General features: G+C 63.5%; 97 protein-coding genes, 1 tRNA gene, 3 rRNA genes and 2 riboswitches (1 of these 103 cut by a window edge). Of the genes, 55 read left to right on the top strand and 46 right to left on the bottom strand.

Translation table 11 applies throughout. The annotated features are described in order from the left end of the window. The 3 genes from AB4Y77_RS08050 to AB4Y77_RS08040 form a co-directional block, all read left to right on the top strand. Positions 1-611, top strand: the 3' portion of a protein-coding gene (locus AB4Y77_RS08050; RefSeq protein ID WP_442013782.1) for a TetR/AcrR family transcriptional regulator. Its footprint begins 4 nt before the window's first position; only the last 611 of its 615 coding nucleotides appear in the window; its start codon lies off the left edge, out of view; it ends in the stop codon at positions 609-611. A gap of 100 nt (positions 612-711) precedes the next feature. Then, positions 712-1,272: a low molecular weight protein-tyrosine-phosphatase gene (locus tag AB4Y77_RS08045; RefSeq protein ID WP_311213894.1), complete on the top strand. Its 561-nt coding sequence runs from the start codon at positions 712-714 to the stop codon at positions 1,270-1,272. Next, positions 1,269-3,338 carry a chorismate-binding protein gene (locus AB4Y77_RS08040; protein ID WP_442013516.1) on the top strand — a complete coding sequence of 690 codons (2,070 nt, stop codon included), beginning with the start codon at positions 1,269-1,271 and terminating at the stop codon, positions 3,336-3,338. The genes AB4Y77_RS08045 and AB4Y77_RS08040 overlap by 4 nt, the downstream gene beginning before the upstream one ends. A 58-nt stretch (positions 3,339-3,396) precedes the next feature. On the opposite strand, the gene cls is transcribed toward AB4Y77_RS08040, so the two are convergent. Then, complete coding sequence (gene cls, locus AB4Y77_RS08035) at positions 3,397-4,869, bottom strand: cardiolipin synthase (RefSeq protein ID WP_442013515.1); 1,473 nt, start codon at positions 4,867-4,869, stop codon at positions 3,397-3,399. 87 nt (positions 4,870-4,956) lie between these two features. On the opposite strand from cls, the gene AB4Y77_RS08030 reads away from it, so the two are divergent. Next, positions 4,957-5,898, top strand: coding sequence for an aminodeoxychorismate lyase (locus AB4Y77_RS08030; RefSeq protein WP_311213897.1), 942 nt, complete (start codon positions 4,957-4,959; stop codon positions 5,896-5,898). A gap of 251 nt (positions 5,899-6,149) precedes the next feature. Further along, a complete protein-coding gene (locus AB4Y77_RS08025) occupies positions 6,150-7,604 on the top strand; it encodes an amino acid permease (RefSeq protein ID WP_442013514.1) in 1,455 nt (484 codons plus the stop codon). Between the two features lie 302 nt (positions 7,605-7,906). Here AB4Y77_RS08025 and AB4Y77_RS08020 read toward each other — a convergent pair whose 3' ends face one another. The 4 genes from AB4Y77_RS08020 to AB4Y77_RS08005 form a co-directional block, all read right to left on the bottom strand. After that, the gene (locus AB4Y77_RS08020; protein ID WP_442013513.1) at positions 7,907-8,389 is read right to left on the bottom strand and encodes a carboxymuconolactone decarboxylase family protein; all 483 of its coding nucleotides are present in this window, start codon (positions 8,387-8,389) and stop codon (positions 7,907-7,909) included. A gap of 178 nt (positions 8,390-8,567) precedes the next feature. Beyond that, positions 8,568-9,632 (bottom strand): PLP-dependent cysteine synthase family protein, encoded by a 1,065-nt coding sequence (locus tag AB4Y77_RS08015; protein WP_442013512.1) that lies wholly within the window; start codon positions 9,630-9,632, stop codon positions 8,568-8,570. Further along, a complete protein-coding gene (locus tag AB4Y77_RS08010) occupies positions 9,626-11,248 on the bottom strand; it encodes an aromatic amino acid ammonia-lyase (protein ID WP_311213901.1) in 1,623 nt (540 codons plus the stop codon). Before AB4Y77_RS08010 ends, AB4Y77_RS08015 begins: the two co-directional genes overlap by 7 nt. After that, positions 11,248-12,576, bottom strand: coding sequence for an NtaA/DmoA family FMN-dependent monooxygenase (locus AB4Y77_RS08005; RefSeq protein WP_442013511.1), 1,329 nt, complete (start codon positions 12,574-12,576; stop codon positions 11,248-11,250). Before AB4Y77_RS08005 ends, AB4Y77_RS08010 begins: the two co-directional genes overlap by 1 nt. Positions 12,577-12,730: 154 nt before the next feature. Here AB4Y77_RS08005 and AB4Y77_RS08000 point away from each other — a divergent pair, with 154 nt between their 5' ends. The 5 genes from AB4Y77_RS08000 to AB4Y77_RS07980 all read left to right on the top strand — a co-directional run bounded on the left by AB4Y77_RS08000 (position 12,731) and on the right by AB4Y77_RS07980 (position 17,186). Beyond that, a complete protein-coding gene (locus AB4Y77_RS08000; protein ID WP_442013510.1) occupies positions 12,731-14,437 on the top strand; it encodes a SulP family inorganic anion transporter in 1,707 nt (568 codons plus the stop codon). Positions 14,438-14,520: 83 nt separating this feature from the next. Then, a riboswitch (SAM riboswitch) is annotated at positions 14,521-14,632 on the top strand. A gap of 13 nt (positions 14,633-14,645) precedes the next feature. Beyond that, positions 14,646-14,912 (top strand): DUF1737 domain-containing protein, encoded by a 267-nt coding sequence (locus tag AB4Y77_RS07995; RefSeq protein ID WP_089596407.1) that lies wholly within the window; start codon positions 14,646-14,648, stop codon positions 14,910-14,912. Continuing rightward, positions 14,909-15,319, top strand: coding sequence for a rhodanese-like domain-containing protein (locus AB4Y77_RS07990; RefSeq protein WP_159708158.1), 411 nt, complete (start codon positions 14,909-14,911; stop codon positions 15,317-15,319). Before AB4Y77_RS07995 ends, AB4Y77_RS07990 begins: the two co-directional genes overlap by 4 nt. Further along, positions 15,320-16,528: an O-succinylhomoserine sulfhydrylase gene (locus AB4Y77_RS07985; protein WP_442013509.1), complete on the top strand. Its 1,209-nt coding sequence runs from the start codon at positions 15,320-15,322 to the stop codon at positions 16,526-16,528. A gap of 10 nt (positions 16,529-16,538) precedes the next feature. Continuing rightward, positions 16,539-17,186 (top strand): hypothetical protein, encoded by a 648-nt coding sequence (locus AB4Y77_RS07980; RefSeq protein WP_442013508.1) that lies wholly within the window; start codon positions 16,539-16,541, stop codon positions 17,184-17,186. Here the strand turns inward: AB4Y77_RS07980 and AB4Y77_RS07975 are convergent. Both AB4Y77_RS07975 and AB4Y77_RS07970 read right to left on the bottom strand, forming a co-directional pair. Further along, positions 17,183-18,379, bottom strand: a complete 1,197-nt coding sequence (locus AB4Y77_RS07975) for a glutamate--cysteine ligase 2 (RefSeq protein ID WP_442013781.1) — start codon at positions 18,377-18,379, stop codon at positions 17,183-17,185. The genes AB4Y77_RS07980 and AB4Y77_RS07975 overlap by 4 nt on opposite strands. Positions 18,380-18,528: 149 nt before the next feature. After that, positions 18,529-20,052 carry a UDP-N-acetylglucosamine 1-carboxyvinyltransferase gene (locus tag AB4Y77_RS07970; protein ID WP_442013507.1) on the bottom strand — a complete coding sequence of 508 codons (1,524 nt, stop codon included), beginning with the start codon at positions 20,050-20,052 and terminating at the stop codon, positions 18,529-18,531. A 210-nt stretch (positions 20,053-20,262) separates the two neighbouring features. Here AB4Y77_RS07970 and AB4Y77_RS07965 point away from each other — a divergent pair, with 210 nt between their 5' ends. Both AB4Y77_RS07965 and AB4Y77_RS07960 read left to right on the top strand, forming a co-directional pair. Further along, on the top strand, positions 20,263-21,240 hold the full coding sequence (locus tag AB4Y77_RS07965; protein WP_442013506.1) for a DUF6973 domain-containing protein: 978 nt from the start codon (positions 20,263-20,265) through the stop codon (positions 21,238-21,240). A gap of 143 nt (positions 21,241-21,383) precedes the next feature. Continuing rightward, on the top strand, positions 21,384-21,734 hold the full coding sequence (locus AB4Y77_RS07960; RefSeq protein ID WP_442013505.1) for a hypothetical protein: 351 nt from the start codon (positions 21,384-21,386) through the stop codon (positions 21,732-21,734). 30 nt (positions 21,735-21,764) lie between these two features. Here the strand turns inward: AB4Y77_RS07960 and AB4Y77_RS07955 are convergent, their stop codons facing one another. Further along, the gene (locus tag AB4Y77_RS07955; RefSeq protein WP_311213910.1) at positions 21,765-22,499 is read right to left on the bottom strand and encodes a siderophore-interacting protein; all 735 of its coding nucleotides are present in this window, start codon (positions 22,497-22,499) and stop codon (positions 21,765-21,767) included. 101 nt (positions 22,500-22,600) lie between these two features. Between AB4Y77_RS07955 and AB4Y77_RS07950 the strand changes: the two genes are divergently transcribed. Together AB4Y77_RS07950 and AB4Y77_RS07945 are read left to right on the top strand one after the other, a co-directional pair. Then, positions 22,601-24,715, top strand: a complete 2,115-nt coding sequence (locus AB4Y77_RS07950) for a penicillin acylase family protein (RefSeq protein ID WP_442013504.1) — start codon at positions 22,601-22,603, stop codon at positions 24,713-24,715. A gap of 49 nt (positions 24,716-24,764) precedes the next feature. Further along, the gene (locus AB4Y77_RS07945) at positions 24,765-25,364 is read left to right on the top strand and encodes a GNAT family N-acetyltransferase (protein WP_442013503.1); all 600 of its coding nucleotides are present in this window, start codon (positions 24,765-24,767) and stop codon (positions 25,362-25,364) included. Here AB4Y77_RS07945 and AB4Y77_RS07940 read toward each other — a convergent pair. The 3 genes from AB4Y77_RS07940 to AB4Y77_RS07930 are packed head-to-tail and all read right to left on the bottom strand — an operon-like array spanning position 25,361 to position 28,382. Beyond that, entirely contained in the window at positions 25,361-26,155 is a 795-nt protein-coding gene (locus tag AB4Y77_RS07940) for an energy-coupling factor transporter transmembrane component T family protein (RefSeq protein ID WP_311213913.1), read from the bottom strand. The genes AB4Y77_RS07945 and AB4Y77_RS07940 overlap by 4 nt on opposite strands. After that, positions 26,152-27,762, bottom strand: coding sequence for an ABC transporter ATP-binding protein (locus AB4Y77_RS07935; protein WP_442013502.1), 1,611 nt, complete (start codon positions 27,760-27,762; stop codon positions 26,152-26,154). Before AB4Y77_RS07935 ends, AB4Y77_RS07940 begins: the two co-directional genes overlap by 4 nt. After that, complete coding sequence (locus AB4Y77_RS07930) at positions 27,762-28,382, bottom strand: ECF transporter S component (protein WP_442013501.1); 621 nt, start codon at positions 28,380-28,382, stop codon at positions 27,762-27,764. Before AB4Y77_RS07930 ends, AB4Y77_RS07935 begins: the two co-directional genes overlap by 1 nt. Positions 28,383-28,459: 77 nt before the next feature. Then, positions 28,460-28,596, bottom strand: a riboswitch (TPP riboswitch). A gap of 561 nt (positions 28,597-29,157) precedes the next feature. Between AB4Y77_RS07930 and AB4Y77_RS07925 the strand changes: the two genes are divergently transcribed. After that, positions 29,158-29,880: an NUDIX hydrolase gene (locus AB4Y77_RS07925; protein WP_442013500.1), complete on the top strand. Its 723-nt coding sequence runs from the start codon at positions 29,158-29,160 to the stop codon at positions 29,878-29,880. Positions 29,881-29,916: 36 nt separating this feature from the next. Continuing rightward, positions 29,917-30,177 (top strand): DUF4235 domain-containing protein, encoded by a 261-nt coding sequence (locus AB4Y77_RS07920; protein WP_172322289.1) that lies wholly within the window; start codon positions 29,917-29,919, stop codon positions 30,175-30,177. Between the two features lie 100 nt (positions 30,178-30,277). Here the strand turns inward: AB4Y77_RS07920 and mnhG are convergent, their stop codons facing one another. From mnhG to AB4Y77_RS07890, 6 genes are read right to left on the bottom strand one after another with little or no spacing between them, the layout of a single operon-like run. Continuing rightward, positions 30,278-30,670 (bottom strand): monovalent cation/H(+) antiporter subunit G, encoded by a 393-nt coding sequence (gene mnhG, locus AB4Y77_RS07915; RefSeq protein WP_442013499.1) that lies wholly within the window; start codon positions 30,668-30,670, stop codon positions 30,278-30,280. Then, complete coding sequence (locus AB4Y77_RS07910) at positions 30,660-30,938, bottom strand: monovalent cation/H+ antiporter complex subunit F (RefSeq protein WP_311213919.1); 279 nt, start codon at positions 30,936-30,938, stop codon at positions 30,660-30,662. Before AB4Y77_RS07910 ends, mnhG begins: the two co-directional genes overlap by 11 nt. Beyond that, positions 30,935-31,501: a Na+/H+ antiporter subunit E gene (locus AB4Y77_RS07905; RefSeq protein WP_311213920.1), complete on the bottom strand. Its 567-nt coding sequence runs from the start codon at positions 31,499-31,501 to the stop codon at positions 30,935-30,937. The genes AB4Y77_RS07910 and AB4Y77_RS07905 overlap by 4 nt, the downstream gene beginning before the upstream one ends. Further along, the gene (locus AB4Y77_RS07900) at positions 31,498-33,081 is read right to left on the bottom strand and encodes a Na+/H+ antiporter subunit D (protein ID WP_311213921.1); all 1,584 of its coding nucleotides are present in this window, start codon (positions 33,079-33,081) and stop codon (positions 31,498-31,500) included. Before AB4Y77_RS07900 ends, AB4Y77_RS07905 begins: the two co-directional genes overlap by 4 nt. Then, positions 33,078-33,578, bottom strand: coding sequence for a Na(+)/H(+) antiporter subunit C (locus AB4Y77_RS07895; RefSeq protein WP_311213922.1), 501 nt, complete (start codon positions 33,576-33,578; stop codon positions 33,078-33,080). Before AB4Y77_RS07895 ends, AB4Y77_RS07900 begins: the two co-directional genes overlap by 4 nt. Further along, a complete protein-coding gene (locus AB4Y77_RS07890; RefSeq protein WP_442013498.1) occupies positions 33,575-36,583 on the bottom strand; it encodes a Na+/H+ antiporter subunit A in 3,009 nt (1,002 codons plus the stop codon). Before AB4Y77_RS07890 ends, AB4Y77_RS07895 begins: the two co-directional genes overlap by 4 nt. A gap of 200 nt (positions 36,584-36,783) precedes the next feature. On the opposite strand from AB4Y77_RS07890, the gene AB4Y77_RS07885 reads away from it, so the two are divergent. The 3 genes from AB4Y77_RS07885 to AB4Y77_RS07875 all read left to right on the top strand — a co-directional run bounded on the left by AB4Y77_RS07885 (position 36,784) and on the right by AB4Y77_RS07875 (position 39,941). Continuing rightward, entirely contained in the window at positions 36,784-38,187 is a 1,404-nt protein-coding gene (locus AB4Y77_RS07885) for an MFS transporter (protein ID WP_442013497.1), read from the top strand. A 66-nt stretch (positions 38,188-38,253) separates the two neighbouring features. Beyond that, positions 38,254-38,736, top strand: coding sequence for a cation:proton antiporter regulatory subunit (locus tag AB4Y77_RS07880; protein ID WP_089596429.1), 483 nt, complete (start codon positions 38,254-38,256; stop codon positions 38,734-38,736). A gap of 5 nt (positions 38,737-38,741) precedes the next feature. Beyond that, positions 38,742-39,941 carry a cation:proton antiporter gene (locus AB4Y77_RS07875; RefSeq protein ID WP_311213925.1) on the top strand — a complete coding sequence of 400 codons (1,200 nt, stop codon included), beginning with the start codon at positions 38,742-38,744 and terminating at the stop codon, positions 39,939-39,941. 149 nt (positions 39,942-40,090) lie between these two features. On the opposite strand, the gene AB4Y77_RS07870 is transcribed toward AB4Y77_RS07875, so the two are convergent. Together AB4Y77_RS07870 and dcd are read right to left on the bottom strand one after the other, a co-directional pair. Then, a complete protein-coding gene (locus tag AB4Y77_RS07870) occupies positions 40,091-40,774 on the bottom strand; it encodes a hypothetical protein (RefSeq protein WP_442013496.1) in 684 nt (227 codons plus the stop codon). Between the two features lie 534 nt (positions 40,775-41,308). Then, the gene (dcd, locus tag AB4Y77_RS07865) at positions 41,309-41,884 is read right to left on the bottom strand and encodes a dCTP deaminase (protein WP_442013495.1); all 576 of its coding nucleotides are present in this window, start codon (positions 41,882-41,884) and stop codon (positions 41,309-41,311) included. Positions 41,885-42,009: 125 nt separating this feature from the next. On the opposite strand from dcd, the gene AB4Y77_RS07860 reads away from it, so the two are divergent. Then, entirely contained in the window at positions 42,010-44,079 is a 2,070-nt protein-coding gene (locus tag AB4Y77_RS07860; protein WP_442013494.1) for a CAP domain-containing protein, read from the top strand. 46 nt (positions 44,080-44,125) lie between these two features. Here AB4Y77_RS07860 and AB4Y77_RS07855 read toward each other — a convergent pair whose 3' ends face one another. After that, positions 44,126-44,569, bottom strand: a complete 444-nt coding sequence (locus tag AB4Y77_RS07855) for a hypothetical protein (RefSeq protein ID WP_311213929.1) — start codon at positions 44,567-44,569, stop codon at positions 44,126-44,128. A gap of 216 nt (positions 44,570-44,785) precedes the next feature. Here AB4Y77_RS07855 and AB4Y77_RS07850 point away from each other — a divergent pair, with 216 nt between their 5' ends. From AB4Y77_RS07850 to AB4Y77_RS07830, 5 genes are all read left to right on the top strand, one after another. Continuing rightward, positions 44,786-46,291 (top strand): M15 family metallopeptidase, encoded by a 1,506-nt coding sequence (locus AB4Y77_RS07850; protein ID WP_442013493.1) that lies wholly within the window; start codon positions 44,786-44,788, stop codon positions 46,289-46,291. Between the two features lie 79 nt (positions 46,292-46,370). Next, a tRNA-Gly gene (locus tag AB4Y77_RS07845) sits at positions 46,371-46,441 on the top strand. A 157-nt stretch (positions 46,442-46,598) separates the two neighbouring features. After that, entirely contained in the window at positions 46,599-47,060 is a 462-nt protein-coding gene (locus AB4Y77_RS07840; protein ID WP_442013492.1) for a nuclear transport factor 2 family protein, read from the top strand. A 93-nt stretch (positions 47,061-47,153) separates the two neighbouring features. Further along, entirely contained in the window at positions 47,154-47,288 is a 135-nt protein-coding gene (locus AB4Y77_RS07835; RefSeq protein ID WP_311213932.1) for a hypothetical protein, read from the top strand. Continuing rightward, positions 47,285-48,442 (top strand): N(5)-(carboxyethyl)ornithine synthase, encoded by a 1,158-nt coding sequence (locus AB4Y77_RS07830; RefSeq protein ID WP_311213933.1) that lies wholly within the window; start codon positions 47,285-47,287, stop codon positions 48,440-48,442. Before AB4Y77_RS07835 ends, AB4Y77_RS07830 begins: the two co-directional genes overlap by 4 nt. Positions 48,443-48,513: 71 nt before the next feature. Here AB4Y77_RS07830 and AB4Y77_RS07825 read toward each other — a convergent pair whose 3' ends face one another. Continuing rightward, the gene (locus AB4Y77_RS07825; protein WP_442013491.1) at positions 48,514-49,899 is read right to left on the bottom strand and encodes an MFS transporter; all 1,386 of its coding nucleotides are present in this window, start codon (positions 49,897-49,899) and stop codon (positions 48,514-48,516) included. A 178-nt stretch (positions 49,900-50,077) separates the two neighbouring features. Here AB4Y77_RS07825 and AB4Y77_RS07820 point away from each other — a divergent pair, with 178 nt between their 5' ends. The 3 genes from AB4Y77_RS07820 to AB4Y77_RS07810 all read left to right on the top strand — a co-directional run bounded on the left by AB4Y77_RS07820 (position 50,078) and on the right by AB4Y77_RS07810 (position 52,521). Beyond that, positions 50,078-50,932 (top strand): LysR substrate-binding domain-containing protein, encoded by an 855-nt coding sequence (locus AB4Y77_RS07820; protein ID WP_442013490.1) that lies wholly within the window; start codon positions 50,078-50,080, stop codon positions 50,930-50,932. A gap of 39 nt (positions 50,933-50,971) precedes the next feature. Then, positions 50,972-51,538, top strand: coding sequence for a GNAT family N-acetyltransferase (locus AB4Y77_RS07815; RefSeq protein ID WP_442013489.1), 567 nt, complete (start codon positions 50,972-50,974; stop codon positions 51,536-51,538). A gap of 209 nt (positions 51,539-51,747) precedes the next feature. After that, complete coding sequence (locus AB4Y77_RS07810; RefSeq protein ID WP_442013488.1) at positions 51,748-52,521, top strand: sugar phosphate isomerase/epimerase family protein; 774 nt, start codon at positions 51,748-51,750, stop codon at positions 52,519-52,521. Between the two features lie 26 nt (positions 52,522-52,547). Here the strand turns inward: AB4Y77_RS07810 and AB4Y77_RS07805 are convergent, their stop codons facing one another. Both AB4Y77_RS07805 and AB4Y77_RS07800 read right to left on the bottom strand, forming a co-directional pair. Beyond that, positions 52,548-53,321: an alpha/beta hydrolase gene (locus AB4Y77_RS07805; RefSeq protein ID WP_442013487.1), complete on the bottom strand. Its 774-nt coding sequence runs from the start codon at positions 53,319-53,321 to the stop codon at positions 52,548-52,550. Further along, the gene (locus AB4Y77_RS07800) at positions 53,318-54,355 is read right to left on the bottom strand and encodes a LacI family DNA-binding transcriptional regulator (protein WP_442013486.1); all 1,038 of its coding nucleotides are present in this window, start codon (positions 54,353-54,355) and stop codon (positions 53,318-53,320) included. The genes AB4Y77_RS07805 and AB4Y77_RS07800 overlap by 4 nt, the downstream gene beginning before the upstream one ends. Positions 54,356-54,549: 194 nt before the next feature. Between AB4Y77_RS07800 and AB4Y77_RS07795 the strand changes: the two genes are divergently transcribed. From AB4Y77_RS07795 to AB4Y77_RS07780, 4 genes are all read left to right on the top strand, one after another. Then, positions 54,550-55,719 (top strand): Gfo/Idh/MocA family protein, encoded by a 1,170-nt coding sequence (locus tag AB4Y77_RS07795; protein ID WP_354227374.1) that lies wholly within the window; start codon positions 54,550-54,552, stop codon positions 55,717-55,719. Beyond that, positions 55,719-56,933 carry a dihydrodipicolinate synthase family protein gene (locus AB4Y77_RS07790; RefSeq protein ID WP_442013485.1) on the top strand — a complete coding sequence of 405 codons (1,215 nt, stop codon included), beginning with the start codon at positions 55,719-55,721 and terminating at the stop codon, positions 56,931-56,933. Before AB4Y77_RS07795 ends, AB4Y77_RS07790 begins: the two co-directional genes overlap by 1 nt. After that, positions 56,930-57,772, top strand: coding sequence for a sugar phosphate isomerase/epimerase family protein (locus AB4Y77_RS07785; protein ID WP_311213941.1), 843 nt, complete (start codon positions 56,930-56,932; stop codon positions 57,770-57,772). The genes AB4Y77_RS07790 and AB4Y77_RS07785 overlap by 4 nt, the downstream gene beginning before the upstream one ends. A gap of 379 nt (positions 57,773-58,151) precedes the next feature. Continuing rightward, positions 58,152-58,322, top strand: a complete 171-nt coding sequence (locus AB4Y77_RS07780; RefSeq protein WP_311213942.1) for a hypothetical protein — start codon at positions 58,152-58,154, stop codon at positions 58,320-58,322. A gap of 83 nt (positions 58,323-58,405) precedes the next feature. On the opposite strand, the gene AB4Y77_RS07775 is transcribed toward AB4Y77_RS07780, so the two are convergent. The 4 genes from AB4Y77_RS07775 to AB4Y77_RS07760 all read right to left on the bottom strand — a co-directional run bounded on the left by AB4Y77_RS07775 (position 58,406) and on the right by AB4Y77_RS07760 (position 61,520). After that, a complete protein-coding gene (locus AB4Y77_RS07775) occupies positions 58,406-58,603 on the bottom strand; it encodes a hypothetical protein (protein ID WP_442013484.1) in 198 nt (65 codons plus the stop codon). Position 58,604: 1 nt separating this feature from the next. Next, positions 58,605-59,708 (bottom strand): YihY/virulence factor BrkB family protein, encoded by a 1,104-nt coding sequence (locus AB4Y77_RS07770; RefSeq protein ID WP_311213944.1) that lies wholly within the window; start codon positions 59,706-59,708, stop codon positions 58,605-58,607. A 91-nt stretch (positions 59,709-59,799) separates the two neighbouring features. Further along, positions 59,800-60,561 (bottom strand): ABC transporter permease, encoded by a 762-nt coding sequence (locus tag AB4Y77_RS07765; RefSeq protein WP_442013483.1) that lies wholly within the window; start codon positions 60,559-60,561, stop codon positions 59,800-59,802. Further along, a complete protein-coding gene (locus tag AB4Y77_RS07760; RefSeq protein ID WP_442013482.1) occupies positions 60,561-61,520 on the bottom strand; it encodes an ATP-binding cassette domain-containing protein in 960 nt (319 codons plus the stop codon). Before AB4Y77_RS07760 ends, AB4Y77_RS07765 begins: the two co-directional genes overlap by 1 nt. A gap of 101 nt (positions 61,521-61,621) precedes the next feature. Here AB4Y77_RS07760 and AB4Y77_RS07755 point away from each other — a divergent pair, with 101 nt between their 5' ends. Further along, positions 61,622-62,392: a TetR/AcrR family transcriptional regulator gene (locus AB4Y77_RS07755; protein WP_442013481.1), complete on the top strand. Its 771-nt coding sequence runs from the start codon at positions 61,622-61,624 to the stop codon at positions 62,390-62,392. A gap of 21 nt (positions 62,393-62,413) precedes the next feature. Here AB4Y77_RS07755 and AB4Y77_RS07750 read toward each other — a convergent pair whose 3' ends face one another. Then, complete coding sequence (locus AB4Y77_RS07750) at positions 62,414-63,619, bottom strand: ROK family transcriptional regulator (RefSeq protein WP_442013480.1); 1,206 nt, start codon at positions 63,617-63,619, stop codon at positions 62,414-62,416. A 142-nt stretch (positions 63,620-63,761) separates the two neighbouring features. Here AB4Y77_RS07750 and xylA point away from each other — a divergent pair, with 142 nt between their 5' ends. The 7 genes from xylA (at position 63,762) to AB4Y77_RS07715 (ending at position 72,684) form a co-directional block, all read left to right on the top strand. Next, the gene (gene xylA / locus AB4Y77_RS07745; protein WP_442013479.1) at positions 63,762-64,949 is read left to right on the top strand and encodes a xylose isomerase; all 1,188 of its coding nucleotides are present in this window, start codon (positions 63,762-63,764) and stop codon (positions 64,947-64,949) included. 85 nt (positions 64,950-65,034) lie between these two features. Continuing rightward, a complete protein-coding gene (gene xylB / locus AB4Y77_RS07740; RefSeq protein WP_442013478.1) occupies positions 65,035-66,465 on the top strand; it encodes a xylulokinase in 1,431 nt (476 codons plus the stop codon). Between the two features lie 69 nt (positions 66,466-66,534). Next, positions 66,535-67,518: a LacI family DNA-binding transcriptional regulator gene (locus AB4Y77_RS07735; RefSeq protein ID WP_442013780.1), complete on the top strand. Its 984-nt coding sequence runs from the start codon at positions 66,535-66,537 to the stop codon at positions 67,516-67,518. Between the two features lie 227 nt (positions 67,519-67,745). Further along, positions 67,746-69,482, top strand: coding sequence for a ribulokinase (gene araB / locus AB4Y77_RS07730; RefSeq protein ID WP_442013477.1), 1,737 nt, complete (start codon positions 67,746-67,748; stop codon positions 69,480-69,482). Continuing rightward, on the top strand, positions 69,479-70,186 hold the full coding sequence (locus tag AB4Y77_RS07725) for an L-ribulose-5-phosphate 4-epimerase (protein ID WP_311213952.1): 708 nt from the start codon (positions 69,479-69,481) through the stop codon (positions 70,184-70,186). The genes araB and AB4Y77_RS07725 overlap by 4 nt, the downstream gene beginning before the upstream one ends. 54 nt (positions 70,187-70,240) lie before the next feature. Then, positions 70,241-71,776, top strand: a complete 1,536-nt coding sequence (araA, locus tag AB4Y77_RS07720; protein ID WP_442013476.1) for an L-arabinose isomerase — start codon at positions 70,241-70,243, stop codon at positions 71,774-71,776. After that, complete coding sequence (locus AB4Y77_RS07715) at positions 71,773-72,684, top strand: aldose 1-epimerase family protein (RefSeq protein WP_442013475.1); 912 nt, start codon at positions 71,773-71,775, stop codon at positions 72,682-72,684. Before araA ends, AB4Y77_RS07715 begins: the two co-directional genes overlap by 4 nt. Here the strand turns inward: AB4Y77_RS07715 and AB4Y77_RS07710 are convergent, their stop codons facing one another. Then, a complete protein-coding gene (locus AB4Y77_RS07710; protein WP_442013474.1) occupies positions 72,685-73,701 on the bottom strand; it encodes a LacI family DNA-binding transcriptional regulator in 1,017 nt (338 codons plus the stop codon). Between the two features lie 126 nt (positions 73,702-73,827). On the opposite strand from AB4Y77_RS07710, the gene AB4Y77_RS07705 reads away from it, so the two are divergent. From AB4Y77_RS07705 to AB4Y77_RS07680, 6 genes are all read left to right on the top strand, one after another. Next, a complete protein-coding gene (locus AB4Y77_RS07705) occupies positions 73,828-74,238 on the top strand; it encodes an L-rhamnose mutarotase (RefSeq protein WP_442013473.1) in 411 nt (136 codons plus the stop codon). Further along, complete coding sequence (rhaI, locus tag AB4Y77_RS07700) at positions 74,235-75,401, top strand: L-rhamnose isomerase (protein WP_214820653.1); 1,167 nt, start codon at positions 74,235-74,237, stop codon at positions 75,399-75,401. The genes AB4Y77_RS07705 and rhaI overlap by 4 nt, the downstream gene beginning before the upstream one ends. 5 nt (positions 75,402-75,406) lie before the next feature. Then, positions 75,407-77,443: a bifunctional aldolase/short-chain dehydrogenase gene (locus AB4Y77_RS07695; protein ID WP_442013472.1), complete on the top strand. Its 2,037-nt coding sequence runs from the start codon at positions 75,407-75,409 to the stop codon at positions 77,441-77,443. A gap of 125 nt (positions 77,444-77,568) precedes the next feature. Next, positions 77,569-78,966 (top strand): rhamnulokinase, encoded by a 1,398-nt coding sequence (locus AB4Y77_RS07690; RefSeq protein ID WP_442013779.1) that lies wholly within the window; start codon positions 77,569-77,571, stop codon positions 78,964-78,966. 26 nt (positions 78,967-78,992) lie between these two features. After that, the gene (gene panD, locus AB4Y77_RS07685; RefSeq protein ID WP_311213959.1) at positions 78,993-79,424 is read left to right on the top strand and encodes an aspartate 1-decarboxylase; all 432 of its coding nucleotides are present in this window, start codon (positions 78,993-78,995) and stop codon (positions 79,422-79,424) included. A gap of 181 nt (positions 79,425-79,605) precedes the next feature. Beyond that, a complete protein-coding gene (locus tag AB4Y77_RS07680; protein ID WP_442013471.1) occupies positions 79,606-80,532 on the top strand; it encodes an AEC family transporter in 927 nt (308 codons plus the stop codon). A 7-nt stretch (positions 80,533-80,539) separates the two neighbouring features. Here the strand turns inward: AB4Y77_RS07680 and AB4Y77_RS07675 are convergent, their stop codons facing one another. Next, on the bottom strand, positions 80,540-83,176 hold the full coding sequence (locus tag AB4Y77_RS07675; protein ID WP_442013470.1) for a trehalase-like domain-containing protein: 2,637 nt from the start codon (positions 83,174-83,176) through the stop codon (positions 80,540-80,542). Between the two features lie 96 nt (positions 83,177-83,272). Continuing rightward, entirely contained in the window at positions 83,273-84,262 is a 990-nt protein-coding gene (locus tag AB4Y77_RS07670) for an LLM class flavin-dependent oxidoreductase (RefSeq protein ID WP_311213962.1), read from the bottom strand. A 291-nt stretch (positions 84,263-84,553) separates the two neighbouring features. Between AB4Y77_RS07670 and AB4Y77_RS07665 the strand changes: the two genes are divergently transcribed. Next, positions 84,554-85,534, top strand: a complete 981-nt coding sequence (locus AB4Y77_RS07665) for an ABC transporter substrate-binding protein (RefSeq protein ID WP_311213963.1) — start codon at positions 84,554-84,556, stop codon at positions 85,532-85,534. Between the two features lie 167 nt (positions 85,535-85,701). Here the strand turns inward: AB4Y77_RS07665 and AB4Y77_RS07660 are convergent, their stop codons facing one another. Next, the gene (locus tag AB4Y77_RS07660; RefSeq protein ID WP_442013469.1) at positions 85,702-86,631 is read right to left on the bottom strand and encodes a threonine/serine dehydratase; all 930 of its coding nucleotides are present in this window, start codon (positions 86,629-86,631) and stop codon (positions 85,702-85,704) included. 399 nt (positions 86,632-87,030) lie between these two features. Between AB4Y77_RS07660 and AB4Y77_RS07655 the strand changes: the two genes are divergently transcribed. From AB4Y77_RS07655 to AB4Y77_RS07645, 3 genes are all read left to right on the top strand, one after another. Further along, positions 87,031-87,390, top strand: coding sequence for a hypothetical protein (locus tag AB4Y77_RS07655; RefSeq protein WP_311213965.1), 360 nt, complete (start codon positions 87,031-87,033; stop codon positions 87,388-87,390). Positions 87,391-87,416: 26 nt separating this feature from the next. Next, entirely contained in the window at positions 87,417-87,866 is a 450-nt protein-coding gene (locus AB4Y77_RS07650; protein WP_442013468.1) for a GNAT family N-acetyltransferase, read from the top strand. Between the two features lie 63 nt (positions 87,867-87,929). After that, a complete protein-coding gene (locus AB4Y77_RS07645) occupies positions 87,930-89,150 on the top strand; it encodes an FG-GAP repeat domain-containing protein (RefSeq protein WP_442013467.1) in 1,221 nt (406 codons plus the stop codon). 154 nt (positions 89,151-89,304) lie between these two features. Here AB4Y77_RS07645 and AB4Y77_RS07640 read toward each other — a convergent pair whose 3' ends face one another. Genes AB4Y77_RS07640 through AB4Y77_RS07610 form a run of 7 tightly spaced genes read right to left on the bottom strand, consistent with a single transcriptional unit; the run spans position 89,305 to position 96,655 of the window. Continuing rightward, positions 89,305-90,651 carry an NtaA/DmoA family FMN-dependent monooxygenase gene (locus tag AB4Y77_RS07640; protein ID WP_442013466.1) on the bottom strand — a complete coding sequence of 449 codons (1,347 nt, stop codon included), beginning with the start codon at positions 90,649-90,651 and terminating at the stop codon, positions 89,305-89,307. A 9-nt stretch (positions 90,652-90,660) separates the two neighbouring features. Beyond that, positions 90,661-91,719 (bottom strand): LLM class flavin-dependent oxidoreductase, encoded by a 1,059-nt coding sequence (locus AB4Y77_RS07635; RefSeq protein WP_442013465.1) that lies wholly within the window; start codon positions 91,717-91,719, stop codon positions 90,661-90,663. Continuing rightward, positions 91,716-92,561 carry a DUF1684 domain-containing protein gene (locus tag AB4Y77_RS07630; RefSeq protein WP_442013464.1) on the bottom strand — a complete coding sequence of 282 codons (846 nt, stop codon included), beginning with the start codon at positions 92,559-92,561 and terminating at the stop codon, positions 91,716-91,718. The genes AB4Y77_RS07635 and AB4Y77_RS07630 overlap by 4 nt, the downstream gene beginning before the upstream one ends. Beyond that, positions 92,545-93,711, bottom strand: coding sequence for an LLM class flavin-dependent oxidoreductase (locus tag AB4Y77_RS07625; RefSeq protein WP_442013463.1), 1,167 nt, complete (start codon positions 93,709-93,711; stop codon positions 92,545-92,547). Before AB4Y77_RS07625 ends, AB4Y77_RS07630 begins: the two co-directional genes overlap by 17 nt. Then, positions 93,708-94,718, bottom strand: coding sequence for an ABC transporter substrate-binding protein (locus AB4Y77_RS07620; RefSeq protein ID WP_442013462.1), 1,011 nt, complete (start codon positions 94,716-94,718; stop codon positions 93,708-93,710). The genes AB4Y77_RS07625 and AB4Y77_RS07620 overlap by 4 nt, the downstream gene beginning before the upstream one ends. Before the next feature lie 9 nt (positions 94,719-94,727). After that, positions 94,728-95,693: an amino acid ABC transporter ATP-binding protein gene (locus AB4Y77_RS07615; RefSeq protein ID WP_442013461.1), complete on the bottom strand. Its 966-nt coding sequence runs from the start codon at positions 95,691-95,693 to the stop codon at positions 94,728-94,730. Beyond that, positions 95,690-96,655 (bottom strand): amino acid ABC transporter permease, encoded by a 966-nt coding sequence (locus AB4Y77_RS07610; protein WP_442013460.1) that lies wholly within the window; start codon positions 96,653-96,655, stop codon positions 95,690-95,692. The genes AB4Y77_RS07615 and AB4Y77_RS07610 overlap by 4 nt, the downstream gene beginning before the upstream one ends. Before the next feature lie 289 nt (positions 96,656-96,944). Between AB4Y77_RS07610 and AB4Y77_RS07605 the strand changes: the two genes are divergently transcribed. The 4 genes from AB4Y77_RS07605 to AB4Y77_RS07590 all read left to right on the top strand — a co-directional run bounded on the left by AB4Y77_RS07605 (position 96,945) and on the right by AB4Y77_RS07590 (position 102,415). Next, positions 96,945-98,951, top strand: coding sequence for an FAD/NAD(P)-binding protein (locus AB4Y77_RS07605; protein WP_442013459.1), 2,007 nt, complete (start codon positions 96,945-96,947; stop codon positions 98,949-98,951). A 58-nt stretch (positions 98,952-99,009) separates the two neighbouring features. Beyond that, positions 99,010-99,528, top strand: coding sequence for a GNAT family N-acetyltransferase (locus AB4Y77_RS07600; protein WP_311213976.1), 519 nt, complete (start codon positions 99,010-99,012; stop codon positions 99,526-99,528). Between the two features lie 9 nt (positions 99,529-99,537). After that, positions 99,538-101,271: a helicase HerA-like domain-containing protein gene (locus AB4Y77_RS07595; protein ID WP_311213977.1), complete on the top strand. Its 1,734-nt coding sequence runs from the start codon at positions 99,538-99,540 to the stop codon at positions 101,269-101,271. A gap of 115 nt (positions 101,272-101,386) precedes the next feature. After that, positions 101,387-102,415, top strand: a complete 1,029-nt coding sequence (locus AB4Y77_RS07590) for a hypothetical protein (protein ID WP_311213986.1) — start codon at positions 101,387-101,389, stop codon at positions 102,413-102,415. Positions 102,416-102,536: 121 nt separating this feature from the next. Here AB4Y77_RS07590 and AB4Y77_RS07585 read toward each other — a convergent pair whose 3' ends face one another. The 4 genes from AB4Y77_RS07585 to AB4Y77_RS07570 all read right to left on the bottom strand — a co-directional run bounded on the left by AB4Y77_RS07585 (position 102,537) and on the right by AB4Y77_RS07570 (position 108,007). Beyond that, positions 102,537-104,510, bottom strand: a complete 1,974-nt coding sequence (locus AB4Y77_RS07585) for an NHL domain-containing thioredoxin family protein (protein WP_442013458.1) — start codon at positions 104,508-104,510, stop codon at positions 102,537-102,539. Next, complete coding sequence (locus AB4Y77_RS07580; RefSeq protein WP_442013457.1) at positions 104,510-106,780, bottom strand: cytochrome c oxidase assembly protein; 2,271 nt, start codon at positions 106,778-106,780, stop codon at positions 104,510-104,512. Before AB4Y77_RS07580 ends, AB4Y77_RS07585 begins: the two co-directional genes overlap by 1 nt. A gap of 140 nt (positions 106,781-106,920) precedes the next feature. Further along, entirely contained in the window at positions 106,921-107,208 is a 288-nt protein-coding gene (locus AB4Y77_RS07575; RefSeq protein WP_011776355.1) for an HU family DNA-binding protein, read from the bottom strand. A 235-nt stretch (positions 107,209-107,443) separates the two neighbouring features. Continuing rightward, complete coding sequence (locus tag AB4Y77_RS07570) at positions 107,444-108,007, bottom strand: GNAT family N-acetyltransferase (RefSeq protein ID WP_442013456.1); 564 nt, start codon at positions 108,005-108,007, stop codon at positions 107,444-107,446. 203 nt (positions 108,008-108,210) lie between these two features. Between AB4Y77_RS07570 and AB4Y77_RS07565 the strand changes: the two genes are divergently transcribed. After that, positions 108,211-109,209: a patatin-like phospholipase family protein gene (locus AB4Y77_RS07565; protein ID WP_442013455.1), complete on the top strand. Its 999-nt coding sequence runs from the start codon at positions 108,211-108,213 to the stop codon at positions 109,207-109,209. A 180-nt stretch (positions 109,210-109,389) separates the two neighbouring features. On the opposite strand, the gene rrf is transcribed toward AB4Y77_RS07565, so the two are convergent. The 3 genes from rrf to AB4Y77_RS07550 all read right to left on the bottom strand — a co-directional run bounded on the left by rrf (position 109,390) and on the right by AB4Y77_RS07550 (position 114,842). Beyond that, positions 109,390-109,506 (bottom strand): 5S ribosomal RNA (gene rrf / locus AB4Y77_RS07560). A 144-nt stretch (positions 109,507-109,650) separates the two neighbouring features. Further along, positions 109,651-112,808 (bottom strand): 23S ribosomal RNA (locus AB4Y77_RS07555). A 514-nt stretch (positions 112,809-113,322) separates the two neighbouring features. Continuing rightward, positions 113,323-114,842, bottom strand: a 16S ribosomal RNA gene (locus AB4Y77_RS07550). Together the 16S, 23S and 5S rRNA genes form the textbook arrangement of a ribosomal RNA operon. Positions 114,843-114,892 lie beyond the last annotated feature (50 nt).

The following is a 114,892-nucleotide window of genomic DNA, read 5'->3' as shown; positions in this document are numbered from 1 at the left end:
CGTGGGACACAGAGCGAACCAAGGGACTGCTGCTCAAGGCAGCGACGTCCGAGTTTTGCGCGCGCGGACTAGCAGGTGCCCGCATCGACCGCATCGCCACAGAGGCCGGGGTCAACAAAGAGCGGATCTACCAGTACTTCGGCAATAAGAATGCGCTTTTCGACGCCGTGATCGTCGCCGCGCTGAGTTCACTCATGGATGAAGTACCCATTGAAGGCCACGGGCCAGAGGCCATGGCAGACTACGCCGGCCGGCTCTTCGACCACCACCAGAAAGACGCCACGGCACCACGCCTCCTGTTCTGGGAAGGGCTGGAACGGGGCGCGGAGGTTGTGGGACTGCCGAAGCGGATGGCCAACTGCGCGTCGAAGGTCAACAGCACCATCGCCGCCCTCCCCGGAATCTCCAGGGAAGACGCCGGAGACCTGCTCATCACCATCGTGAGCCTCTGCGACGCCGCACCCGTACTGCCGGCACTCGACGGACTGATGGCCGGCAATGACCCCGGCCGCGCGCAAAGGCGACGCGCCGCCGTCGTACGCACCGTTTACCTGGCCGCTGCAGCGCTGGCTGCCGAAGCCTCCAACGCTGATTCGACCCTCATCACCTAGGCACTTTCCGCGCCCTCTGTGACAGCTTTGACAAGGAAAAGTGACTCAGTTGTGAAGTGGCCCCTAGCCAAGAAGGGGTGCCATCAATCATGCTTGCAGAATGTACTCAACGACGAGCCCATACCGCATCATCACGGTCTGCACTGGAAACATCTGCCGCTCGCCCATGGCAGCGCTCATGCTCACCGAAGCCTTCGACGCGGAAGGGCTCGGCCAGCTCGTAACGGTGGACTCTGCGGGCACCACAGGGTACGAGGTGGGGCATCCGATCGACCCCCGCGCCGCACGTGTCCTCACAGCCCAGCACATCGCTTCCGAGGACCACGCAGCCCGGAAATGGCGGCATGAATGGTTCGCTGAACGCGACCTGATCCTTGCGCTCGACGTAGACCATTTCGGCTGGCTCCAAGAAGGGGCGCCGGACCGCGCTTCACTCGAAAAAGTGCGAATGTTCCGCAGCTTCGACCCCCGCATGGAAGGGCGCAGCTCCCTGGACCTCGGCATCGAAGACCCCTGGTACGGCGGCCACACCGACTTCGACAACACCTGGACGCTCATCAAGGCCGCCAACCCGGGCATCGTGCAGTACGTCAAAGCAGCAATCGCCTCCGCGGAGGCCGCCGCTGACAACGACCACCAGCAGGTAACCTCTATGACATGACCCCTGCACCCGTGATCATCGCTGTTGACGGCAGGTCCGGCGCAGGAAAAACCACACTGGCCGTTGAACTGGCGGCACGGTTGCGGCAGCACCACAAGGTTTCACTGTTCCACTTGGAAGATATCTACCCCGGCTGGAACGGTCTCATGCCCGGCATTGAGCGTTACGTCGGCACGGTCCTGACACCGCTCAGCTCCGGCCAGGCAGCGGAATGGACCAGCTGGGACTGGGAACGGCATTACGACGGCGGACTGAACGTCACGCTGCCCGCCGAGATCGTGATTGTTGAGGGCGTTGGCGCTGCTGCGGACGCTGCCCGGCCCATGCTGGACGCCGTGGTGTGGGTGGAAGCGCCCGGTGACGATCGCCGTCGTCGTGCGTTGGCGCGGGACGGAAGCACCTACGAACCCTACTGGGACAGCTGGGCAGCCCAAGAGGATGAGTGGCTTTCCACCGATCAGGTCATCGGCGCCGCCGATGTGCGCGTGCAAAACCTTGCCGACGGCAATGCGCCGCAAGATGTCCTGCAAGCGCTCATGTACCTGCCTTCAGTTGCTTCGATTTTGTCACCCGAGCTCAGTGCACGGCGTGGTCTCCAACTACGCGCCGAGCGTCTGGACGCTGTCCCTGACGCTGAACAGCTCTTCGAATCCCTGTATGCCCGCTCCGGCAACGCCGTGTGGCTCGATTCCTCCAATGCCTCGGCCGTCGCCGGCAGGTCCCAGGCCGCCGCCCGCAGCCGCTTCAGCATCCTGGCAGACGACGGCGGCACGTATGGACAGTCGGTACGCCACCTGTCCGGGACCACCCACGTCACAGCGGGCACAGCCACTGTCACCGCTTCCGGGCCGTTCTTCCGGTGGCTCGATACCGTCTGGGGCCGCAGGGCAGTCCGCGCGCCCCGCGGGTACGACGGCCAATTCACGCTCGGCTGGCTCGGCTACCTCGGCTACGAACTCAAGCGCGAAACCGGCGGCAACGACGTCGCCTCCCACACCCCGGACGCGGCGCTGCTCTTCGCCGGACGGGCTGTGGTGCTGGACCACCGGGAACGGACCGTCTGGCTGCTCGCCCTGGAAGCGCCCGACGCCGACGAGTGGTTCCGCGCGGCCCGCACCGCCGTCGGGGCTGCGTCGGTTGGCTCGGCTCCCGCCTCTTCCGGCGGCGCCTCTTCCGGCGGCGTCGCTTCCGGCGGCGTCGCGTCAGGGGCCGTCCCGGAATTCGTGAGCCGGGACTCCGCGACGGACTACAAGCGCAAGATCGCGGACTCCCAGCACGAAATCAGCGAGGGAAACTCGTACGAGATCTGCCTGACCACCACCCTTGAAGCCCCCGCCGGGGAGCTGGATCCATGGCGCAGCTACCTGAACCTTCGACGCCGGAACCCGGCACCGTTCGCCAGTTACCTCCGTTTCGGCGAACTGGTGGTGGCGAGCACGTCGCCTGAACGCTTCCTCCGGATCCTGTCCGACGGCGGCATGCGTGCCGAGCCGATCAAGGGCACCCGGGGCCGCTCATCCGACGCCTCCGAGGATGCTGCTTTGCGGCACGACCTCGAGACGTCGCTGAAGGACCGCGCCGAGAACATCATGATCGTGGACCTGCTGCGCAACGACCTCAGCCACTTCGCCATCCCTGGTTCCGTGACGGTCAGCCGCTTGTGCGCGATCGAAAGCTACGCCACCGTCCACCAAATGGTCAGCACCATTGACGCCCACCTGCAGCCGGGCGCACCCCGTGCGGAAGCCCTGGCTGCGGCCTTCCCCGCCGGTTCCATGACGGGAGCGCCAAAGATCAGCACCATGGACATCCTGGACCAGCTCGAGTCCGGGCCCCGGGGCATCTATTCGGGCGCCATTGGCTACTTCTCACTGAATGCGGCCACGGACCTCGCCGTGGTGATCCGTACCTTGGTGGTCAACCCTGACGCCGACGGTGGTCGTACGCTCTCCCTCGGCGTGGGCGGGGCCATCACCGCGGACTCCGTAGCCGACGACGAGTACGAGGAAATCCGGACCAAAGCGTATGGCGTGCTGTCCACGCTGGGCGCCGAATTCCCGAACTGAGTTTTAGTACAGCTAACGCCCCTAAGAGCACCGCTACAGGGCATCAGCTGTACAAAAACTACTGGAGCGTCGCGGTCAATCTGGCCACATTATCCACATACTTGGCCAACGGGGGTCTATCCATCCAGTCGTCCAGCATAAGCTCACGGGACACCTCGCGATACGTGGACTCCACTGCCCGCATGAGGTCCACGGTTTCGGAGCCAAGGAGCATCACCGAGACCTCCATGTTCAGGGAGAAGGAGCGCATGTCCATGTTGCTGGAACCGAGAACGGCTACCTCGTCATCAATGGTGAAGTGCTTGGCGTGGAGGACGTACGGCGCCCGGTACAGGTAAATTCGGACACCGGCCCCCAGCAAGGCTTCGTAGTAGGAACGCTGGGCGTGGTGGACCAGGAACTGATCACCCTTCTCGGAGACGAAGAGTTCAACGTCAACACCTCGCTGCGCAGCCGTGGTGATGGCATAGAGCAGGGAATCGTCCGGGACAAAGTACGGGCTGCAGATGGAGATCCGGTGCTGCGCCGAGTAAATCAGCGTGTTGAACAGGCGCAGGTTGTTTTCGGTGGCGAAACCGGGGCCACTTGGCACTACCTGGGCGGTGACCTGGCCCGGCGCCGGCCGCGTGGGCAAGCGCAACTGGTCTTCCAGAGATTCGTCGGTTTCGCTGAGCCAGTCCGTAGCGAACACCACGTTGAGCGTGGCCACGATCGGGCCCTCCAACCGGGACATGAGCTCCACCCATTTGCGGCCCACCTTGTGGTGCTTGGGGTTGTTGTAGGAAGGCTCAATCAAGTTTTGCGAGCCGGTGAACGCAATCTCGCCGTCAATGACCATGATCTTGCGGTGGTTCCTGAGGTCGGGGCGCCGCCATTGACCGTGGATAGGCAGCAGGGGCAGCATCCGCTTCCATTGGATCTTGCCTGCTTTGAGGCGGCGGATCAGTCTGCGGTATCCCTTAACGCGCAACGTTCCGATGTGGTCGAAGAGCAGCCTGACCGTCACACCGCGTTCAGCCGCGTTCTCCAGTTCGGTGAGCAATTCGTCCGTCACGGAATCGCTGCTCATGATGTAGAACTCGGCGTTGACGTAGCTCTTGGCGCCCTTGACTGCCTCAGCCATGGCTTTGATGGATTCTTCGTAGCCGGGAATCAGCTCCACTTTGTTGCCGTCAACCATGGGCAACGATCCAAGCCGGTGGTTCAGCTCACCAGCCGACTTCACCCATTCCGGCCCAGAGTAGATGCTGACGGGATCAGCCAGATCGGAGGTCACCGCACGAACACGGCGATTGACCTCCTCCTGCTGCTCACGCCGGCGCCGCGACAGCTTGAAATTGCCGAAGAGCAAGAACAGAACGAACCCAACAGATGGGATGAGGAACACAGCCAAAAGCCAGGCCATGGCGGTAGTGGGACGCCGGTTGCCGGGGATGATGCCCAGCAACACAATGCGCATAATGACTTCCGCAATGGCCCATGCACCCAGCAACCAGGTCCACTCCTGGCCAAACGGAAAAGGAAAGAACACCCGACAAACCCCCACAGTTCATGAACATCAGTGACCACAGCCTATCCGGCAAAGTCCCGTCCAGCGGGTCCGCACTAAGCTGGGACCATGACTTCACCTGCCCCCACGGTCCTCGTTTTCCTGGACCCCGCCTTCGAAAACGGTCGTATCGCCGATTCCAGCCAGCCTCAACTCATGGCAACGGATCTGGGTGCCACCCGCGGCGACGGCGTGTTCGAATCACTCCTCGCTGTGCAAGGCCGCCCCCGCAAAGTCCAGGCTCACCTGAACCGATTGGGCAGTTCCGCAGCAGCCTTGGACCTGGCGCTTCCCGGGCAGGATGTCTGGCGCCGCGCCATCGAGACGGCCATCAACGAATTCCGCGACGCTCACCCCGCCCCCACGCCTGAAGAGGACGAGGTCGTGGTCAAGCTGATCGTGACCCGCGGCGTTGAAGGCGCCGCCAGCCCCACGTGCTGGGTACAAGCTTCGCCCTCGCCTGCGGGCAGCCGCCGTCAGCGCCAGACGGGTATCGACGTCGTGCTTTTGGACCGTGGCTTCGATACCGAAGCAGGCGAGCGCGCGCCGTGGCTGCTGCTGGGCGCGAAGACGCTTTCTTATGCCGTGAACATGGCGGCGCTTCGCTACGCCCACAAGCAGGGTGCCGACGACGCGATCTTCACCTCCACTGACGGCCGGGTCCTGGAAGGCCCGACGTCCACCGTGTTGCTTGCGCACCTTGAAACGGTCGACGACGGCGACGGTTCCGTCAGGACGGTTCGTCGCCTCATCACTCCCCAGCTTGATAGCGGCATCCTCCCGGGCACCTCGCAGGGCGCATTGTTCGCCGCAGCGAAGGCCGCTGGCTGGGAACTTGGTTATGGCCCCTTGGAGCCGCAGGACCTGTTCGATGCCGACGCCGTCTGGCTGATCTCCAGCATCCGGCTGATCGCCCCCGTGAACCACATCAACGGTAAAGAAGTGGGCACGCCCGAGGTGCGCAAACAGCTCACTGCTGAGCTGAACCACCTGTTCGCCGGGATCGAGTAAGTCTTTTTTTCTGCGGGTCCGCTTATGGAGCTCCGCATGGAACCTAACAGATAACAAGTAGAGTAATCGCTCGCGTGACCTATTGATTAGGAACTCTTAGCCTCAGCCGAGGGCCGTTTGCGCGTTCAATCGCGTTCCTTATCCTCCTTGAAATGGTCCTTCGTCATGTGATGAATCTTGTTCTCGTGTTAGTTGGATCACGTCCGGCTGGTACTACTTCAGACTTTGCTGGCTAACTTCCCGGAGGGAATATGGGACTCAGCTCCCCCACAGAAGCCGAAGCATCGGCAACCGAGGCACAGACCCACACTGATGCCTCACAGACAGGATTGCGCCGGTCCATGGAGGCCCGGCACCTGGTCATGATCGCCATGGGCGGCGTCATCGGATCAGGCCTGTTCGTCAGTTCGGGCTACACCATCGCCACGGCCGGCCCGCTGGGCGCGGTCCTGGCGTTCCTCATCGGCGCCGTGGTGGTCTACCTGGTGATGGCCTGCCTCGGGGAGCTCGCTGTTGCGTTCCCCGTCTCCGGCGCCTTTCACATTTACGCCGCCCGAACCATCGGCCCAGCCACGGGATTCGCCACTGCCTGGCTGTATTGGCTTTGTTGGGCCGTGGCCCTCGGCTCGGAATTTACAGCGGCCGGCCTCCTCATGCAGCGCTGGTTCCCGGGCGTCGACGTCTGGATCTGGTGCTTCGTCTTCGCTACCGTCCTGTTCACGCTGAACGCCATTTCATCGCGTGTCTTTGGCGAATCAGAGTTCTGGTTCGCGCTCATCAAGGTCGCCGCCGTCGTCGGCCTGATCATCCTTGGTGGCGCCGCATTGGCGGGCTTCCACCCCCTCGCCGCGGGCGAGTACCCCTCCTTTGGCGAGAACTTCACCACGCCGGAGGGTCTGTTCCCGAACGGTTTCACCGGCGTGTTCGTGACCTGCCTGGCAGTCTTCTATGCCTTCTCCGGCTCGGAACTGATCGGCGTGGCCGCGGGCGAAACGGCCAACCCGGGCGCCAACATACCCAAAGCCATGCGCACCACGGTCATCCGGCTCATGATCTTCTTCGTCGGCGCGATCACGGTCATCGCGGCCACCATTCCCTATGAAAAAGTCAGCGTGGACGAAAGCCCGTTCGTGACGGTCTTCTCCATGCTCGGCATCCCGTACGCGGCGGACATCATGAACTTTGTGATCATCACGGCGCTGCTCTCCGCAGGCAACTGCGGTCTCTTCTCCTGCGCACGCATGCTCTTCTCGTTGGCTGACGAAGGCCACGCACCGCAGGTCTTCAAGAAGCTCACTAAGCGCGGCATCCCCATGGTGGCGCTCTGCGTGAGCATGCTTGGTGGCCTGGCCTCCCTGATCAGCAGCGTTGTAGCACCGGCCACCGTTTACCTTGTGCTCGTCTCGGTAGCCGGCTTCGCCACCGTCGGTGTCTGGATGTCCATCGTGGCCTCGCATTTCATCTACCGCCGGACCTTCATCAAAAACGGCGGTGACCTCAGCACGCTGCCCTACAAGGCACCGCTGTTCCCGCTGGTCCCGATCCTGGCTTTCGCTCTGTGCGTGGTATCCCTGATCGGGATCGCCTTCGACCCCAACCAGGTAGCGGCGCTGCTGTTCGGCGTTCCGTTCGTGGGCGCCTGCTACGCCGTCTTCTACTTCAAGTACGGCCGACGGCGGTCACTCAAGAAGGCAGTGGACGCATAGGTCTTCCTGCTCCGTAGCTTCCTGACTTTGTTTGGGCGCAGATCAGCCCTTGGACAACCTTTGCGGGTTGACCAAGGGCTGATCCCATCTCAAAGAGGGTCAAGACGCCACACTCCCGGCCCGCCATCACCCACATTGGAACCCGGGCAGCCCTGACACTCCGGGCAAGGGGTGTGTCGGACGGGCCCTGCTACGCAAAGTTGGTGGTGGAGGCACGCCCATTATTTATCGGGCCTACTTCCTGGCTGGGCCTATTTCTTGGCTGGGCCTACTTCCTGGCCGCACCTACTTCCTGGCTGGGCCTACTTCTTGGCCGCGCGGACCGGGTGCTCGCTCAAGATGGACAGGCGGTTGAAGGCGTTGATTCCGATGGCGGCCATGCAGAGCACACTGATCTGCTGGTCGTTGTAGTGTTGCCGGGCCTGATCGAAGAGCTCGGGGCTAGGCCGCGAGGAGCTCATCCGGGTGATCTGCTCTGCAATTTCCATCGCGACCACTTCCGCGGGCTCGAAGAGCTGCACTTCCTTGTAAACAGCCACCAAGGACAAACGCTGTTCCGATTCGCCGTACTTCAGGGCCCGGCGATGGTGAAGGTCCAGGCAGAAGGCGCAACCGTTGATTTGCGAGCAGCGATAGTTGATGAGTTCAAGGGTCCGGCGCGAAATACCCAGCCGGTCTGCTTCGTCTACGAGCTGCTGGGAGTAATGGCTCAGAGTCGCATAAAGGTCCGGCTGCTGCTTGTCCAGATAGCCGGCCAGACGTGGTTTTGTTTCCTGTTCAGGCATGGTTGGAGCCTAACGCAAAGGCGCCGGGCACCTTTAGGTGAGAGAAGGTCCACCCCAAACCCGCGGGACGTGAGAGAAGGTCCACCCCAAACCCGCGGGACCTGAGAGAAGGTCCACCCCAAACCCGCGGGACATGAGAGAAGGTCCACCCCAAACCCGAGGGACGTGAGAGAGGGTTCTACTCGCGGGCGGCGGGGGTGTCGGCGGCGAGCCGGATGCCGTGCTCTGCCAGCCACACGGGGTTGAAGGCCTTGCTCATATAGTTCGTCCCGGCGTCGGGCGCTATGGCAACCACCACCGAGCCGTGAGGCGCGGCGCGTGCCACCCGGATGGCAGCGGCGACGGCGAGCCCCGAGGAGGGGCCGAGCGCGAGCCCTTCCTCGTCGAGGAGCCGGTGAACGGTGGTGTAAACCTCGTCGTTGGGGATGCGGAGGAAGCGGTCCACGATGGAACGGTCGAAGGCCTTGGGCCACTCGGGTTCCGGCCAGGAGTTGCCCACGCCGTCCACCAGGATCTCGCCGGGATGGCCGCCGCTGTAGGCAGAGCCAAAGGGGTCCGCGCCAACAACTTCCAGATGTCGGCCCGGGCGCAGGGCACCTACCTGTTCCTTCAAGAACCGCCCGTTCCCGCTGATGGTCCCGCCGGTTCCGATGCCCGCGACGAAGTGCGTGACCAGGCCGCCCGTCTGCTCCCAGATTTCGGGTCCGGTGGTTTCGTAGTGCGCCAGGGGGTTGGCGGGGTTGTCGAACTGCATGGGACGCCACGCACCGGGCGTCTCGGCCGTAATCCGCGCAGCCACAGCCCGGGCGTTCTCCGGCGACTCCGACGGCGCATTCCAGTCGGTCAGGATCACGCGGGCGCCGTAGTTGTGCAGCGCGGCGAGCTTCTCCTCGGAGATCGTGTCACCTGTCACCACCACTACGGGATGACCGGTCAGGTGGCCAATGAGCGCCAGTCCGATCCCGGTGTTGCCCGAGGTGCTCTCCACGATGGTGGCTCCCGGCTTCAGCTCCCCGGACCTCTCAGCCGCCCGAACCATGCTGAGTGCAGTGCGGTCTTTGATGGAGCCGCCGGGGTTTTCGGACTCAAGCTTGATGTGGATGGTGCTGCCCAGTCCACGGCCCAGCGACTCCAACTTCACCAGTGGCGTGTTGCCCACTTTGTCCAGGACCGAGGCGTCCAGCCCGGCCGGCAGTCGGGCCGATGCGTGGGCTCCATGCTGACGAATCGCCGTACTCACCACGATCCAACCCCTTCCTCTGATTCCGGGAAAACCTGATCCACGGCGCCGCGCAGTTCAGTCCGCGCCCGTTCCACAAGATCCGGCGCCGATGGCCTGTCGGCCAGCACGTCAGCGAGTCGACCCACGACGACGCCGGTCCCCTTCCCGAGCGGTTGCGCAGCTCCCGCTTCGAGCAGCAGATAGGACGCCGTCAGCGCCTCGATCGTCAACAGCTTTTCCAGCACCTCCGCCGACTTTTCGAGTTGCTGGAGGGCCAAGGGGGCCAATGTTGAGTGGTCCTCGACGTCGGCGGACAGGGTCGGTGCGCCAAGAGTGGCCGGGGCGGCCAGGAACTTGAGTTCGGCCAATAGCCCGGCCGCGGAGTACCACAGCAGCCCGGGCAGTTCCTCCTGGGCAAGCCCGGAAGCCGAGGCAGATTCCAGTCCGGCCTCGGTTCCCGACCCTGCAGACGATGCTTGGCTCGATGCTGCTTGCAAGTGCTTGGCCCGGATGGCCCGTTGCGGCGGATACAGCTTGGCGATGCGGCGCTCACTGGAAATCCCCACGTGCGCCAACGCCAGCCGCAGACCCTCGAATGCTAGAGCCAGTTGCATCGGCTGGAAGTTCCCGCCGGACACCATGAGCCCGGATTCGACATCCACCAGGGGATTGTCGCCGCGACCATTCAGTTCCACTTCCAAGGCAACACCAAGTTGCGTCACGAGGGATCGAAACGCCCCGTGAGTCTGCGGTGCGGCCCGGAAGGACAACGCATCCTGCACCGACACCTCGGAACGCACATCCTCCATCCAGCCACCGCTCAGCAGGTGTCGCACAGTTGCCGCCGAATCACCCTGGCCGTTCACCGCCTTGGCCGCTTGGATAGCCGGCGAAAACGGGCTGAGGTTCCCGCCGCCGTCGTACCTTGCGATGGTCTCCAGCGAAAGGGAGAGCGCGACGTCGGCCAGCCGGGCCAGATGGTGCAACCGCAGCAAGGCGAGGGTCCCGGCGCCGACGGAATACGCGTTGGCGCTCACCAAGGCGAGCGCCTCACCGGGGGCGAGGACGAGGGGTTGAAGGCCGGCATCGGCGAGCGCTTTGGCACCCGGGACCAAGGCGCCGTCGGCGTCGAAGGCTTTGCCCTCACCGATGGCGACGGCGGCGACGGCGGCCAGCTGGGTGAGGTCCGATGAGCCCACCGACCCTTCGCGCGGGATGGCGGGCAGGACGCCACGGTTGAGGAGCCCGGCATAGAAGTTTGCTGTTTCGGGCCGCACGCCGGAACCGCCGCGGCTGAAGCCGATCAGCCGGGCGAGGATCACGGCGCGGGCAGCGGGACGGTCCAGATACGATCCCACGCCGCTGTTGTGATACCTGACCACCTGGACCTGATAGGCCAGGAGCGACTTCTCCTCCACAGCGGTGTCCCGGCCGGAGCCGAGCAACGTATTGAGTCCATAAACCCGCTGTCCGGAGGCGGCGGTACGCTCCAGTACGTCACGGGAGCGACCGATCAAAGACAACGCATCTGGGTTGAGTTTCACGTGGAACGCCGGATCAGAGGCGGCCAGCGCCACGTCTGCAGCGCGCACCGGAGCCGTTCCCAGCACTAAAGTCCGCGGTTTGGAAGACGTCATCAGAAATCCAGGAGATTCTGCCGGAACCCACCGTTGCCGTAACTCGTCCTCAACAGGCCTCGCCGCCGTAGTTCAGGGGTGAGCTTGTCCAGGACACCGTGCACGGTTACCGGGTCCACGAAGCCGGAGAAGAGGAACCCGTCGCCGCCCACCTCGGAGCCGGTCGACTCAAGGTAATCTGCGATCTCGCCCACCGTGCCGATGATCGAATCCCCTGCCCCGCCGCTCCGGGCCTGCAGGATCTCGCGCAGCGTGGAACCGGGAGGGGCCGCCTTGGTGAAGTGTTCCAACGTCCCCTGGTTGCTGTTGGTACTCAGCTCCGGGAGGGGTGCGTCGAGGTCGAACTGCTTGAAGTCGATCACCGACAGGTAGGAGATGGAGTTCAGCTGGCTGTCGATGTCGCGCTGGGTGAGCTCACGACGCCGGGCCCGCAATTCCTCGGCCTCGGCAGCAGAACCAACCACGGTGGGCTTCAGGACAAAAAGTACCTTGACGTCGTCGGGGTTCCTGCCGGCTTTGGCGGCCTCCGCGCGAATCGAGTCACGGTAGGACTTCATGCCTTCAACACCACGGGCCAACGCAATGGCCACATCGGCATGACCACCCGCGAACGCCTTGCCCCGGGGAGACGCGCCAGCCTGGACCAGTACGGGTTCCTCCGGCAGCGGCGCCGTATTCAGTGGACCGCGGACCTTGAAAAAGTCGCCGTCGTGGTTGATCGGGTGGACCTTGGTGTGGTCGGCAAACACCCCAGCGGAGACGTCCTCAAGGACAGCGCCCGGTTCCCAGCTCCGCCAGAGCCGCCTGACGACGTCGACGAATTCCTCCGCTCTTTCATACCTAAGGTCGTGTTCAATCTGCTGGTCCAACCCGTAGTTCTGGGCGGCGAGGTCACTGCCGGACGTGACCACGTTCCAGCCCAGCTGGCCCGCAGAGAAGTGCTGCAACGTGGCGAGGAGGCGGGCGGCAGTGAAGGGCGGGTAGAACGAGGCACTGACGGTCGGGACGATTCCCAGGTGCTCGGTGGCGGAGAGCAGGTACGGGACCAGCGCCAGCGGATCGTGTTTCGGGGCAAAGGAGGCGTGAGCCAGGGACACCTCCGCAGATCCGCCATACGTGTCCGGCACGGTGAGGGAATCCTCGATGATGAAGAGGTCCAACCCGGATTGTTCGAACGCCCGGACAGCGTCCTGGTACAGGGCGGGTTTCTTCCAGTCGTAGCCCAGGCCGTAACCGGGCGTCCCCCACCCCTGGACACCGAATCCGTGGCCCACAAACCATCCAAAGTGCAGCATGGGCTTGAGTGTAGAACTGCTCTGTCCGTTCACCGCGACCTGATTTCATGCGAAGTTACAGGGGGACGTACTGGGTCAATTATGCTCCCGGGGCGTCATATTTGAACGCGGCTGGAGACGGCCCGGATTTTCCACATAAGGCGTATGTCGTGTTCCGCAAACAGCAGGCGTCGGGAATGATCGCTGTATGAGTGCAGCAACCACCCGCCCCTCCGCCAAGGACCGGCTGTCCAGCGTCTGGGCCCTCAAGGGTTACAAGCGGGAATGGCTGCGGCACGATCTGATTGCGGGCGCTGCACTGTTTGCTCTGCTGGTGCCCGCCGGGATGGCCTACGCGCAGGCGGCAGGGCTTCCCCCGGTCACCGGGCTCTACGCGACAGTGGTCCCGCTGCTGGTTTATGCGGTGGTGGGACCTTCCCGCATTCTGGTCCTGGGACCCGATTCTGCCCTTGCTCCCATGATTGCCGCGGCCATTGTGCCGCTGGCAGCGGGAAGCAGCGAAAAATCCGTGGCGCTGGCCGGCTTGCTGGCCGTGTTGATCGGGGCGCTCATGCTTGCGGGCTCGGCACTGAAACTGGGAGCCATCACGGGCTTGCTGTCCAAACCCATCCGGCTCGGGTACCTCAACGGAATCGCGCTGTTGGTGGCCCTTTCGCAACTCCCGGCGTTTCTGGGGATTGAGGCCGACGGCGACATCTGGCAAAAGCTCGCGAAGGTCACCACCGGGTTACTGGGCGGCGAGGTCAACATCACCGCGCTGCTGTTGGGAGTCGGGTCGCTGGCTCTCATCTGGATCCCCCGGCTCCTGAAATGGAAGGTACCCGGCGTTCTGCTGGCGGTGGTTGGCTCGTGCGTTGCGACGGCGGTCTTCGGGCTCAACGGCGACGTCAAAGTCACCGGGGTCCTGCCGCAGGGCCTGCCCATGCCCGCACTCGGGGGCATCGGCTGGGCCGACGCCCTGACGCTGCTCCCTGCCGCCGCAGGCATTGCACTCATGGCTTTCGCTGACACAGGGGTGTTGTCACAGACATTGGCAGCCAAGGAAGGGAAGAAGGTCTCCGGAAACAGGGAGATGGCTGCGCTTGGTGCAGCCAATGCTGCTACAGGCCTCCTGGGCGGGTTCCCCATCTCCGGCAGTACCTCCAGGACCCCGGTGGCCGTGGATGCCGGCGCGAAATCCCAGATGACAGGGGTGGTGGGCTCCGTGTTGGTGCTGGCGTTCATGCTGCTGGCACCGGGCGTGACCGAGTACCTGCCATCGGCAACCTTGGCCGCCGTCGTCATCGCCGCAGCCATTGCCCTCGCGGATCCAGCGGGCGTCCGGCGGCTCCTGCGCCTGAGCCGCAGCGAGTCCGTGGTGATGCTGGCCGCGTTCGTGGGAGTGCTGACGGTGGGTGTCCTCCAGGGAATCGTGGTGGCCATCGCCTTGGCGCTCCTGGATTTTGTCCGCAGGGCATGGGATCCGTACCGAACCGAACTCGGCGCCGAGGAAGGCGTCCCCGGGTATCACGACCTTGAACGGCACCCCGAAGGCGAGCGAATTCCCGGGCTCTTGATCCTCCGGTTCGATGCACCCCTGTTCTTCGGCAACGGACAGGTCCTGGCCAGCTTTGTCAGGGAGCAACTCGACGAGGCCCCGGACGAGTCCGCGGAGCCCATTACCCACGTCATCCTTGCTGCAGAACCCATCACGGGGATCGACACCACCGCCTTGGATGACCTGGTAACCCTGGACGAATGGCTGGCCAGAAAAGGAGTGGACCTGGTGTTTGCCGAGCTCAAAGGACCTGTGAAGGACAAGTTGATCCGCCTTGGTACGGCGGCCCGATTTACGCCGGACCACTTCTACCCCACTGTCGGCGCGGCAGTGCGGGCGCTTAAGGACCGGCAGTGAAGCAGCCGCCGATTACGCAACATGACGACGGTGCAGCCACCCGCAAGTGCAGCCCGACGCCCGTGGATGTTACGTTTTTCTTGAGTAATGAGTACCAGCGCAAAGCCCTGACTTGCTGGTCGGCAACCCTCTCTCCGGCGGGGTGCCTCAGGTGACTACTCGGCGTATCGACAACTCGAACTGCAAGCGTGACTGAGGAGCACCAGCAATGCCTGAACCCACTGAAGAAAAACTCTCTTACCGCCTGATTACAGGCCCGGATAATCGCGATTTCTGCGAGCGTATCCACAACTCCCTCGCCGAAGGCTATGTGCTCCATGGCAGCCCGGCAGCTACCTTCAACGGCACGGAAGTCATCGTGGCCCAGGCAATTGTGCTGCCTGCGGCGATTGCCAATGCTGACGCCGCCGTCGCCAACGCAGTGGACCAGCTCGAGAACTACGACGATGAAGAAGCATTCGAGGGCCACGCATGAGCTACGCAGGTGACCTGACCCCGCAGGATGCGTGGGCCAAGCTTGAAGAAGGCGCCATCCTGGTGGATGTGCGCACCGAGGGCGAGTGGGCCCACATCGGCATCCCGGACACCAAAGCCACTGAGAACGATCCCCTGTTCATCCAGTGGAACCTCGCCGGCGGTATCCCGAACTCCCGCTTCATAGAGGACCTGCAGCAGCAGGCACCCGAGGACGATGCCGTGGAGCTCGTCTTCATCTGCCGCTCCGGGCAGCGCTCCATCTCCGCCGCCATTGCCGCAACGCAGGCCGGCTTCACGGCCTACAACGTCCTTGAGGGCTTCGAAGGGGAACCGGACCGCTACGGTGAGCGCACCGTGAACGGCTGGAAGAACCGTGGCCTGCCGACGAATCTGGGGACCGAGTAAGTGACTTTCAATCCCGACGCCGCCGGCTGGAGCCCTGACACCCAGGCCGTTCGCGGTGGCCTTGACCGCACCAATTTCCAGGAAACATCCGAGCCCGTTTTCCTGAACTCCGGCTTTGTCTACGAATCGGCCGCTGCTGCCGAACGTGCCTTCACCGGCGAGGACGAACGCTTCGTTTACTCCCGCTACGGCAACCCCTCCGTCGCCACATTCCAGGAGCGGCTGAGGCTGCTCGAAGGCACTGAGGCGTGCTTTGCCACGGCGTCCGGCATGTCCGCGGTTTTCACTGCCCTGGGTGCCCTGCTGGCTGCAGGCGACCGTGTGGTTGCCGCCCGCTCGCTGTTCGGCTCCTGCTTCGTGATCCTCAACGAGATCCTGCCCCGCTGGGGCGTGGAGACTGTGTTCGTTGACGGCCCGGATCTGGATCAATGGCGTGAAGCCCTCTCGGAACCGACCACTGCCGTGTTCTTCGAGTCGCCGTCCAATCCCATGCAGGAAATCGTCGACATCGCCGCCGTCAGCGAACTGGCGCATGCCGCCGGGGCGACCGTCGTGGTAGACAATGTCTTCGCCACTCCCCTGCTGCAGCGTTGCGGTGAGCTGGGCGCGGACGTGATCGTGTACTCCGGCACCAAGCACATTGATGGCCAAGGTCGTGTCCTTGGCGGTGCGATCCTGGGCACCAAAGAGTTCATCGATGGTCCCGTCAAGCAGCTCATGCGCCACACCGGTCCCTCTCTTTCCGCGTTCAATGCCTGGGTGCTGACCAAGGGTTTGGAGACCATCGGACTGCGGGTAAACCACAGCTCGGCATCCGCTTTGAAGATCGCAGCGTGGCTCGAGCAGCAACCTGCCATCAGCTGGGTCAAGTACCCGCTGCTCAAGTCCCACCCGCAGTACGAGCTTGCCGCAAAGCAGATGAAGGCCGGCGGCACCGTGCTGACGTTCGAGCTGTCTCCTTCGACCGGGCGCTCAGCCAAAGAGGCTGCGTTCGCCCTGCTCGATGGCCTCCGCGTCATTGACATCTCCAACAACCTGGGCGATTCCAAGTCGCTCATCACCCACCCCGCCACCACCACCCACCGGGCCATGGGACCGGAGGGCCGGGCGGCGATCGGGCTTTCCGACGGAGTAGTCCGACTCTCTGTGGGACTGGAAGACGTGGACGACCTCGTCCTGGATCTGGAGAAGGCCCTCAAACAGGTCTAGCCTTGTTGCCATGAGCGGGAACCATCCCTATCGCCGTGCCGGAGCGGTCATCGTTGCCGGCACGGCGGTGTGGTTCGTGGGAATCTCGCCGGTCTCGCGCGTCTACATGACACCGGACGATGCCGAACGCCTGCGCATGCTGACCTCCGGACGGCGCGGTTGGATCGTGGGCCAGCACCTTACCGCCGTGGGAACCGTGGCCGTGCCGGTGGGATTCGCCGCGTTTGCCCGTGCCGTTCCGGGCAAGAACGCCGTTCCGGGCCAGAACGCCGTTCCGGGCCACAACGCACCACGTGGGAATGCGAAGAAGTGGGCTTTCGCTGCCGCCGCCGCATTGCTCGCCGGCGCCCCGCTCTTCGTCTCCAGCCTCGCCCGCCGGGCTGCTGACCTTGAGGGTTTTGCCTACCGCCAAGGATCCAGCGCGCCTTTCCTGGCCTATTCCGGGCTGCATGTTGTGGCGTTGGCCGCCTTGGGTGGGAGTCTTCTTTCCATGCCCACAAAACGCTGGATCGGCGTCACAGCTGCGGCCAGCGCACCTGTCTACGGCGCCATTCTGGTAGCGAAAAAGGACATCCCGCCGTTCTGCTTCTATCTTGTGGAAGGTCTCACGGGCGCCTACTTGATGGCCTGGGAAGAGCCGGAACCCAACAAGGCCTAAGGCCTCCTGACCCTGGACAACATGGGCGCGGGCTCCTTGTGCGCGTCGGCAGAGGTTCCGCGAACCGTCACCTTCGCTGCATGCCCGACGACGGCGGCCAGGGCTGCGTTGGTGGGCGGACTGCCCGGCTGGTTCTGGCTGCCTCGCTGCCTGTTGTTGTACCGCACCGCGGCTTCCCGTTGCTCGTGGGCGCCGTTCCCCCGCTCCAGCAGATCTGAGATCCCCGCTTTGACCAGCTCCAATTCGCCTTGGTCATCCAGCACTGGGCTCACGTAATCCACCAACGCCCAGACCACGCCCGCTGCCGGCTGGGGACGGAAATCACCGAAGTCCAGGAGATCTCCACGCAACCCCGCATTGCTGGCCTGCCAACTCGCCATCCGCAGGAGTGCCGTTGGCACCGCGGTGGGCTCAACGCCGTCGAGCATTTCCAAGGAAGCCGTCTCAACCAAAGCCCGCACCAGCACCGCAATCAACGCGGCGTCCTCGGCGCGGAGGCAGACGTCGGCCACACGGACCTCCACAGTGGGGTGGTTCCGGGAGATGCGGGCATCGAAGTAGATCATGCCCTCATCCAGGATCACGCCCGTTTCCAACAGCCGCTTCACGATGCGTCGGTAGGCAGTGAGTGATCCGAACACGGCCGACGGTCCAGAGGTGGGCCAGCGGTTCCATGCCTGCGTGCGATAGCTGTCGAAACCGGTAGGAAGGCCGCGCCAGTAGGGTGAGTTGGCGGTGAGTGCCGTGAGCACGGCGAGTTTGTCCCGGATGTGGTCCAGCACCACCACACCTTCCTCGGGGGACTCAACAGAGGTGTGCACATGGAATCCGCACGTCAGTTGTTCCGTGGCGATGATGCCGAAGCGGTCCAGCATCTCGGCATAACGGGGATCCGGGGTGGTGTGGGTGTTCGAATCCAGCGGGGAGGTGGCGATCGCGGCAACCCGTGCGCCGTGCTGGCCGGCCGCTTCATTGGCCATGGCCCGGCCGCGGCGGATCTGATGCAAAAGCTCACCGTAGCCGTGGCAGGGGCGGGTCTGGGTTTCGATCTGCTCCAGCTTGAGTTCGTGGCTGAGGCTCGTTGCGGATGCCGGCTGGTTGTGGCCCGCGAGCAGCGCATCCGCGAGGGCAAGAGGCTCTCCCGTCACAGGATGGACGATGAGCAGCTCTTCCTCAACCCCGAAAGTCCGCATGCTCCATTCTGCGTCAGGAGGCCGGTAGAGGACAGGGCCGAAGGCGAAGCGAAGGACCGCCCCCGTTTCCGCCATTCGCACCAGAGCGTGCTGGCGCGGATGGCGGAAACGGGCGCGCTAACGATCCGCTGCCGGCGTACGCGTGGAGCCTAGTCCTGGAAGTACTCGATCTTGGCGCCGATGGTGTTCAACCGCTCGGCCAGGTCCTCGTAGCCGCGCTCGATCACGTAGATGTTGCGGAGCTCGGACGTGCCCCGGGCAGCGAGCATCGCCAGAAGCAGGCAGGCGGCGGGTCGCAAGGCCGGCGGGCAGCCGATTTCCGCAGCACGCCACTTGGTGGGTCCGTTGACGTAGATCCGGTGCGGATCCAGCAGCTGCACCTGTGCGCCCAGCTTGTTGAGTTCCGTCAAGTAGATGGCACGGTTCTCGTAGACCCAGTCGTGAATCATGGTCTGGCCTTCAGCGTTGCCCGCGATCACAGCGAAGAACGGCAGGTTGTCGATGTTCAGGCCCGGGAACGGCATGGGGTGGATCTTGTCCTGCGGTGCGCGGAGCTCGGAGGGCTTGGTGGTAACGTCCACCAGACGGGTCCGGCCATTGCGTGCCATGTATTCGCCGGAGATTTCAAGGTTCTGGCCCATCTGTTCCAACGTGGCGAGCTCGATTTCCATGAACTCGATGGGGACCCGGCGGATGGTGACCTCGGAGTTGGTGACGATCCCTGCGGTGATCAGGCTCATGGCCTCGATGGGGTCCTCGGACGGGAAGTACTCGATCTCCACGTCAATGGCGGAACGGCCGGTGATCTTCAGCGTGGTGGTGCCGACGCCCTGGATCTCCACGCCCAGCCCCTGCAAGTAGAAGCACAGGTCCTGGACCATGTAATTGGGGCTGGCATTGCGGATCACGGTGGTGCCCTCGCGGTGCGCGGCGGCCATGATGGCATTCTCGGTGACGGTGTCGCCACGTTCGGTCAGGACGAAGGAACGGTGGTGGCCATCGGCCGGGGGCGCCGTCACGGAATAGAACCCGGACTTCGCTTCAACCTCAAGCCCGAACTGGCGCAATGCCTGCATGTGCGGCTCAACTGTGCGCGTTCCGAGGTCGCAGCCACCCGCGTACGGCAGCAGGTATTCGCTGGTCTCATCCAGGAGCGGACCGAGCAGCATGATGACGCTGCGGGTACGGCGGGCAGCGTCTACGTCCATCGAACCGAGGTCCAGCACATCGGGCCTGCGGATGCGGAGGTCGCTTCCGTTGAGCCAGGTACATTCGACGCCAATGGACGTCAGTACTTCAACAATCCTGTTGACTTCCTCGATGCGGGCCAGGCGGCGCAGCGTGGTGGTGCCGCGGTTGATGAGGCTGGCGCACAAAAGCGCCACGCCGGCGTTCTTGCTGCTGTTGACATCCACTTCGCCGGACAGGGTCCTGCCGCCCTCAACCCGGAGGTGGGTCATCTGCGGCTTGCCCACTTTGACGATTGATCGGCCGAATATTGCCTCAAGCCGTTCGATCATCCGGAGGCTGAGATTCTGTTTACCTTGCTCCATCCGGGCGATCGCGCTCTGGCTGGTTCCAAGCTCGGTTGCCAACTGCCCCTGCGTCCACCCTTTTTCGCCACGGGCGTTGCGGAGCAGAAGGCCTACGTGTTCAGCGGTAGGTTGCGTCATACCCAAGAAATATCACAGGTGAGTTAGGAGACTCGTACAAAACGCCGTTTGAGCGGCAAACGTCACACTATACCCGCACCGTGAGATATAGAGCCCCACGGCGGCTGGTCGCTGCGGGTGAACGCTTTCCCTCAGTAGCCACCGGGCAGAAGTACCCATTGCGGTCCGCGGAACAATACCAAACCATGAAGGGAAAGCTCAGGGGGAAACATGCCTTTCTACGGCGCCGACGTCGACCAACTCAAAGCACTCTCCAAGGCCTTGGCCAACGGTGCGTCATTGCTGACCAGCCGGGCCCGGGAGCTCGACTCGCTGATCGGCCAAGGCATGACCGGCCAGGGCGGCGGCTGGCAGGGCCAGGATGCCAAGCGTTTTGCCGCAGATTGGCAGGGCCGCCTGAGGCCGTTGCTGGAGAGAACCACTCGAGGCCTGGAAGAGGCGTCACAGTGCGTGCTCACCAATGCCGACCAGCAGTCCTCCGCATCCACGGAGGGTAGCGGCACCTCGGGCAGCTCCGGCACCTCCGCCAACCCCGGGAACGACTCCACCACCAAGACCGCAGCCAATCCGAACCCTGGCCAGCCAACACCGCAGGAAATCCTGGACAATTACCAGGTCAGCGACGCCGAAACCACCAATTGGCCCGGGGACTGGGACCCCCTGCGCTTCGTGGTTGACCAGAGGGAGGTCACCGAAAAGGAAGCGGAGCTCCTCAACGGCCTGGGTCCTTTCGAGATGAACGCCTTCAAAGGCATTCACGATGACGCCTTCAGCACTGCCGACGACCGCTTCCCCAGCGCCGACCGCAACGATGACCAGAACGATGCCTTCCGTCACGCATATTGGAACGCGCTCATGGTCAAGGAGTTCGGTGCGGACTGGGCGGAGGACTACGCCACGGCGCACGAGCAGCTCCCCGGCAACCCCGCGCCCCGTGAAGCCATGGATCTGTATAACAATGAGGTGGGCCGCAACGTGGCCATAGCCAACCCGGATGCCAGCGCTGAGGAGCTTGCGGACTTGATCGAGGAAGCCGTGAACAACGGCGACACTGTGGTGGTGGGACAGGACCTGCTGCCCCATCCGTCCAATGAGGTCCCCATGGACCAAACCGGCGACGCCAACAATGCCGAGCCCGCCCCCGGCGAGGATCCGGAGTTTAACGACGAGTCGAGGACCACCTCGTGAGGTTCCAACACCAACCACAGGCTCGACGACGCCTGCTGACTTCCGCAGGCCGCCCCATTCTTGCTGGCCGCGCCTCCCTGGCCGGCTTGCTCACTGTCATCCTGGCCTGCGCCCTGGCCGCCTGTTCACTAGGAGGATCTGTCATGCCCGAATCGAACGAGAAGCTCAACAGCCAGGTGCTCGAGTCCGCGAAGAACGGGACGGCCTTGAAACTGGCCGACGCCACGGACTTCGAGTGGGACCAGGCGGGTTTCGTGACAGAGGGAACGCCGGCCAAGGACATCGAAGCAGCCTTCGGCGAGCCTCTGACCAAGGAGAACCGCTACACGGCGTCGCCCGCGTTGTTCGTCTTCCTGAAGGACGGAAAGGTGGCCAAGGCAATCCGCATCGTCCCGGATGCCTTCTTCGGCGCTGACGCTCAGAAGAAGTACGGCCGGGACGTGGTCCTCACCCCGCCTGACGGGAAAAAGGGCTTCCTCAACTGGCGCGAGTAACGCCTGAAGACCGCAGAAACGCCGCGATTCCTAGACGCGCCAGTACCCCAAGGCATCGATCCGGTGTTTGTCTACGCCCAGCGTCTTCCGCAGGTGTTTCACGATTGCCCGGGTACTGGAGGCTTCGCAGGCGATCCAGAAGAAGTCGTTGTCCACGGACACACTCTCCGCAGTGAGCGCATCGCAGACTTCCTCAACCAAAGCGGCGCCGTCACGTTTGCGCGGAACCCAACTGACGACGTCGGACTCCAACGTCCGCACCTCCAACGAGGGGTCGGCGTCGTGCTGGTATTCAAGCCAGGCGGTCACGGGAGCCGCGCCCGCGGCAGTGAACTCCCGCTCGTCCAGCAACGAGTTGATGGCCGGGATGGAGGCGGGATCGCCCACTACCCAGATCCGGCGCGGAGCGGGCTGCGGGAAGGTGAAGGAACTGCCCTGAACGGTGGCGTCGATGGTGTCGCCGGCCTGGACAGAGCGGGCCCAGTCAGCGGCCACACCGTTGTGCATCGCGAAGTCCATGCTGAACGTGCCGTCCGCAGGAGAGGCATTGACCAGGGTGTACGCACGCTGGTGGGCCTTACCGGAATCATCGAACCACAGCCTGATCCACATGGTGGGATGCAGTCCGCTTCGCTCCAGCAGTCCACCGTCGCGCACGTGCACGCGGAGGAAGTCCGGGGTGATTTCTTCCTTCCCGGTGACTTCGAGCGTGAAATCCTTGGCGCCCATGACTTTGAGCACGACGCCTTCCCAATTGCGCTTCAAGCAACACTCCTTCACGAACGGCCACGATTTGTGAACGGGGCCAAAGCCATTTATCTTGAGCTTAAGTAAGCCTAACCTAAGCTCGAAAGCGGCCAGAGATTATGACGCCTGCCCCGACGCACCCTTCCGCCCCGGCAGGCGGCCCCGGAACCTACCGTGATCGGTGGGGAATCCCGCACCTGTGGGCGGATTCCACCGATGAGCTCGCCTTTCTCCAAGGCATGAACGCAGCCACGGACCGCTCCTGGCAGATCGAGCTGGAACGGTGGCGTTCCGAAGGCCGAACAGCGGAAGTCCTGGGTGCCGACGTCGTGGTGTGGGACCGGTTTGCACGCCAAGCCCGGCTGGATGACACGGCGCGCCGCTGCTTCGAGAACCTCGACGCAGACACTCAGCGTTGGTGCGGACAGTACGTGGCCGGCATCAACCAAGCGCTGGCAGACGGACTCCGCGGCGGCCCCGAATTCGACGAGTCCGCCTGCACGCCGGAGCCATGGAATCCGTGGACACCGCTGGGTGTCTTCCTGGTCCATCACATCCTCTTCTCCACGTTCCCCAACAAGCTGTTCAGGGCCCACGTCGCGCGGACCTTGGGCGACGACGCCGTGAGCCTGTTCAGCATCGAAGCTCCCGCCTGGTCAGGCAGCAACGCCTGGGCTGCGCACGGCTCGACGACGGCAACCGGCCTCCCGCTGATCGCCGGCGACCCCCACCGCCTCATGGAACTCCCCGGCGTGTACCAGCAGGTACGGCTCGCCTGCCCGGACTTCGACGCGATCGGTTTCGCGTTCCCCGGCGTCCCCGGCCTCCCGCACTTCGCCCACACCGGGCACACCGCTTGGGCCATCACCAACGCCATGGCCGATTACCAGGACCTCTTCGAGGAAGAACTGCGCCGGGTCACGGACGCCACCGGGGAACGCATCGAGGCGCGCGGACCGCACGGCTGGGAACCCGCCGTCGTGAGTGCCGAAACCATCATCGTCCGCGACGGTGAGCCGGTCACCGTTGAGGTCATCGAGACCGCGCGGGGTTCGGTGATCTCTGAAGCGCCCGACGGCGAGGCGCTGAGTTTGCGCTTCCCTGCCCGCGTTGAGGGGCGGCTTGGTTTTGAGGCCCTCCTGCCGCTGCTGCGGAGCCGGAGCGTCTCCGAGGTGGAAGCGGCGTTCGATGCCTGGGTTGAGCCCGTCAACAGCGTCGTGGCCGGGGACACCTCCGGAGCAGTGCGGCACTTTGTTGCCGGCCTCGTTCCGCAGCGCAATCCCGCCAACAGGAGGTTGCCCTCGCCGGCCTTCTCAGCCCGCCACGATTGGGAGGGCCAGTACGTGATCCTGCCCCGCACGGAGGTGGAGCAGTTTGCCGTGAGCGCGAACGACCGCGCAGCAGGAGGCGGCGACGCCGTGGCCATGGAGTTCGCCCCCGCGCATCGGGCGTTGCGCATCCGTGAGCTGCTCGAGTCGGCTCCGGGGCCGTTGTCCGCGGACGATATGCAGGCCATCCATACCGACACCCTCCTGGGTCCGTGGCCGTTGTTCCGGTCAGTGCTGTCCGGCCTTGAGGCTGATGACTTGTCCCGGGAAGCCGCGGGACTGCGTTCGATGCTGCTGGAGTGGGACGGCCGCATGGATGCCGGGAGCCATTACGCTGCAGTGTTTGCGGCGTGGCGGGGCTCATTGGTCCGGCGACTGGCGCACCATTCCGCGCTGGCGCCGTTGAACGAGCCAACAGGCTACTCGCCCTTGTTCGGGCCGTGGTTGTCAGTGGCATCCCGCATCGGCTTTGCGCTCGAGACCCTGTTGGTACGCGGCTCAGAACTCGGTATCAGCGTCGCTGCGGAAGCCGCCACAGCACTCGAGGGCGTTGCGCTGGAAGAGTCCGGGCTGCGCTCCTGGGGCGACAGGCACACGCTGTTGCCCGTTCATGTCCTCCCCGGCGCGCTCGCGACCGCCGCACCCACAGCCGGCCTCAGCGGTGATACGGGGTGTGTGCTCTGCACCGAAAGCCTCCCCGGCGTAGACGACCGAAGCTTCCGTGGACCCGTGGCCCGCTACGTCTGGGACTTGTCCGAGCGCCGCAACAGCCGCTGGATCGTCCCCTTTGGCGCCTCCGGTACGCCCGGCCACCAGCACTTTGCCGACCAACTCCCGCTCTGGACTGCCGGGGAACTCGCCCCGGTGGTCACTGACTGGCCTGAATTGGTCAAAGACATCACCTAACCAATCCCCGCTCCCGCATCAGCCCGCTTTAGCCCCACCGAAGGAAATCATGACCACCACCACCCAGGACTACTCCGTCCGCACCACCGTCTACTCCGAAGACCTCGAAGGATGGGGCGCGCTCCGGCTGGTCCCGCTGGTTCCCGCCGAGGACATCGACCTCATCTTCGAATGGGTCACCCAGCCCCGCGCCAAGTTCTGGGGAATGACTGAGAATTCCCGCGAAGAAGTCCAGGGGATCTATGAGTTCCTTGATTCTTTGGAGTCCCACCACGCGTTCTTGGCCATCCTTGATGGCGAACCGTTGGCCCTTTTCCAGACCTATGAGCCTCTGCACGACCCCGTGGGCGAGGCCTACCCCGCACGCGAAGCAGACATTGGCATGCACTTGCTGTTGGCCCCTGCCACGCGGCCCATCCCGCACTTTACGCCGAAGCTCGGTACGTCCCTGATCAAGTACATGTTCTCCTTGCCGGGCAAGGACCGGATTGTGGTGGAGCCGGATTCACGCAACGCCAAGGCCCTGCGTCGTCTGGAGGCCACCTGCTTTGAGCTGGGACCCATCATCCAGCTCGCCGAGAAGGAAGCCCAGCTGGGGTTCCTGACGCGGGCAGGCTTTGACGAGATCCAGGAACAGCAAGCTCCCTAGCGCCAGACGAAGCTCCACGTTCCCGCACCCACGGCCGCGAGCACCGCGCCCGCTGCGATGACCACGCCGCCCAGAAGCACCCAAGCGTCCAGCAACGAGTACGTTGATTCGCGGGCCCACGTCCGTTGACCGCCACCAAAGCCGCGCGCTTCCATGGTCACTGCCAGCCGGGATGCCCTGCGAACAGCCTGGACCAACAGCCCGAAGCTCTGGCCGAGAGTGGCCTTCAGCCGTTGCAGCGGGCTGCCTTGGGAACCGACGCCGCGGGCCCGGCGGGCCATGCCGATGGTCTGCCATTCCTCGGCCATGAGGCCCACCAGCCTCATGGCCGCCAGGGAGCCGAGGACGAAGCGGTGCGGCAGCTTGGCCTTCTGCGCCAGCGCATCGGCCAGGTCAGTCGGGTCCGTGCAGGTCATCAGCAGGATCGCCGGCAACGCGATCGCCAAACCGCGCAACATGAAACCCAGCCCCAGCTCAAGGGAACCTTCGCTGATGGACCAGAGTCCGACGTCGAGCAGTACAGCGCCGCTGTCCGCCGCCACGATCGCAGTGCTCCAGCCACCGATCGCGGCCGCGATGATCAGCGGCCAAGCGCGCTGCCACAGAAGCCTGAGCGTAAGCCCGGCGAGCGGAAACAACGCCAGCTCCGCAACCAGCGCCGCGGACGCCGATACCCAGTCGATGGACAGGGCCAGCACCAGGGAAATCAGGAAAACGGACACGAACTTTGCCAAGGGGTTGGCTCGGGTCAGCAGGGCATGATTCCCGCGGAGATTCAACGCATCCCTCATGCTGCACCCGCTTCCTGATGCGTGGCTTCACCATGCTGGACCGGACCGAGCCGAAGCTCCGTTCCGCCGAGCACTGCGCTGAATTCCTGGTCATGGGTCACGGAGACCACAGCCGTTCCGGCGTCCAACAACTCTGAAAGGAACGACGCCAGCTCGGCCCACGTATTGGCGTCCTGACCGAACGTGGGCTCGTCGAGCACCAGGACTTTGGGGTGCGCGGCCAGCACGGTGGCCACCGAAAGCCGCCGCTTCTCGCCGCCGGAAAGGGTGTAGGGGTTGGCATCCACCAAATGCGTAAGCCGCAGCCGCTCCAACAGTTCGTCGACGCGTTCTTCGCCGCGGCCCACATGCCTGGGCCCAAACATGAGCTCGTCCAGGACCTTGCCCGTGACGAACTGGTGCTCCGGTTCCTGGAACACCGTACCGATCCGTGAAATCAGCTGGTCTGCTTTCCACTTGAACGGGTCAATGCCGGCCCCTTCGGAAAGCTCGACGGCGGCACTCACCGTGCCGTCCACCGGCGCAAGAAGGCCGGCCAACGTGAGCGCAAACGTGGACTTTCCGGCGCCGTTGGCTCCAGTGATGGTCAATGCTTGGCCGGCCCGGACCTGCGCGGTGATTCCCGTTTGCACTGGGACCGGCGGGAAGGTCTTGAAGCCCTTGCGCCGCGGCTTCTCCCGGGAAACTGCGAGGTCCTGGGCTGCAAGGAGCAGTTGGGCGCTGTGGGGTTGGCTGCGCCGTTCGCGGGTGGCCGGAACGTACCCAGGCACCCAAACGCCGGCAGCCATCAACATGGTGCGGGCTTCGGACAGGACCTTGTCAGGCGGGCCGTCCAAGAGGACCCCGGCCTTTGCCCCTCCCGTTCCCGTTCCCGTTCCCGTTCCCGCCGCCAGGGAACCCGGCTGCAGGACCACGATCCGGTCCACCAGGTCTTTCCAGACGGACACGCGGTGCTCCACCACCACCAGCGTTGCGCCGGTCTTGTCGAGGCAGCGCTTCACCGCGTCACGCACCTCCAAAACGCCTGCCGGATCCAGGTTGGCGGTCGGTTCGTCCAACAGGATCAGGCCCGGCCGCATCGCCAGGATGCCCGCCAGTGCAAGGCGCTGCTTCTGCCCTCCGGAGAGTGCCGCCGTTGGGTGGTCCAACGCCACACCGCCGCCGGCAGCGGTACGCAACCCGACGTCGTCGAGCGCTTCATGGACGCGGGACCAGATCTCGTCCCGCGGCACAGCAAGGTTCTCGGCACCAAAGGCCACGTCGTCGCCAACCCGCGACAAGACCACCTGCGTTTCCGGGTCCTGCTGCATCAGCCCGGCGCGGCCCCGCTGCTCCCGGGGCGCCACGCCGTCGATCAGCAGCGAACCTGACTCGTCCGAGTCGTCTTCCTCATCGCCCAACACGCCGGCAAGGGCGTGCAGCAGCGTTGATTTGCCGGCACCGGAAGGTCCCAAAAGGAGAACCCGCTCGCCCGGTTCAATCCGGAGGTCCAACCCATGAATGGCCGGAGTGGACCGGCCGGCATGCCGCCAACCCCAGCCCTCGGCGGAGATGGCGGCAGGCCGTACCGGGCTGCTGTTGTTGCTGCCGCTCTGCGTGGCGGGCATCAGCTGAAGACGGGCTCCGACGCGGCCTTGCGCGATGCAAAGGAGCTCAGCACGCCGGTTTTCGCCAAGCCACGGGTGGCAATCCAGGACAGTGCGCCGGCGATGATGGCACCCGAGATGGTGGTGAAAGTGATGTACGCCAGCTTGTCCACGGCCTCATAGGCGATGTTCCAGCCCCACGGGAGGAAGGAGTCGTTCAGGCCGCAGAAGAGGCCCGCACCGGCACCCGCGAGGAGGGCCGTGGGCAGGTTGAACTTCTTGTACCGGAACGCGGCGAAGATGAGCTCTGCGCCCAAACCCTGCAGGACTCCGGAGATCAGGACGGTGGTGCCGTACTGGGAACCCATGATGAGCTCACCGGTGGCCGCGACGGCTTCACAGAACAACGCTGCGCCCGGCTTGCGGATAATGAGCATGCCCAGTACAGCGGGGATCATCCAGCCACCGGCAATCAGGCCGGTGAGCGGCGGATACGTCGCGTTCATGGGGATGGAAACCAGCGCGGCACCCTGGGACCAGGCCCAGAAGATCACGCCGCCTGCGATGGCGATAAGAGCCGCCACAACGATGTCTACAACACGCCAGTTGTAACTGGCCTTCTTCACGTTTACCGTGGTCATTTTTCTGCCTCCTGAGGTTACAGGAGGGGAAAGTGCTCCCCGGATTTCCAACCGGCCTGCGCCGCCCGGATCCGGACACTCTGAGAAGCTCGACTCCCTTGCGCCGGTACTAACCGGATCAGGTTCGAGGGTCTGCGGCTGTCCGCACTCTCAGCGCCCTCGCGTCTCCTGCATCTCTGCAAGGTCCGACGGCGGCGCTCCCCTGTCGTTATCAAATCTGCCCTGATGGGCTGGTTCAGTTTACACCTGCGCGTGTTGCGGGCGCTGGTCCGTGGCCGGCAGGTGGTCACAATCGGACGTTGAGAGGTCCGCTCTACACCCTTCGCGCCGGTCTTGGCATGCACACCAGGCCCCACAACAAAACCCCCTGCGTTGCGAGGCCCCCTCTACACCCTTCGCGCCGGTCTTGGCATGCACACCAGGCCCCACAACAAGACCCCCTGCGATGCGAGGCCCCCTCTACACCCTTCGCGCCGGTCTTGGCATGCACACCAGGCCCCACAACAAGACCCCCTGCGTTGCGAGGTCCGCTCTACACCCTTCGCGCCGGTCTTGGCATGCACACCAGGCCCCACAACACCCCCCTGCGATGCGGGGCCCGCTCTGCGCCCTTCGCGCCGGTCTTGGCATGCACACCAGGCCCCACAACAAAACCCCTTGCGTTGCGAGGTCCGCTCTACACCCTTCGCGCCGGTTTTGGCATGCACACCAGGCCCCACAACGAGACCTGAGAGAATGATCCAGCAGACTCGACCGCGGCAAAGGGGCACTTTTCATGAACAATCCACCCAGTCAGGATCACACTGTCGGCGAGGGCACCATATCCGAGCCACGGCTCGCTGCCAGTGTCATCCTGCTCCGTGATTCCCCGGGCGGGCTCGAGGCGTTCGTCCAGCACCGGGTCAGCACCATGGACTTCGCTGCCGGAATGGTGGTCTTCCCGGGCGGCCGGGTGGATGCTGCGGACGCGTCCGGCTGGGACTACCCAGCGGATCTGCTTCAACGCCACGCTGCCGCCTGGAGTTCGAGTTCCATCGGCACCGGCACCGACTCCGACTCGGGTGCCGGCACCAACTCAGCGCAGGCCGAAACCAAGGCAGGCACGGTCCTCACCGCCGCCATCCGCGAAGTCCAGGAGGAGTCGGGGCTCAGCATCAGCGCCGCGGACGTCCGACCTTGGGCCAACTGGATCACACCCACTGACATGCCGAAGCGCTTTGACACCTACTTCTACCTTGCAAAACCCTCCCCTGGAGCCGAGCCCCGGCATCAAACCACGGAGGCCTGGCAATCGTTGTGGATGCCGGTGGAAGGAATTCTGGAGGCGGAGGCGGCCGGGACGCTGAAGCTGATGCCGCCCACCTACTACCTGCTCAAGGAAATCGCCGAATTTGAGACCGTGGACGCTGTCTGGTCGGCGGAACACGCGGTCGTTCCAGTGTTGGCCCCGGTGGGGTCCTTGGCAGCGTTCCTGAAGGAGCGCGAAAGCCGACGCTGACACTTGAGTTCGCCCATGGACGGCTAGGCTGGAGGGATGAACCTCTTCTTCAAGCTGCTGGGTACCGGAGTGAGCCTCGGAGCGGGCTTCGTCGGCACCAAACTCGTCAACAAAGGGTGGGAAAAGGCCACTGGCAACAAACCACCCCTGGGCAACGACGACATGGAAACGAGCTTGCGTTCAGCACTGACTTTTGCGCTGATCTCAGCCTTCGTCAGCACCTTGATTCAGGTGTTGGCCAGCCGTGGCACACAGCGTGCCATTGCACGTTTCGCCAAGACCCACGACATCGTCTAGCCTCAACCACAGACAACAACGCGGGGTCGCTTTACCTCCACCTGATGGAATGAACACCAGTGGACGCACGGCGGCCCCGCGTTTGCTGTGACTGGGACTTTTAGCGGTCGTTCCGGGGTTCTTGCCCGGCAGCCGCCCGTTGAACAACGGCCTCGAGTTCGTCCTTGGTGAGCATTTCGCGGTGGCCGTGCTTGGTGCGGTAGGCGGAGCGACCCACCATGTGGGCGGACACAGGTGCTGTCAGCAACTGGAAAATCCACGCCACCAGCAGAACAGGCCATACCCACCACGTCCGCATTTGAAGGCCAATCGCAGCAAGCATGAGGAACAGTCCCAGCACTTGGGGCTTGGTGGCTGCGTGCATGCGGCTCATGAGGTCCGGGAATCGCAGCAAACCGATCGCAGCGCCGAGGGACATCAAAGCACCCACCACCAGGAACACTGCAGTGACAGCGTCGATCACGACATCCACGCCGTTGGCATCAGGACTCATTGTTCTGTTCCCTCCGTTCAGCAACGAACCGTGCAACGGTCACCGATCCGATGAATCCGATCACCGCGAGGGCTACCAGCAGCATCAGGTTGTTGAGGTGCCTGTTCATCGCCATGTCGATCGCCAGTGCAGCACCCAGGATGGCCAGCAAGACGTCTGATGCCAGCACGCGGTCCAGCAGGGAAGGGCCGATGGCGATGCGGACAATCGCGCCCGCGGCAGCCAGGCTGAGGATCACCGCTGTGACCACGAGGATCATTTCCTTCATCGAGCTGCCCCTTCCATTCCCGGTCGTACTTCGGCTTTGAGGGCTTCCACTTCTTCGGGCGTGCCCATGATCCGGATCAGCCGCGCTTCAATGGTCTGGACTTCCTCGCGAATCTTGTCGATGTCCGCTTCTTCGTAGATATTGAGCGCGTGCAGATACAGCGTGGACGTCGACCGGTCCACTTCCACCACCAGCGAGCCCGGAATCAGCGAGATGACGTGCCCCGTAGCGGTCACCATCAGGTCCGAGTGGCTGCGCAAGGGAACGGCGACGACGGCGCTGCGCACCTTGGGCCCCTTGACCACGGCCAGGAACAACACCAGGAAGCTCGCTGCCACCACTTTGGCGAGGAACATCAGGGCGAAGGGAATGGCGCGCAGGATATTGAACCTGCCGCTCAGTTCCACCGGTGGAAGGTAGAACAGCTTGGCTACCAGCACGGCGATCAGCGCGCCAAACAGCAGGTTTCCTGGACTGAAATCCCGCCACAGTGCGCCCCAGACAATGACCAACCAAATGAGCAGTGGCAGCTCGGTGCGGAACGAAATGGGCTTACGGCTCATTTGGCATCACCCGTCTGCATTTCCTCGGCCGGCCCCAGCGGTGGCACCTCGACCGAGTCGCCCAGAACCGAGTGGATATACGCCGAACGGTCCAACATGATCCCTGCGGAACCGTCCGCGACTTGGAAGAGCGGACCGGCGAAGACCGTCAGCGCGACACCGAAAACTACCAAACCCGCCGTCGAACCGACCATGGTCCGCGGCAAGACGCCGACGTTTCCGGGAGTCTGGAGCACGGGGTCCGGATACTCAGCGTCTTCGGGCTTGCGCCAGAATGCCCTGTTCCAAACGCGGGCGATTGCAAGCAGCGTCAGTAGGCTGGTGACCACGCCACCCACCACCAGCGTGATGGCCAAGGGTGTTCCCAGCTCCACGCCGGCCTGCAAGAGACCCAGCTTTCCCAGGAAGCCTGAGAACGGCGGGATGCCTGCGAGGTTCATGGCCGGAATGAAGAACAGCAGGGCCAGCAACGGGGAAAGCTTGGCCAAGCCACCCAACCGGTCAATGGATGAACTGCCGCCCCTGCGTTCTATGAGACCTGTGACCAGGAACAGGCTGGTCTGCACTGTAATGTGGTGCGCCACGTAGAACACCGCTGCGCCCAAACCTGCAACTGAACTCATGGCCAGGCCAAACACCATGTACCCGATGTGGCTCACCAGGGTGAAGGACAAGAGACGTTTAATGTCGCTTTGGGCCAACGCACCTAATATGCCCACCACCATGGTCAGTAACGCCACCACCATGAGTGGAACGTTCAGTGTGTCCCCAGGGAACAAGAGCGTCTCGGTGCGGACCATGGCGTAGACGCCAACTTTGGTCAGCAACCCGGCGAACACGGCCGTAACCGGCGCCGGTGCCGTGGGGTAGGAGTCCGGGAGCCAGAAGGACAGCGGGAACACGGCCGCCTTGATGCCGAAGGCCACCAAAAGCATGACGTGCAGGAGGTTTTGAGTGCCTTGGTCCAGTTCCGCCAACTTGATGGCCAGGTCCGCCATGGTGATGGTCCCCGTGGCCCCGTAGATCATGGCGATGGCGATGAGGAACAGCACGGAGGACACCACTGACACCACCACATACGTGACGCCTGCGCGGATGCGCGGGCCGGTGCCGCCCAAAGTCATGAGCACATAGCTCGCTGTCAGCAGAATCTCGAAGCCTACGTAGAGGTTGAAGAGATCGCCGGTGAGGAAGGCGTTGGACACGCCCGCCACCAGGATCAGGTACGTGGGGTGGAATATCGAGACGGGCGCTTCCTGGTCGCCGTCGGCCATGCCTTGGCCGGTGGCGTAAATCAACACGGCAAGGCTCACCACGGTGGAGACAACCAGCATGAGCGAGGAGAACTGGTCCACGACCAGGACCACGCCCCACGGCGGCAGCCATCCACCCAAGGTGACTGATGTTGTGCCGCCGTCCCATACGGAGAACAGCAGGAGGCACTCGAGCAGCAATGTTGCACTCAGAATGCCGATGCTCACCACACGCTGGGCGGTGTGGTGCCGGATCAACAGGAACGCGAGAGCGGCACCCAGAATCGGCAGGAGGACAGCTAGCGGCGACAGGTTTGCGAGATTCACGCGCTGCCTCCTTCCTGGTTTGGTGCCTTGCTCGGGGTCTCGGTTGCTTCGGGGTGAGTGTGGTCCGAGGTGTTGGCAGGGGTGACGGCGAATTCCGAGGTCTCCAACGGCACAATGGCGTCGTCCTCGGCGTCGAAGCTTGGCGTCTCAGCAACGCGACGGTCCTCGAGGTCATCCTGGATTTCGTCCTGTCGCGCCAGGACCCACGTGCGGTAGATAATGCCCAGCATGAAGGCCGTCACGGCGAAGGAAATCACGATCGATGTGAGGATCAGCGCTTGGGGCAGAGGGTCGCTATAGGCGTCCGGGCTGGTTTCCTTGGTGAACAAGGGCGCCAAACCGGCGTATCCGCCGGTGGAAAGGATCAGGATGTTGGTGGCATTGGCCAGCAACATCAAGCCCAACAGCACGCGTGTCAGGCTCCGCTCCAGGATCAAATAGATGCCGCAGGCGTACAAAACGCCCATGACGATCAGCAGGGTCAGGTTGATGCTCATGCGGTACCTTTCCCGGATGCGGCGGATTCAGCAGCTTCTCCTGCAAGGTCGGCGGCGTCTTCCTCTGCAAGGGGCGCGCCCTGGCCCTCAAAGTGTTCGTCGATTTCGGCACCGAGGCTGCGGAGAACGTCGAGCGCCAAGCCCACCACCACGATGTACACGCCGATGTCGAAAATGGTGGAGGTGACAAACTTGATGTCTCCGAAGACCGGCAGCCAGAACTCGATGATCGCGCTCTGGAACACCTGTCCGCCGAGGAAGAGCGGCACCAGACCAGAGGCTGCCGCCGTCGCAAGTCCTGTCCCCAAGAGAGTTCCGGCGCTGACTGTCGCAGCCTCGCTCAACTCGAACCGGCCGCCTGCCAAGTACCGGATGGTCAGGGCAAGGCCCGCGGTGAGGCCACCGGCGAAACCGCCGCCGGGCAGGTTATGACCGGCAAGGAGAAGGTAGATGGAGAAGACAATCATCGAGTGGAAAATCAGTCTGGTCACCACCTCGAAGATGATCGAGCGGCGTTCAGGAGCCAAGGTGCGGCCCGCCACCAGCCATGCGTCGCGGCTGACGTCAGTGAACTTTTTAGCCACGGCCAGCGTGGCACCGTCCCGGGAGTCACGGTCGACGCCGGTGCGGCGCCCAACGCTGCCTTCCGGCACTGCCTCCGAGGTCTTGATCCGATCACCACGGCTGCGCACGAAAATCAGGCTGGCGACACCCGTGGCGGCAATTGCCAGCACCGAAATTTCGCCGAACGTATCCCAGGCGCGGATGTCCACCAAGGTCACATTGACGACGTTCAGGCCGCCACCGCCCTCGTATGCCAGACGGGGGAAGTCCAAGGAAATGGGTGTGGCGACGCGGGCTCCCATGGCATAGATCGCCACGAAGATCATGGTGATGCCGAACGCTGCACCGATGATCACGCGGATCACCCGAAGCCTGCCACCGGTCCTGTCCCGGAGCTCAGCAGGCAGGCTGCGCATGGCGAGCACGAACGCCACCAGGACGATGGTTTCCACCAGCATCTGTGTCAGCGCCAGGTCCGGAGCACCCTGCAAAGCAAACATGAGGGCGATGCCGTAGCCCGTCACGGACACCATGAGGACCGCAAGGAAGCGCTTGTTGGCCCGGACAGCTGCCAGGGCACCCACCACGATTCCCGCTCCGGCAACCATTTGCAGCGGAGAGTTGGGGTCGATGAAGTAGATGCCTTCCGGCAGGGGCTTGTTGGCCGCAATCAGGGCGGCGAGCGGTACTGCGAAGGCTACGGTGAGGATGACCGTCAAGTAGAAGTAGAGCGAGCCACGCTGCGTACGGCCCGTGACCCAGACAGCGATATCGTCCAGCGCACCGATGGTGTGCTGGTAGGCGCGGTCGCCGTCAACCCAGTCCGGCACCAGGCTTTGTGCCCGGGACACGATGTTGCGTCCGTAGAACATCGCAGCGCCCGCCGCGAAGGTTATCGCCGTCAGCCCCAGTGCGGGGGTGAGGCCGTGCCACAAAGCCAAGTGCCCGGCGTCGACCGCGTCCGGCCTATCGGCGAACAGCGCCGCGTAAGGCTGGATCCACGTGTCGACGGGGGCCGGCCACACGCCGTAGGCAATGGTGAGCAGGCTCAGGATGGCCGGCGCGGCCAGGAAGGCGGGCTTGATGGGTTTGAACGGGGTGGGTTCAACGCCGGGCTTGGTGGCAAACGCGCCCCACATAAACCGGGCGCTGTAGGCGAACGTCAAGATGGACCCGATCACCAGGCCCACCAAAATCCAGATTCCCCAGACAGGTGCATTATTGCCCGTGCCGTAGTGAACAAAGGCTTCGAAGACTGATTCCTTGGCGACAAAGCCAGCCAATGGAGGCACCCCGGCCATGGACGCTGCGGCGATCGCTGCAACTACTCCAAGGGCGCGAGATGAGCGGAAAACGCCGGAGAGCTTACGAATATCGCGCGTTCCGGACTGGTGGTCAATGATGCCCACTACAAGGAACAGCGCTGCCTTGAACAAGCCGTGGGCAAGGAGCAGCCCGAGCCCGGCAAGCGCGGCATCCGGGCGTCCGAGCCCCACCACCATGGTGAGGAAGCCGAGCTGGCTGACGGTTCCGTAGGCCAGGATGAGCTTGATATCAGTCTGGCGAAGGGCCCGGTACCCACCCACAAGCATGGTGGCCAGCCCGAGTCCCAGGACCACCGGCAGCCAGAATTCCGACTCGGAAAAGCCCGGTGCCAAGCGCGCCACGATGTAGATGCCGGCCTTCACCATCGCCGCCGCGTGCAGGTACGCACTGACCGGGGTGGGGGCCGCCATGGCGCCCGGCAGCCAGAAGTGGAACGGAACCAGCGCCGATTTTGTCACCGCACCGGCAAGGATAAGTACGACGGCGGCCGTCACCGCACCCTGCATGGGTCCGGTCATGAGGGTCGAGGCTTGGTCCAAAATAGCCGAAATGCGGTAGGTTCCAGCTGCCTCGCCCATGATGATGAGGCCAACGAGCATCGCGAGGCCACCAGCGGTGGTGACCATCAGCGCCTGCAGCGCCGAGCGGCGCGCTGCCAAACGGGTACGCGCGTAGCCGATCAGCAGGTAGGACAGGATGGTGGTGAGCTCCCAGAAGATGAACAACATCATGAGGTCATCGGAGGTCACCAAGCCGAACATGGCTCCTGCGAAGGCCAGCAGCTGGGCGCCGAAGCCGCCGAGGTCCGCGTCCTTGTTCTTGAAATACCGGGCGCAATAGACCAGCACCAGGGAACCGACTCCGAGGATCAGGAGGGACATGACCCACGCCAACGGATCCATTCGGAAGGCCAGCTCCAGCTGCAGGCTGGGTATCCACGGAAGGAATTCTTCTATGCCGCCACCGGAATATACAGGGCCGTACTGGAAAAGCAGCCAAACGAAGGCCGCCGCGGGTACCGCTGCCAGTACGTAGAAGGCGTTCCTGCCGAGCTTGCTGAAGATCAAGGGCGCCACAGTTGCCGCGACAAAGGTAATGGCGAGAACTGTGATCACTGTTTTCTCCGCAAAGTCAGGAACGAATTGTCAAAGTTGGAGCAGGCGGTCATACGTTGGGTTCGGTTTAGCTAGTTTATCAAGCGGGACGGACAGTTTTTCGCCAAAGAGCCGGGCTGGAGGTTACGTTTCAATCCCTGTTCTCCACATAGCGGGCTGTCATCCGCCCGCCGTTGTCCCCTCCGCTATAGCATCGAGCTATGAACGCGGCCGTAGTTCCCGAAGCCTCCCCACCGACGTCCGAGCTCGCCTCAGGACCTGTCGCCTCCAAGAAGGGCCAGATCCTTGCGTGGGCTTCCTGGGACTGGGGCTCGGCTGCATTCAATGCGGTCATGACCACGTTCGTTTTCACCGTCTACCTCACCTCCAATGCCTTCGGCGGAGAGGACGCGGCCTCGGCTGCACTGGGTGCTGCCCTGGCCATCGCCGGTCTGGCCATTGCGCTGCTTGCTCCTGTCACCGGTCAGCGTTCGGACGCCGGTGGACGCCGCAAGCTGTGGCTCGGGGTCAACACGGCCGCCACTGCCGTGCTCACTGCGCTCTGCTTCTTTGTCTTTCCCCAGCCTGAGTTCCTCTTGCTGGGTGTTTGCCTCATCGCGCTGGGTAATGTCTTCTTTGAGTTCGCCGGCGTCAACTACAACGCCATGCTGGCGCAGATCTCCACACCCAAGAACATTGGCAAGGTCAGCGGCTTTGGCTGGGCCATGGGATACCTGGGCGGCATAGTTGCCCTTCTGCTGGTTCTGCAACTGTTCGTCCAGCCGTCCTTCGACTGGTTTGGCGCCTCGACGCAGGACTCCCTCAACATCAGGCTCGTGGCAGTCTTCTCTGCACTGTGGTTCTTCATTTTTGCCCTGCCAGTGATGTTCGCCGTCCCAGAAGTTCCCGCGAAGAAGGCCACTGCTTCCTTGGGGTTCCTGGCCTCTTACAAGTTGCTGATCCGGCGTATCGGTGCCATCTACCGGACCAGCCCACACACCATCTACTTCCTGCTCTCCAGCGCCATCTTCCGTGACGGCCTCGCGGCTGTTTTCACCTTCGGCGGGGTCATCGCCGCAGGTACGTTCGGATTCGAACTCAAGGAAGTCATCTTCTTCGCCATCTTCGGCAACGTAGTCGCTGCTGTCGGTGCCATCATCGGCGGCTTCCTGGACGACAGGATCGGACCCAAGTCCGTCATCGTCCTCTCGCTGGTGGGCCTCCTCATCGCCGGCACCTTCATTCTGGTGCTGGGCAACGGGGACTACGTCTTCCTCGGTAATGAGTGGCCCGCGAGCAACACGTTCTGGATCTTCGGCCTGCTGCTGTGCCTGTTCGTAGGCCCGGCGCAATCGTCCTCGCGGGCCTACCTGGCCAGGCTTGCACCGGAAGGCGAGGCCGGCGAACTCTTCGGCTTGTACGCCACCACCGGTCGGGCCGTCAGTTTCCTTGCTCCCACCCTCTTCACCCTGTGCATCGCCATCGCCTCTCCCCTGGTTGCCGAGGGCGAAGCCCAACGTTGGGGCATCCTCGGAATCATGGTGGTGCTTCTTGCAGGCCTCTTGGTGATCCTGCCGGTCAAGCCGCCGGCGAAAGTGGAAATAGCTGTGGTCCCCGAGCGTTAACTACTAAGGACCGGTTGAAGTGCGGGGGTCGTACCGCACCGGTTCAGGACAGTTTAGGGTGGAGCTATGAACGTGGATGAGACCGAACTCCCGGGCCTTGGGGTCCGCAAGGACTTCGTCACGGCCTCGGGCCGACGCATCGGTGTAGTGGAACTGCGGGAAGGCGAAACAGAGCTTTTCGTCTCAACGTGGGACGACCCCGATACCTGCCAGGCGTCCATTCCGTTGACTGCCGACGAAGCCTCGACGCTGGGCAACCTATTGGGCGGGCAGCACATCGCCATGCGCTTGGCAGAAGAGCATCGCGAGATACCAGGCATTGTCACCCGCCAGTTCTCCATCACTCCTGATTCGCCCTTCGTCAACCAGCCCATGGGCAAGGCTCAGATCCGCACCCGCAGTGGTGTCTCCATCGTGGCCATCATGCGCGAAGGCGAGGTAGTCCCCTCGCCTGCACCCGACGTCGTACTTCACACCGGCGATTTGCTCGTAGCGGTCGGCACCCAGGAAGGTCTTGACTCGGCAGCCGACATCCTTCGCAACGGCTGAGCGGGATGGATCCGCTCGCCCTAGCCCTCGTTGAACTGGGGGCCGTCGTCTTCTGCCTCGGCCTCTTGGCTCGACTAGCGGGCCGAATCGGCATGTCCCCCATCCCCCTCTATCTCGTTGGTGGGCTTGCGTTCGGCGCCGGCGGGTTCGTCAAGCTGGACGGCATGCACGAGTTCGCCCATCTTTCCGGCGAAATTGGTGTCATTCTCCTGCTGCTGATGCTCGGGTTGGAATATACGGCCTCTGAGCTGGTCACGGGGCTCCGGCGATCATGGCAAGCCGGTGTCATGGATTTTGTCTTCAACTTCCTGCCAGGCGCAGGGTTGGCCGTCCTTCTCGGCTGGGGACTGGTAGGTGCCATTGTCATGGGTGGCGTCACCTATATCTCCTCGTCAGGCATCGCGGCCAAGGTCATCACGGACCTTGGCCGGATTGGTAACCGCGAAACACCTGTGGTTCTCTCCATCCTCGTTTTCGAAGACCTGGCCATGGCCATCTACCTCCCCATTCTCACCGCCATCCTTGCCGGCGTTGGTTTCCTTGGCGGACTGCAGACCGTGGGAATTGCCCTTGCCGTTGTCACCGTGGTGCTGGTCATCGCGCTCAGGCACGGCCACCGCGTCTCGCAGGCAGTGCACAGCGAGAACTCCGAGGTGTTCCTGCTGAACGTTCTGGGGCTGGCCCTTCTTGTAGCCGGCATCGCTTCTGCCCTTCAGGTTTCCGCGGCCGTTGGGGCGTTCATGTTGGGCATCGCCATCTCCGGCGCAACGGCCCATAATGCCACTCGCATCCTTGAGCCGCTGCGGGACCTTTTCGCGGCAATCTTCTTCGTGGCATTCGGACTCAACACCGACCCCACTTCGATTCCGCCTGTCCTCGGTTGGGCGCTTGTGCTGGCCGTCGTCACTGCGGCAACCAAAATGCTCACGGGGTTCTGGGCCGCCAAACGCGCCGGTATTGCTATGCCAGGCCGCTTCCGCGCAGGGGCCGCCTTGATCGCCCGCGGCGAATTCTCCATCGTCATCGCGGGGTTGGCCGTCGCTTCGGGGGCAGTTCCCGACGAACTCGCCGCACTCGCCACGGCCTACGTCCTCATCATGGCCATTCTGGGTCCGCTGGCCGCCCGCTTCGTGGAACCGGTGGTCAAGGCGCTCCGTCGAACCCCCGGCGCCCCGCCCCGGACCCCGGAGCGTGCCCCGGCCTAAACCGCTCGCCGAGGGGCGACATCTCAACCGAAAGGGCCCCCACCCAAAGGGTCGAGAGCTACCCCCTCAACACCAAGCTCCCCTCGTCCTCGCCGAGGGGCGACATCTCAACCAAATAAGCCCCACCCAAAGGGGTGAGACCTCACCCCTCAACCACCAAGCTCCCCCTCGTCCCCGCCGAGGGGCGACGTCTCAACCAAACCCCCACCCCCAAAGGGTCGAGAGCTAACCCCCCCCGGCTGCCATCCACCGCGTATCAGCGACTCACGGATGCGTTTTGCAACCCCCTCGTAACCGCGTTCCCTTACATGCTCGGCGGTAACGACGACAGAGATCCAGCCGTTTGCTGCGAGCGCCGCCTCGCGTCGGATGTCGGACTCCTTCTGAGCGGCACTAAGGTGATGGCCGCCGTCGTAATTGATCGCAACCTTGAACTCGGGGTAGGTGAGATCCGGCCACGCCACTTCGCGGCCCGAAGGATCACGCACCGCGTAGCTCAAGACAGGTTCGGGCAGGAAGTCGCGGCCCATGGCCAGTCGCAGCCTGGTCTCGGGAACAGAGTCGGCGCCCACGCGGGTCAACTCCAGCGCTGCCCGCGCCTTCCGAATGCCGCGCATGCCGGTATGTCGATCGACTTGTGCCTTGAGATCCTCAGCAGAGCAGAGGGGAATCCTGTTGTGACCAAAGCTTCGGGTTTGGCTGCAGATGAAGTAGTCGGCGGCCGCGACCAAGTCCTCGAAAGCCAGCACCGCAGCCAGATCCAGCCACGTGCGGGCGGGGCCGGTCACGGGGATCCCGTCCACCGAACTGATGTCCGGCACAGCGAGCACCATTCGATGTCCTTTGACTCCCCTGCGTTGAGGCCGAAAGGCGCCGTCGGACCTCGTCAGATGAACCAGGAAATCCTGCTGGGCATCCCAAGGCAATGGGCATCCCCACAGCATTGCAGCCGTCTCCCGACAACAGATGGCCCCTTCAGTTATGCCGGTGAGGAGGCGGGCCGTGTGCGCAGGGTCCTGTTGTTCGCCCCAAGGAACCCGGACTCCCCTGCTGGCAACGCGAAGATCGTTATTCCAGGCACGATGATCCGGCATTCCGGCCGCGCGCTGTTCGGCGAGCGTAAATGAACGGCCCCGGATCTCGAACGGAAGCGGTGCAGAAATCCTCATCAGCCATTGTTGGCATGGTTGAAGATGCGCTGAGAGGTTACCCACAGTGTGGAGGACTAGTGGAGCTGAGAAGGCCTCATTGAGGGGCGACGTCTCGACCGAAAAGGCCACCCAAAGGGTCGAGAGCTAACCCCTCGACGCAAAGAGAAAGAGGCGAGAGCTAACCCCTCGCCGCGAGAGCAGAGGGCGCAGCAGAGTCTAGATGGAGGTCCGGTGGAAGTTCTGGTGGCTGCGGCTGGCGGTGGGTCCGCGCTGGCCCTGGTATCGGTTGCCGTATTTACCGGAGCCATAGGGGTGCTCGGCCGAGGACGTCAGCCGGAAGAAGCACAGCTGGCCGATCTTCATCCCGGGCCACAGCTTGATGGGCAGGGTGGCCACGTTGGAGAGTTCCAACGTCACGTGCCCCGAGAACCCGGGGTCGATGAAGCCGGCGGTGGAGTGCGTCAGCAGTCCGAGCCGGCCCAAGGACGACTTTCCCTCAAGACGCGCGGCAATGTCGTCGGCAAGGCTGACAGTCTCGTACGTGGAGCCCAAGACGAACTCGCCCGGGTGCAGGATGAAGGGCTCGTCGCCTTCCACCTCCACCAGCCGGGTCAACTCGGGCTGTTCCTCGGCGGGGTCGATGTGGGCGTATTTGTGGTTATCGAACAGCCGGAAGAACCGGTCGATCCGGACGTCCACGGAAGACGGCTGCACCATCGCGGGGTCGTACGGCTCAAGAACAATCCGTTGGGAGTCTATTTCGGCACGTATGTCGCGGTCAGAGATCAGCACAGCATCAAAAATACCCCATGCGCCCAAGTCCCCATGCATTGTCCGGGCGGCCCCGTGGGACTATAGTTCCCGGACATGTAGAACCGCGCCCGTACCTGGGGGCAACGAGCATTCGCGGGGTAATTGTGAAAAAACTGGCAGTGCCGGCGTCCATTGTGCTGGCCGGGGTGCTGGCCCTCTGCGTCGCCGCCTCCAGCCAGATCTTGCCGGCCACGGATGCGGGTCCAAGCGGCAGCACCACTCCCTCCTCCAGCGTCGAGTCTGGTTTGACGGCACCTGAGTCAAGCACGACGCCGGACGCCGCACCTTCCGCGGATACCCCCACGGCCGGCGAAGCCTCCGACCCCGCCACCGTGCCGGTCCCGGAAGAAGGCTCCGAAAGCGGTGCGCCGACCAGGCCCGTCGCCCTGGACCCGGTCATCGAGACGCCGCCGCCTGTGCCAAACATTGGGCCGTCGTGGGGTCCGGACGGTCCGCCGGCGGACCCGATGGACGGGACGGAGGGGCCGGCGAACCCGGGCGCCAGTGACCCTGCCGCGTCCAGCCCAACCGAGCCGTCGCCGTCGTCACCGTCGCTAGTTCCGTCGCCGACAGCGCCAGCCATGGGCCCACTGCCGTCGGCCTCACCGACGTCAACAACAACGACAACAGCACCCCCCGCAACATCCACAGCAACACCCACCCCGACAACAACCCCCTCTCCCACCCGGACCGCAACTCCCACAGCGTCAGCGTCCGCATCGGCTGACGCGACCCCCTCACCCAGCGCAACTCCAACACCAAGCGCAACTCCAACACCAAGCGCAACTCCAACACCCAGCGCAACTCCAACACCCAGCGCAAACCCACCACAGACCCCAACGCCCAGCACCGCCCCCTTCCCCGGCAAAGCCCCCAGCGGTGCAACAGACCCGGACAACGGCGCGCTTGCCCTCCTCCCGGACAGCAACACCGCCGCAATCCTGACGGTGTTCAACGCGATCAACAGCTATCGGGCATCTCTGGGCCTGGCCCCGGTGAAGTACCACGCGACAGTGGCGAGCCTTGCCCAGGATTGGTCGAACAACATCGCGACCCGGGAAGTGATCCAACACCGCGCCAATTTCTGGACGGACCCGCGTGCGCTTAATCCGAACAACGGCGCAGGTGAAGTCATAGCTGTCCGCTGGGACCGTGATGCGGCGCAGTTGGTGGAGTGGTGGAAGGGTTCCCCGGGCCACGATGCCCTGCTGCGTGATCCCCGGTTCAACGTCATGGGCATCGGCATTACGTACACGGACGGCAACTGGCAGACCACGCCCAACCGCTTCACGCTGTGGGGTGTGGTGAATTTCTTTGGCTACACCTCGCTGCCGGCGGGAACCACCAATGCACCTGGCGGGACGGTCACTCCTCCCACGGATCCCATTGGAGCGTGCCAGCCGGGCGACAAATACCAGCCGCCTACCGTCAATCTCAGCTCCGCCTCCATCAGGAGTGCAGCAGATCTCGTCTCCATCGCGGCGGACGGAACTGTGTATTCCTACCCCTCGCTGGGGAACGCGAAGTACGGCGCGGCCCGCAAAATCGGCATCGGTTTCACGGGGCTCAAGGAACTGTTTGTCAGTGATTGGGACCGTGACGGCGTCTTCGACCTCATTTCGCAACGCACCGACGGGGCACTCCTGGTGTATCCGGGGAGGCAGACGGGCGGCTTTGGTTCGCCCGGAGTGCTGGGCCACGGCTGGCAGTCCTTGAACATTGCTGTGGGCAACTGGTGCGCCAACAACCGGCTACCGCAAATTGTGGCCATGGATGCCTCGGGCGGCCTGTGGTTGTACAAGAATGCTGGAATGACGTACATCCGTTCGCAGGCCGCGATCGGAACCGGAAACAAGGCCATCCGGCTCAGCATGGTGGATTACAACGCGGATGGTTTCCAGGATCTCCTTACCGTTGAGCCCAATGGTTCCCTGCGCCTGTACCGGGGCAGCGGCCTGGCTACGCCCAAGCAGGAAGCCCGGCCCATCGTGGGTGCCGCCTGGACGGATTACTCCGGACTTCGTTCCCTGCAAGGCGTCACGGGGGCAAATACCACCGGCGTTGCCGGCTTGGGCACCAACGGGGTTCTGGAGTACTGGGACCTCACCTCGGGGAGGCTGACGACGCCCCTGGCGGTGGGCGGCGGCTGGACCGGCTACAAGCTCGCCCAATAGCCGGGCCGGCAGCCGACCCGACATAAGAGCCGGAAATACGAAGCGCTCACACCACTGAGCGTGACTCCATCACGGTCTTCAACTGTTCCAACTGGGCCACTTCGGCCTCCATGGTTTTCTGGATCATGCCGTTCATGAGCTTCTGCAGGCCCTTGGGGTGGTATTCCAGGGCGAACCTGAGTCGGGTGGTTTGGCCTTCGGTGCTGAGGTAGTAGCCGCCGGTGGGCCGCGCGGGTCCGGCGACGACGGCGAAGCGCACTTCCGCTCCGGGCCGGGCTTCGGTGATCTGGAAATCGGCGGCGATGGGGCGGCCGCCGGGACCATTGATGGTCTGCTGGTAGAGCGCGCCTTTTTGGCCGCGGAGACCTGAGCGCAGTGAAATGCTGCGGATCCCGGACCGCCAGAGGGAATTGTTCATGCCGTCCATGAGGAATCCGTAGACGGTCATGGCGTCCCTGCCGATCACCACTTCGTAGTCTGCAAATGCCACGGAAACCTCTTTCGGCGTACGGTTCGATATGTAGTAGCCGGGTTCCCCATACGCTGCAGCTAACACCTTCAGAATAGACAGCGCATGCCGTGCCGGGGCACAAAAGAGGCGAGCCTTGACCGAATGGTTATCTGGCGCTTCACAAAGTTACGACTGACACGGCGGGCCCCACGGGGTAGAGTTCCCGAGGCTGGCAAAAACCGAATTGGGGGCGTTATGCGGGTTCTGGGACATCAAACTATTGCAGGGAATGCACGACGCCGGGTGGCCGCGTGCGCGGTTTTCCTCGCCATGGCGGTGGCTGGCGGCGTTGTCACCGCCGTTCCCGCAACGGCGGCAGCACCAACGGCGGCAGCACCCGCGGCTGCAGCAACCACAAAGGTCCCCGCAACGGCCAACCCGTTGCCGAGCGTCGACCCCGTTGGGGACCCTGCCAACTTTTCGGTCCTGGTCAACAAATCGCGGCCACTGAACCCGGCTACCTACGCGCCGTCGGACCTTATCAACGCGCGTGGCTCCGGCCAGTACATGCGGGCGGAAGCTGCCGCGTGGCTCAACGGACTTTTCCAGGGCGCAGCTGACGCAGACACGGGTGGCTTGTCGATCGTGAGCGGGTACCGGTCCTACGCGCAGCAGCAGCAGGTTTACGCGTATTACGTCAGCATCTACGGGCAGGCCTATGCGGACACCATTTCGGCGCGCCCCGGGTACAGCGAGCACCAGACGGGGCTCGCCATGGACATCGGCAACGCCGCCGGCAACTGTGGCTTGAGCACCTGCTTCGGCGATACCGCAGCGGGTAAGTGGGTAGCTGCGAATGCCCACAAGTACGGCTTCATTGTCCGCTACCCCAACGGTTACACGGGCACCACGGGCTACAGCTACGAGCCATGGCATTTGCGGTATGTGGGCGTAGCCTTGGCCACCGACATGAACCGGCGCGGTTTCCCGACGCTGGAGCACTACTTTGCGGGCAACACCGCAGCCGCAGCAAGCATCAAGTCCGGCGCGGACCTGGTGGCTGCTGACGCGTCGGGCCGTCTGTTGCGCTACCCGGCGACGGCGGCCGGCAGCTATGCGGGTGCCGTCCAGATCGGTTCGGGCTGGTCCGGGTTGAAGCAGGCCTTCGTGGTGGACTGGGACATTGATGGCGTCTACGACATCCTGGCGCAGTGGAACAACGGCGTCCTGGGTGTGTACCGGGGCCTTCCGGGCGGCGGGTTCGCCAACCAGGTTGTGGTGGGCAACGGCGGCTGGGAGCGCATGACCATCACCGTGGGCAAGTGGACGCACGCGCATGGCCGGCCCGGCGTCGTCGGCTATTTCCCGGACGGTGTCCTTCGCTACTACCCCAACACCTTTGGTGGTGCGCTGAGCGCCCCGCAGGTCATCGGCAAGGGCTGGAATGGCATGGAACTGACCATTGCCGATTGGGAGGGCGATGGCGCCAACGACATCCTGGCCAGGACAGGTTCCGGCGCCCTGATTAACTACCGCGGCGATGGATGGGCAGGCTTCTACGGACCGGCCACTACCGTGGGCACCGGCTGGCAGTACATGCGCGTCCTGGCCCCCAGTTTCGGGCTGACTGGCGCGGGCACCCGCGGCATCACTGCACAGACCGCCGACGGCAACCTCTACAACTACGGACTCGGCCGGGGCCAGTGGACAACCTACCGCCAGGTGGGCTCCGGCTGGAACGGCCTGAAACTGTTCAAGTAGGCGGCCGACGCGCCTGTCATGGGCAGCCCCGCAACTGCGCTAAGCTAGGACTCGCTCGGGGCGAAAATTCCCGGGCAGCGCGGGCGTAGCTCAATGGTAGAGCGCTAGCTTCCCAAGCTCGATACGCGGGTTCGATTCCCGTCGCCCGCTCAAGGAAAACCCCGGATCCCACGATCCGGGGTTTCTTTGCGTCCAAGGACTGAATGCCCGACGGCGGTACTCACCAATCCGGGCCACGCACCCATCGACCAAAGGGGCTCACGAGCCTAAACTCGTCCGTACATCCACTTATCCGGGAGGTCCTCCAATGACTCTCACCGACGCTGATGAGGCGGGCCCGCTCGCCGTCATCAACCGCCTGCTGGAAGCCACGAACAAGCACGATCTCGAAGGCCTCGCGGCCTGCTTTGCGCCGGGCTATGTCAACGAAACACCGGCGCATCCCACCAGGGGCTTCACTGGCCGGGACACTATCCGCAGCAATTGGGAGCAACTTTTCACCGGTGTTCCGGACATCAAAGCGCATCTGCTCTCGCACAGCGTCAACGGCAGCTCCATCTGGACCGAGCTGCACCTGAAGGGTGCGTGGCGCGATGGTACGCCGCACGAAATGACGGGCGTCATCATCTTCGGCGTGGACGGGGGCATCATCAACAGCGCGCGCTTCTACTTGGAGCCGGTGGAAAAGGCGGCAGCGTTGGACGATACCGCCGATCGTGTGACCCACCGTGTCACCCATGGCCGTCCTGCGGCCGAGCCGGCGCAGTGACCCCAAGGACAGTGACCGCGGCCACTGCTTCTGCGTGCGAGGTGTATCGTCAGGAGTCAGGAGCCATTTCGGCTCCGCTCTAAGGGAGCCATCATGGGCGACAAATCACCGCGCCAAACTGCATCGAAGAAATCCAGCAAATCCATCAAGGAAAAAAGGGCGGACAAGCGGGCTACTGAGTCCTCCGCCACCGAGGCTGCAAAGCCTTCTACCGGCAACAAGAAGTGACCGCGCCAACCGCCCAGCTGAGCATAGGCGTCCTCGCTTCCTCGCTGAAGCCCAATGAGCGCCGCCTCCCCATCCATCCCCAGCACCTGGAGCGCATCGACCCGGAAGTGCGCCAACAGCTCCGGTTTGAATTCGGCTACGGCGAGCGGTTCGGCGTCTCTGACAGCACGCTGGAATCGCTGGTGGGTGGGCTCGGTACGCGCCAGGAATTGATCGCAGGCAGCGACGTCATCCTCCTGCCCAAGCCGCAGGCCCAGGACCTGGCCGAACTCCGCGACGGCCAAACACTGTGGGGCTGGCCGCACTGCGTCCAGGACCGGGCCATCACGCAACTGGCCATCGACAAGAAGCTCACGCTGATCGCCTTCGAGGCCATGAATCACTGGGCCGGCGACGGTGGCTTCGGGCTCCATGTTTTCCACAAGAACAACGAGCTCGCCGGATACTGCTCTGTACTGCATGCCTTGGCACTCACTGGTTCCACTGGCGACTACGGCCGCCGGCTGAGCGCCGTCGTCATCGGTTTCGGTGCCACTGCCCGCGGTGCCGTGACGGCGTTGAATGCCCATGGTGTCCACGACGTCCAGGTCCTGACCAACCGTGGTGTCGCCGCCGTCGGGTCACCCATTCATTCGGTGCGGATCGTGCAGTTCGACCATGACAGCAATGCGCCGTTCCTCAGCGAAGTCATCACGGACAAGGGGCGCAAGCCCTTGGCGCCGTTCTTGGCCGCGGCGGACATCGTGGTCAATTGCACCCTCCAGGATCCCAACGCTCCCCTGACCTACCTCCGCACGGAAGACTTGACGGAATTCCGCGCTGACAGCCTGATTGTGGACGTTTCCTGCGACGAAGGAATGGGGTTCAGCTGGGCACGCACCACCACCTTCGACGAGCCCATGTTCCGTGTGGGCGGGCACGTCAACTACTACGCTGTGGACCACAGCCCGTCGTATCTGTGGAACTCGGCCAGCTGGGAAATCAGCGAAGCCTTGCTTCCCTTCCTGGACACTGTGGCCGCAGGCCCGGGCGGGTGGGATGCCAACGAGACCATCTCGCGGGCCATCGAAATCCGCGACGGCGTCATCCGCAACCCGGATATCCTGGAATTCCAAGGACGCTCAGCGGAGTACCCGCACCTGCCAACGGCATAACGAAGCTCAACAGGAAGCGCCCGCGGTCATGCCGCGGGCGCTTCACCTGTTTAAGCCGGCCGGGATCCTGGCTACACCGGTTGGGGTGCCTGCACGATCCGCAGCACCCGCCGTCGGTCACGCAGGTCCACCTTCAGGTGCAGCGAAGACTTCCGGGCAAGGACGACGGCGACTACCGCAGCGGCGATGGCCGGCACGCCACCTGAGATCAGGACAGCAAGGTGCGGACCAAAGTGCTCGGCCAGCCAGCCCATCATGGGGCCGCCAATGGCCTGACCGCCGATCAGCACCACCAGGTAGAGGCTCATGACACGGCCGCGGATGCTCATGTTGGAGCTGGTCTGCACCATTTGGTTGGCCGCGGTGAGGAACATGAGGCACCAGAATCCGGCGAGGACCATGGTGACGCTGAACCACACCATGGAGGGCATCAGCGATGATACACAGAGCATGAGTCCGTACAACCCCGCCGACGTCACTACCGACCTCAACCGCAGCTGGCGACGCCGGGTGGACGCCACTGCTCCGATCAGTGCGCCGAGCGCAACCATCGCGTTCAGCAAGCCGTAGCCTCCGGCACCGGCGTCGTACACGTGGTCCGCAAAGGCGGCCAGCAACACAGGCAGGCTCATGGCGAAAACGGCCACGAACCCGGCCATCAACCATGGCCAGTAGATGGTGGGCTTGCTGAGTGCGTAGTTGAGTCCTTCACGCAGCATCCCCTTTTTGCGGGGCGTCGGCTGGCTGAGGTGCAGTTGGTCCTTGCGAAGGATCAGCAGCATGGCAACGGTGGAGCAGCAGGCCACGGCGTTGGCAGCGAAGGCCCAGCCGGCACCGACAGCGGTGAGCAGCACACCCGCCAGGGCGGGACCGATCAAGCCGCCCAGCTGGAACGTTGTGGAGTTCACGCTGATGGCGTTCCGCAGGTATTTGGGGCCGACGAGCTCGTTGACGAATACCTGCCGGGCAGGCTGGTCAAGGACCGTCACAAAACCGAGGGCAAGTGCGATGACGTACACGTGCCACACTTCGACGCGACCACTCAACGAGAGCACCGCCAGCAATGCAGCCAGCACGGCCGCCGCCGATTGGCAGATGATGAGGATCTTGCGCTTGGCAAAGCGGTCGGCAATCATGCCGCCCCACGGGCCCAGGAACAGTGACGGCATGAACTGCAGCGCCACGGTAATGCCCACGGCGGTGACGGAACCGGACAGCTGCAGCACCATCCAGTCCTGGGCGATGCGCTGCATCCAGATGGCGATCACGGCAATGAAGTGGCCGATCGCGAAAATCCTGAAGTTGGGGACCTTCAGGGAGATGAAAGTGTGACGCCAGGGCAGCTTTTCACTCACGACGGCGAGTGGCTGGGTGACGGTGTCCGGAGCCGGAGGAGCGGACAGGGAATCGATGACGGGCTGGCTGACGTTTGCCGCTGAAGGCGGTGGGGGTGCCAAAAGTAGTCCTCGGATCGAGAGTTTCGGTGGGATACGTTTAACGCTATGGTTGCCAGCAGCAATTATGGAAGCGTATTGCGCCTATAACTAGCATTGCGGAATGCAATGGGTGGCTTGCAGCGCCGGGGAAGCGGCGCAGCACTTCGGCCCGGCGCTGACCTGCGCTCAGAGGAGTTCCGTGTTTGAACCTGTCCAGCTCCGCTCCTTCTTGGCCGTTGCCGAAACGTTGAGTTTCACCAAGGCAGCAGAACGGCTTGGGCTCGCGCAGCCCACCGTCAGCCAGCACGTCCGAAAGCTCGAGGCCGCCGCCAAGCGAGTGCTCGTGGCCCGGGATACCCGCGAAGTCAGGCTCACTGACAACGGTGATGCCATGGCCGGTTTTGCCCGCAACATCCTTGCTGCCCACGATTCCGCGGCCCGCTACTTTTCCGGCTCGGCCATGCGGGGCCGCCTCCGCTTCGGGACAGCCGACGACCTCGCCATCACCGGCCTCCCCCGGATTCTTCGCGAGTTCAGGCAGCTCTACCCGCAGATCAACCTTGAGCTCACTGTCAGCCAAAGCGATCAGCTGTACAAGCGTCTCAACGCCGGGCAACTGGACCTGGTGTTCGTGAAATGGGTGGCCGGCGCCAAGGAGGGCACGGTGGTCCGCCACGATAACTTCGCGTGGGTGGGCGTGGAGCAGACCGTGCTGGAACCGGGCGCACCTGTTCCGCTGATTGCGTACCCGGCACCGAGTTTGAGCCGGAAGCTCGCCATCGATGCTCTGGAAGCGGAGGGCCGGACATGGCGGATCACCTGCAGCACCAAGCAGATCAGCGGAGTGCTGGCGGCCGTCCGGGCCGGGATTGGAGTCGCCGTGATGCCGGCATCGCTGGTGCCCGAGGACCTGAAGGTCATCACCCAGCGCTTCGGGTTGCCGCCGGTGGGCGACGTGGACTTCACGCTGATCCGGAATCCACTGGCCAATGCCGAAGTCATCGACGCCCTGACGCAAGCCATCATGGGCCGGACGCTGAACAAGTCGAACTAGCGGACCGGGCACCGGAAGCAGCCGTAGTACGCTCGCCCAATGATTCACGCCAACCTCACCAAACCGTCTGCCAGCTTCCATGCGTCCTGGTTGGAAAGCTGGGACGAGTGGGGAACCCTTAACCAGGATGGCTCGGCGGCTTTTGTTGCTGCGAGATACGAGCTGGATCTCCGCGACAGCAGCGACTTCGCCCAGTGGGTTGATGTCCTGCATCAGATGGCCAAGGACGACTTTCAACCTCCCGAAGGTTTGGCCAACCAAAGCACCATCTGGGTGGTTCGGGAGGATGCATATTTGGGCGCCGCCAGCCTCAGGCACTCGTTGGCCAATGACTATCTAACTGAGGTGGGAGGCCACATTGGCTACGGAATTCGGCCAAGCGCAAGGGGTCACGGTCTCGCCAAGTTTGCGCTGAAGGGTGCCTTGGAAGAAGCGCGTGCGCTCGGAATGGAACGCGTGCTGGTGACATGCAAGCAGCCGAACGCAGCCTCAGCCCGCACCATCGAGGCGTGCGGCGGCGTTCTTGAAAGCGTCCGCCCTCCGGAGAGCTTCGCTCCGGATTTGGGCGTCACCGAACCGATTCGTCGCTATTGGCTAGAGCTGTAGTCCCATTGATGAGTGCGGTCATTGTCATCGCTGACTCGGCACCTACGCCGCACCCCTTTCCGCCGATCGCACCAGTAACCTCTGGTGCGATCTGCGGGAACGGGTGCGGCGCTTGCGCTTAAGGGGCGCGCGCGGCGGGAGCGGGTGCGGAAATGTTCAGCAGGCGATACGCCCTTACCGGGTAAGCGCATTCCCGGTATCCTGTAAGCATGATCGACCTCACCACGCTGGCTGACCTCACGCCTGGCATCTGTTCCGTGACTCTCCGCTCCCACGGGATCGACGAGGTGGTCCGAATTTCCTCAAACGCAGGCCTGGCCGGCATCGAGTGGGGCACTGATGTGCACGTCAGCGATGCGGAGTCCGCGGCGCACGCAAAGGAATCAACTGAAGCGGCGGGTCTCACGGTTCTCTCGCTCGGCTCGTACTACCGCTGCGGCGCCTTCGGAGACTTCGATCGTGTCCTGGACCTCGCCACGGCGCTCGGCGCCCCACGAATCCGGGTGTGGGCCGGCGAACTGGGTTCGGCCGGCGCCAGCCAGGAACACTGGGAAGCAGTTGTGAAGGACACGCAGCGGATTGCGGATCTCGCAGCCGCCCGTGGCGTCGCTATCGCGTTTGAGTATCACGGCAACACCCTCACCGATTCGCCCGCCACCACCCTGGAGCTACTGACCCGGGTGAACCACGCCAATGTCGGCACTTACTGGCAGCCCGCCGTCGGACTTTCAGACCAGCAGGCGCTGGAGTCCCTCCACGAAGTCCTACCCCACGTGGTGGGCGTCCACTGCTTCTCCTGGGGGCCGGTTGCCGAACGCTTCCCGCTGCGGAACCGGAAGTTGCTGTGGCAGACCGTCACTGACGTCCTGCGCGGAAACGGCAAGGATCTGGACATCATGCTGGAGTTCGTCGAGGACGACCTTCCGGACAACGTCATCAACGACGCCTCCTTCCTCCACACCATTACTCTGGGTGAGGACTAAGTCTTTTCGGCGAGAGCCATACCCGGCTACGCAGCCCAACCCATCCGGCGAAGCCACGCGGCACAGAGTGCGGTCCATTGCTCGGCACCGGGTGTTCCCAGGGCCAAACCAAGCCCGTGAATACCGTTCGGAAAAACGTGCAGCTCCGTGGCAACACCGGCCCTACTGAGCGCGCCGGCATAAGCGAGACTGTGGCTGATGGTGACGGATTGGTCGTCGGCGGTATGCCACAGGAATGCCGGCGGTGTTGTTGGACTGACGTGCAGATCCGTTGAAAGCTCCTGCAGAACCTCAGCGGCGGCACCCGCTCCGGCGAGGTTGTCCACGGACCCCTGATGGACAGAATCCAGGAACGAAATGACCGGATAACAGAGGATGCTGAGGTCCGGAACAGCGTCGATGGTGTCCAACGCAGGATCGCCGGTGGCTACCTCCACGGACAACGTGGACGCGAGGTGCCCGCCGGCCGAAAACCCCAGGACGCCCACCCTCGTGGCGTCCACCTTCAGCCCGTGATCACCGCTGCGGATCCACAGCATCGCCTGCTTGGCATCCACCAACGGAGCCGGGTGCTGATTCGGCGCCACCCGGTACCGCAGCACGAACGCGTGGATTCCCAACGAAGCCAGCCATTCAGCCACCGGCTCGGCCTCGTGGTCCGCCTGCTTCGCATAACCCCCGCCGGGAAGCACCAGGATGGCCGGCGCGGCTTGAGCGGAAGGGTCGCCGGTGGAACGTTCGACGGCGGGAATCACCGTCAGCGCCCGGGGCGCCTGCGCTGGTGGCCCCGCCGTCGTCATACCTGTGAGTCCACCGGAGTTTCGGTGCTGCGGCGGAGCTTGACCGCGCCGCTGACGGGAGGAGTGTCCGGATCTCCTGCTGCGAGCCGGCCAATATCCTCGAGCGGCAGGTGCACGGTGGACAGTGCAGGCCGGAAGTCGCGGAGGGTCTCAATGTCGTCGAAACCGGCGATGGTGGCGTCGCGGGGAATCCACACGCCCTCCGGCCGAAGGGCAGCGGTAACGCCGATGGCCATGACGTCATTGACTGCAAAGATGCAGAGGCGCTCTGTGGAGGACTTGATCCGTTCGGCAAGCGCCTGGCCGGCTTCGTACCCGCCGGCCCGGTTGAATCCAGTGCGGATCACCTCGGCGGCGGGCCTCCCAGCGTCCGCGAGCCCGCGCTGGAAACCGCGGACACGGTCGTCCGAAGTGTAGAGGCCCTCGGGACCGGCAATGATCAGGAAAGCACCGTCATGAGTGGCGGCCAATTCCATAGCGAGGCCGGAAGCCAGTTCCTCGTTGGGGACTTTCACTACGTGGTAGCCCTCGGTAGTGGACGCGCCAACCACCGGATGGCCAACAACGCCCACGTGACCGCCATTGCGGCAATAGCGGTCCAGTTCTGCGGCCAGCTCGGTATTTCCTTGCTTGTCCTCAGCCCGCACGGAGCGCGAACCGGCAATGACGATCGAGTCGGCGCGACGCGCAGCGAAGGCTGCCACGGCCTCTTTTTCGTCCGAAGGAGCCCCGGAAGTGCTGGCCAGGAGCACCATGCGGTTCTGCTGACGGGCAGCTTCCTGGACTCCGCGGGCGATCGCAGAGAAGTAGGGATCGGCGATGTCGTGGACAACCAGTCCGATCAAGCCCGAGCTCGACTTGGCCAACGCCTGCGCCTGCGCGTTGGGCACGTAGCCGAGCTTATCGGCGGCCTCGCGGACGCGTTCGGCAATGTCTTCGGCGGGCTTCCGGGACGAGCCGTTGAGGACCCTGGATGCGGTGGCCAGGGATACCCCGGCCAAACGGGCAACTTCACTCAGTGTGCTGGCGGCCACGGGGCCCTCCTTGTCTGCAAGCGTCGGGACTGGCGCTAGGGAAATTATGTCAGTCTTCCGCGAGTTTTGGGAAAGCGCTTGCCAATCCGGCGAGTCATGGTGCATGATCGATGTCAACGGGAATGCGCTTTCCCACTTGAACTGCAAGCACCGGCTTCCGCACCGCGACCGGCACACAAGGCACTGGAGAAAACATGGGCTACGAAACAAAGACGATCCGCATCGCCATGAACGGCATCACCGGCCGTATGGGCTACCGCCAGCACCTGCTGCGGTCCATCCTCCCCATTCGCGACGCCGGCGGCTTCACCCTCGAAGACGGCACCAAGGTTCAGGTTGAACCGATCCTGGTGGGCCGCAACGAAGCCAAAATCCGCGAACTCGCCGAGCTCCACAAGGTCTCCGAATGGACCACCGACCTGGACGCCGTCATCGCCGATCCCACCGTTGACATCATTTTTGACGCTTCCATGACCAGCCTCCGCGCCGCCACCCTGAAGAAGGCCATGCGCGCCGGCAAGCACATCTTCACCGAGAAGCCCACGGCCGAGACCTTGGAAGAGGCCATCGAGCTGGCACAGATCGGCAAGGACGCCGGCGTCACCGCGGGCGTCGTGCACGACAAGCTGTACCTCCCCGGCCTGGTGAAGCTCCGCCGCCTGGTGGACGAAGGCTTCTTCGGCCGCATCCTCTCCATCCGCGGCGAATTCGGCTACTGGGTCTTCGAAGGCGACGTCCAGGCTGCACAGCGCCCGTCCTGGAACTACCGCAAGGAAGACGGCGGTGGAATGACCACGGACATGTTCTGCCACTGGAACTACGTCCTTGAAGGCATCATCGGCAAGGTCAAGAGCGTCAACGCCAAGACCGCCACGCACATCCCCGCACGCTGGGATGAGGCCGGCAAAGAATACAAGGCCACCGCTGACGACGCCTCCTACGGCATCTTCGAACTCGAAACCCCGGGCGGCGACGACGTCATCGGCCAGATCAACTCCTCCTGGGCCGTCCGCGTCTACCGCGACGAACTGGTGGAGTTCCAGATCGACGGCACGCACGGTTCCGCCGTCGCCGGTTTGAACAAGTGCGTTGCGCAGCAGCGCGCCCACACCCCCAAGCCCGTCTGGAACCCGGACCTGCCCGTCACCGAATCCTTCCGCAGCCAGTGGCAGGAAGTTCCCGCCAACGCTGAGCTGGACAACGGCTTCAAGCTGCAGTGGGAAGAATTCCTGCGCGACGTCGTTGCCGGCCGCGAGCACCGCTTCGGCCTGCTCTCCGCAGCCCGCGGCGTGCAGCTGGCCGAGCTCGGCCTCCAGTCCTCGGCCGAGCGCCGCACCATCGACATCCCGGAGATCACCCTCTAATGACGTCACTGATTCTTCCCACCGACGACGGCGGCACCCGCGAGTACCGCCTTCAGCCCGCCACTGCGTGGGTCAAGCCGACAGCCCCGCTGACCGCCCGCCGTGCTTACGCCGCAGCCCATGTCATCCCCGAAGTTGCAGCCGACAACACCCCCGGCGCCCCGGCGCAGCTCGACTGGGACGCCACCCTGGCGTACCGGCACGAGCTCTGGTCCTACGGGCTGGGCGTAGCCGACGCCATGGACACCGCGCAGCGCGGCATGGGCCTTGACTGGGCAGCTACGCAGCAGCTCATCAAGCGCACCGGTGCCGAAGCCGCTTCCGTGGTGGCATCGGGCAACGCCGCGATTACGGGCAAGTCCGTCCGCGACCTCGTTTCCTGCGGCGCAGGCACCGACCAGCTGGATATCGCAGCCCTCCCCGAGGGCGCAGCGGGCATCCAGGCTGTCATCGACGCCTACCGCGAGCAGATCGCCGTCGTCAGCGAAGCGGGACCCAAAGTCATCCTCATGGCCTCCCGTGCGCTGGCCAAGGTCGCCAACGGCGCCGACGACTACCTGCACGTCTACTCGACGCTCCTTCAGGAAGTTGACCAGCCGGTCATCCTGCACTGGCTGGGCACCATGTTCGACCCCGCGCTGGCTGGGTACTGGGGCTCGGACGACGTCTCTGTTGCCACCGAAACGTTCCTCAGCCTGATCCGCGAGCACTCGGACAAGGTTGACGGCGTGAAGGTTTCGCTGCTGGACGCCTCACACGAGGTGGCCCTCCGGGCCAACCTTCCGGAAGGCGTCCGCCTCTACACCGGCGACGACTTCAACTATCCGGAGCTGATCGACGGCGACGAAACGCACCACTCGGACGCCCTGCTGGGCATCTTCGCTGCCATCTACCCGGCCGCTTCGGTCGCGTTGCAGAAGTACGACGCCGGCCAAGGCGCCGAGGGTCGCGCCATCCTGGACTCCACCCGTGAGCTCGGAAAGCACATCTTCAGCGCCCCCACGTTCTACTACAAGACCGGGATCGCCTTCATGTCCTGGCTCAACGGCAAGCAGCCTGGATTCCAGATGGTCGGCGGCCTGCACTCGGGCCGCTCGGTCCTGCACCTGGCCAAGACCTTCGAACTGGCAGATCAGGCCGGTTTGCTGAAGGATCCGTCGCTGGCCGCGTTCCGGATGTCTGACTTCCTGCGGATCAACGGGGTGGGCGCATGAGCGCGGATTTCTCCCGACTGTCGCTGAACAGCGCCACCACCAAAAAGTGGACGCTTGCTGAAGCCGTTGACGGTTGCGCACGTGCCGGCATCCCCGCGATCGGACCGTGGCGTGACCGCGTGGCCGAAGCTGGTTTGGACAAGGCAGCCAAGCTCATCAAGGACGCCGGACTCCGCGTTTCCTCGCTCTGCCGCGGTGGCTTCCTGACCGCAGCCGATGCCGAGGGACAGGCCGCTGCCCTGGCTGACAACTTCGAGGCCGTCCGCGAAGCCGTAGCACTGGACACCCAGGAGCTGTTCCTGGTGGTTGGCGGGCTCGCCCCGGGTGAGAAGGACGTTGTGGCGGCACGCCAGCGCGTTGCCGACCGCCTCGAGGAACTCGTTCCTTTCGCCTCCGAGAACGGTGTGCGCCTGGTGTTGGAACCGCTGCACCCGATGTACGCAGCAGACCGCGCGCTCATCTCCACCCTCGGCCAGGCACTCGATCTCGCCGCGCCGTACGACGCAAAGGCTGTTGGCGTCGCCGTCGACACCTTCCACGTCTGGTGGGATCCGGAACTGAAGGCGCAGATCGAACGTGCCGGCCGCGAGAACCGCATTGCCTCCTACCAGGTGTGCGATTTCAACCTGCCGATCGCTGCGGACGCGCTGTTGTCGCGCGGCATGATGGGCGACGGCGTCATCGACTTCGCCACCATCGGCACCTGGGTCAGGGACGCCGGGTACAAGGGCGACATCGAGGTTGAAATCTTCAACCAGGAGATCTGGGACGCCGACGGCGACACCGTCCTGGAAACCATGAAGCAGCGCTACGCGGAGCTCGTCCTCCCGTTCGCGTAACAACGTGATCCTCCCGCGGATGCCCTAAGCTCCGCGGGAGGATCGCTCCAAAAGCCAGCGGGTTCCTGCCACGGTCACGGCAGGGGCCCGTTTTTTGGTGTCCCGGTTGTGTGTCCGTCCTGGCAGGGCGTTCGGCTGTCACCCACTTTGATTTCCGAACCGGCCTGACACGCCGCAATGAGGCTGTGTCGCAGGGGCCTTGGCTCCCAAAGCAGGTGGTGGCGGTACACCCTGTTTGTGTCAGCTGTGAGTCGCGGAATGGGCAGGTGAGATAAAAGGTACACAGCTGAAACATTGCGTCGACGAGAGGAAACAATGGCCATTTACGCTGGTTTTACCTGGACAAAGACGTCCACGAAACCACTGAAAGGACACCACCATGATGCTGTTGAAGACACTCAGCTTTTTCCTCGATGCCAGCGGCAACCACAGCGGTCCCTCCGGCGAATCCAGCCCCGAGCACTCCCCCGCTGTTGCCGTGCGACTGACGTCCAGCGCCTGGGAGGGCTGGTGGGATGACGCCGATCAGGGCTTTCCCGCCGAGGCCTGAGCTTTCGTCCCTCTACGAGTCCACCCCAGGACCACTTGGGAATCCGCAGACCGGCAGGAACGTCGTCCGCGGAGCGCTCCGGTTCAGGAGGCTCTCGCCGCGAGTTGCACTTTGGCCTTCGGCAGTCCGATAAAGGTGACCGATCCGCCGTCGTGCCCTTGCAGTTCAAGGCTGATGCTCCGGGAGCCGTCTTGGGGCTCTACGGAGTTGACCTGAAAGATTTCACCGCCGATCCAGACGTTGTCGCCGCCCTTGATGGTTTTGAGTTTCTTGTGTTGCATCTCAGCGCCCACGGCGGCGATCTCCACCATCTGTTTGCTGGGGTTCGTCTCCGTGCGTTTCACGGATTTCTTCGCCATCCCGGATGACCTGGTCTTCCTTTTCCTGCATCTTGTCGCTCTTCTTGGTATCGCGCGGTGGCAGCTGGATGCTCTTTTCGGCCTCGATACCGCCCTGCAGCTGGCGTCCGCGCTCCATCTCGGCGTCGAATTCCGCACCGAACAACAAGGACATGTTCAGGATCCATAGCCACAGCAACATGATGATGACGCCGGCCAGGGCGCCGTAGGTCTTGTTGTAGTTGCTGAAGTTTGCAACGTAGAAGCCGAAGCCAAGGGATGCCAGGGCGAAAATCACCAGTGCGATCAGGGAGCCCATGCTCATCCACCGGAACTTGGGCTGCTTGACGTTGGGAGTGAAGTAGTAGAGCACTGCGATGATGGCCACCACGACGACGATGAGGACGGGCCACTTGGCAATGTTCCAGACGGTCAGGAACGTCTCCGACAATCCGATAGCCCCGCCAATGGCTTCTGCCACGGGGCCGCTCAGGACCAGCATGGCTGCGGCGAGTGCGGCACCGACGACGGCGACAATGGTGACGGCCAGCATCGTGCCCCGCAACTTGATGAATCCGCGGCCCTCGTCCACTTCGTAGACCCTGTTCATGGCCCGGCTGAAGGCGGTGACGTAGCCCGAGGCTGACCAGAGCGCCACCAAAATACCGAAAACCAAGGCGAACCCGGCCGTGTTGGACTGCGTCAGTTCCTCGATCGGCTGGCGCATGGCGTCAACGCCCGGCCCCGGCGCGAACTGCTGCGCAATATCCAACAATGACGACGTGGTCTTGCCTGCGTCTCCGAAGATGCCGATCAGGGAAACCAGCGCCAGAAGGGCTGGAAACAGGGAGAGGACGGCGTAATACGTCAGGCCCGCAGCGGCGTCGGGACACTGGTCCTTGCTGAACTCCCGGAGCGTCCGCTTGGCGATATACATCCACGTGGGTTTAACGAGGTCGTTGGGACTGTCCGGCTTGCGCGAATCCTCCGGGGAAGGTGCGGTCTGAGCCTTGGCTGTGCTGGTATGGGCTGAGTCTTGAGTAGTCATGGGGCACTCGTCCGTGGGGTTGGTTTTCGCGAACAACTGACCCACCAATAGTAAGCATGCTGATGAATCATGCGGAAGAACCCACGCCGAATTATCGCCTGCGACCCCGGAAGATTATCGCGGCACCCATCCAGCCTGCCAATCCAAGGCCGAGGCACCAAGCCGCTGCAAGCCAACCCGAGGCTCCAGCATCGCCACCCAGCAGGAAAGCCCGCAACGCCTCCGTGACCGGCGTAAACGGTTGATGCTCGGCGAAGCCCTGCAACCATGACGGCATGGTTTCAGGCTTTACGAATGCACTGCTGACATAGGGCAGGAAAATGGTGATGCTCGTGAGCCCGCTGGCAGCTTCGGGGCTGAGGAGCAGCCCCGCCAACGTGGAAAGCCACGTGAAAGCGAGAATGAACGCAAGGAGCAGCGCTACCGCCGCAAGGACACCGCCGAGGGTTGCCTGTGGCCGAAACCCCAGGACAAGGGCACAGGCCACCAGCACCGCACTCGTGGCCAGATTCCGCAGAGTACTGGCCACCACATGGCCCGCCAAGACGGTAGAGCCGGCAATGGGCATGGTCCGGAACCGGTCCACCACGCCGGACTTGATGTCCTGGGCCACGCTGACGGCAGTTTGCGACGAGCCGAAGGCCGCACACATCAGCAGGAGCCCGGGCATCACGTAATTCACGTAGCCTCCGCCGGATTGGATGGCGCCGCCAAACACCCAGACGAAGGCAAACAGGATGCCCACGGGCACCATCAGGGAAATCACGATGGAATCCACGGCCCTCATGGTGCGGAAGAGTTCGCGCTTGACCATGGTTCCGGTGTTCGTGACGTAGAGGGATGCCGCAGTCATCACCGTGCCTCCTGCTTGGCCGTCAACGCCAGGAAGACATCATCCAGCGTGGGTTTGATGATCGAAATACTGCTGGCCGTGCATCCCGCAGCGCCGAGGGCGGCAATAACCGAGGTGATGGCAGCTGCACTGTCAGTGGTTCCCATACGGACAGTGAGGAGTTCAGCATCATGGGTCAGGGCCCCGCCCGCACCTCCACTCCCGGTGCGGATCAGCCCCAAGGCCCTGCCGAAGTCCTGCGGGTCCTGGAAGCCGAACTCCACGTGACCGGCGGGCACCAACCGCTTCAATTCCTCTGCGGTTCCCTGCGCCATGATGCGCCCGTCGTTCAAAACGGCGATTGAGTCCGCCAACTGATCGGCTTCTTCAAGATACTGGGTAGTCAGGAACACAGTGACGCCTTGCTGCGACAAGCCCCGCACGGCATTCCACACCGCCAGCCTGCTGCGTGGATCCAACCCCGTGGTGGGTTCGTCCAGGAAGAGAACCTCCGGTCGCCGCACCAGGCTCATGGCAAGATCCAAGCGCCGGACCATGCCTCCGGAGTAGGTGGAAACCTTGCGGTCTGCTGCCTCTTGAAGGTCAAAGTCCCGCAGCAACTCATCAGCCCGACCACTGGCCTTCGCACCGCCCAGGAGATGCAAGCGGCCGATCATCGTCAGGTTTTCCCTGCCGGTGAGGAACTCATCCACCGCTGATGCCTGGCTGGTGACGCTGAGGAGGTTCCTGACAGCGGCGGCTTGACGCCCGACGTCGAACCCTCCCACGGTGGCCGTCCCGCCGTCGGCGCGCAGAAGCGTCGTGAGGATGCCCACGAGCGTCGACTTACCAGCCCCGTTCGGCCCAAGCAGGGCAAAGACGCTGCCTGTCGGGACCGTCAAGCTGACGCAATCCAGCGCTGCTTTTCCGCCATAGCTTTTTTGAAGATCTGAAACATCCAGCGCCACTCCAGTACTCATCGCCCATCCCTCCACGTGTTTACGGCATAAACTGTTTATAGCATAAACAGTTCATTTGTGTATACCCGAAACAGTTAGGCTGGCTGTGAAGGAAGGAAGCCATGCAACAGAAGAAGCCCGACGCCACGAAACTGCCTCCGGGCATCGCCATTGCCTGGGGCCTTGAACGGCCCTCCACCCGGGGCGCCAAAGCGGAGCTAAGCCCAGCCCGCATTGTGAAGGCCGCCATCGGTCTTGCCGACAGCGAAGGGCTGTCCGCCGTTTCCATGGCGCGCGTGGCCAAGGACCTTGGATTTACGTCAATGTCCCTCTACCGCCATTTGCGCTCCAAGGAAGAGCTTCTGGTGCTCATGGTGGACGCGGCATTCGGTGAGCCGGACTTTGCCGCATCCCCTGCCATCGAAAGTGATGAGCCCTCCTGGCGGACCGGCACACGCACGTGGGCCAAAGCCATAGAACAGCGTTACCGAAAACACCCGTGGATCCTCGACTACCCTGTCACCGGCCCGCCGGCTTCACCGCACGAGCTTCTTTGGCTGGAACAGCTTCTACGAGCCCTCGCCCCCACTCCGTTGACGGCATCGGAGAAGCTCAATTCCGCCCTGATGCTGGCCAATCTGGTGCGTTCCAGCACCCGGATGGAACTCGACGTGGCTGACAACGATTCCCCGGCAGCCTTCGAAGCCTACGTGGGCTTGCTCTTCAAACTTTTGGATCCCCAAAAACACCGGGAAGTCCTGGGCCTGTTCAGCGATCCTGAGCTTGCCGTCATGGAAGACGCCGGGGACGAGCTCAGCTTTGCATTGGAGCGCTACTTGGACGGCATGGAGGCCCTGATGGTGCGCCGCAAATCCATCGATCGGCAGGATTGAGACCCTGCTCCTCCGAGCGGGCTAGGCCAGCTTGCTCGCCAAAAGGAACTCGAACGGCGACTCAATCACAGACCGAATCACTTGGCCCGCAGCGCCCAAGAGCGTCCCGGAATGCTCAAGGCCGGATACGGTCAGGTTTTTCGGCTCCAGCAGCCCAGGCGCGTAGCGCTCCAAGCTGGCCAGCAACGCCGGCCTCAGCCACTCCGCCAGCAAGGCAAAGTGTCCACCGAGGACTATGGCGTCAATATCCATCAATCGGGCTGAAGAGGCGAGCGCGACGCCCAAGTACCGCCCGGCGTCGTGAACTGCCTTCAACGCGTTCGGTTCCTGGGCGGACAAGGCGGCCAGAAGCTGCTCAGTGCGCTCACTGAGGGAGCCTTCGGGAATGTTGGCGGCGTCGAAGATGGCCTCCTGACCGGCGAAGGTTTCAAGGCACCCCGCCCCACCGCAGGAACACACGGGCCCCTCCGGGTGGACCACAATGTGGCCCAGTTCGCCCGCTGATCCCCCGGGCCCCAAGTAGAGGTCCGAGCCGATGATGACGCCGCCGCCAACACCCACCTCACCGGAGACGTAAAGGAAGTCCGCAGGGCCGTTGCCGTACCAGAGCTCGCCAAGAGCGGCACTATTGGCCTCATTGGACAGCCGGACGCCAAGCGGTGCGCCCTCGAGCAACGAACCAGGGTCCAGGTGCTCGTTCTCCCAGTGCAGGTTCGGTGCGGAAACGACAATGTTTCGCCGCTCATCCACCAGGCCCGGGACGGCCAGGCCTCCACCCAGGATGGCGACGTTGTCGGCCCCTGCGGCGGCAACGGCTTCGGCCACCAGGACCCGCAGCCCTTCCATGACTTCGTCGGGCGCCATCCCCCGGTTCCGGGACTCTACGGTGGAATGGAAGCGGAGATTGCCGCCCAGGTCCACCAGTCCCACGGCCAGGTAGTCAACGTTGATTTCCATCCCCACCACGCCGCGGCGTGAACTGAGTTCCAGCCCTTGGCCTGGCCTTCCCCGCTCGCCGTCACGGTAGAGGCCCACTTCAGAAACAAGGCCCGATTCCACCAGGTCGGCCACCAGGCTGGAGACTGCCGCCTTGGTCAGGCCCGTGCCGGCCGCGAGTTGCGCGCGGCTGGGCTTCGCATCGCCTGTGCGCGCAATGGAGTCCAGAACCAGCGAAAGATTTCGACGGCGGACGTCGCCGACGCGGCCGGGCGCTGCTGACTCGTTCACTGGCGTGGGACTCCCTGCGGATTTGAAAAATTGTTGCTGGCTTCCATTGACCATGATCCATCATCCCCCATATAGTTCAGATTGAAAACTAATTGGAGTGCTTTTCTTCGCCTCCTCCCCCAGTGCTTTGCAAAGGAGCAAAATGACCCCGCAGCCCACCCCGCAGGACCGCTTCACCTTTGGCCTCTGGACTGTCGGTTGGACCGGCGCCGACCCCTTCGGTGTTGCCACGCGCCCGGCCCTGGACCCGGTGGAAGCAGTGCACAAGCTCAGTGAGCTTGGTGCTTATGGCATCACATTCCACGACAATGACCTGATTCCTTTTGATGCCACCGCATCCGAGCGCGACCTCATCCTCAAGAACTTCAAGGCAGCTCTGGCCGAGACCGGCCTGAAGACGCCGATGGTCACCACCAACCTGTTCAGCCACCCCGTCTTCAAGGATGGCGGCTTCACCTCCAACGACCGTTCGATCCGCCGATTCGCCCTGAGCAAGATCCTGCGCAACATCGACCTCGCCGCCGAGCTTGGCGCCGAGACGTTCGTGATGTGGGGCGGCCGCGAAGGCAGCGAATATGACGGCTCCAAGGACCTGTCCGCAGCGCTGGACCGTATGAAGGAAGGCGTGGACACCGCGGCCGGCTATATCAAGGAAAAGGGCTACGACCTCCGGATTGCGCTGGAACCGAAGCCGAACGAACCCCGCGGCGACATCTTCCTCCCCACCGTTGGACACGGCCTGGCATTCATTGCCCAGCTGGAACATGGCGACATTGTGGGCCTCAACCCGGAGACGGGCCACGAGCAGATGGCCGGGCTGAACTTCACCCATGGCATTGCCCAGGCCCTGTGGGCCGGCAAGCTCTTCCACATCGACTTGAACGGCCAGCGCGGCATCAAGTACGACCAAGACCTGGTCTTCGGCCACGGCGACCTCACCAGCGCCTTCTTCACGGTGGACCTGTTGGAGAACGGCTTCCCCAACGGCGGACCCACGTACGACGGCCCCCGCCACTTCGACTACAAGCCTTCCCGCACCGACGGCTACGACGGCGTATGGGAATCAGCCAAGTCCAACATGTCCATGTACCTCTTGCTGAAGGAACGCGCTCTTGCTTTCCGGGCGGACCCCGCCGTCCAGGAGGCCCTCGCCACCTCCGGTGTCTTTGAATTGGGCCAGCCCACCTTGAACGCAGGAGAAACCACCGCGGACCTGCTGGCTGACGCCAGTGCTTTCGAAACGTTCGACGCCGATCACGCCGCCGAACGCTCGTTCGCCTTCGTCCGCCTCAACCAGCTGGCCATCGAGCACTTGCTCGGCGCCCGCTAAATCACACCCACTCGTCACAGCCCCGCCGCCGGGCCGCCAAACTTTGGTTTGGGGCCCGGCGCCGGTTCGCCAAAGGAACAAACGCATGCCTCTCGTAGCCGGGATCGACAGCTCCACCCAGTCGTGCAAAGTGGTCATCCGCGACTCCGTCACCGGCGTCTTGGTGCGCCAAGGCCGGGCACCCCATCCAGAGGGCACTGAAGTCCATCCTGATCATTGGTGGACAGCCCTCCAGGAAGCCATCCGAGAGGCCGGTGGACTGGACGACGTCGACGCCGTTTCCGTGGGCGGCCAGCAGCACGGGATGGTTTGCCTGGACGATTCCGGAAACGTTGTTCGTCCCGCCCTCCTCTGGAACGACACCCGGTCCGCGCCCGACGCCGAAGAGTTGATCCTTGAAGCCGGCGACGGCGATGCCAGTGCCGGGGCAACGTACTGGGCATCCAGCACCGGAACCGTGCCTGTGGCCTCGTTGACTGCCACCAAGCTCCGCTGGTTGGCCCGGAACGAACCAGAGAACGCCCGGCGCACCGCGGCAGTTTGCCTGCCGCACGATTGGCTGTCCTGGCGGCTGGCCGGGCACGGTCCAGGCAGCGGACCAGAGTCGTTGGAGCTCCTCCGTACCGATAGGTCCGACGCTTCAGGTACGGGCTACTTCTCGGCCAACAACGGCGAGTATCTGCCGGAGGTGCTCGAAAGCACGCTCGGCCATGTCCCCATCCTGCCCGTCGTGGTCCGGCCGTTGGAAGTTGCGGGCAAGACGCCCGGGGGCGCTTTGATCGGACCCGGGGCAGGCGACAACGCCGCAGCAGGCCTGGGCGTCAGCGCCGCCGTCGGGGACGTTGTCATTTCCATTGGAACTTCCGGGACCGTGTTCGCGGTGTCCGATGTTCCGGGGCAGGATGCCAGTGGGCTGGTTGCCGGTTTTGCCGATGCCACGGGCAACTTCCTTCCCCTCGCCTGCACGCTCAACGCGACACGGGTCTTTGATGCCACGGCCGCACTGCTCGGCGTGGGGTTGGAGGAACTGGGCACCCTGGCGCTCTCCGCTCCCGAGGGTGCCGAGGGGTTGACTTTGGTGCCGTACTTCGAGGGCGAACGGACACCCAACCTGCCTGATGCCACCGGCTCCCTCCACGGCATCACGGTCTCCAACTACACACCGGCCAATCTGGCCCGGGCCGCAGTAGAGGGTGTGCTGTGTTCACTGGCGGACGGGCTGGCGGCGCTGCAGGCACAGGGCGTCTCCGCGCAGCGCATCATCCTGGTGGGCGGAGGCGCGCAATCGGCAGCCGTCCAGCAGGTTGCAGCTTCAGCCTTCGGACTGCCGGTATTCGTACCCCGCCCAGGCGAGTATGTCGCCGACGGCGCTGCCCGCCAAGCGGCAGGCGTCCTCACAGGCCAGTTGCCTGAATGGCCGTTGGATGGCGTGGACGTGAAGCCCCAGGAAATCGATGGGACCGCCGCGTTCCTGACGAGGTACCGCCAATACGCCGCCAAGGTGGCCATGAGCTAATCGTGGCTGTCGGTGCTCTATCGTGACAGGGTGAGCTCAGATCAATCTGCACCAGCCCGTCCGCCTGTCATGGAGGACGTTGCCCGCGTGGCGGGGGTTTCCCACCAGACCGTTTCCCGGGTGCTGAACAACCACCCCAACGTCAGTGCCAAGACCCGCGAACGTGTTGAAGATGCCATTACGGAACTGGGATATCGCCGGAACACGGCAGCACGCAGCTTGGTGACCCGCCGTTCCCAAACCATTGGAGTCCTCGGCAGCGAGATGGCCCAATACGGTCCGTCCCACACGCTCCTCGGCGTCCAGCAGGCGGCACGGGATGCGGGCTACTTTGTCAGTGTCGCAGCTCTGCGCGAAGTGACCCCTGAAACCATCAGGGACGCGGTCGCCCACTTCATGGATCAGGGCGTTGACGGCATTGTGGTGACCGTGCCCCACCCCGGCGCCTTCGATGTCCTGAGGGACATCACCGTTCAAGTGCCCTTGGTGGCCGTGGGCTCAGTCGGGGACGAACACCTGAGCGGTGCCACAGTCGACCAGCGTCACGGCGCCAAGCTCGCCGTCGAGCACCTCTTGGAACTGGGGCACCAGCGCATTGGCCACCTGTCAGGGCCGGCTGACTGGATTGACGCCGCTGCCCGTATCGACGGCTGGCAGGAGGCGCTGAATGAGGCCGGGCTTGAACCGGGAACCTTGATCGAGGGCGACTGGAGCGCTGAGTGCGGTTACCGCGAAGGCCTGAAAATCGCCGCCGACCGTTCAGTGACGGCACTCTTCGTGGCCAATGACCAGATGGCTCTCGGCGTCCTGCGCGCTTTCAACGAGACAGGCGTGCAAGTCCCCGCCGACATCAGCGTTGTGGGCTTTGATGACCAACCCGAGTCCGCCTACTTCATCCCGCCGCTGACAACAGTGGCGCAGGACTTTGAGGAACTCGGCCAGCGCTGCATCAGGTTGCTCCTGGATCGGCTGGACGGCGGCACGACCGTCGAGGCAGCCACCGTCACGCCGCGCCTGGTCATCCGCTCCACCACGGCCCTCCTCGCCGACTAAGCATCGCCTCCCCAAGTAAATAGCAGAAGATGCCGTTATGAGTGCTCAGAACGGCATCTATTGCGACCTGGTTGGGAGCGTACGGGGCCAGCTTCCTTCGTCAGTGCCCATTCCACGCGAACAGCTCTTGACATCGAAGTTGTGAGCGCTAACAATTGCATCAGACCTTCTTCACTTTTCCACCCCGACCCCCGGCAAAGAGGCCTTGGCCAGCCGGATGGAGACCCATGAATACCTCTGAATTCCTTCCGCTGGACGAACAGTTCGTCATTGGCGTGGACTATGGCACTTTGTCCGGGCGCGCCGTCGTCGTCCGCGTATCGGACGGGGCAGAACTTGGCAGCGGCGTGTTCGAGTATCCGCACGCCGTCGTGTCGGAAAAGCTCCCCGGTTCCGGCCAGCGCCTCCCGGCTGACTGGGCCCTTCAGGTCCCCAACGACTACCGTGACGTACTGCGCAGTGCCGTTCCGGCCGCCGTCACAGACGCCGGAATCAACCCGGCCAATGTGGTAGGCATCGCCACCGACTTCACCGCTTGCACCATGGTTCCGACGACGGCAGACGGCACGCCGCTGAACGAACTGGAACGCTTCGCGGACCGGCCCCACGCATTCGTGAAGCTTTGGCGCCACCACGCAGCCCAGCCGCAGGCTGACCGCATCAACAAGCTTGCTGAAGAACAGGGCGAGTCCTGGCTTCCCCGCTACGGCGGCCTGATTTCCTCCGAGTGGGAGTTCGCCAAGGGACTTCAGCTTCTTGAGGAAGATCCGGAAGTCTATGGCGCCATGGATCACTGGGTTGAGGCGGCCGACTGGATCGTTTGGCAGCTCTGCGGCAGCTACGTCCGCAACGCCTGCACCGCCGGCTATAAAGGCATTTACCAGGATGGAAAGTACCCGTCCGAGGACTTCCTAGCGGCGTTGAACCCCGATTTCAAGGGCTTCGTGTCCGAAAAGCTGGAACACACGATCGGCCGCTTGGGCGACGCCGCGGGCTACCTCACCGAAGAAGCGGCTGCCTGGACCGGGCTCCCCGCTGGGATCGCCGTGGCCGTGGGAAATGTTGACGCCCACGTCAGCGCACCGGCCGCGAACGCCGTGGAACCCGGACAGCTCGTAGCCATCATGGGAACCTCCACGTGCCACGTCATGAACGGCGACGTGCTGCGCGAAGTCCCCGGCATGTGCGGAGTCGTTGACGGCGGCATCGTGGACGGCCTCTGGGGATATGAAGCCGGCCAGTCCGGAGTTGGCGACATTTTCGGCTGGTTCACCAAGAACGGCGTCCCGCCGGAGTACCACCAGGCCGCCACAGACAAGGGCCTGGGTATCCACGAATACCTGACCGAACTCGCGGAGAAGCAGGCAATCGGCGAGCACGGCCTGATCGCGCTGGACTGGCACTCGGGCAACCGCTCAGTGCTGGTGGACCACGAACTCTCCGGCGTGGTGGTAGGCCAGACCTTGGCCACCAAGCCTGAGGACACGTACCGGGCGTTGCTGGAAGCCACGGCTTTCGGCACCCGCACCATTGTGGACGCGTTCCGCGATTCGGGTGTTCCGGTTAAGGAATTCATCGTGGCCGGTGGGCTCTTGAAGAACAAGTTCCTGATGCAGGTCTACGCCGACATCACTGGCCTGCAGCTCTCCACCATCGGCTCCGAGCAGGGTCCTGCGCTGGGCTCGGCGATCCACGCAGCTGTCGCTGCCGGGAAGTACAAGGACATCCGGGAAGCCGCAGCCTCCATGGCAGCAGCTCCCGGCGCGGTCTACACCCCCATCCCCGAGAACGTGGCGGCCTACGAGGTCCTCTTCCAGGAATACAAAGCCCTGCACGACTACTTCGGCCGCGGCACCAACAACGTCATGCACCGCCTCAAAGCCATTCAACGCGCTGCGATCCAAGGTTCGGGGCAACAAGGTGCGGCCACCCAATCCAGCACCCTCGAAGGAGCTTCCGCATGAGCGCCCTCCTGGAGTCCATTGCAAGGATCCGCAAGGAAGTTTGCGAGCTGCACGCCGAGCTGACCCGCTACGAACTGGTGGTGTGGACCGCGGGCAACGTCTCGGGCCGGATCCCCGGGCACGATCTCATGGTCATCAAGCCTTCGGGCGTCTCCTACGACGAGCTCACACCGGAGCTCATGGTGGTCACTGATCTTTATGGCACACCTGTGCGGGGAATGAATACCGGCAGCGCGGGCACCGTGGATTGGGGCAACCCGGACCTCTCCCCGTCCTCCGATACGGCCGCTCACGCGTACGTCTACCGGCACATGCCTGAGGTAGGCGGCGTGGTCCACACACACTCCACTTATGCCACGGCCTGGGCTGCCCGCGGCGAAGAAATCCCCTGCGTACTGACCATGATGGGCGACGAATTCGGCGGCCCCATCCCCATTGGACCGTTTGCGCTGATCGGGGACGACTCGATCGGCCAGGGCATCGTGGAAACCCTCAAGAACTCCAACTCGCCCGCGGTCCTGATGCAGAACCATGGGCCGTTCACCATCGGCAAGACCGCCCGCGAAGCCGTCAAAGCCGCCGTGATGTGCGAGGAAGTGGCCAGGACGGTCCACATCTCCCGTCAACTCGGTGAGCCGTTACCCATCGACCCAGCCAAGATCGAGTCCCTCTACGACCGATACCAGAACGTTTACGGCCGCTAACGCGGTCAGTCACAAGCCAGCTCGACAACCCAAGAACACCCAGGAGCCACGAAAATGCCCAGCGCCAACAACCCATCCGCCAACAACACGTCCCTGGGTCAGTACGAGGTCTGGTTCCTCACCGGCAGCCAGCACCTTTACGGCGAGGATGTCCTCAAGCAGGTGGCAGCGCAGTCGCAGGAGATTGCCAACGCCCTGAACGCCAGCAGCGACGTCCCGGTCAAGCTCGTATGGAAGCCGGTCCTCACCGATTCCGACGCCATCCGCCGCACCGCCCTGGAGGCCAATTCGAATGACTCCGTGATCGGCGTGACCGCCTGGATGCACACGTTCAGCCCCGCCAAGATGTGGATCCAGGGCCTGGACGCGCTCCGCAAGCCGTTGCTGCACCTGCACACGCAGGCCAACCGGGACCTTCCTTGGGCTGACATCGATTTCGACTTTATGAACCTGAACCAGGCAGCCCACGGCGACCGCGAATTCGGGTACATCCAGTCGCGCCTCGGCGTGCCGCGGAAGACCGTCGTCGGGCATGTCAGCAACCCGGAGGTCGCCCGCCAAGTGGGCGCCTGGCAGCGCGCCTCGGCCGGCTGGGCCGCCGTCCGCACGCTGAAGCTGACCCGTTTCGGCGACAACATGCGCAACGTCGCCGTCACCGAAGGTGACAAGACCGAAGCCGAGCTGCGCTTCGGCGTCTCGGTGAACACCTGGTCCGTCAACGAGCTCGCCGAGGCTGTCCACACGGCCGCAGAGTCCGACGTCGACGCCTTGGTTGCCGAGTACGAGCGCCTTTACGAGGTGGCTGACGAGCTAAAAGCAGGCGGCGCCCGCCACGAATCGCTGCGCTACAGCGCCAAGATCGAACTGGGACTGCGCAGCTTCCTGGAAGCCAACGGTTCTGCAGCGTTCACCACGTCCTTCGAAGACCTGGGTGAGCTGCGCCAACTCCCCGGCATGGCTGTCCAGCGCCTGATGGCCGACGGGTACGGCTTCGGCGCCGAGGGAGACTGGAAGACCGCCATCCTGGTCCGTGCCGCCAAGGTCATGGGCGGCGACCTGCCCGGTGGCGCGTCGCTCATGGAGGACTACACCTACCATCTGGAGCCTGGGAGCGAGAAGATCCTGGGCGCGCACATGCTGGAGGTCTGCCCGTCGCTGACCGCCACAAAGCCGCGTGTAGAGATCCACCCGCTGGGCATCGGGGGCAAGGAAGATCCCGTCCGCATGGTCTTCGACACCGACGCCGGCCCCGGCATCGTGGTTGCGCTGTCCGACATGCGCGACAGGTTCCGCCTGGTGGCGAACGTGGTGGACGTGGTGGACCTCGACCAGCCGCTCCCCAACCTGCCCGTGGCCCGCGCACTCTGGGAGCCGAAGCCCAACTTCGCCACCTCTGCCGCCGCGTGGCTCACCGCCGGCGCCGCACACCACACGGTATTGTCCACGCAGGTGGGCCTGGACGTGTTCGAGGACTTCGCCGAAATCGCCAAGACCGAACTCCTCACCATCGACGAAGGCACCACCATCAAACAGTTCAAGAAGGAACTCAACTGGAACGCCGCGTACTACAAGCTGGCCGGCGGCCTGTGAGCACTGAATTCACGCTGGGCGCGGGCGGTTACACGGCTGTTGTGACCGCCCGCGCGGCTGCCCTTCGTGTTCTCCAGTTTGAGGGCCGGGACCTGGTTGTCCCGTTCCCCGCCGGCGGGCCGATCCCGGACTACCGTGGCGTCATTGCTGCCCCGTGGCCCAACAGGGTTGCTGACGGCGCGTACGTTTTCGATGGCACCAAGCATCAGCTTCCAGTCAACGAACCCGAACGTGCCACTGCCTTGCACGGGCTCGCCTTCCCGCTCGACTGGACGCGGAAGGAGTCCGACGCCGGGTCGCTCACCTTGACGTGCACGGTGGGCCCGACGGCGGGCTACCCCTTCGCTCTGGAGCTTGAGGCACGGTTTACGCTGGACGACGCCGGGCTTCATAGCTCCGTGACAGCCCGGAACGCCGCCGACGTCGCTGCCCCCTACGGCGTCTGCCCGCATCCGTACCTCGTGGCCGGTTCTTCACCGCTGGATGAGTGGGTCCTGGAGTTTGCCGCCGATTCGTTCCTCGAGGTCACCCCGGACAGGCTCCTGCCCGTCGGCACTGTGCCAGTGGAAAATCACGCTTTCGACTTCCGTTCCCCGCGCGCCATCGGCAGCACCGAGATCGACCACGCCTTTACCGACATAACGTTCGACGGCGGGCTGGCGCGGCTTTCCTTGCGGGACCCGGCGGGCACCGGCGTCGGAGGTTCCGGCGTCGGGATGTCCTGGGACGAGAGCTGCCCGTGGCTGCAGATCCATACGGCTGACAAGCCGGAACCGATCCCGGGCCGAATCGGCCTGGCCGTGGAGCCCATGACGTGTCCGCCGGATGCCTTCAACAGCGGCCGGGACCTGATCCGGCTGGAACCCGGCGCGTCACACACGGCGTCGTGGAGCATCTACGCGCTGTAGCTACCCAACTGAGCCCGCGGTGCTTTGGCGGACCACCAACTCGGGCGTGAACACGACTGCCCGGTGCTTGGTCCCGCCGTTGTCCTGTTCCTCGGCGAGCAACTCGATCGCTGTCCTGCCCAGCGCCTCTGTGGGCTGCCGGATGGAAGACAGCGGCACCACTGCGGAGATGGCGAAGTCGATGTCGTCGTAACCAATGAGCGCGATGTCTTCGGGGATCCGGACAGTCCGCAGCATCGTCAGGGATTGCATGACGCCGAGCGCCAGGAGGTCGTTGGAGCAGAAGACTGCCTCAGGCCGAAGTTCGGGGGCGCGTTCCACCAGGCTGTTACCCACCTGTCGGCCTGCAAGCACGGTCTGCCCGGCGGAGTCGAGGACTTCAACGCTGGCCCCTGACACCTCGGCCGCGGCACGCTGTGCACCCTTGAGGCGGCTGGCTACCTGGCGGATGGAGGGCGTACCAACAAAAGCCAGACGACGGCGGCCCAGGTCCAGCAGGTGCTTGGCGGCCAGATACCCACCTTCCTGGTCATCCACGGACACTGAGCTGCAGCGCTCGGTATCTGCAAGTTCGTCCACCAGAACAGTGGGCACGCCACGTTCGCGCAGGGTGTCGATGCGCTCCCCCACGTCACCCACGGGTGAGATGAGCAGGCCCTGCACGCGCTGCTCCTGGAAAAGGTCCATGTAATGGGCTTCGCGGGAGGAGTCTTGACCGCTGTCGCCCACAAGGACCACGCTCCCCAGCGCCGTAGCAGCATCCTCCGCGGCACGGGCCACTGAGGAGAAGAAGGGGTTTCCAACGTCAAGCACAATCAATCCGATGGTCCGGCTCTGGCCTGCGCGGAGCTGGCGGGCGGCATCGTTGCGGACGAAGCCGAGTTCGGCGATGGATTTAAGGACGCGTTCCTTGGTCCTCTGCGAAACCCTGTCCGGATAGTTCAGCACATTGGAAACAGTTCCCACTGCTACCTGGGCGTGCGTGGCAACGTCTTTGATGCTGGCTGTCTGGGACATGCTTTCCGATCTCCGCTGGCTGACGTCAATGTGCTGGAAACGCCTTGACACCCTCCCGTTTACGAGGGTAATTTGAATCGTAACAAATGAAACGATTCAAAGACGAGTAACCCTGGAGAACCGCACATGAGGGTTTGTTTCCGCTCCTCAGTCCACCCGGAACTGATGGCCGAGTACAAGCAACGCCACGCTGCAGTATGGCCGGAAATGCTGAAAGCGCTGAAGGATGCAGGCTGGAACAACTACTCGTTGTTCCTCGCACCGGACGGCCAGTTGATCGGCTACCTGGAGTGCGCAGACTACGAAGCCGCCCAAGCCCGCATGGCCGTGACAGAGGTCAACGCGCGCTGGCAGGCCGAAATGGCCACCCTCTTTGCGAACAGCGACCTTCCCCCGGACCAGGGCTTCGAGGTCGTTGAAGAAGTTTTCAACCTTGAGGACCAACTCGCCGCCACAGCCGCCGTCACGGACGCAGCCGCCGGCGCACACATTAGTACAGACTCAGCCGCCCACGAATACCAAAAGGAACAAGCATGAACACCACAGAATCGGCCCTGGGCCGTCTAGGGGAACTGGCCATTGAAGTGCCGTCCTGGGCCTACGGTAATTCCGGGACCCGGTTCAAGGTCTTCGGCACTCCGGGCACTCCGCGCACCGTCCAGGAAAAGATCGCAGACGCCGCCAAAGTCCACGAGCTCACCGGGCTGGCACCCACCGTGGCGCTGCACATTCCGTGGGACAAAGTGGATGACTACGCAGCACTGCGCGAGTACGCCGCAGGGCTTGGCGTGGGGCTCGGCACCATCAACTCCAATACCTTCCAGGATGACGAGTACAAGTTCGGCTCCCTCACCTCGTCCAACGAGTCTGTACGCCGCCGTGCCATCGATCATCACCTGGAATGCATTGAGATCATGCACGCCACCGGTTCCAAGGATCTGAAGATCTGGCTGGCCGATGGCACCAACTACCCGGGCCAGGACGATATCCGCGGCCGCCAGGACCGCCTGGCCGAGTCCCTGCAGGAGATCTACGCAGGCCTCGGTGACGAGCAGCGCCTGGTTCTGGAGTACAAGTTCTTCGAGCCCGCTTTCTATCACACCGATGTCCCGGACTGGGGTACCTCCTACGCGCAGACCCTCGCCCTGGGCGAGAAGGCATTCGTCTGCCTGGACACCGGCCACCACGCGCCGGGCACCAACATCGAGTTCATCGTCATGCAGCTCCTGCGCCTGGGCAAGCTGGGCTCGTTCGACTTCAACTCCCGCTTCTACGCCGATGATGACCTGATTGTTGGCGCGGCTGATCCGTTCCAGCTGTTCCGCATCATGCACGAAGTCATCCGTGGTGGCGGTTTCGGCAAGGATTCCGGTGTCGCGCTGATGCTGGACCAGTGCCACAACCTGGAAGAGAAGATCCCGGGCCAGATCCGCTCGGTCCTCAACGTCCAGGAAATGACCGCCCGCGCCCTGCTGATTGACACCGCGGCACTCTCCGAAGCCCAGCGTGCAGGCGATGTCCTGGCCGCCAACGGCATCTTCAACGATGCTTTCTACACCGATGTCCGCCCGGTCCTGGCCGAGTGGCGCGAATCCCGCGGCCTGCCCGCCGACCCGATGGCCGCCTACAAGGCCAGCGGATACCAGAAGAAGATCAACGAGGACCGCGCAGGCGGCCAGCAAGCCGGATGGGGCGCGTAATTCCTATGAGCAACAAGACTGTTGAAGAGCTGATTTCCCGTTCCAACCGCCTCGGTGCGGACAAGCGGAACACCAACTTCGCTGGCGGCAACACCTCCGCAAAAGGCACCGAGAAGGACCCCGTCACGGGCCAGGACGTTGAGCTCCTGTGGGTCAAGGGCTCCGGCGGCGACCTCGGCACCCTGAAGGCAGAGAACCTTGCAGTACTCCGGCTGGACCGGCTGCAGGCACTCAAGGATGTTTACCCCGGCGTCGAGCGTGAAGACGAAATGGTGGCCGCATTCGATTACTGCCTGCACGGCAAGGGCGGCGCTGCGCCGTCGATCGATACCGCCATGCATGGCCTCGTTGACGCTGCTCACGTTGACCACCTACACCCGGATTCCGGCATCGCCATCGCCACCGCCGTTGACGGCGAAGCCCTGACCTCCAAGGTTTTCGGCGACAAGGTGGTCTGGGTTCCGTGGCGCCGCCCCGGTTTCCAGCTGGGCCTGGACATCGCGGCGATCAAGGAAGCCAACCCGCAGGCCATCGGCACTATCCTGGGCGGCCACGGCATTACCGCCTGGGGTGCCACCAGCGAAGAGGCCGAGGCCAACTCGCTCTGGATCATTGACCAGGCCGAGAACTACATCAAGGACAACGGTAAGTCCGAGCCCTTCGGCGCCGCGCTCCCCGGCTACGGCGCCCTCCCCGAAACTGAGCGCAAAGCCAAGGCTGCTGCCCTGGCACCGGTGATCCGCGGCCTGGCTTCCACGGACAAACCGCAGCTGGGGCACTTCAGTGATGACGCCGTCGTTCTCGAATTCCTTGCCGCGGAAGAGCACCCGCGCCTAGGCGCGCTGGGCACCTCCTGCCCGGACCACTTCCTCCGCACCAAGGTCAAGCCGCTGGTCCTGGACCTCCCGGCCGACGCCTCGATCGAAGACTCGGTCAACCGCCTGAAGGAACTGCACGCCGCCTACCGCGAGGACTACCAGGCCTACTACGACCGTCATGCCGACGAGAACAGCCCTGCCCTCCGCGGCGCCGACCCGGCCATCGTGCTGATCCCCGGCGTGGGCATGTTCTCCTTCGGCAAGGACAAGCAGACCGCCCGCGTGGCCGGCGAGTTCTACCTCAACGCCATCAACGTCATGCGCGGCGCCGAGGCCATTTCCACCTACGCACCGATCGAGGAATCCGAGAAATTCCGCATCGAGTACTGGGCGCTGGAAGAAGCCAAGCTCGCACGCATGCCGAAGCCCAAGTCCCACGCCACCCGCATCGCACTGGTGACCGGTGCGGCGTCCGGCATTGGCAAGGCGATCGCCACCCGGTTGGCGTCCGACGGCGCGTGCGTCGTTATTGCCGACCTGAACCTTGAGAACGCACAAAAGGTAGCCGAGGAACTGGGCGGCTCCGACGTCGCCATCGGCGTCCAGGCCGACGTGACCGACGAAGCCCAGATCGCAGCCGCCATCGCCGAAGCCGTGCTCGCGTTCGGTGGCGTGGACCTGGTGGTCAACAACGCAGGCCTGTCCATCTCCAAGCCGCTGCTGGAAACCACCGAGAAGGACTGGGACCTGCAGCACAACGTCATGGCCAAGGGCTCCTTCCTGGTCTCCAAGGCCGCAGCCAAGGTCATGATCGATCAGGGCCTGGGCGGAGACATCATCTACATCTCCTCCAAGAATTCCGTGTTCGCAGGCCCCAACAACATCGCCTACTCGGCCACCAAGGCGGACCAAGCGCACCAGGTCCGTCTGCTCGCCGCTGAATTGGGCGAGTACGGTGTCCGCGTCAACGGCATCAACCCCGACGGCGTGGTCCGCGGCTCCGGCATCTTCGCCGGCGGCTGGGGCGCCAAGCGTGCCGCGGTGTACGGCGTGGACGAGCAAGAGCTGGGCAAGTACTACGCCCAGCGCACGCTCCTCAAGCGCGAAGTCCTCCCGGAACACGTGGCCAACGCCGCGTCCGTGCTCACCAGCAACGAACTGTCGCACACCACCGGCCTCCACATCCCCGTGGACGCCGGCGTCGCGGCAGCATTCCTCCGCTAGGACTGATAGTGATCAACGGAACCATCGCGAGCACCGTCCCGGCACACGCCGGGGCGGTGTCCGCTCCCGCGGGCCGCAACGCCGTGTTCGCCGCCATCGACATCGGGGCCTCCTCCGGGCGCGTCATGCTGGGCCGCGTCTCCGCCACGTCCGGGGTGTCCCTCGAGACCATCCACCGCTTTCCCAACGGGGTTGTAGAGCTCGACGGCGGCCTCCGCTGGGATTTCGACGCCCTGTTCGCTGAGGTGCTCAAGGGCCTGGCGGCTGCCGCTGCGTTGGCGCGTGGGAACGGCGAGCGCATCGTGAGCATCGGCATCGACACGTGGGCGGTGGACTATGGCTTGGTGAACGATGCCGGGGACCTCACCTCGGTGCCGTTCAGCTACCGGGACGAGCGCAGCAGGGCGACCGTGGAGCGTGTGCACTCAGCAATTTCTCCTGAAACGCTGTATGCCACCACGGGACTTCAGTTCCTGCAGTTCAACACCCTGTACCAGCTCGCAGCGGAGCCGAATCTTGATGGTGTGCAAGCCCTGCTGATTCCGGACCTGATCGCCTTCCTGCTGACAGGTGAGCGCCGGACTGAAGCCACGAACGCTTCCACCACCGGCCTGTTCGATGCCGTGGCCGGCGAGTGGGCCACCGAATTCCTTGGCGCCCTGGGACTGCCCCGGAACATCTTCCCTGAGCTCATCCAGCCAGGGGAAACCGTGGGCACACTGTTGCCCGGGATCCTTGAGCAGACTGGTCTCCCCGCGGGCACCACCGTGGTTGCCGTGGGTTCGCACGACACCGCCTCGGCCGTGGCAGCGGTCCCCGCTGAAGACCAGGATTTCGCGTACATCTCCTCCGGAACCTGGTCGTTGGTGGGCGTCGAACTGGATCAGCCCGTACTCACCGAAGCCAGCCGTAAGGCCAACTTCACCAACGAACGCGGCGTGGACGGCACCATCCGCTACCTCCGCAACGTGGGTGGTCTGTGGCTCCTCAGCGAATGCCAGCGTGTCTGGGCCGCGGAAGGCTACACGCAGGCACTCCCGGCGCTGCTGGACTCGGCGGCTGCGCTTCCGCCCGGCGGTCCGCAGATCAATGCCGATGATCCTGCGTTCACTGCCCCCGACAACATGCCGGACCGTATCCGCGCAGCCGTGCGCAACACAGGTGCGGTGCTCGCGGACCGGCCTGCCGTCGTCGTGCGGTGCATTATGGACAGCCTCGCCGCCGGGTACGCCCGAACGCTGGCCGACGCCGAGCGCCTTACAGGCCGCAGCACCCGCGTGGTGCACATTGTAGGTGGAGGTTCGCAAAACCGGCTCCTGTGCCAGCTCACTGCCGATGCCACCGGCAAACCGGTTATCGCAGGACCCGTTGAGGCGACTGCCCAGGGCAATGTCCTGGTCCAAGCGCGCGCTGCCGGGGTGGTGGCCGGCGGGCTGGCCGAGCTGCGTGGACTGGTGGGGGCCGGAACGAGTTTGGAACGCTACGAGCCGGCTGAACGTCTGGTACGTCACAGCGCCGGATGAGGGTACCGCGCTAAACTGATCGCATTATGATCCGCACAATGTTCAAGTCCAAGATCCACCGCGCAACGGTGACCCATGCCGACCTCCACTACGTCGGTTCGGTCACTGTCGACCTGGACCTCCTGGACGCGGCCGACATCCTGCCCGGCGAGCTGGTTTCCATTGTGGACGTCACCAACGGCGCCCGCTTGGAGACGTACACCATTGCCGGCGAGCGCGGTTCCGGCGTGATCGGCATCAACGGCGCGGCCGCCCATATGGTCCATGTTGGCGACACCGTCATCCTGATCACCTACGCAGAAATGACCACGGAGGAAGCGAGGGCCTACGAACCCAAGGTGGTCCACGTGGGCAAGGACAACACGATCCTCCAGCTCGGCAACGACCCCGCAGAGGGCCACACCCCCGGGCTGATGCGCCCGCCGCACGCGCTGAGCAACGCAGCGCACCTCAGCTAAGGTGCCACGTCGAGCGCGTTTTTGTACAGATAATGCCGCCAAGACGGCCCGATAAGGTCATTAGCTGTACAAAAACTCCAGTGTCCGCATAGCGGAACAATCGCGAGAAAGCGCTTACTCAGGGGCCGGTTCTGGCTAGGCTGTTACCCGTGAGCCAACGAATCCCCACCCGCATGCTGTCATGATTGGCGTCCTGTCGGGGTTCTTTGTTGTCTGGGCGATCATCCTGGTGGGCATGTTCGTGGGACGTCGGGAGATCCTGGGCGAGAACGCAAGGTCGGTGCTGAGTTCACTGACGTTCTTCGTTGCAAGCCCGGCGCTCCTCTTTGAGACCTTGAGCAAGGCCAAGCTGCACGATGTCTTCGCCGCACCGCTCCTGGTGACCGCCGTGGGTGCCGTCCTCACCGGCCTGCTGTTCTTCCTGATCGTGAAGTTCTGGCTGAAACGGGCCATGCCGGAAGCACTGATGTCCTCCATGAGCGCCTCGCTGGCCAACTCGGCCAACCTGGGCATCCCCATCGCCGTGTTTGTCCTGGGCGATGCGAGCTATGTGGCTCCGTTGTTGATCTTCCAACTGGCATTCTTTACCCCGATGTATCTGATGGCCCTCGATGCCAGCACCAGTTCGCACCGCACCACTCCCCTGCGCTTCCTGCTGATGATCGTGAAGAACCCCATGATCGTGGGCTCGGCGCTCGGCCTGGTGGTGGCCGGGACCGGATTCCAAGTACCGACGCTGATTCTGGAGCCCATCCATCTGATCGGCGGAGCAGCGATTCCGGCCATGCTGATGGCGTTCGGCATGAGCCTCAACGGCTCCAAACCCCTGCAGAAAGCCGCCGGCCGCCGGCTGGACACCTTGTTGGCCAGTGGCTTCAAACTGGTTGTACACCCCTTGATCGCGTACTTGTTTGCCCGCTTCGCCTTGGGGATGGACGGGCACGCGCTGTTCGCCGTCGTGGTGACATCAGCGCTGCCCACGGCCCAGAACGTCTTTGTCGCTGCCAACCGCTACCAGGCCGGGATCACCGTAGCCAAGGACACCGTCCTCATCACCACCATCGTGGCCGTGCCCGCCATGATCGCCGTGGCGCTGCTGCTCACCTAGCGCTGGGTCACTCCACGTCCGCGCTGGCCAGATAGTGGTCCAGGAGCTGCGCACAGCGAATGAAGCCCAGATGCGAGTACGCCTGGGGATGGTTGCCCAAGTGCGTTTCGGTGCCGGGATCGTACTCTTCGGGCAGGAGTCCCGTAGGGCCGAACAGTGCCACCAGCTGGTTGAACAACTCCAGCGCATCGTCCAGGCGGCCCACTGCCAGATACGCCTCGATCAGCCACGTGGTGCAGATGTGGAAGCCGCCCTCCAAACCCGGCAAGCCGTCGTCGTACCTGTAACGGAAAACGGTAGGCCCCACGCGAAGTTCGCGTTCAACGGCAGTCACGGTGTCCAGGAAGCGCTGGTCTTGGGCGTCCAGCAGGCCGGACAAGCCGATGTGCAGGACGGCGGCATCCAGGTCCGGGCTGTCATAAGCCACGGTGTAGGAAGCCGCGGAGGAATCCCACCCTTCCTGCAGGACTTCTTCGCGAATGGTGTCCGCGGTGGGCGACCAGTCCGCATGAGGAACCCTGCCATTCAAAGCGGCTGCCCGGAGCGCCCGATCCAGCGTCATCCAGCACATGACTTTGGTGTACACATGGTGACGCGGCGGCCGGCGGGCTTCCCAAATCCCGTGGTCCGGCTCGTGCCAACGGGCCAGCACAGCGTGCGCCATCTGCTCCATGAGGTACCAGTGTTCGTCCGGCAGGAAACCGCGCCGCTCCGCAAGATCATGGATCAGCTCGGCGATAGGCCCAAACACGTCCAACTGCACCTGGTGGTCCGCGGCGTTGCCGATCCGCACCGGGCGCGATCCTGCATAACCTGGCAGGCTCTCCACGATGGCTTCAGTGGACAGCGGCGCGCCCGTCACGGAATAAAGGGGGTGCAGCCATTCCGGTCCCGGCGCGTTCTCCAGAATCCGGCCCAGCCATCCCAGGAAACCGTCGGCTTCTTCAGTGGATCCCAACGACACCAACGAGTTCACGGTCATCGACCCGTCCCGCAGCCAGCAATACCGGTAATCCCAGTTACGCGTGCCGCCAATACCTTCCGGCAGGGACGTGGTGGGCGCGGCCAGCACTGCGCCAGTGGGCTGGTGGACCAGCGACTTCAGCACCAGAGCGGAACGCCGCACCAGCGAGGTCTTGATGCTGGGCAGCTGCAATGCCTTGACCCACTCACGCGCTGCCAGCCCGACGGCGGCACGCCGGTGAGGTTCGCCTGCCGGGTCCGCGGGTGGCGGCTCGGTGTCACCGCAGCGCATATTCAGCACTACGGGACCATCGCCCAAAACGACCTCTGCCGTTGCCGTGGCGTACTTGGCATCGTTGGTAATGGTAAAAACAACACCCGGCGCCGAGAGGATGATCGGGTCCGACGTCCCGATGATGTGGACCTCATCGCCGCGGATCTCCATGTTGAACGGCGCATTGGCGTAGTCAGGCCTTGGCGCGAACACCACGCGTGCGTTGCCCGTCCCGGACAGGACACGGACCAGGCTGGTGATGCCCTCGGGTGCGGGCTCCAAATAGTCGGTCACCGTGACATCGGCCCAGCGGGTCTCCACGATCATGGTGTTGTCCACATAGCGTTGCGCCAGCACCTGGGACGGCTTCACGGGCTCAATGCTGAAATGGCCGGCGGGATCACCGCCCAGGATATGGGCAAACAGGGACCCGGAATCCGGCAAGGGGTGGCTCATCCAGCAAACCTTGGCATCCGGGGTGATCAACGCAGTGGAGCTGCCGTTGCCGATCATCGAATGGCGTTCCAGACCCACCGCGTCTTCGCCGAACAACCACGCCCGCCGCAGTTCGAACAACAAAGCCAGCACGTGCGCAAAGGACTCCGGATCCGGGATGGTGTGTCCCGCCGTCGTATCCCCCGGCCCGACGTGCAAGCCCAGGTCCGGGCCGCGCAGGGTTGCGAGCGCCTTTTCGTCGCTTTCGGCGTCGCCCGCGTACAGCGCGGCGCTGACGCCAAGCCTCGCACGGAGCTGTTCAAGGGCTTGTCCCTTGGCTGGTTCTTCGACGGTAAGGTCCAGGACCGTTCCGTCAATGATGAAGTACAGACCAAACTCGATGGCAATCTTCTGCGAAGCGAAAATCACCCGGTCCACTACTTCAGGGGTCGCCGGCCGGGTGTGCACGGCGACGCCCACAGGCTTGCGGACAACGCTGATGCCCTTTTCGAAACCGATGGCTTCCGTCAGCGCGGTGGCCACCTGTTGAAGCAACTGTTCGGTGGCGAGCGAGAGCGTGTAGGCGTAGCCCATGTCGAACTCCACCCCGTGGGACCCCACCAGATGGACTTCCGCCGGCAGCCTGGACACCGCGGCCAGATCCCTGAGGGACCGGCCGGAAATGATGGCCGTATGCGTGTTCGGCAGCGCAGCCAAGGCACGGAGTGCCACGGCTGCGCTGTCCAGGGGCAACGTCTCGGTGGAAACGCCCTCAGCCGAGCAGAGGGTGCCGCCATAGTTGCAGGCCACCAGCAAACCAGGAACCCGGGCGAGGACCCTGAGCTCCGCGAACAACTGCGGGGTGATGCCGTTCTCCGCGTCGGATTGGAGCACCGTTCGGAGCAGGCCAAGCGGGAGCGATTTCATCAGCAGCGCGGAATCGGCAACTGATTGATTCAAGTGCGTAGGCATGGCAGACCCTTCCGAAGCGGATAACTACAGTCTCCGCCCGGACGGTTTCGCTTGACTACCTAGTAGATTGCAAACGCGTAAAGCTTTTCCTTGGATTTATGCGGGAACCAAGCCCGCGACCTCGGCCACCAGTTCCACGGACCGCAAACGCTCTTCGGTGCCGATGCTCTGGTGCGCCACGATCAGCTCGTCGGCGTCAGCGAACGCCGCGAACTCATCAAGGTAGTCGTGCACCACGTCCTTGGTTCCCACGGCTGAGAACTTCATCATCTGGGCGATGTGCTGGCCTTGCGGGGAGTCGAGCACCATGTCCGCTTCTTCATCCGTGAACTCGCGGCCACCACCGAAGAACAACGAAACGCGGGCACGCTTCACGGCCAGGTGGATGGCTTGGGCCTCGGCGTTGGAGTCCGCAGCAGTGGCGTTAACACCGGCGATCACATGCGGCTCGGACAACTGATCCGAGGGCTTGAATTCGCGTCGGTAGACCGCAACAGCGTCCTGCAAGGCAGCCGGAGCAAAGTGTGAAGCAAACGCGTAGGGAAGGCCCAACTGAGCGGCCAGTTGGGCGCCGAACAGCGAGGATCCCAGGATGTAGAGCGGCACGTTGGTGCCCTTGCCCGGTGTGGCTTCGACACCCTGGATGCGGGTGGGTCCGGTGAGGTAGCCCTGAAGTTCCAGGACGTCCTGCGGGAACCTGTCCGAGGATGTGTGGTCTCGGCGCAGTGCCCGCATGGTGTTCTGGTCGCTGCCCGGCGCGCGTCCCAGTCCGAGGTCGATCCGCCCCGGGTGCAGCGTCTCCAGCGTGCCGAACTGCTCCGCGATGGTCAGCGGTGAATGGTTGGGCAGCATGACGCCGCCGGCTCCCAGGCGAATGGTGTTGGTGTGGGCGGCAACGTGGGCGATCAGCACGCTTGTGGCCGAGGAAGCGATCGCGGACATGTTGTGGTGCTCGGCGTACCAGACCCGCCGGTAGCCCAACTCTTCGGCCTTCTGTGCCATGGCCACGCTGCCAGCGAGGCTTTCCGCCACCGTCTGGCCCTTGCCGATGGTTGCCAGGTCGAGGATGGAAAGAGGAACAGTCACAGGAAGGCCTTTCGGTACGTTTCGGTGCCCGCACGGTTGATTGCCGGGCACTTAAGCGACAACGACGGCGGCGCCCGGCTTATTTCTGTGAGTTGCGTCGCGCGGTGGTTTCCACCCGTACCCGGGAGGCTTTTGTGACCCCGTTCGACGCCCGATTAACCGCCGTGAACCCCTGTATCCCAGCGTTTCAGAGCACTTTGACCTGCATCAGTGGGCTGCCGGATAGTTGCAGCCACAAGTACGCATCAGACCGCCCTGTCGCGATGACCAGGACGAACCCAAGGAGAACCAATGGCACGTTTTGCAGCCAAGACCGGCGTCACCGCGGCGCTGGCCGCCACCGCTTTGCTCGGGCTCGCGGCCTGCTCGGACCCGGGTGCGACGGCGGCGACAGGTGCGTCCGCTCCGGCGTCGAGCTCTTCCACCAAAGAGTTCAACCTGACCCCGCAGCAGGACCGCATCAAGGTGACGGTGGACTCTGCCGCGGCAGCTCTGGTTCCGGACGCCATCAAAGCCGACGGCAAGCTGACCGTAGTGACCACCGGCGGCACTCCCCCGTTGAGCACCTTCGCCACGGACAACAAAACCCTGATCGGCAGCGAAGTGGACATCGCTTATGCCGTGGGCGAGAGCCTGGGCCTGCAGGTTGAGGTTCTTCCCGTGGCTTGGGCCGACTGGCCGCTGGGCGTCGAGTCCGGCAAGTACGAGGCCGTTCTCTCCAACGTCACCGTCACCGAGGCCCGCAAGGAGAAGTTCGACTTCGCCACGTACCGCAATGACCTCCTGGGCTTCTACGCCAAGACCGACTCGGACATCGGCGAGGTCAAGGAAGCCAAGGACGTAGCCGGCAAGCGCATCATCGTCGGCTCGGGCACCAACCAGGAAGCCATCCTGGTCCGCTGGGACGAGGAGAACAAGAATAACGGCTTGAAGCCGGTTGAGTTCCAGTATTACGACGACGACTCCGCCTCCCAGCTGGCCCTCCAGTCAGGACGCGCGGACCTCACGTTCGGGCCCAACGCGTCCGCGGCGTACAAGGCCGCGAAGGATGGCAAGACCAAGGAAGTGGGCACGCTCGAAGGTGGTTGGCCGCTGAAGGCCGAAATCGCATTCACCACTCAGAAGGGCAACGGTTTGGCCGTGGCTGCCCAGGCCGCACTCAACACCCTTATCAAGGATGGCAACTACGGCAAGATCCTGGACCGCTGGGGTCTCTCTTCGGAGGCGATTCCCGCGTCCGAACTGAACCCGGCAGGCCTGCCCAAAAAGTAGGAACCCCTGTGGCAGGGCAGACCTGCCGACGCCGAATCCCCGCCGGACATCACCGGCGGGGATTCTTGTGTCCGCTGACCCAACTGAGTCGCAGTAGCGCGCGTTTAGAGAGCTCAAAAAACGCGCTCTTCTGCGACCTACTTGGGTGCGGGCCGGCTGGGGTGCGGTTAGAAGTGGGCGGGGTCCGTGTTGGCCCCGCAGAGGATCACTGCCACGGTTTCGCCCGCCTTTGGGGTGTAGGCGCCGGACAGCAACGCCGCGTAGGCTGCGGCAGCGCCGTGTTCCACCACTATCCTGTGCTTCTCCCAGAGTGCACGACGCGCCTGGACGATGTCCCCATCCGTGACAAGGACGCTCTGGACACCCGTCCGGCGGGCAACTCCAAAGCCGATCTCACCAATCCGCCGGGCTCCCAGGGAGTCCGCGGCGATCCCGGAGACAGCCACGTCCACGGGCTCACCCTTGGCCAACGCCGTGTGCAAAGTTGGAACTGTTTCAGGTTCGACACCCACAACGTGCGCCCTGCCCTCTGCCGCGGCCGCAATGCCGCCCATCAATCCGCCGCCGCCAACAGCAACGAGGATTGTGTCGACGTCGGGCAGTTCATCCAGCAACTCAAGCCCCACCCCACCGGCGCCGGCCACGATCTCCGGCTGGTCGTAGGCGTGGCAGTAGACCGCGCCCTTCTCCTCGGCGAAGCGCACGGCAGCCGCATAGGCTTCGGCGTACTCGGCCCCGCCCTGGACCACGGTGGCGCCAATGGCATAGAGCTTGTGGACTTTGTTCGCCGGTGCGGATTCCGGGACGAACACCGTTGCCGGGACTCCGAGTTTGGCTGCCGCGTACGCGTTGGCCAGGCCTGCGTTGCCGCCGGACGCCACCACGACGCCGACTGCCGAGTCCAGCTCGCCGTTTTCCTTCGCGGTGAGGAGCCGGTTGAACGCGCCACGGGCTTTGAAGGAGCCCGTGTGCTGCATGTATTCGCATTTGAACCACAGGTGGTACGGCTCCTGGTCGCCGCTCTCGGCCAGGGGCGTGTGGCGGACCCAGCCCGCTGTCCGTGAGTACGCTGCTTCTACTTCTTCGCGTGTGACCATCGTGGCTGCACCTTTCCGTCCGTTTCATCCTATGGTTTGCGCGGGGGGCTGGATTGATTTCCGCCCACGACAGACTCGCAAATATTGTCTTGCAATAATTGACATTATTGTGCGACAATATTCCATGGGGATCAGATGGGCCAGCAGCGCAGACAAGCATGGGATCGACAGGGAAGACGCATTGCACGCGATCCTCAACTACGCGTACCGCATCGAACAATTCGACGCCCCCCGCGTTGACACAACTACCAGGCCTGATCTCTTTATTGGCCCAAGCCGTGACTGTAGAACGACTCTCGAGGTCATGGCTATGATTACGCCGCCAGGTGACATTCTGATCTTTCACGTTATGGAAGCAAGGCGGAAGATTCTCGATATTGCAGAAAGGGGCACAGTGCAATGAGCAAAGCTGCGAAAAATGCAACAGAGGCCATCGTGAACGTTGATGGCGAAGAGCGCTACGCCGAATTGGCAGAGTGGGCAGAGACGGCCGACCTCGGGAACGATGCACGCATCACAAAGGCCGAGGGACCCGGGGCCGGGCAGTCAATTCTTGAGGCAGCTTTGGGCTCAGCCGAGGCAGTAAAACGCGCCGTGGGCAAGCCATCGTTGAGCGCCAAAGGCACTTCTCCGTCGCGATCCCTCAGGCTTTCGCGGGAAATGGATGACCAACTGCTGGCACGGGCTGAAGCTGAGCACCGCAGACCCTCGGCCATCATGCGGGACGCCTTGGCGGAGTATCTCGCGCGGGCCTCCTGACCGGCCCGACGGCATAGGCTGGATCCATGTCTGCCGATTTTGCCCTCCGCCCTGCCGTTGCCTCGGACGCTGCCTGGATAGCGGAACTCCGGGCCGTGGTGATGCGCCCGGACCTTGAACGCTTGGAGCGTTTCGATCCCGTCCGTGTGCGCGAGCGCTTCCTGAACGGTTTCCAGCCGGAGTACACGTACATCATCCATACCGACGGCGTGGATGCCGGCGTCATTGCCGTTCGTCCCGAGCCGGACGCGCGGTGGATCGAGCACTTCTATGTTGCTCCCACCCATCAGGGCAGGGGCCTGGGCGGTGCCGTGCTGAGGCATGTCATGACGGCCTCCCTTGACGAACGCCCGTTCCGTTTGAACGTCCTTCAAGGCAGCGCCGCCCGCCGCTTGTATGAGCGGCATGGTTTCATGCTGGAATCCGAGGACCCGATCGACGTCTTCATGGTGGCCTCGAACCCCAACGCCTCCTGACCGCAGGCGCGCCCGTGCGGTAACGTCGGCACAAACGTCAACGCAGGCTTCCGGGGGAACATCATGGGGAACGTTCGAGCACGCACCACACGGTTTTTAAGGCTTTCAGCAATTGCTTTGACAGCCGGGCTGTTGGTCCCGGGGACACCGCTTGCCACCGGCGCCCCGCCCGCCACTGCGGACAACCAACCAACGCCAATCATCGACGGCGCCCCGTACGTGGGTGCGGAGCTGCGCCGACAGTACGACTACAGCTATTGGGGCTGCAGGAATCCGGAAGGCGAGGGCGACGCCATTACTTTGGAGTGGTTGCGCGACGGCGATACGCTCCCGGAGGAACGGCAAGGCGAAACCTTGCGGATCCTCCCGGAGGACCAGGGCAGCCGCATTTCGATGCGGGTGCATCCCCTGACTCCCGGGAACCAAGGCTGCCCCACTGGCACGCAACTGAGTGCGGAAACCCTCCCCGTCAAAGCTTCCACCCGGGCCATGGGGTGGACCGGCCGCGGCAACTTTGAGCCCCTCGCCCGGACCGACGACGGCAGGCTCGTCCTCTACCCACGGACCTACACGTATTACAAAGGCATGTGCGAGGGACCTTGCCCTGCGTACTGGGGTTCATGGGACGAACCCCGGCAGGTAGGGCAAGGATGGAACGTCTTTGACGTCGTCTTCTCCCCCGGCGACTTCGACGGCGACGGCTTCAACGATCTCCTCGGCCGGGACGCAACGGGCAAGCTCTTCCTGTACCCCGGCGACGGCGACGGCGGCTGGCTCGATCGCGAGCAGGTTGGCCAGGGCTGGAACGTCTTCAATACCATCGTGGGTCCGGGCGACTTCAATGGCGACGGCACCAACGATGTGCTGGCACGTGACGCAGCAGGTGGTCTTTTCCTCTACCCCGGCGACGGCGACGGCGGCTGGCTCGACCCCGAACAGGTGGGGTGGGGCTGGCAGGTCATGAACAAGATCATCACCGGTGGCGATATGAACGCCGACGGTGCCGTAGATATTTTCGGACGCGACCAGTATGGCGATCTGCACCAGTACCCCTCCGACGGCGAAGGCGGCTGGGAGGAGCCGGCGCACGTCGGCGTCGGGTGGGAGTCGTTCTCCCAAGTGGCCGGAATCGGCAGTTCCGGCCACTCGAAATACAACGAGCTCTCTGCCGTTGACGCCAACGGCAACCTTCTCAGTTACATCACGGGCGCTTCAAACTCAGGGCTGTATGGTCCGTACGGGCCCATCGGCCGGGGTTGGAACGTCTTCAAGGAACTGCTCTAGAGCGGCTGCCCCAACACCGTCAGCTGCAGGCTGACGGTCCCGCGCGAAACGTCGACGACGGCGGCACCCGGCCCGCCGCCGTCGGGCGCTCCGCCATGCTGGTCTGGCGTGAAACCAAACCAGCGCCGGCAGAGCTGCAACAGGCGGCCCGCGCTCATGAGACCCGCACCGTCTCTGCGGTGCGCACCGGCGTCTCCAGCCCAAGGTTTTCGCGGAGTGTGGTGCCTCGGTACTCCGTGGGGTAGACGCCGCGTTCCTGGAGTTCGGGCACCAAGTGGTTCACGATGTCATCCAGACCCGTGGGGACCAGCCACGGCGAAATGTTGAAGCCGTCCACGGCGCCAACCCGGGCGTACTCTGCCAGGTGGTCCGCCACTGCGGTGTAGGAGCCAGTGAAAGTGGCGTCGACGCGTGCCGTCTTGGATGTGACGAACTGGCGGATGGACAGGCCCTTGTCCTTGGCCTCAGCCCTCCACTGATCGGCGAGCTGCCGGGCCTTGGCGCCGTGGAATCCGCTGCCGCGGGTCTCCGAGGTTTCTTCCACCACGGGATCGATCTCCGGAAGGGGTCCATCGGGATCGTAGGAGGAGAGCTCTCGGCCCCAGAACTGCTCCAAGTAGGCGATGGCTTGCTGCGGCCCGATCTGCAAGCTGCGGACCCAGTCCTTCTTTTCCTGGGCTTCCTGATCGGTGGCGGCAAGGATGAATTCGCTGGCCGGCATGATCTGGACGGCATTGGCCCCGCGGCCGGCTGCAACCGAACGGGCAACAATGTCGCGGCGGAATTCCACGGCGTTGTCGAACTTCGGATGCGCGGAGAAGATCACGTCGGCCTGGCGGGCTGCGAAGTCGCGGCCATCCGGGGAGTCGCCGGCCTGGAAAAGCACGGGGCGGTACTGGGCACTGCGGGGCAACAACGGGGTGACGTCCACAGTGTAGTGCTGACCCTCATGAAGAACGCGCCGTGCCGGGCCTGAAGGTGTTTCCCACGAATCCCAGATCCTCTTGGCGGTTTCCACAAAGGCTTCTGCGTGCCGGTAGCGATCGGCGTGGTCCAGGTATCCACCGCGGCGGAAGTTCGCCCCGGTCCAGGCGTTGTCCGTGGTGACGATGTTCCATGCAGCGCGGCCACCGGAGATGAGGTCCAGGGAGGACAGCCGGTGCGCGAGGTCCGCGGGATCGTTGTACGTGGTGTTCTGGGTGGCCACCAGACCGATGTTCGTGGTCACTGCAGCGAGTGCAGCCAGCATGGTCTGCGCGTCTGGACGGCCCACCACGTCCAAGGCGTGCGGGCGGCCCAGGTGCTCGCGAAGTCGCAGTCCTTCGCCCAGGAAGAAGGCAGCGAACTTGCCGCGCTCTGCGGTCTGGACGAGCCGGCGGAACGACTCGAAGTCCGTCTGCGAACCGGATTCTGCGGCCTTCCAAATGGTGCCGGAGTTGACGCCTTGGAAGAAGATACCGAACTGGATCTGGCCGCTCGGCTGGAAAATGTCGCGTGTCATGGTGTTCCTTTACTTTCCTGTGCCGGAAGCGGTGGTTGCATAACGGTTTTCCGCGGGGGCGAGGCCCAGCAGCTCGCGGAACGTCCCGTCCTGGAGGGGCGGCCGCAGGGAACCGCGGCGACGAAGTTCCGGAAGGACTACCCGTGCAAGTTCATCGAGGTCCACGTCCAGGGCAGCCGGGTGGAGGCGAACGCCGTCGGCCTCCTGCAGCAGCGCGTCGAGCAGCTCGATGAGACCTGCCGGGGAGCCAACAAACCGCGCGCGGCCGGCCTCCTGAGCAGACAAGGAGCGCGAAACTGCAGCTTCACCACGCGAGTCAAGGACGACGTCGAGCTCTGCCACAACAGCCACCGACGCACCCAGGCGGGCACGCACGTCACGGACTTCAGTTGCGAGCAGCTCCGGCGTCGGCGCGGAGACCAACACAGCGTCAACGGCGTCGGCCGGAACCAGGCCGTCGCCCACCAGGGACGCCGCAGCGAGCACCGGCAACTGGCCCTGCAGCGGCCTCGGAATGATCGACGGACCCTTCACGGAGTAGCCCGGGCCCGGGAAATCCGAGGGTGTTTCAAAGTCCACATAGTGCAGCTTGTCGACATCGATGTACCGGCCCGTGGCGACGTCGCGGATCACGGCGTCGTCCTCCCACGAGTCCCACAGACGGCGGCCAACCTCGATGGACGCAGCGGCTTCCTGCACCAGGGCGTCGCCAAGAACGGAAGAGCGTCCGACGGCGGCAGCGGCCTCGGGCGATTCGGCGGCGGTCACGATCCACCCCGCACGGCCACCGGAGACGTAGTCCAGGCTCGCGAGCTGCGTGGAGATGTGGAACGGCTCCGTGTAGACGGTGTCCACCTCAGGAACCACCGCAATGGTGCGGGTGACGGGACCTGCGAACGCGGCACGCTGCAGGGCGTTGGCGCGGCCGGGAACCCGCCCGTCCGTGAAGGTTGCCACGTGGAAACCTGCGGACTCGGCGGTGAGGACGGCCGTGCCAAGGCTCTCATAGCCGGCGCCGTCCAGTTCGATTGCAAGGAATCCGGCCTTGTGGTGGTTGGAGGAACTCACTTCTGGTCCTGACGTTCGTAGGGAGTTTTTTCGCCGGCTTCGATGGCCACGGGCAGCCGGTTTTCGGCGGGCGGCAGCGGGCACGTGGCGAGGTCGGTGTACGCGCAGGGCAGGTTCACGGCCCGGTTGAAGTCGAGCACCACCGAGCCATCAGCGGCGGGGACCACTGACAGCGAGCGGTTTGCCGCGTAGGTGGTCTTCCCGGACGTCTGGTCAGTGAACAGCACGGACAGCGACCCTGCAGCATGCCCGTTGAAGGCGGTCAGGGCCAATTCCTCCCCGGCCAGTGTGAAACGAATCTCGCCGGGAGCCTCGTACACGTGCTGGATGCCCTCGACGGCGGCACCCACCGTGGTGGGTCGCGGAGCCTCAAACGGGACAAAACTACCAGCCACGGCAAACGCAGCATTGGGCGTGTAGGCGGGCGTGCCTTGGTATTCCTGCAAGAGGGCGTTGGACGGGTTTCGCGGCCGCACAATGTACTCACCACCGCGCTTGGCTACCTCGATCACTGTGTCGCCCGAGACCAGGTTGATGCCGCCGCGTTCCTCGATGGGCCCGAACTCGAGCGGCTCGCCGCTTTTCAGTTCGACGCCGTCCTGCTGCAGGCTTTCGCCCGGCTCCAGGACTACACGCACGACGTCGGCGTCCACACTCCACGTGCCCGGCGCACCTTCCAGCCGGGTTGCCTCGCTGCTGAGCCAGTGCAGGTGGGTGACGGCGAGGAAGCCGTGGGGGTGGGCGCGGTGACGCTCATGGGCGGCGTGCCATACCTGCCATTCCTCGTCGAAGGATTCGAGGGCTGTTGCGGTGTGCGCAGGGGTTTCAGTGTGCGTAGACATTGGCGGTATCGCTCCTGTTCAAGGCGTGGTCTGCTGTGACTGCTGCGGCGGCGTCGGGTTCGGTAGCGCCGGCGAATTCGGGTCGGCCACCAAAGGGATCGCTGGACTCCCACAAAGTGGTCGGCGCCGAAGCCCGAACGGCCGGGATGACGTCCACCGCGAAACGTTCCAGGATCTCCAACTGCTGTTCGAAAGGCAGCGTGGTGGGCAGGGAGATCGACTGGAGATCGTGGTGGTACAGCGAGTGGTAGCTGAGGATCTTGTCGATCACCTGCTCCGGGCTGCCCACCAGGGCCGGCCCCTCAGCCACTGCGTGCTGGATGTCCCGGAACGGCGAGTTGTTGCCCGGAACATTCCGGCTGGCGGTCAGCCCTTCATAAACCGGCCCATACTGGCGAATGGCTTCCTGCGTGGTGTCCGCAATGAACACACCCCCTGCACCGCTGCCCGAACCCAAGTACTGGTGTCGGGGATCGTGGCCGTGGCGCTCGTATTCTTCGCGGTAGTGGTCAATCAGGACCTTGTAGTTTTCCCGGGGTTGGATGGCATTGGCCGTGAACAGCGGATCACCCCACTTGGCGGCGAGCGCAGCGGACGTCAGGGTTGTAGCCGAGCCGTGCCAAATCCGCGGCGAGCCGGCAAAGGGGCGGGGCGTCGTCGTGGTTGGCTCGGTGAGTGCAGACCTGAAGCGGCCTGACCAGGTGACGCTTTCCTTCCGCCACAGTGCCCGCAGGAGTGCGTATTTCTCGGCCAGCAGGTCCCACTGATCGTCCAGGGACAGGCCAAAGAGCGGGTATTGGAGCACCTCGTTGCCTTTGCCGATCACCAGTTCCAGGCGGCCACGGCTCAGTTGGTCGATCGTGGCGTAGTCCTCGGCCACCCGTACGGGGTCCAGGACGGAGAGCACCGCGACGCCGGTCTGCAGGCGGATGCGGCTGGTGACGGCCGCGATCGCTGCGAGGACCGTCGTCGGGGATGACGAGACGAACTCACCCGCGTGGCGTTCCCCCACGGAGAAGCTGTCGAATCCGAGTTCCTCGGCGCGCCGGGCCGTCTCCACCACCTGGTTCAGGCGGTCAGCGGTGGAGACGATCTCCCCCGTCACCGGGTTTTTCAGGTGGGGGATGATGTCAAGGACCTGGAACTTCATTTGGTGGTCCCGGTCGGGGTCCCAAAGGTCGCTTCGATGACGGTCTTGGACTCCGGAATGGCTTCCTCGGAGAGGCCCCAGCGTTCCAGGACCTTGCCGTAGGAGCCGTCCTTGATGGTGGAGTTCAGCGCGTCGGTGATGGCCGGGGCCAGCCCGTTGCCCTTGAGCGTCGTGGCAGCGACCAGCGTTTCGGCCGGCCATCCGGCGTTGACTTTACCTACTACCTTGAGGTCGTCGCGGGTGTTTTCGCGGTACGTCACGGATGGGAACGGTGCCAGGTTCAAGTCCGTGCGGCCGGAGGAGAGCGCCAGGATGGTGTCGGCGTCGGAGGAGTAGTACTGCAGGGTGGCCGGCGCCTTGCCCTTGTCCTCGAGCTCCTTGTTCCAGGCCAGCAGGATCTTCTCCTGGTTGGTGCCCGAGCCCACGGAGATCTTCAGCCCGGAAATGTCGTCCGAACCCTTGATGTCGTACGTGGAGCTCTTCTTCGCTTCAAAGCCCATGTACGCGGCGCGGTAGGTGGAGAAGTCGAACAGCTTCACGCGGGCTGCATTGATGCCCACGTTGGAGAAAACGGCTTCGAAGTCACCGGACTGGGTCTTGAGCGGCCAGTTCTCCCACGACGTCACCTGCAGGTCCAGCTCCAACCCAAGCTTGTCGGCCACCAGCTGGGCGATGTCCACCTCCACGCCGATCGGCGTCTTGTCATCCGTGGCGTGGAAGGACAAGGGGATGGAGCCGGCAGTGGTAGCCACTGTCAGCTTGCCGTCCTTGGCGATCGTTGCGGGGACCGTGCCGGCGGCTGCAGTGTCCTTCTCAGCGCGGACCCGGTTCTGGTCCACCGAGGTGTTGTAGACAACGCCGTTCTTGGCAGCTTCGGACTCCGGCTTGGCAGCCGAAGCTCCAGGATCGGAGCACCCGGCCAGCACGGGAAGCACGACGGCGGGAAGTACAGCGAGTGCCAAAAGCTTGCTTTTGTTGGTGGCGAGGGCGCGGGTCTTGCGAAGCATGGGGGTGTCCTAGATGTTGAAAGCTGGTTCGATGACTTTGGAGAAGAAGCTGCGTGTACGTTCCTCGCGGGGGTTCGCGAAGATGTCCTGAGGGGTGCCGGATTCGACGATCTGGCCCTGGTCCATGAAGACCACGGTGTCCGCGACGTCCCGGGCAAAGCCCATCTCGTGGGTGACCACAATCAGCGTGGTGCCGGACTTGGCCAGTTCGCGGATGACGTCCAGGACCTCGTTGACGAGTTCGGGGTCCAGTGCTGAGGTGGGCTCGTCGAAGAGGAGGATCTTGGGGTCAAGCGCCAGTGCCCGGGCGATCGCCACGCGTTGCTGCTGGCCTCCGGACAGCTGGCGCGGGTAGGCGTCCGCGCGGTCCTTCAGGCCCACCCGATCCAGGAGTTCCAGCCCGCGCTTCCGGGCTTCGGCCTTGGAGCGCTTCTGGGCCACGATGGGCGCCTCGATGACGTTCTCCAAGGCAGTGAGGTGCGGGAACAGGTTGAAGCTCTGGAACACCATGCCAATGTTGGTGCGCTGTTTGAGAATGTCCTTTTCGCGGAGCTCGTGAAGCTTGTTGCCGCGGACTTCGTAGCCCACCAGTTCGCCGTCGATGGTGATGTAGCCGCCGTCGACTTTTTCCAAGTGGTTGATGGTGCGCAGCAGGGTGGACTTGCCCGAACCGGACGGACCGACGATCACTGCAACGCCGCCCGGCGGGACGGACAAGGAAACACCCTTGAGGACTTCCGTGGCGCCGAAGGACTTGCGGACGTTGGTGATGTCCACCTGGCCGCGGGTGGCCGTCCTGGCCGCCGGGGCGGGCCGGGCCGCCGAGGTTGGCCGGGCCGCCGTCGTGCGTTCCTGCTGGGGCGTGCGTTCCTGCTGTGGCCCCTCACCCTGGGGGCCTGACGGTTCCGTGGCCAGCTTGGCCTCTGCGAGGTGGGCGGCAGCAGCCGCTTCGGAGGAAGAGAAGACGGTGGTCATCGGGATTCCTTCGTGGGAGTGGCGGCAACGTGGGTGGTGAAGAACTTCCGGGCCCTCTGCAACGGAGTGAGCGGCAGGGTCCGCAGGGCGCCCTTGGAGAAGTGCCGTTCGATGTAGTACTGGAAGACGCTCAGCACCGAGGTGATCACCACGTACCAGAGCGTGGCCACCAGCAGCAGTGGCAGCACCTGCTGCGTCCGGTTGTAGATGACCTGCACCGTGTAGAAAAGTTCGGAGTAGGCCAGCACGTAAACAATCGAGGTGCCCTTGACCAGGCCGATGATCTCGTTGAAGGCGTTGGGCAAGATGGCGCGCATGGCCTGCGGGAGAACAATCCTGGTGGAACGCTTCCATGCCGGGATGCCCAGGGCCGAGGCAGCTTCGAGTTGGCCCTGGTCCACGGAGAGAATGCCGCCGCGGATGATTTCGGCGGAGTAGGCAGCCTGGTTCAAGGTGAGGCCGAGTACCGCAGCTGCGAACTGGCTGATGAGCGTGGTGGTCTGGGCTTCGAAGAAGCGGACGTCCGTGAACGGGATGCCCAAGCTGATCTTCTCGTACAGGTAGCCCAGGTTGTACCAAAGGAGGAGCTGGACCAGCAGCGGAGTGGAGCGGAAGATCCAGGAGAACGTCCAGGACACCGAGACCAGCAGCGGCGAAGCTGACAGGCGCATCAGGGCCAGGATGAACCCCAGGACGAAGCCCAGGACGCCTGAGATGGCCGTGAGCTTGAGGGTTTCAATGAGTCCATTGACAACCGACTGGGCGGTGAACCATTCGGCCACCACGCCCCACTCCCAACGCGGGTTGGTGACCAGCGAATACGCAATGGCGGCCACTCCGGCAGCTACCAGTACGGTGCCCACCCACCGCCACGGGTGACGGGCAGGGACCAGCTTGTACTCGGAGTAATCCGGGGTGGGCGGTGCAGTGTCCGCCGTGGCAGGCGGTGCGATTGCACTCATGCGCCACCTCATTTCAGATCGGTTGTTGTCTATCGGATGGCTGCCAATCTATGGGCGGGCGAAACCCTGCAGCAAGGCGGAAATTTGCACTTCTTCACTGGACTTCGCGCGGCTTCGCAGGGGTTCGCGGGACGTCACAATCGCCGTCATCAGGCGCCATATGCGTCCGTTCTTTGCGCGCCTTAACGTGACGTGACGCGTGGTGAACGGCCGTGACCACCGCCTCGACCAGTGGCCCGGTTCGTCCCTAGATTGGGCATCATCACACCACTGCTTTTCAGGAGATCCCATGCCGTCACGAGTTCCAGCCATCGCCTTCATTGGCGGCGGCCCGCGCACCGCCGGCGTCCTGGAACGGCTTGCCGCCAACCGTCCGGCGCTGTTCCTCGGGCCTCTGGAGATCCACGTCATCGAACCCCATGAGCCTGGCTCCGGGAGGATCTGGCGCTATGACCAGAGCCCGGGCCTGCTGCTGAACTCCACAGCCGCCGACGTCACCATGTTCACCGACGCCTCAGTGGCTTGCGATGGCCCGACCGTTGAAGGTCCCGGCCTCTCCACCTGGGCTGCGGGCGTGCTGGACGGCAGCATCCGAGATGTTCCTGCGCTGGAGCCGCACCTGCTCGCGCAGCTCCGTTCGTTGACCCCCGCGTCGTTTCCCACGCGTCAGCTCCAGAGCAAGTACCTTGAGTGGTTCTTCGGCCGGGCCGTCAGCTCCCTCGGCCCCGAAGTGACGGTGACCGTGCACCGCGACACGGCCACCGCCGTCGAGCGTTCTGTTGCGGACGGCGCTTCCGGCGGGCCTGACGGCATTTCGGCTGGGCTCGACGACGGTACTGGGTCCGACGACGGCGCTGGGTCCGACGACGGTCCTCACCGCGTGCGGCTGGCTTCCGGCGCCGAGGTGCTTGCCGACGTCGTGGTGTACGCGGTGGGGCACACAGACTCCGTTCCCGACCCCGAGTCCGCCCGCCTCAGCGAGTTCGCTGCCCGGCACGGCGGGTTCCATGCGCCGCCGTCGTACACCACGGACGTGGACTACTCCGCGATTGAACCCGGCCAGGACGTAATCGTTTCCGGGATGGGCCTGGCGTTCGTGGACCTGCTGGTGTTGTTGTTCGAGGGCCGCGGTGGCCGCTTCGAAGAAACGCCCGACGGCCACCTGGAGTACGTAGCCTCCGGCGCAGAACCGAGGGTCTGGGCGGGGTCGCGGCGCGGTGTACCGTTCCACTCCAAGATCTCCTCCACGGTGCGTGGCGAACCGATCGCCCGCCCGCGATACTTCATCGCAGAGGCCATCGATGCGCTCCTCGCCGAGCACCAGGAACTCGATTTCCGCAAGCACCTGTGGCCGCTGATCGCCAAGGACGCCGGCTACGCCTACTACCGTGAGCTCTTCACCGGCTACCCGGAGCGGGTGCTGGGGACGTGGACCAGTTTTGAGTCGCGTTTCGACGCCGTTGAGTGGTACAGCGCAGCCCGCGAAGAACTGGTCAACTTCTCCGTGCCGGATCCGGCGCTGCGCCTGGACCTCGAGAAGCTGGACCACCCGCTCAGCGGCTGCGCGTTCGCCGATCACGACACCGTGCAGCGTTCAGTGGCCGCCTACATCCAGCGCGACCTCGACCTCCGCACCAGCCCCGACCACTCCGAGACCCTGGCCCTCTTCACGGCCTTGCTGTTCGTCTACATGGACCTCGGCCGCCTGGTCCCGCAGGAACGGCTCAATGCCCGCTCCCAGCAGGCCATCCACGGGTGGTGGCACGGCTTCTTCAGCTTCGTCGACTCCGGGCCGCCCTCCCACCGCCTCCGCGAGATGCTGGCACTTCACCGGGCCGGGTTCCTGAAGTTCCTGGGTCCGGGCATGTGGGTACGTGCCGACGATTCCGTGGGCAGGTACGTGGCCGGCTCGTTCCAGTCGCCCGTTGTGGTGGACGCCGCCGCGTACATTGAGGCGCGGCTGCCCGCCGCTTCGGTGGAGCGTTCCGCCAACCCCGCGTTGTCGGACCTGCACGACGCCGGATGGGGCACCGAACAACGGTTGCTCACCTCCGAAGGCGCCCACTCCACCGGAAAGCTGCTGGTCTCCGGGAATCACGAGGTACAGTCCCCTGTTGGTACACCTCAGAAGGGTTTGTTCGCGGTGGGTCCGTGGACGTCCGGCTGGGGCGCAGGGGCGTTTGCCCGTCCCAACACCAACGCAGCACCCTTCCGGGAGAACGACGCCCTGGCACGCCGGATCCTGTCCACTGTTGCTGCCGCCCGCCCAACTGAGTCGCAGTTAACGTCGTTATGAGCCCTCAAAACGACGTTAACTGCTACCTACTTGGGTTCCACCTACGAAAGGCCCTGACATGACCGCCACTCCTACCCTGCCGACGTCGGGCCTGACCGTCCTGACCCTGCCCATGCGCGATCCCCGCGTTCGCCCACTCCTGGACGAGCTCGCCGTCGAATACAACAACCGCTACGGAGACCTGTTCAGCAGTGAAGGGGCCGCAGAGGAACTGAACCGTTATCCCGCCGAGGAATTCGAAGCCCCGCACGGCGCCCTGATCATCATCCAGGAGAACGGCGAGTCAGTGGCCGGCGGCGCGTTCCGCCGCTATGACGAACACACCGCCGAGCTCAAGCGGATCTGGACCCACTCGGCCCACCGACGTCGCGGCCTGGCCCGACTGGTCCTGACGGAACTGGAGAATGAAGCCCGACGGCGGGGCTACCGGAAGCTGTACCTCACCACCGGGCCGCGCCAGCCGGAGGCGAAGAACCTGTATCTCGCCACGGGCTACAAGGCGCTGTTCGACCTCGCAGCGGACCCAGAGGAAATCAAGCATTTGGCGTTCAGCAAGGATCTTGCCCCGCAGAGCTAAGCTATGCGCATGGCCAACAAAACAACCGCCGAAAAACTCGCCACCATCCAGCAGGGTTACACCCTGGAAGGTGCCACCATCGAGTTGGGGGCGGCGATCGTTGACGGTGAAATCCACAAAGAGGCCCAGGTCCGGCTCCCCCTCGCCATGATGAACCGGCACGGGCTGGTGGCCGGCGCCACGGGCACCGGCAAGACGGTCACGCTGCACATGATTGCCGAACAGCTGTCGACTGCGGGTGTTCCGGTTTTCCTCGCGGATATCAAGGGTGATTTGTCAGGACTGGCCACGCCCGCCACAGGCTCTGAGAAGCTGACCGCCCGCACCTCGGCGCTGGGGCAAGAATGGTCTGCGAAGAATTTTCCCGTTGAGTTTCTCTCGCTCGGTGGGGATGGCCACGGCATCCCCGTCCGCGCCACCATCACCTCGTTCGGGCCCATCCTGCTCTCCCGAATCATGGATTTGAACGACACACAGGAGTCCAGCCTCCAACTGATCTTCCACTTCGCGGACAAGAACAACCTGGAGCTGATCGACCTCAAGGACCTCCGTGCGGTCATCCAGTTCCTGGCCTCGGACGAAGGCAAGGCCGAACTCGCCAACCTTGGCGGCCTCTCCAAAGCCACAGCCGGCGTGATCCTGCGGGAACTGGTCACCCTTGAGGCGCAGGGGATGGAAAAGTTCTTCGGTGAGCCCGAGTTCGATACCGCCGAGCTGCTCCGCACTGCACCTGATGGCCGGGGTGTCATCAGCTGCCTTGAGCTTCCTACCCTCCAGACCAAGCCGCTGCTGTTCTCCACGTTCCTCATGTGGCTCCTGGCCGACCTTTTCGAGGACCTCCCCGAAGCCGGCGACCTGGACAAGCCCAAGCTCGTCTTCTTCCTGGACGAGGCCCATCTGCTGTTCAACGGCGCCTCCAAGGCTTTCCTTCAAGCCATCACCACCACCGTCCGGCTTATCCGTTCCAAAGGCGTGGGCATCTTCTTCGTCACCCAAACGCCCAAGGATGTTCCGGCCGACGTCCTGGGCCAGCTCGCCAACCGTGTCCAGCACGCCTTGCGCGCCTTCACCCCGGAGGACGCCAAGGCGTTGAAGGCCACTGTGTCCACGTTCCCGGTCAGCGACTACGACCTCGAAGAGACGCTCACCTCCGCGGGCATCGGCGAAGCCGTCATCACCGTCATGAATGAGAAGGGTGCGCCCACACCGGTTGCATTGACCCGGCTCCGTGCACCGGAGTCCGTCATGGGGCCAAGCGCCGACGACCTCATCAAGAGCACCGTAGCTGCGTCCTCTTTGCTGGCGAAATACGGCACCGCAGTGGACAACCTCTCCGCGTACGAGAAGCTCAATGGTCAAGCCGCCGTATCCACCGGCGATGCTGCTCCGGGGCAGCCTCCGGTGCCTGCTTCATCTTCCGGTTCGTCCGGAGCTACCGGTGCGTCCGGTTCCTCCGGTGCTTCGCAGGCCGACATCGACGCCGAAGCGCGCCGCATCGAAGAAGAGATCCTCGGCCGACCCAGTTCGAGGCCCTCGTCGCCCGAGTCATACCCGGCTCCCGCACCGGCTCCAGTTCCGCAGCAGGCTCCGGCCCAACAGGATGGCATGTTCGGTGACATCGCCGGCGCCCTTGGTGGGGCGCTGGGCGGCGGGCTGAAAAGCATGGTCCGGTCCATGGGCACGCAGCTCGGCCGTGACCTCCTGCGCGGCGTCTTCGGCACCTCCTCACGGCGCCGCCGCTAGTCCCGCCTGACTGACACATGCACGACGCCGGGTGGCAGCAATGCGCGCTGCCGCCCGCCGTCGAGCCTTCTCCAATCGGTGGACATACGTCATATCGAGGCCTTCCTGCACAGTGATCGCCGCCGCGGCAGGTAACGTAAAGGGCGTGCAGTTGAGTCAAGCGTTCGTCAAGACCGCAGCCGGATGGCTGCTCGGTCTGATGCTTGCTGCCGCCGGAGCCATCGTCTGCATCAATCTGGTGAGCTCGTCGGTGGCCAGCCCACAACAGCCCGTCAAGGAGTACCTGGCGGCGCTGCAAAAGGGCGAAGGCGAAGAAGCACTGGGCCTCCTGCGGGCCAAAGTGCCCAGCTCGAACGCCGCCATGCTGGACGGGACCGCCCTGCAGACCGCCGCTTCCAAGATGTCCGACGTCAAAGTGGGGAACCCTGAATCGCGGGGAAGCAACCGCGTGGCAGTCCCCGTCGACTACAGTCTGGACGGCAGCAAACTCCACACAGAGTTCCTGATGGAACGGACCGGGACGCAGTGGTTGTTCTTCGCCAAGTGGGCGTTCGTGCCCACCACGTTGCCCACCATTGAGGTCACGGTGGTCAATGCCAGCGAAGCCACCCTCAACGGTGTGCCCGTCAATATGCCCAATGGCCGCAACACCTTCGCAGTCTTCTTCCCCGGCAAGTACGAGGCCAGCCTCAACGGAACCTTCTTCGAGGCGCCGCCCGCCTCGGCCCTCGTATCAACGCGCGACGGCGGCCAGGCTCCCCTGAACCTGCAGACGCGTTCCACCAAGTCAATGAACGAGGCCGTCGCCGGGAAGGTCCGCGAATTCCTGGACAGCTGCGCGACGCAGGCCACCGAGCAGCAGCGGCTCCAGCCCGATTGCCCGTTCTACCATGCCAGCAACGCGCGCGTGGTGGACGGAACCATCAAGTGGGCCATCACGGATTACCCCAAGATCACCATCGAACCTTTCGGCGGCAAATGGGTGGTGGCTCCCCTGAACGGCAAGGCCACCCTGACCGCCCGGGAAATCAACCTTTTCACCGGGTACGTCAACGACCTCAACGTGGAGCACGATTTCAGCTTCACTACCCAACTGGATGTCGACGCCGACACTGTGACAGTCACCCCGATGCTGACCTTCTGAGCTTCCCTGGCTCGCCGCACTCGCCCGCCGTTGACCAAGTCCGCGGCATAAAGTCCGCTGGAATGAAAAGGCCCGGGCCAGCCCCTAAGGGGCAGACCCGGACCACTTCAGTCAGTTGCGTTTAGTCCATACCGCGCAGGTCCAGGACCAACTCGGACTCACCGTCGGCCTGCAGGACTACCGGAATGCCCCAATCCTGCTGGTAGAGGTGGCAGGCGGCGTGGTCCGGGATTTCGCCGTCCTCAGTTTCAGGTCCATCACAAGCAGCCGCACGGGCGGTGATGTGAAGGATGCCTTCGGGAACGTCGGCGGACAGTTCAAGGGTGCGCAGCAGACCTACCGATGTTCCGCCCCCGGAGACCAGCAGTTCCGGCGGGGTGGAAGAGATCTTCAACTGTGTGGGGTCGCCCCATCGGTCGTCCAGCTTCTGGCCCGTCGGCGCCGCGAAACGGACGGCCAGTTCCAACGGGCCGGGGGTCACCGGGCTCTTGGGGCGGTGCGTCTGTGACGCGCCCTCGTCCACTTGCTGGGCTTCCTTGGGGATCGGTACCAGGACAAGTTGGTGCTTGTTGGACTCCACCACTACAAGCAGCGGCTCGCTGCCTTCCACCTGGACCACCACGACGTCACTCGGCTCAGCGAGGCCCCTCGCCAACGTGGACACCGATTTGGTAGCGGGGTCATACCGGCGGACGGCACCGTTGTAAGTATCTGCGATGGCTACAGAACCGTCCGGCAAGACGGTGACACCCAAGGGGTGCTGCAACCGGGCTTCAGCGGCGTCTCCGTCACGGAAGCCGAAATCGAACAACCCTTTGCCTACTGCCGTTTCCACGGTGACGCCGGATTCGTTCAGCACCAGCCGGCGAAGGGACGACGTTTCCGAGTCCGCAACCCAGATGTTGCCGTCGGCGTCGATCGCCAGGCCGGAGGACTGGGCGAACCAAGCTTCTTCGGCCTTGCCGTCCAGCAGGCCCTCCAAGCCGGATCCGGCCAGGATGGAAACCTCGTTGCCCAATGGGTCGAAGGCGAAGATCTGGTGCGTGCCGGCCATGGCGATGACAACGCGCTGCAGCTTCTCGCTCCACACCACGTCCCAGGGTGAGGACAGGGAAACCTCGGTACCCAGACCCAGCGCCCCTACATCAAAAGCGTCGGCCGCGAAGTCAGCCGGGCCGGCGTCGTGATGTTCAGACCACGTACCGGCGCCAGTGTCCGTCACTCGGGCGGGTCCGGCGTCCAGCAACCGCTGTACACCGTTCCCGGCGACGGTCTGCACGTAACCGGAGCTCAGTGTCACTCCACGGAGGCGGTGGTTGACAGTATCTGCCACCACGGCGTCGTACCCCAGTTTCCAGGCGAGCTCAGACGGGAGCAGTGCGACGCCCTGTGGCTCGTTGAACTGTGCGATCTCCGCTTGGCCGTCCAGGTACCCTTTGGTGCCGGAGCCGATGACGCGCTCCACGGTTTCCAGGTCCGGGCGGAGCTCCACCAGGCGGTGGTGGCCGGAGTCAACTACGAGGTAGTTGCCGTTCGGCAATTGCGTGGCTTTGCCCGGGAAACGCAAAGTGCCGGACGTCGGCACGGGAGCCACGTAGGGGCCGTTGCCGCGGTGGAGGGTTCCCTTGGCTTCATGCTCGGCTACGAGTTCTTCCAGCAGTACTGCCAGGCCGTCGGCGTGGCCCTCACCGGAAAGGTGGGCCACGATGTAGCCCTCGGGGTCGACGACCACCAGCGTGGGCCAGGCACGGGCCGTGTAGGCCTTCCATGTGGCGAGTTCCGGGTCGTCCAGGACCGGGTGGTGGATCTCGTATCGCTCAACGGCCGATGCCAGCGCTATGGGGTCTGCTTCGTGCTCGAATTTGGGCGAATGTACGCCCACCGTCACCAGGACGTCGGAGTACTTCTCTTCGAGGGGGCGCAGCTCGTCAAGAACGTGCAGGCAGTTGATGCAGCAGAAGGTCCAGAAGTCCAGCAGCACGATCTTGCCGCGCAAGGACTCCAAGTCCAAGGATTTGCCGCCCGTGTTGAGCCAGCCGCGGCCCTCCAGTTCAGAGGCCCGGACCCGGAGTTGGGTGCGTACGGTTTCGCTCATCAGCGTCCTTCCAGCTTGGTGTTAGGTTCAGTCTGCCCTGCAGAGTCTGGGATGGGGCGTTCGGCATTGCTGCTTTCGGCGTCGCCGCGTTCGGCCTGGGCCGTCCGGGATGGTTGAACCGTCCTGGAAGGCTGGGCAGTGCGGCCTGCCACTTTGGCATCGCGGTCGGCGAGCCTGGCAAACATATCGTTGTAAGCGCTCAGTTCCGCGTCGTTATTCCTGTCCGCGGCACGATCAACACGGCGGGTCTCCCGTTCATCCGAGCGCGACCACATGACAGCCACTCCGATCGCCACCAACAGCGTGGGTACTTCGCCGATGCCCCATGCCACTGCACCGCCCAACTGCTGGTCCCCGATGGCTGACGGGCCCCAGGTCCGGCCAAGGTTTCCAAAGTAGTCGGCGGCCAGCAGCCCGGTGCCACCCATAATGGCTACCCCAAAGAACGCATGGAAGCCCATGGTGGCAAGCAGGAGGAGCAGGCGCATCGGGTAGGGTGCGCGGCGCGGAAGAGGATCGCTGCCGATCATGCTGAGCACAAAGATGTAGCCGGTCAGGAGGAAGTGGACGTTCATGAGCTCGTGACCCACGTGCTCGCGCATCGCCAGGCCGAACAGGTCCGAGTAGTAGAAGAGGACGATAGAGCCCGCGAAGTTCGCTGCGGCGAACAACGGGTGCGTCACGATCTGCGAGAACCTGGAATGCACAAAAAGCAGCAGCCATTCGCGAAGTCCCCGTGAGCCGTGGGCTCCCTCTCCCCTGGAAGGCAGTGCCCGCAGGGCAAGCGTGACGGGTGCGCCCAGCACCAGGAAGATCGGGGCAACCATGGTCAGGGCCATGTGGTCCACCATGTGCGCTGAGAACAGCACACGGCCATAAACAGCAGGCGGGCCGGAGGTGATGTACGTCAGCACCACGAGGCCGATCAGCCAGTTCACTGACCGGAACCAAGACCATTTGTCTCCGCGCTTGCGGACCTTGATGATGCCCATGATGTAGGCGACCGCACCGAACAGCGCTACTCCCACCCACAGCCAGTCGAAGCGCCACTCGGTCAGCCACCGTTCCGGGGTGAGTTCCGGTGGGAGCTCGTAGCCGGAGAGGATGAACGACGGTGATGCATCAGGCGCGTAGGTGGTGGGTTGCGGCGGAGCTGAGCGTCCCAGCGCAACGGCAAGTCCCGACGTCGCGCCCATGACCAGCAGCTCAACCAGAACCAGTTGCCACAGCACGCGGCGGGCAGACATGGAACCGTTCCTGCCGAGCTGGGGAATGACCCACTGCCGGTGCATGAAGCCGATGCCACCCAGCACCAGCGTGGCCAAGGACTTCGCAACGATGAGTTGCCCGTACGGGGAGCCGAACAAATCCGCGGGGTTGGTCACGCGGATGGCGGCATTGATGACGCCGGAGGCGAACACCAGCACAAAGGCGAAGCCGGCCAGGGCCGAGAAACGCCGGAGGGTTTGTTCGGTGATGTCCGGCGTTCCCTTGCTTCGGGAACCCGTGAGGATCCCGGAAAGGACCGCGAGCATGATGATTCCGCCCACCCACGTGGAGACCCCTACGAGGTGGAGTCCCAGGGAGTTGATGGCGCCTTCGTGATCGCTGGAACTCGACGAGTGTCCGATCAATGCGGTGGGAATCAGGCCGATCAGAGCCAGCAGCAGAGTGAACGCCAGCCCGGTCAAGGATCTCACCCCGAACAGCGCGGTAGTGACCACTGCGGCAATGATGGTGACGGCGAGCCAGGCCTTGCCCGTCTCGATGTCCGTCATGAAGTACACCAGCGAACGGGTGAACTCGGCATCGCCGGAGAGCCCTTGCCCCGCAACGTCTGCGTAGGTCAGGACGAGGACTGCCACTGCGGACAGTGTCCATGCCGCTCCCGCGGCTGCGGCGACGGCGAGGGCCCGGGCAAAAGCGGGATGTTCGGGTGCGTCAACATCCTTCTCGCGGGAGCGCGAGCCACCGATGTTCTTAGGCAGGATGCCGACGGCAAAAATCAAGCCGCCCACCACGGTTGCCACTGAGACGTTGTGGATGGCCTTCGCGAACGGAAGACCCCACCGGACCAGCTCGCCGGGGTCGGATACCTGCCGTGCTGCCGAAGCGCCCGAGAAGATGAGTGCCGCGGCGAGCGTCAGGAACAGCGCCGCCAGGCCGGCCAGTTGCCATGGCAGGGAAATCCCCGCGGCTGTAGTGCCTCCCCGCGCTCCCGGCGTGGGAACAGGCGAAGGGGCAGTTGCGGAATTTCTTGCTGATGGCACTCATCCATTGTCCGCTACCTGTCGCAAGGCTGCGAATCGGGGCGGCGCTATGTGGATCACGGGCGCTAAGTGGATATAGAAAGCAGAAGGGACGGCAACCATCAGGTTGCCGTCCCTTCCAGGCGTTCGCCGAAGAGTAATTACTTCTTCTTTGCGACAGCAGCCTTCAGCTTGGAGCCAGCGGTCAGCTTGACGCTGTGGCCGGCCGCGATCTGGATGGTCTCGCCGGTCTGCGGGTTGCGGCCGGTGCGAGCTGCACGGTCGGTGCGCTCAACTGCGAGCCAGCCCGGGATGGTGATCTTTTCGCCGGCGGCGACAGAAGTCTCGAAAACTTCGAACAGTGCATCGAGCACGGAGTTGACTGCTGCCTGGCTGGTGCCAGCCTTGCCTGCTACCTCTGCAACGAGTTCACTACGGTTCTTAGCCATTTACGTCCTCCTGGACTCATACGTTTTTGAGCTTTCAAGCGGAATGCGAGCAAGCCACTGTTCGAAAACTTACCAGCTTGGGCTGGCATGGCCAGCAAATTCCGCGTGTTTCCGCGCCTTTTTGACCAAAATCACCGGATTTTCGGGGTTTTTAGGGGTGCTTTACGCCCTTGGCGTACCCTACGGCGTTGGCCGCGCCCCCTTGCTGCCCCATCAGACCTCACACTGTGCACCGTCAGAACAGGACGCGCTGGAACAAAAGGTGGTCCCTCCATTCCCCCGCGATGTGCAGGTAGGCGGGCGCAACACCGATCCTTTCGAAGCCGCACCGGCTGAGGACAGCTTGGGACGCTGCATTGTGGAGCAGTGTCGCGGCCTGGACCCGATGGAGGCCGAGCTCCTCTGTTGCCATACTCACGACGGCGGCAACCGCGCCCGACGCCAAACCCCTGCCGGTGCATTCCGCATCAATCCAATAGCCCAGGTTGGCGTTCTGGAAAGGCCCTCGGACGATGCCGGACAGTGTGATCATCCCTTGAATTCCGCGGCCGCCAGTCACGACCCATGGCACCTCGCTGCCAGCGGCGTAGTGGCCGAGCTTGGCTCGTATCGAAGCTTCCTGGCCTGCCACGGTGAAGAAGTCATCGCCACGGGTGGGTTCCCATTGCTCCAAATGCCCGCGATTGCGCAGATAAGCGGCAGCCAGGTCTGTGGCATCTGAAAGCTCCAGAGGGCGCAGGTTCAGCTTTTCGCCGCCCGCTGCACCCGCGCCGGGAGAGACCTGTCGTGTGAGATTCATCCCCAGACTCTACCGGCGCCCGACCCGACAATTGCGTCGGTGTCTACGGAGTGATAACTTTTCGGTTGATCGTGAACTTTTGGCAGGAGGTGAGACCCATGAACGCAGTATCCACAGTGGGCGCTCCCCGCAGTCCACGATCCCGCGACTGAGCTAGTCGCCACTGGGAGCGTCCGTCACGCACTTCGCGAAAGGCGACTCCCATGAGTACATCAACTTCTTCATCACTGAACGCCGGCCCGACGACGGTGCCCGGGTTACCGGCGCCCGTCCAGTCCCAGCCACAAGTCGACCCCGATACAGCCGTCACGGGACCGGCGTCGCCCCGAAGGGCCTTGGTCCTCGGTGGCGGTGGCTCAACAGGCAACGCTTGGCTGATCGGAGTCATCGCGGGCCTGTTCGACGCCGGGCTGGACGTCACCACCGCAGAGCTGACCGTTGGCACCTCAGCAGGGTCCACCGCCGCAGCCCAGCTGGCCTGCGCGACCCCAACCGAGCTGTTCGATGCCATCGTTGCCTCAGCCCCGCCGGAACCAGCGGACCACGTGCGGTCTGGCCGGGTTGGGCCTGGCGCCAGGCCGGTAGTGGACCAGATGGAACGAACCGGCAACATCATGAATGCTTCCACGGACATGGCGGATATGCGCAGACGGTTAGGGGCAGCAGCCATTGACATGGCCGAAGCCATGAAAGGCTCCAGCGCACGATGGCGGGCCACGGTGGCAACCCGTTTGCCCCAAGCGCAGTGGCCCGATCGGAACATCCTGCTGACCGCGGTCGACGCCCGGACGGGTGATCCGGTGATATTCCACCGCCACAGCAGAGTGGATCTCGTAGACGCGGTTGCCGCCAGCTGCGCCAGCGGCTTCGCCTACAGGATCGGCAGCAACCAATACATCGACGGCGGATACCGCGCCAACGCCGAGAACGCAGACCTGGCAGCTGGGTATTCACGGGTGCTGGTGTTGGCCCCTTTCGGCGGCCGTACCCGGACTCCGTTGGAGTGGGGCATGCACCTCTCTGGGCAGGTGGACGCGCTGCGAGCCAACGGCAGCCAGGTTGAAACGGTCTTTCCCAACAACGAATCCGAGCATATGTTCGGCGTCAATGCGATGGATCTGTCCTTGCGTCCGTCAGCGGCCCGAGCAGGATTTCAGCAGGGCCAAGCGCTGGCGCCTCAATTGGCCGATTTCTGGGGCTAATGGGATCATCCGGACCGACGGAAGATCCTGCACCACACCCGAGGCGGCCCTACCTTGTCGACTCCCAGTCGACAAGGGCAGGTCGGCTCATATGTGGCTGGCCCGGCTGTGAGGGCCGGCTGTTGTGGTGGTTAAAGGGGAAGAGCCCCGACCTGTGGTCGGGGCTCTTGCCTAATGTGTGTCCGGCGGTGTCCTACTCTCCCACACCCTCCCGGGTGCAGTACCATCGGCGCTGTGGGTCTTAGCTTCCGGGTTCGGAATGGGACCGGGCGTTTCCCCCACGCTATGACCGCCGTAACTCTGTTACCCGCCCCGACCCCCGGTGTGGGGGTGAGTGGGAAATCTTTTTGGTTACAACTGTGGTGTTGTTTATTTAGTTGTTGGTTCCTGGAACGGTTTTGTTGTTCGGGAACCACATAGTGGACGCGTGCAGTGTGTTGTGTGGTGTAAGTTGTTGGCCTATTAGTACCGGTCAGCTTCACGAGTCTTTAGTCCTCGCTTCCACATCCGGCCTATCAACCCAGTGGTCTGGCTGGGGGCCTCTCACACATAATGTGTATGGAAATCTCATCTTGAAGCGAGCTTCCCGCTTAGATGCTTTCAGCGGTTATCCCATCCGAACGTAGCTAATCAGCGATGCACTTGGCAGTACAACTGACACACCAGAGGTTCGTCCGTCCCGGTCCTCTCGTACTAAGGACAGCCCTTCTCAAATTTCCTGCGCGCGCAGCGGATAGGGACCGAACTGTCTCACGACGTTCTAAACCCAGCTCGCGTACCGCTTTAATGGGCGAACAGCCCAACCCTTGGGACCTACTCCAGCCCCAGGATGCGACGAGCCGACATCGAGGTGCCAAACCATGCCGTCGATATGGACTCTTGGGCAAGATCAGCCTGTTATCCCCGAGGTACCTTTTATCCGTTGAGCGACGGCCATTCCACAATGTACCGCCGGATCACTAGTCCCGACTTTCGTCCCTGCTTGAGATGTCTCTCTCACAGTCAAGCTCCCTTGTGCACTTACACTCGACACCTGATTGCCAACCAGGCTGAGGGAACCTTTGGGCGCCTCCGTTACTTTTTAGGAGGCAACCGCCCCAGTTAAACTACCCATCAGGCACTGTCCCTGACCCGGATCACGGGCCGAAGTTAGATGTCCAAAGTGACCAGAGTGGTATTTCAACGATGACTCCACCCGAACTGGCGTCCGGGTTTCAACGTCTCCCACCTATCCTACACAAGCCACTCCGAACACCAATACCAAACTATAGTAAAGGTCTCGGGGTCTTTCCGTCCTGCTGCGCGTAACGAGCATCTTTACTCGTACTGCAATTTCGCCGAGTTTATGGTTGAGACAGCGGGGAAGTCGTTACTCCATTCGTGCAGGTCGGAACTTACCCGACAAGGAATTTCGCTACCTTAGGATGGTTATAGTTACCACCGCCGTTTACTGGGGCTTAAATTCTCAGCTTCGCCACACAAGGTGGCTAACCGGTCCTCTTAACCTTCCAGCACCGGGCAGGAGTCAGTCCGTATACATCGTCTTGCGACTTCGCACGGACCTGTGTTTTTAGTAAACAGTCGCTTCCCCCTGGTCTCTGCGGCCCACACCCGCTCACGGAGAGCAAGTCTCCATCACGGGGCAGGCCCCCCTTCTCCCGAAGTTACGGGGGCATTTTGCCGAGTTCCTTAACCATAATTCTCTCGATCGCCTTGGTATTCTCTACCTGATCACCTGTGTCGGTTTGGGGTACGGGCGGCTAAAACCTCGCGTCGATGCTTTTCTTGGCAGCATAGGATCACCGGATCCCCCCTTACGGGAGTCCCATCAGATCTCAGGAACGTGCTCGAAGCACACAGGAACGGATTTGCCTATCCCTGACCCTACATCCTTAGACCGGGGCAACCATCGCCCGGCCCGGCTACCTTCCTGCGTCACACCTGTTAATACGCTTACCTCCCAGGATCAGGTCCCGCGCTCGGCCAAAACCCACAACACCACAAGGGTGAGCGGGCAGGCTCCGGGCGGTTAGTATCCCCCGCTTGGCATGGACGGTTTTTCGCCGGTACGGGAATATCAACCCGTTGTCCATCGACTACGCCTGTCGGCCTCGCCTTAGGTCCCGACTTACCCAGGGCAGATTAGCTTGACCCTGGAACCCTTGATCATTCGGCGGACGGGTTTCTCACCCGTCTTTCGCTACTCATGCCTGCATTCTCACTCGTGTAGGCTCCACCGCTGGTTTCCACCGCGACTTCACTGCCCACACGACGCTCCCCTACCACTCCACACCCCTGAACCACGAAGGCTAGGGCAATGTGTGAAATCCACAACTTCGGCGGTGTACTTGAGCCCCGCTACATTGTCGGCGCGGAATCACTTGACCAGTGAGCTATTACGCACTCTTTCAAGGATGGCTGCTTCTAAGCCAACCTCCTGGTTGTCTTCGCAACTCCACATCCTTTCCCACTTAGCACACGCTTAGGGGCCTTAGTTGGTGGTCTGGGCTGTTTCCCTCTCGACTATGAAGCTTATCCCCCACAGTCTCACTGCTGCGCTCTCACTTACCGGCATTCGGAGTTTGGCTGACGTCAGTAACCTTGTAGGGCCCATCGGCCATCCAGTAGCTCTACCTCCGGCAAGAAACACGCAACGCTGCACCTAAATGCATTTCGGGGAGAACCAGCTATCACGGAGTTTGATTGGCCTTTCACCCCTACCCACAGCTCATCCCCTCCATTTTCAACTGAAGTGGGTTCGGTCCTCCACGACGTCTTACCGTCGCTTCAACCTGGCCATGGGTAGATCACTCCGCTTCGGGTCTAGATCACGCCACTACACTCGCCCTATTCAGACTCGCTTTCGCTACGGCTACCCCACACGGGTTAACCTCGCGACGTAACACTAACTCGCAGGCTCATTCTTCAAAAGGCACGCCGTCACAACTACTATGCGATCACTCGCGGTTGCTCCGACGGATTGTAAGCACACGGTTTCAGGTACTGTTTCACTCCCCTCCCGGGGTACTTTTCACCTTTCCCTCACGGTACTGGTCCGCTATCGGTCATTAGGAAGTATTTAGGCTTATCAGGTGGTCCTGACAGATTCGCACGGGATTTCTCGGGCCCCGTGCTACTTGGGATACTCTCCAGGCTGCACACAACATTACGGTTACGGGGCTCCCACCCTCTCTGGCCGGCCTTTCAAGACCGTTCACCTATGCCTGCACATCACCCCAACGGTCCGGCAGAACCATCACGGAAAGTCCCACAACCCCGCCCATGCAACGCCCGCCGGCTATCACACATGGAACGGTTTAGCCTGATCCGCGTTCGCTCGCCACTACTAACGGAATCACTATTGTTTTCTCTTCCTGCGGGTACTGAGATGTTTCACTTCCCCGCGTTCCCCCCACGCACCCTATGTGTTCAGATGCGGGTCACACAATCACCATGACAGCGTTGTGCGGGGTTTCCCCATTCGGACATCCTGGGATCAACGCTCGGTTATCAACTCCCCCAGGCTTATCGCAGATTCCTACGTCCTTCTTCGGCTCCTAATGCCAAGGCATCCACCGTGTGCCCTTAAAAACTTGACCACACAAAGATCAAAACTTACTCGAGAGAACCATGACCACAAGGGCCAGGTTCATTCATAAGAAATTGCTGTAGAAACACACACCAAAGGCATGTGTTTCAGATGCTCGCGTCCACTATGTAGTTCTCAAACAACAACCCCGTCAACCAGACCACCACCACCCCACAAAGGGAACAGCAGGCAGTACCGGAAGCAGGAACAAAAGAAACACCAGAAGTGCCCCCCTGCATTGCTGCAAAAAGGTCCTGTTGCCTCAGGACCCAACAGTGCGCCAAACACAACCCCCACACCATGCACCCCGGCAGCGTTCCCAACAACACCCACCCCCAAAAGGAGCACATGCTGCCGTACTGGCACCAGGACACAACCGGTAAAGGCCATGCCAAACAAGTTTGATTCGTTGATATTCCACCCATGAGCACCCACCGCAGAACAGACGCCTGCGCAATGGGCAACACTGACAACCACCACCACACCCATGCAGGCACAGCAAGCAATTATTAGCAGCTCCTTAGAAAGGAGGTGATCCAGCCGCACCTTCCGGTACGGCTACCTTGTTACGACTTAGTCCCAATCGCCGGTCCCACCTTCGACGGCTCCCCCCACAAGGGTTAGGCCACCGGCTTCGGGTGTTACCAACTTTCGTGACTTGACGGGCGGTGTGTACAAGGCCCGGGAACGTATTCACCGCAGCGTTGCTGATCTGCGATTACTAGCGACTCCGACTTCATGGGGTCGAGTTGCAGACCCCAATCCGAACTGAGACCGGCTTTTTGGGATTAGCTCCACCTCACAGTATCGCAACCCTTTGTACCGGCCATTGTAGCATGCGTGAAGCCCAAGACATAAGGGGCATGATGATTTGACGTCGTCCCCACCTTCCTCCGAGTTGACCCCGGCAGTCTCCTATGAGTCCCCGCCATAACGCGCTGGCAACATAGAACGAGGGTTGCGCTCGTTGCGGGACTTAACCCAACATCTCACGACACGAGCTGACGACAACCATGCACCACCTGTAAACCGACCGCAAGCGGGGCACCTGTTTCCAGGTATTACCGGTTCATGTCAAGCCTTGGTAAGGTTCTTCGCGTTGCATCGAATTAATCCGCATGCTCCGCCGCTTGTGCGGGCCCCCGTCAATTCCTTTGAGTTTTAGCCTTGCGGCCGTACTCCCCAGGCGGGGCACTTAATGCGTTAGCTACGGCGCGGAAAACGTGGAATGTCCCCCACACCTAGTGCCCAACGTTTACGGCATGGACTACCAGGGTATCTAATCCTGTTCGCTCCCCATGCTTTCGCTCCTCAGCGTCAGTTAATGCCCAGAGACCTGCCTTCGCCATCGGTGTTCCTCCTGATATCTGCGCATTTCACCGCTACACCAGGAATTCCAGTCTCCCCTACATCACTCTAGTCTGCCCGTACCCACTGCAGAACCGGAGTTGAGCCCCGGTCTTTCACAGCAGACGCGACAAACCGCCTACGAGCTCTTTACGCCCAATAATTCCGGATAACGCTTGCGCCCTACGTATTACCGCGGCTGCTGGCACGTAGTTAGCCGGCGCTTCTTCTGCAGGTACCGTCACTTTCGCTTCTTCCCTACTGAAAGAGGTTTACAACCCGAAGGCCGTCATCCCTCACGCGGCGTCGCTGCATCAGGCTTGCGCCCATTGTGCAATATTCCCCACTGCTGCCTCCCGTAGGAGTCTGGGCCGTGTCTCAGTCCCAGTGTGGCCGGTCACCCTCTCAGGCCGGCTACCCGTCGTCGCCTTGGTAGGCCATTACCCCACCAACAAGCTGATAGGCCGCGAGTCCATCCAAAACCACAAAAGCTTTCCACCACCTGACATGCGTCAAATAGTCATATCCGGTATTAGACCCAGTTTCCCAGGCTTATCCCAGAGTCAAGGGCAGGTTACTCACGTGTTACTCACCCGTTCGCCACTAATCCCCCAGCAAGCTGGGATCATCGTTCGACTTGCATGTGTTAAGCACGCCGCCAGCGTTCATCCTGAGCCAGGATCAAACTCTCCGTTGAAGTAAAACAAATCAAACAGACACAACCACACCCACCGGAAATAACGGCCG

The sequence above is a fragment of the Paenarthrobacter sp. YAF11_1 genome (assembly GCF_052113445.1).
Taxonomy (GTDB): domain Bacteria; phylum Actinomycetota; class Actinomycetes; order Actinomycetales; family Micrococcaceae; genus Arthrobacter.
Note: the sequence above shows the minus strand (reverse complement) of the source record. Positions and strands in the feature narration are given on the sequence as shown.

Bases quoted from the DNA above. Each gene is read 5' to 3' on its own strand.
- AB4Y77_RS08045 (WP_311213894.1), top strand. From the start codon at position 712: ATGTACTCAACGACGAGCCCATACCGCATCATCACGGTCTGCACTGGA.
- AB4Y77_RS08040 (WP_442013516.1), top strand. From the start codon at position 1,269: ATGACCCCTGCACCCGTGATCATCGCTGTTGACGGCAGGTCCGGCGCA.
- AB4Y77_RS08030 (WP_311213897.1), top strand. From the start codon at position 4,957: ATGACTTCACCTGCCCCCACGGTCCTCGTTTTCCTGGACCCCGCCTTC.
- AB4Y77_RS08025 (WP_442013514.1), top strand. From the start codon at position 6,150: ATGGGACTCAGCTCCCCCACAGAAGCCGAAGCATCGGCAACCGAGGCA.
- AB4Y77_RS08020 (WP_442013513.1), bottom strand. From the start codon at position 8,389: ATGCCTGAACAGGAAACAAAACCACGTCTGGCCGGCTATCTGGACAAG.
- AB4Y77_RS08010 (WP_311213901.1), bottom strand. From the start codon at position 11,248: ATGACGTCTTCCAAACCGCGGACTTTAGTGCTGGGAACGGCTCCGGTG.
- AB4Y77_RS08000 (WP_442013510.1), top strand. From the start codon at position 12,731: ATGAGTGCAGCAACCACCCGCCCCTCCGCCAAGGACCGGCTGTCCAGC.
- AB4Y77_RS07995 (WP_089596407.1), top strand. From the start codon at position 14,646: ATGCCTGAACCCACTGAAGAAAAACTCTCTTACCGCCTGATTACAGGC.
- AB4Y77_RS07990 (WP_159708158.1), top strand. From the start codon at position 14,909: ATGAGCTACGCAGGTGACCTGACCCCGCAGGATGCGTGGGCCAAGCTT.
- AB4Y77_RS07980 (WP_442013508.1), top strand. From the start codon at position 16,539: ATGAGCGGGAACCATCCCTATCGCCGTGCCGGAGCGGTCATCGTTGCC.
- AB4Y77_RS07975 (WP_442013781.1), bottom strand. From the start codon at position 18,379: ATGCGGACTTTCGGGGTTGAGGAAGAGCTGCTCATCGTCCATCCTGTG.
- AB4Y77_RS07970 (WP_442013507.1), bottom strand. From the start codon at position 20,052: ATGACGCAACCTACCGCTGAACACGTAGGCCTTCTGCTCCGCAACGCC.
- AB4Y77_RS07965 (WP_442013506.1), top strand. From the start codon at position 20,263: ATGCCTTTCTACGGCGCCGACGTCGACCAACTCAAAGCACTCTCCAAG.
- AB4Y77_RS07960 (WP_442013505.1), top strand. From the start codon at position 21,384: ATGCCCGAATCGAACGAGAAGCTCAACAGCCAGGTGCTCGAGTCCGCG.
- AB4Y77_RS07950 (WP_442013504.1), top strand. From the start codon at position 22,601: ATGACGCCTGCCCCGACGCACCCTTCCGCCCCGGCAGGCGGCCCCGGA.
- AB4Y77_RS07945 (WP_442013503.1), top strand. From the start codon at position 24,765: ATGACCACCACCACCCAGGACTACTCCGTCCGCACCACCGTCTACTCC.
- AB4Y77_RS07940 (WP_311213913.1), bottom strand. From the start codon at position 26,155: ATGAGGGATGCGTTGAATCTCCGCGGGAATCATGCCCTGCTGACCCGA.
- AB4Y77_RS07935 (WP_442013502.1), bottom strand. From the start codon at position 27,762: ATGCCCGCCACGCAGAGCGGCAGCAACAACAGCAGCCCGGTACGGCCT.
- AB4Y77_RS07930 (WP_442013501.1), bottom strand. From the start codon at position 28,382: ATGACCACGGTAAACGTGAAGAAGGCCAGTTACAACTGGCGTGTTGTA.
- AB4Y77_RS07925 (WP_442013500.1), top strand. From the start codon at position 29,158: ATGAACAATCCACCCAGTCAGGATCACACTGTCGGCGAGGGCACCATA.
- AB4Y77_RS07920 (WP_172322289.1), top strand. From the start codon at position 29,917: ATGAACCTCTTCTTCAAGCTGCTGGGTACCGGAGTGAGCCTCGGAGCG.
- mnhG (WP_442013499.1), bottom strand. From the start codon at position 30,670: ATGAGTCCTGATGCCAACGGCGTGGATGTCGTGATCGACGCTGTCACT.
- AB4Y77_RS07910 (WP_311213919.1), bottom strand. From the start codon at position 30,938: ATGAAGGAAATGATCCTCGTGGTCACAGCGGTGATCCTCAGCCTGGCT.
- AB4Y77_RS07905 (WP_311213920.1), bottom strand. From the start codon at position 31,501: ATGAGCCGTAAGCCCATTTCGTTCCGCACCGAGCTGCCACTGCTCATT.
- AB4Y77_RS07895 (WP_311213922.1), bottom strand. From the start codon at position 33,578: ATGAGCATCAACCTGACCCTGCTGATCGTCATGGGCGTTTTGTACGCC.
- AB4Y77_RS07885 (WP_442013497.1), top strand. From the start codon at position 36,784: ATGAACGCGGCCGTAGTTCCCGAAGCCTCCCCACCGACGTCCGAGCTC.
- AB4Y77_RS07880 (WP_089596429.1), top strand. From the start codon at position 38,254: ATGAACGTGGATGAGACCGAACTCCCGGGCCTTGGGGTCCGCAAGGAC.
- AB4Y77_RS07875 (WP_311213925.1), top strand. From the start codon at position 38,742: ATGGATCCGCTCGCCCTAGCCCTCGTTGAACTGGGGGCCGTCGTCTTC.
- AB4Y77_RS07870 (WP_442013496.1), bottom strand. From the start codon at position 40,774: ATGGTGCTCGCTGTGCCGGACATCAGTTCGGTGGACGGGATCCCCGTG.
- AB4Y77_RS07850 (WP_442013493.1), top strand. From the start codon at position 44,786: ATGCGGGTTCTGGGACATCAAACTATTGCAGGGAATGCACGACGCCGG.
- AB4Y77_RS07840 (WP_442013492.1), top strand. From the start codon at position 46,599: ATGACTCTCACCGACGCTGATGAGGCGGGCCCGCTCGCCGTCATCAAC.
- AB4Y77_RS07835 (WP_311213932.1), top strand. From the start codon at position 47,154: ATGGGCGACAAATCACCGCGCCAAACTGCATCGAAGAAATCCAGCAAA.
- AB4Y77_RS07815 (WP_442013489.1), top strand. From the start codon at position 50,972: ATGATTCACGCCAACCTCACCAAACCGTCTGCCAGCTTCCATGCGTCC.
- AB4Y77_RS07810 (WP_442013488.1), top strand. From the start codon at position 51,748: ATGATCGACCTCACCACGCTGGCTGACCTCACGCCTGGCATCTGTTCC.
- AB4Y77_RS07805 (WP_442013487.1), bottom strand. From the start codon at position 53,321: ATGACGACGGCGGGGCCACCAGCGCAGGCGCCCCGGGCGCTGACGGTG.
- AB4Y77_RS07795 (WP_354227374.1), top strand. From the start codon at position 54,550: ATGGGCTACGAAACAAAGACGATCCGCATCGCCATGAACGGCATCACC.
- AB4Y77_RS07790 (WP_442013485.1), top strand. From the start codon at position 55,719: ATGACGTCACTGATTCTTCCCACCGACGACGGCGGCACCCGCGAGTAC.
- AB4Y77_RS07785 (WP_311213941.1), top strand. From the start codon at position 56,930: ATGAGCGCGGATTTCTCCCGACTGTCGCTGAACAGCGCCACCACCAAA.
- AB4Y77_RS07780 (WP_311213942.1), top strand. From the start codon at position 58,152: ATGATGCTGTTGAAGACACTCAGCTTTTTCCTCGATGCCAGCGGCAAC.
- AB4Y77_RS07775 (WP_442013484.1), bottom strand. From the start codon at position 58,603: ATGCAACACAAGAAACTCAAAACCATCAAGGGCGGCGACAACGTCTGG.
- AB4Y77_RS07770 (WP_311213944.1), bottom strand. From the start codon at position 59,708: ATGACTACTCAAGACTCAGCCCATACCAGCACAGCCAAGGCTCAGACC.
- AB4Y77_RS07765 (WP_442013483.1), bottom strand. From the start codon at position 60,561: ATGACTGCGGCATCCCTCTACGTCACGAACACCGGAACCATGGTCAAG.
- AB4Y77_RS07760 (WP_442013482.1), bottom strand. From the start codon at position 61,520: ATGAGTACTGGAGTGGCGCTGGATGTTTCAGATCTTCAAAAAAGCTAT.
- AB4Y77_RS07755 (WP_442013481.1), top strand. From the start codon at position 61,622: ATGCAACAGAAGAAGCCCGACGCCACGAAACTGCCTCCGGGCATCGCC.
- xylA (WP_442013479.1), top strand. From the start codon at position 63,762: ATGACCCCGCAGCCCACCCCGCAGGACCGCTTCACCTTTGGCCTCTGG.
- xylB (WP_442013478.1), top strand. From the start codon at position 65,035: ATGCCTCTCGTAGCCGGGATCGACAGCTCCACCCAGTCGTGCAAAGTG.
- AB4Y77_RS07735 (WP_442013780.1), top strand. From the start codon at position 66,535: ATGGAGGACGTTGCCCGCGTGGCGGGGGTTTCCCACCAGACCGTTTCC.
- araB (WP_442013477.1), top strand. From the start codon at position 67,746: ATGAATACCTCTGAATTCCTTCCGCTGGACGAACAGTTCGTCATTGGC.
- AB4Y77_RS07725 (WP_311213952.1), top strand. From the start codon at position 69,479: ATGAGCGCCCTCCTGGAGTCCATTGCAAGGATCCGCAAGGAAGTTTGC.
- araA (WP_442013476.1), top strand. From the start codon at position 70,241: ATGCCCAGCGCCAACAACCCATCCGCCAACAACACGTCCCTGGGTCAG.
- AB4Y77_RS07710 (WP_442013474.1), bottom strand. From the start codon at position 73,701: ATGTCCCAGACAGCCAGCATCAAAGACGTTGCCACGCACGCCCAGGTA.
- AB4Y77_RS07705 (WP_442013473.1), top strand. From the start codon at position 73,828: ATGAGGGTTTGTTTCCGCTCCTCAGTCCACCCGGAACTGATGGCCGAG.
- rhaI (WP_214820653.1), top strand. From the start codon at position 74,235: ATGAACACCACAGAATCGGCCCTGGGCCGTCTAGGGGAACTGGCCATT.
- AB4Y77_RS07695 (WP_442013472.1), top strand. From the start codon at position 75,407: ATGAGCAACAAGACTGTTGAAGAGCTGATTTCCCGTTCCAACCGCCTC.
- AB4Y77_RS07690 (WP_442013779.1), top strand. From the start codon at position 77,569: ATGCTGGGCCGCGTCTCCGCCACGTCCGGGGTGTCCCTCGAGACCATC.
- panD (WP_311213959.1), top strand. From the start codon at position 78,993: ATGATCCGCACAATGTTCAAGTCCAAGATCCACCGCGCAACGGTGACC.
- AB4Y77_RS07680 (WP_442013471.1), top strand. From the start codon at position 79,606: ATGATTGGCGTCCTGTCGGGGTTCTTTGTTGTCTGGGCGATCATCCTG.
- AB4Y77_RS07675 (WP_442013470.1), bottom strand. From the start codon at position 83,176: ATGCCTACGCACTTGAATCAATCAGTTGCCGATTCCGCGCTGCTGATG.
- AB4Y77_RS07665 (WP_311213963.1), top strand. From the start codon at position 84,554: ATGGCACGTTTTGCAGCCAAGACCGGCGTCACCGCGGCGCTGGCCGCC.
- AB4Y77_RS07660 (WP_442013469.1), bottom strand. From the start codon at position 86,631: ATGGTCACACGCGAAGAAGTAGAAGCAGCGTACTCACGGACAGCGGGC.
- AB4Y77_RS07655 (WP_311213965.1), top strand. From the start codon at position 87,031: ATGAGCAAAGCTGCGAAAAATGCAACAGAGGCCATCGTGAACGTTGAT.
- AB4Y77_RS07650 (WP_442013468.1), top strand. From the start codon at position 87,417: ATGTCTGCCGATTTTGCCCTCCGCCCTGCCGTTGCCTCGGACGCTGCC.
- AB4Y77_RS07645 (WP_442013467.1), top strand. From the start codon at position 87,930: ATGGGGAACGTTCGAGCACGCACCACACGGTTTTTAAGGCTTTCAGCA.
- AB4Y77_RS07640 (WP_442013466.1), bottom strand. From the start codon at position 90,651: ATGACACGCGACATTTTCCAGCCGAGCGGCCAGATCCAGTTCGGTATC.
- AB4Y77_RS07630 (WP_442013464.1), bottom strand. From the start codon at position 92,561: ATGTCTACGCACACTGAAACCCCTGCGCACACCGCAACAGCCCTCGAA.
- AB4Y77_RS07625 (WP_442013463.1), bottom strand. From the start codon at position 93,711: ATGAAGTTCCAGGTCCTTGACATCATCCCCCACCTGAAAAACCCGGTG.
- AB4Y77_RS07620 (WP_442013462.1), bottom strand. From the start codon at position 94,718: ATGCTTCGCAAGACCCGCGCCCTCGCCACCAACAAAAGCAAGCTTTTG.
- AB4Y77_RS07615 (WP_442013461.1), bottom strand. From the start codon at position 95,693: ATGACCACCGTCTTCTCTTCCTCCGAAGCGGCTGCTGCCGCCCACCTC.
- AB4Y77_RS07610 (WP_442013460.1), bottom strand. From the start codon at position 96,655: ATGAGTGCAATCGCACCGCCTGCCACGGCGGACACTGCACCGCCCACC.
- AB4Y77_RS07605 (WP_442013459.1), top strand. From the start codon at position 96,945: ATGCCGTCACGAGTTCCAGCCATCGCCTTCATTGGCGGCGGCCCGCGC.
- AB4Y77_RS07600 (WP_311213976.1), top strand. From the start codon at position 99,010: ATGACCGCCACTCCTACCCTGCCGACGTCGGGCCTGACCGTCCTGACC.
- AB4Y77_RS07595 (WP_311213977.1), top strand. From the start codon at position 99,538: ATGGCCAACAAAACAACCGCCGAAAAACTCGCCACCATCCAGCAGGGT.
- AB4Y77_RS07585 (WP_442013458.1), bottom strand. From the start codon at position 104,510: ATGAGCGAAACCGTACGCACCCAACTCCGGGTCCGGGCCTCTGAACTG.
- AB4Y77_RS07575 (WP_011776355.1), bottom strand. From the start codon at position 107,208: ATGGCTAAGAACCGTAGTGAACTCGTTGCAGAGGTAGCAGGCAAGGCT.
- AB4Y77_RS07570 (WP_442013456.1), bottom strand. From the start codon at position 108,007: ATGAATCTCACACGACAGGTCTCTCCCGGCGCGGGTGCAGCGGGCGGC.
- AB4Y77_RS07565 (WP_442013455.1), top strand. From the start codon at position 108,211: ATGAGTACATCAACTTCTTCATCACTGAACGCCGGCCCGACGACGGTG.